Raw genomic sequence first — 115343 nt, 5'->3', positions numbered from 1 at the left:
ATCATTACAAAAAGATGTATTTCTGTACACTGATAAGAAAGGACATTTTGAAGATAATTTTTTTGATATTTTACCAGGAGAAACCAAAAAGCTTTTATTTCAAACTAAAGGCGATATAGAGCTTGAAGATATTAAAGTCAAAACATTGAATAGTGTTATGAAAACCACATCTGTGTAAGAAATGGATAGGAGGATAAGTCATATAAAAATTCTATTAATTTTCTATCTAATCAGTAGCTGTAGTAAGGCTCAAGATCCTGTAGTGTTTGAGGGTCTTATTCCTCTGCCAAAAGAACAAAAAGTAGGAAAAGGTCATTTTCTGTTTTCTCAAAATACGTCCATAAAGTATCATCCAGATCTTAAAAAAACTGTAGCGTATTTTAATAAATTGGTTGAAAAAGGAATTGGAAAATCGTTGGAAATACAAACTTCTAAAAATTCGAATTTTGTTTCTTTTGAAATAGATACTACCATCACTAATATAGAAGGATATCAACTAACCATTTCTGAGAAAGAAGTTTTGATCCATTCCAAAGATCCTAAAGGTAGTTTCTATGCAATCCAGACGTTACGACAATTATTCCCGCCTTGTTTTGAAAATAATAGTTGTAATACCCCATTACAATTACCAGTGATTTCAATTTCTGATGCGCCTAGATTTTCGTATCGAGGAATGCATTTAGATGTAGGACGACACCTTTTTTCTGTTAAGGAGATCAAACAATATATAGAGATTCTTTCCTTATTAAAGTTCAATACGTTTCATTGGCATCTTACCGAAGATCAAGGTTGGCGAATCGAAATCAAAAAATATCCGAAGCTGACACAAGTAGGAGCGTATCGAAAGGAGACTTTGGTAGGCCATTATAATGATCAACCACATCAATTTGATGGAAAAAAATATGGAGGATTTTATACACAGGAAGAAGTAAAAGAGATTGTTGCATTTGCGCAAGAACGGAATGTTACGATCATCCCTGAAATCGAAATGCCAGGGCATTCTAAAGCCGCAATTGCAGCATATCCAGAACTTGGTTGTGGAGATAAAAATATAGAAGTTGCCACAAAATGGGGAGTTTTTGAAGATGTGTATTGTCCAACCGAAAAGACATTTACTTTTTTACAAGATGTGTTGGATGAGGTTATGGAACTTTTTCCGAGTGAATATATTCATATCGGAGGAGATGAAACCCCAAAAGTACAATGGAAAACTAATAAATATTGTCAGAATCTCATTCAGAAAGAAGGACTTAAAGATGAGTTTGGGCTACAAAGTTATTTTATCAAAAGAATTGAAAAATATTTGAATAGTAAAGGAAGAAAAATTATTGGTTGGGATGAAATTCTAGAAGGTGGTTTAGCGCCAAATGCTGTAGTAATGTCCTGGAGAGGCACAGAAGGAGCTATTTCTGCGGTTAAAGAAAAGCATCAAGCTATTTTAACACCATCTTCTCATTGCTACTTTGATTATTATCAGAGTGACAGAACCGATGAACCTCTGGCGATAGGAGGTTATTTGCCATTAGAGAAAGTATATAGTTTTGAGCCAATTCCAGACGGAATATCAAAAGAAGAAGCAACATACATTATTGGAGCTCAAGGAAATGTTTGGACTGAGTATATGAAAACTTTTGATAAAGTAACTTATATGGCATTTCCTAGAGCTATAGCGTTAAGTGAAGTAGTTTGGAGTCCAGCTGAAACAAAGAACTATTCCGATTTTGTAAATCGATTAGTGCCTTTTCAAAAACGATTAGATATGCTAGGTATTCATTATGCAAATCATTTATATGAAATTAATGGAGATATAGATGTTACGAATCACAATGTAAAGTACTCTTTAGAAACATTTTTTAAGGATAAAACGATTAGATACACTTTAGATGGAACTGATCCGATTGGAACTTCATTAGTATATAACCAACCTATTTTGATCGACAAAAATTATATGCTAAAAGCGAAGGTCTTTCAAGGAAAAGAGCCTTTGGGAGCTTTATTTACTCAGAATTTTTTAATGCATAAAGCAATTGGTGCTGCCGTAACTATAGATACAGAACCACATCCATCATTCAATGCTGGTGGTAAAGAAGCTTTAATAAATGGGATAAATGGTAGTAATAATAGGTATGGCGATAAAGAGTGGTTAGGATTTTGGGGAGACGATCTGGAAATTACTTTAGATCTAACACAAGTATCGGAAATACATGCAATAAAAACTCGGTTTTATAATGCAAATGGACAGTGGATCTATGCACCCAAAAAGGTTGAAGTTTCCTTCTCTAATGATAATGTTTTCTATTCCTCTAGAATTTATAAGGAGTTAGATGTGAGATTTTTAGAAGGGTCAATTGTGCCAATTACAATTGATAATAATATAAAATGTCGTTTTATAAAAATAAAAGTCAAAAACTATGGTGTCATTCCAGAAGGGCTACAAGGAGCAGGAAATAAAGCCTGGACGTTTATTGATGAAATTATTGTGGAATAATAAATAGTATATCATTCTTGTGAAAACAATTACAATGGAAATTTGTGCTAATTCCTTTGAGTCTGCTGTGAATGCGGAAAAAGGTGGAGCAGATAGAATTGAACTATGTTCAGAATTGGCAGTAGGAGGGATTACTCCTTCTTATGGTTTGATAAAAAAGACTGTAGAAGAAATTGCTATTCCTATTCACGTATTGATTAGACCCCGAAGCGGAAACTTTACGTATTCAGATACTGAATTCGATATTATGAAAAGAGATATTGTTTTTTGCAAGTCCATAGGTTGCACTGGAATTGTTTCTGGGGTATTACACGAAGATCATACACTAGATGTAAAAAGGACTGCAGAATTGATTCAGCTTGCTTCACCACTATCTTTTACATTTCATAGAGCCTTTGATTGGATCCCTAATCCAGAAAAGACAATTCGAATTTTAGAAGAGATAGGAGTACATCGAGTTTTAACATCAGGTCAGGAGGTAAAAGCACTGGATGGTATTAATTTACTTGTAAAGCTAAGGGATAAAGTTTCAAAATTAAAGATTTTACCTGGAGGGGGAATTAATGCAGATAATGCTAAAGTTTTTAAAGACAATAATTTCGAAGAAATACATTTATCTGCAATTTCAATTGTAAAATCAGGAACACCTGTTAAATTATCTATGAATAATCTTAAGATGGTTGATGATGACTTGACTACGTTTTCGGATTTACAAAAAATTCAGAAAATTAAAGAAGCTATAAAATGATAAGGTAATTTTTTTGTAATAATTGTCGATTAAGAGTAGGGTTTTTACTAGTACAACTGTTTTTTATGTATGTCACACAGTTTAATAATTTACTCTTAATTCAAAAAAATGAAAAAATTTTTATTTTGTTTGTTATGTTGTTTTTACATAACAAGTTTGTTTTCACAACAAGGGGTTGGTCCAAGTACGATTGCAAAAGGAAACTACAAAGGAAAAACCAAACCGTTTAAAGATTATCCAACTATTAGTCAGTCTAAAGCGGAAGAATCTGTTAAGGATCTTACAATAATTTTTAATAATCTTCGAGCTAATGAAAAAGTAAATCAAAATGCTTTGCCAATAGGTCCTGATCCTAAAAGACAGGAACAGTTTGGTATATCTGCGAATAATAATTTAGGGCTTAATATAGAAGGTATAGACCGTAATGATGCAGGAGGCGCATTACCTCCTGATCCATCAGGAGCAGTTGGTCCTAATCATTATGTTCATGGAGTTAATGTTGCTATAAAGATATTTGATAAAAGTGGGAATGTGTTGGCAGGTCCTACTTCATTATCTGATTTTTTAGGTTCTGGTAACAATGATGGAGATCCAATAATCATGTATGATCACTTAGCAGATCGATTTTTTGTAAGCCAATTCAGAGTTTCTGATAATGCCTTAATCGTAGCTATTTCAGAAACACCAGATCCTACAGGAGCTTATAATATGTATGAGTTTCCATTAGATGCATTTCCTGATTATCCTCATTATGCTATCTGGCCAGATGGATATTATTTAACCGCAAATAAAAACGCAGGAAATACTACATATGTTTTAGATCGTCAGGCGATGATTGCGGGAGATCCAGATGCTCAAATTATAGGATTTGATCTTCCAGGAATTGAAAGAAATCCTAATACCGTTTTTAGTCCAGAGCCTGCAAATTTGGTTGGAAACGACTTTCCTGTAGATGTACCTGGGTATATTGTGTATTTCCAAGATGATGGATGGAGTAATTCAATTACCCAAGATGAATTAAAAATATGGGAGATTGATATCGATTTTACCAATCCAGGTAATAGTACAATCTCACAACCTTTAGATATTCCTATTACTGCTTTTGATAGCGTTTTTGCGCCGTTTGGAACGGGAGACGTGGAACAACCTGGAACTTCTCAAAAGGTCGATATGATAGGAGGAGTGATATCGTATGCGGCTAACTATAGATCGTTTACAGATCATAACTCTTGGTTGATTACTTTTAACGTAGATGTAGATGGTAATGATACTGCAGGAATTCGTTGGATAGAATTAAGAAATAGTGATACCGAAGGTTGGTCTGTATACCAAGAAGGAACGTATGCTCCAAATGACGGGCATAGTAGATTTATGGGTAGTGGATGTATTGATGCTTTAGGAAACATCGGTCTAGCATTTAATATTGCAAGTGCAACACTAGAGCCTGGTATTAGATATACTGGACGATATGTAAATGATCCATTAGGACAAATGACATTAGCAGAAGAGACTATTATAGATGGAGCAGGAGTACAGACAATATCAAATAGATTCGGTGATTATTCTCACTTAACGATGGATCCTGATCAATTTACTTTTTGGCATACGGCTGAATATTTTAAAGATGATAATATATGGGCCACTAGAATTGCTTCTTTCAGTCTTACTTCTGGTTTGCCTACTGATGTTGGGGTAAGTGCTATTGTTTCGCCAAATGACGGCTTGCTTACCAATGCAGAAACTGTAGAGGTAAATATTAGAAATTTTGGTACAGATCCTCAACAAAATATTCCTGTAGAATTAAGAGTTGATGGGGTTTTAATCGCTACTGAAACTTTTACAGGTACAGTGAATCCAAATGAATCCGTAAGTTATACGTTTACTGCTACTGTTGATCTTTCTAATCCAGGGCAAGTATATACCATAGAAGCAAATACTGTGTTAACAGGTGATGGGTTAGCACAAAATGATGACGCTTCAAAAGAAGTTAAAAGTTTATTAGCAAGAGATGTAGGTGTTGTTGATATTTCTGCTCCTTCAACTGGATCAGGATTAGGTTTAGAAGATGTAATAGTGGATATCACTAATTTTGGAGGAGAAACTGCTACCAATATAGAAGTACAATACATTTTAGATGGAGGTACACCTGTTGTAGAGACTGTTCCGGGACCAATTGCACCGCAAGAAACTGTTAGTTATACATTTACAGCTCAGGCAGATTTAAGTACGATTAATGTTACTTATACGATAGATGCTAGAACAAATTTTAATGGAGATCAATTAGCAAGTAACGATGATTTTTCTAAAAGCGTTACTCATACAGTTTGTACGCCAGAGGCTACTGCGGGATGTAATGTAGATGGAATTAAACAATTTGTTCTTAATACAATTAACGCCGATGATGGAGGTAGTGGGTGTAATACAGAAGGAGGTCTTAACGTTAACGGGTATTCGGACCGTACTAATCTATCTACCGTATTATCTAATGTTGATGGAGATAATGAATATATATTACAAGCACAACACAATTGGCAAGATGGAGCTGATATAGAAGCACTTTCGGTTTGGATCGATTTTAACGATAACTTTATATTCGAACCATCTGAGCAGCTAATTGCAGGAGAATTTTTCCGATCTTTTGGTGTTTTAGAAGACTTTAATTTGGTAATCCCAGTCGGAGCTAATCCAGGAAGTCACATTTTAAGAGCGAAAGCTATTGATACATCAGCAGGTGGAGATATTAATGATCCTTGTGGGGATTTTGATTTCGGAGAGGTACACGACTACACTGTAGAAATTGATCAGACATTAAGTGTAGATGAAAGAGAATTTAACAATGCTCAATTAACAGTGTTAACGAAACCAGATAATAAGTTTGAAATTAGTTTGGTTCCTCAGAATACATTAGATACAGAAATTTATATCGGTGTGTTTAATATGTTAGGACAACAACTAAAAGCATCTTCTCTTAGCCGAATAGGAAATGAGTATAGAATAAATGTAGATATGGCACAAGCAACAACAGGCCTATATTTCTTTAGAATAGGAGATGGGAGCAATCGATTTGTGAAAACTGTAAAGGTAGCAGTGCAATAAAACTTTTAGGTTGATTAGAATTTGTAAGCGGTTGTGACCAAATTTATAGGTTGCAACCGCTTTGTTTATAGGATACAATTTAATTTGAAGATTATAAGATGGTTTTACTCTTCATCCATCCATAATATAGGATATATCCGTAACAACAAATCACTAAAATAAATGCAAGCTTAAAGCCTATATGATCAGTTAGCAAACCAAATAAAGGAGGGATAATCGCTCCTCCTACTATAGCCGTACATAACAATCCCGAAGCTTTTGGTTTTAAATCTCCCAGTCCATCGATGGCCAAAGTAAATATAGTTGGAAACATAATGGAATTAAATAATCCAACTGCCAGAATACTCCACATAGCTATGTAACCACTAGTAGCGATAGAAATTAATATTGATATGATTGCCAAAGAAGCGAAAAGTGCTAAAACTTTTCCTGGTTTCATGATTTTGGTAAGATAAGACCCCACAAAGCGCCCAATCATAGCCCCAGACCAATAAAAAATTACAAAAATTCCAAGTAGTGCTTTTGCATCTGCTCCTTCCAAACTTTTAAAGAAAATAGTGGCAACAAAATCAGCTATACTCATCATAGTACTACTCTCTTTAATAAGAGGAACCATATTCATGTCTAGAAAATAATTGACCAAATAGCTACCAATAGCTACTTCTGCACCTACATAAAAGCAAATACCTAAGACTCCTAAAATAAGTCCTTTTTTTGCAAAAGCTTCCGCATAAGTTCCAGTAGATGTTTCATTAATTAGTTTTGGGAGTTTGGCAAAAAAGAAAATACCACTTATCGCGATTATAAATACTGCTAAACCTAAAAAAGGATTTTGAACAGCAGCAGCTTCTGATGCTAAATACGTTTCCTTAACACTTTCCGATAATTGCTCGATTTCCTCCTTACTTTTGATAGTATCGCTTAAAATAAATAACGCTCCTACTGCAGGTGCGATTGCGGTCCCAAGTGAGTTAAAAGCTTGGGAGAGATTTAGTCGACTCGATGCTCCATCTTCACTACCTAGTACAGCCACAAAAGGATTAGCGGCAACTTGCAAAATGGTCATTCCGCCAGCGAGTATAAAATAAGCCAGCATAAAAATCCCGAAAACTCGATAGGAAGCTGCTGGATAAAATAGTAAACAACCTGTTGCCATGGTTAATAACCCTAAAATAATTCCTTTTTTATATCCAATTTTTGAGAGAATGTAACTAGCAGGAATGGATAATAAAAAATAGGCTCCAAAAAAGGCAAATTGTACTAATCCTGCCTGAAAATAAGATAAGGTAAATAGCTCTCTTAGTCTAGGGATTAAAGAATCTACTAACACCGTAATAAAACCCCAAAGAAAAAAGAGTAGAGTTAACAAGATAAAAGAACTACGATAAGATGTGTTGTTTGACATGGTTATGGTTTAAGAGGTATGATAAAATTTAGTAAGTACATTCTCATTAACTCCATCTTGGTATTTCATAATAGAAAAACCTTCATGGATGCAATAATGACCAATTTCTCCAGCTTTATTAATAGCAACATAAGCTACTTGAAAATCTTTGTATTTGTCGTTTTTGGTCACAATACGACGAATCGCTTCTTCGCATGCTTTTTGAGGGCTCATACCGTTACGCATTAATTCTACGATTAGAAAACTTCCCACAGTTTTTAGAACTTCTTCGCCCATTCCTGTAGCCACAGCACCACCTATCTTATTATCTATAAATAAACCAGATCCAATGATGGGAGAATCACCAACGCGACCTTTCATTTTATACGATAAACCCGATGTGGTACAGGCACCTGCAATATCGCCATTGTTGTCAATCGCTAGCATGCCTATAGTATCGTGATTTTCGATATTAATGATAGGTTTGTACTTTGAAGTTTTTCTCCATTCTTCCCATGCTTTTTTAGATTCTTCGGTAAGTAAGTTTTCCTTGGTAAATCCTGATTGATATCCAAATTCTTCTGCTCCTTCACTGGCAAGCATAACATGTGGAGTATCTTCCATAACTTTTCTGGCTAAAGCAGCAACATTAGTGATATTCTCTACACACAAAACCGCACCGTAATCTCCTTCAGGGTTCATGACACAAGCATCTAATGTTACATTACCTTCTCGATCTGGAGCACCTCCTTTTCCAACGGTTGTATTTTTTAGATTTTCTTCTTCCACAGCAACTCCTTCGATTACAGCATCCAACGCAGGTTTTCCAGATGCTAGCGCTTCTCCAGCTTTTGCATTTGCTTTGGTAAAACGCCAGGTGCATACTGCAATTGGAGTAGAGGTTGTATTTGTCATAATTTCTTGTTCTTTTCGTGATTGTTCCTCAGATTGTTTTTTACAACTTATTAGTGTGGTTCCTAAAGTAATTCCAACACTGGTCAGTGAGGTGTTTTGAATAAATTTTCGTCTTTTCATTAGTTTACAGTGATTTCGTCTGCAAAAACCCAAGCTTTGCCATCATGGTTACTACCAATATGCCATTCTGGAATGGTCCCAACGGTTTGCGCTTTAATTTTTATAAACTGAGCCTTGTTTGCAATGGAGGAAGCTTCTACTTTTTTTATAGATACTTCCGCAGAAGGAGTTGTCGATTTTATAAAGGTATTTTTATCTAATAGATTCCACTGTTTTCCATCTTCAGAGATCCAGAATTCTACTTTTTGTGGATAAAAGATCCAACTTCTTTGATCTTCTAGAAAACCAATGGATATGGTGTTGATATTTTTTATTGATCCTAAATCCAGAGTAGCGATAAGATCTCGATTATGAAAGCCTTGCCATGAACCTGAACGATAATCCATAGCTCCTTTGATACCATTAATTAAAGCATCGGGTCCACCACCATTATAGCGATTGGCATATTCATTCTCGAGTGATATTTTTAGATTAGGATTAATTTTAAAAAATTCGGTTTCTATAATTGGACTTTTTATTCCATTTTCTACGGCAAAGGTTTTTAAAATTGAAGGTTGAGTAATACTGATTGGAGTTTCATATTTTTTGAATTCTTCATTATCTAATGCGAAAAAGATCTCTGCTTCTTTATTGATACTTTGTAACGTAATTTGAGATTTCTCTTTAAAAGCAATATCACCTTCAGCTATAAAAGGAGGAGATGTAATTAAGTGCTCTTCGATTTGTGTTTTTGGGATGTCGGTATCATTGGTTCCCCAAGTTGAAGGGGTATCTGTCATCTCAAACACCAAAGAACCTCCATTCATGATATCTTGATGCTTGATATAGGTATATGGATACTCTTTTCCGTTTAAAGAAGCACTAGCGATATATTTGTTAGCATCGTTGATGTTGTTAGCTACCATAGTAAATTGATTTCCGTTTTCTAATTGTATCGTTCCTTTTTCGATTAAAGGAGTTCCAATCACATAATGATCACTACCAGGAGTAACCGGATAAAAACCTAAACTGCTTAACACATACCAGGCACTCATCTGTCCACAATCCTCATTACCAGAAATCCCATCGGGAGTATTGGTATATAACTTGGTTAGTATTTCGTGTACTTTTTCTTGAGTTTTGTGTGGTTTGTTGATAAAGTTATAGAGGTAAGCTATGTGATGACTAGGTTCATTACCATGTGCATATTGTCCTATCAGTCCGGTAATATCAACTTGATGCGCTCCAGAAGTTTGATCTTTTGCAGTAAAAAGTGCATCCAATTGCTGCTCTAACGCTACTTTGCCACCCATTAGGTTGATAAACCCAGAAATATCCTGTGGAACGTAAAAGCTATACTGCCATGAATTTGCTTCGGTATAATTAAAGTTCACTTCATAAGGATCAAATGGTGTAAACCACGTATTTCTGTAACGACCTCTCATAAATTTAGTAGACGGATCAAAAACGTTTGTATAATATTGAGCACGTTGGGTATAAGTTTTTGCATCGTCAGATTTACCCATTGCTTGAGCCATTTGTGCAATCGTCCAATCGTCATACGCGTATTCTAGGGTTTTGGATACCGATTCTGCCTCTTCTTCCACAGGAATAAAACCTCCACTTTTATAAGATGCTAACCCTAATTTGTTTTGAGTAGCACTATGTTTCATAGCTTTCAATGCTTTTTCGGGATCATAATTCGAAATTCCTTTTAGGTAAGCATCAGCAATGACTGGTACAGCGTGATATCCAATCATGCAATGGGTATAGTTACCGGCTAGATCCCAAATTGGCATAATACCACCTTCATCATATTTGGCCAAAAATGTATTGATATAATCATTAGTCCTTTTTTGATCAATGATCGTATACAGAGGATGGGTTGCACGATAGGTATCCCAAAGAGAAAATACCGAGTAGTATTCAAAGTCTTTGGTGTTATGGATATTGAGATCCATGCCACGATAACGTCCATCCACATCTTGATATAAATTAGGAGCGATCATCGTATGATATAAAGCCGTATAAAAATTTGTTTTGTAATCTGTATTAGGACTTTCGATTACTATTTTTTGAAGCTCTTTTTCCCAACTGTCATTAGCTGCTTGTTTGATTTGATCAAAGGTTTTATTGCCAGCTTCTGTAGTGAGGTTTTGTAAAGCACCCTCTTCATCAACTGCAGAGATTCCTATACGGATGCTTAATTCTTCAGAGGTTTTGTTATCAAATTCTAAGGCTACTTTAGTTCTATTTTCGTTAAAAGTTTTGTTGGTAATTGGTTTTGAAAATTGCATATGATAAAACAGCAATTGTTTTTCTGCCCATGCTTTGGAATGACGATAGCCATTAATTTCTGTATCAGAAATGATGTTTATGTCATGATCGAGTAAAGCATCTCTATGTTCTAGATCCAAAATCACCACTTGTTTTTGATCTTTTGGGAATTTATAGCGGTGTATGCCCGCTCTTTTGGTTACTGTCAAAGCTACATCTATATTGGTAGTGTCTAAATGTACTTGATAAAATCCTGGAGCAGCTTTTTCGTTAGCATGTGAAAAATGCGCTCGATAGCCCTTTTGACCATCTGCTCCATTATTAAAAACAATCGTATCGGTTGGCATTAATAAGATGTCTCCGTAATCAGATACTCCAGTACCACTAAGATGTGTATGGGAAAACCCATAGATATAGGAATCCGTATAATGATATCCAGAACAACCATCCCAACCGTCTAGTCTGGTATCAGGGCTTAATTGCATCATCCCAAAGGGCATTGTTGCACCTGGATATGTGTGTCCATGACCACCAGTACCTATAAATGTATTAACATAACTAGTAAGGGGAACATCGCTAGAAGCTGGATGAATGATGGGTTTTTGTGTGCAAGAAAAGAAAAACGTTATTGCAAGTATTGCAAATACCTTAGAAAAAGACGTCATAAGTTGTGTGAATCTTAACGTTAACGCTTCTAAGTTACTAAAAAACTAATGAGGTATTACATGATATAGAGAGCATTCGCCCATGAGGCGAATTTTTATTGTAAATCTGTTAGATATTCTTAAGTTTTAAATACTTATAAAACTGGTGTACAGTAAGTACTTTTTTAAAATCTTCGTTTTGGAAGTACACAATATTACTTAAATCTTTGGATTTTTCGCTAGTTGAAGCATTTGATTGAATCACCTTATTAGCTTGCTTAGAGTATTTAATGATCATCTTTTTGATACGATCACTGGCATAATTGCTTAGATTTAATTCCTGCTGTAATAAAACTGCTCTTTTTTCCGCTAATTCTATAAATCTTTTTTCCTCAGCTTCTTTCTTTTTCTTTTCTTCTTTTTTCTGCTCTTTGGTTAGTTCTACTGTTTCCGTATGAACTTCCAATTGATCTTGCGCCATATTAGAGGAACAGATCATAAGTACTACTAAAAATGTAAAAATTCTCATAACTTTTTCCTTTAAATTTTCCCTTCCAAATGTTAAATCTTGGGTTTCAAAAATATTAATAATTGATTAACAACAAGTTAAAAAGTTAAAATACTCGATAAATGCTAATTTTTTTACGATAAACAACCTTGTTTTTAATGGTTTTATGTGTTTAAGCAGGTGGTAAAACCGTAAAAATCAGATAAAAACAAGGGTGCTACTTTTGCTTTTTGGAGGTTTTTAACCTTTCAAAAGAAACTTTAGAGGTTCTAAACTTAACTCCATCAATCAGTGTTGATGAAGTTTTGATGTAAGAAATAACTGTGTCTTTTTCTAAGTTACCAAACTGAATTTCTGTAGTTATTATTGTAATTGAGTCCGAAAAGTTTTTGGGTTGATCTAGAAACCTTATTTTTTCAATGTGGTTACGATTCTTGAGATCGAATAAATATGGAGTGTCAGTTACGGTTTTAAATTCTGGATGTTTTTGAATGAGTAGCTGTTTATCCAAGTAGTCTTGTAATTTTTCAGAAACTAGAATCGTGTATGAATCTTCAAGAATATCAAAGGACATTTCTTCTTCGTAAGAATCCATAACAATTTCATCATTACTCCCTTCAGTAGCTTCCATGTTTTTGTAAGAGTTGTTGGAACACCCTAGAAGTATAAATGATATAAGAATATACATAAGTTGTTTCATGATTTGATCTTAAATTTTAATTTAACAACTTGTCCTTCGGATCTTCTGGATTCGATAATCTCAATATTTTGCAAGCTTTTTGTTGGGGTAGTTAGCTTATTTATAAATTCTATTTTAGAATATACTTCTATTCCTAATCCTGATGGTAATACTTGGAATATCACGGCATCATCGGCAATCATTTTTGATAATTCCTTCTTTCTATTCTTCCAGTTATCCAATTTTCCATTGGCATAATAATGAAGCATTAAAGCATAATCATCCGTGCTAACCCTAATATTTTCTTTAGTTATAGTAGATATACTTCTATAAATGGTATCGGTTTTGTGATAAGGTGATTTAATGACAAAATGAATAAAATCATCTTTGGTTGTCCAGGTAAAACAGCCTAAACTGTCACTTTTTGTATAGTAAGGAGATTGCTCATTATTAAGTACAATAATTTCAATAGGTGTTTTGATAATCGGTTCGTTTCTGTCTCTATCTATAAAGCAAAAATTAAAGGTGTTTGATTTTGGTATCAAAAAGTACGCTGAGGTAATGAATAAGATTCCAATGAGAAAGAAAACAATCCATTTCCGTTTTGCAGTTTTCTTTTTGGTATTGTTGGATATTATCTTAGAATTTTGAGTCTTAAAATCGTTCCAATTTTCATAGCCACAATATTCGGACAACATATTAAGGATGTCAACTCTTGGGATTTTTTCTGAAGAGTTTTTAAAATAATTATAGAATGACTTTTCACTTATACTACCCTTTACTTCTTTCCTTAAGTCTTCTTGAAATAAGATAATATCTTGCCCTTTCCACTCGGTTATATCATTAGTAGAGGCAGAATTATGCTTCAAAAATTGTATTGCTACCTTTTTTTTGAGAAGGGAAAAAACGATATGTTCTTTTGTTTGTTCGATTACAATGTATTGGAGTATAGTGTTTTAGGTTTTGTAAAATAGTTTACAAAGGTTTTACAACAGGTCTACAAGCCTCTCTATCATGGTGATACTAGGTTTGTTTTTGGTTTAACAATGTAAAAACAATTAAGATGAAAACAAAGACAATTAAGAAAATCGAATATGCATTTCTGGTTTTGTGTATGATGATATTAAGTTCATGCAATCAGTATACGAATAGAAGTTATAATGTAACAGAACGTATCGTGTTAGATACAAATGATGAACTTGCTTTAGAAACAGCCGCTAATGCTGAAAATTATAAAGAAATTATAGAAAATGATTTTAAAAGAGTAGCATTTTCTCCGTTATCTACATTCTCCATAGATGTTGATAAAGCCTCCTACAGTAATATTCGAAGAATGATTAATAATGGCCAAGAGATTCCTGCAGATGCTGTGAAGATCGAAGAAATGATTAATTACTTTAAGTATAGCTATGAACAACCAAAAGATCAACATCCTTTTGCAATTCATACAGAAGATGTCAATACTCCTTGGAATGAAGGTACCCAATTAATAAAAATCGGAATTAAAGGAAAAGAAATACCCACGGATGATTTTCCTGCATCCAATCTTGTCTTCTTAATAGATGTTTCTGGATCGATGAACGCTACTAATAAACTTCCTTTATTAAAGAAAGCTTTTAGATTACTTGTAGGACAGTTAAGACCAAAAGACAAGGTGTCGATTGTAGTATATGCGGGAGCTGCTGGTGTGGTTTTAAAACCAACATCTGGTAAAAACAAAGAGAAAATATTAGAAGCACTAAATAATTTAGAAGCGGGTGGATCTACTGCCGGTGGAGAAGGGATTCAGCTTGCCTATAAAATAGCTCAGGAGCAATTTATAAAAAATGGAAACAACAGAGTGATTCTAGCTACTGATGGTGATTTTAATGTGGGAGAAAGTAGTGATGTAGCAATGAAAGAATTAATAGAGGAGCAAAGAAAAACAGGGGTGTTTCTTACTTGTTTAGGTTTTGGAATGGGAAATTATAAGGATAGTAAGTTAGAAGTACTTGCAGATACTGGAAATGGGAATCATGCATATATAGATTCCATGCAAGAAGCACAAAGGGTATTAGGAACAGAATTTGGAGGAACGCTTTACACGATTGCAAAAGATGTGAAAATTCAGGTAGAATTTAACCCTAATAAAGTACAAGCATACCGATTGATAGGATACGAAAATCGTTTGTTACATGATGAAGATTTTATAGATGATACTAAAGATGCGGGTGAATTAGGTAGTGGACATACGGTCACCGCTTTATACGAAGTAATTCCAGTAGGTATAGAAAGCAAGTATCTTAAAGATGTTTCTAAGTTAAAGTATACAAAAAAAGAAACTAATAGTTCTTATCGGGATGAATTATTCACAGTAAAGTTTCGATATAAAAAACCAAAAGAAGATCAAAGTATAGAAATCATCCATACACATAAAATGGGTTCCGAAAAATTAATGTCCAGTGATTTTGGATTTGCTGCTTCGGTAGCTTGGTATGGAATGAAATTAAGAAACTCTAAATATTTAGAAAATAGAGCAGTGGATGATATCATTTCGCTTGCACAAGAGAACAGAGGAGATGATGAGTTAGGTTATAGAGCGGAATTTATACGGTTAATGAATAGCTATGAAAACTATGAGCAGGAGAAATAGAAATTTAGAATCTTGAATTTGGTGATTTTTTGGAGAAAAAAGAAATCATAATTTAAATAAAGCGCATCGAGCAGATGCGCTTTATTTTGTATTTTGCGAAAATGAAGGAAATCTTAGCAAGATACATTCCGGAAAGAGCATTAGACCCAGCATTTGACCTTATCGTAAAATGCAATGTGCATCTTAAAATTGTTAATGAGCGAGTTACAAGGCATGGTGATTATAGAAAAACTCCTGATGGGAGGCATCAGATTACCGTAAATGCTTCTCTTAATTCATATCGTTTTTTGATCACTTTAATTCACGAAATAGCTCATTTAGTAGCTTTTGAGAAATATGGGCGTTATATAAAACCTCATGGTATTGAGTGGAAACGTACTTTTCAGCAATTAATGCTTCCTTACATTAATCCGGACATTTTTCCATCAAAATTATTACCTGTTATCGCAAATCATTTTAAAAATCCAAGAGCAAGTAGTGATACCGATACAAAATTAGCACTTGCGTTAAAACAATTTGATCCAGAGAATGATAAAAATTATATCTTTGAAATACCGTTGGGAGGAAAATTCAGATTGTATAATGGAAAAATTTTTCAAAGAGGGAATAAACGAATAAAACGTTATGAATGCGTCGAAATTAGCACAGGTAGGACGTACCTATTTAACCCCAATGCTGAAGTCGAATTATTAAATTAACTTATGAAAAAAAACTATTATGCCATCCTAATGGCAGGTGGCGTGGGGTCTAGATTTTGGCCTGTAAGCACCGCAGAGTTTCCGAAACAGTTCCATGATATGTTAGGAACAGGCGAAACATTGATTCAAAGAACATTTAAACGTTTGGAGAGAATTATTCCAACAGAGAATATTTTTATTCTTACAAATGAACGTTATAATGATCTGGTATTAAGTCAACTTCCAAAGGTGACACAAAGACAAGTAGTAACTGAGCCTGCAATGAGAAATACAGCTCCTTGTATTTTATATGCAGCTTTAAAGATTCATAAAGAAAACTCTGATGCTGTTATGGTGGTGGCGCCGAGTGATCATTGGATTGAAGATGAAACAGCATTTACCAATAATTTAGAGCAGTGTTTTGAAGCTTGTAGCGCTCAAAATATTTTAATGACATTGGGTATTCAACCTGCTTTTCCAAACACTGGATACGGATACATACAGTATCAAGAAGAGGCTAAGCCTATTAAAAAAGTAGCTCAATTTACCGAAAAACCAGATTATGAAACTGCAAAACAGTTTTTGAATCAAGGAAATTATTTGTGGAATGCAGGAATCTTTATTTGGAGTGCCAATAGTATTTTAAGTGCTTTTAAAGAATTTCAAAAAGAAATGACAGCATTGTTCGAAAAAGGAATGGATGTTTACAATACCAATGAAGAAGAAGATTTTATAGCGAATAATTACCCTCTTGCGGAAAACATATCTATAGACTATGCTATTTTAGAAAATGCTCAGAATGTATATGTACTTCCCGCTACTTTTGATTGGAATGATCTGGGAACTTGGGGCTCTTTGTATGATAAATTAGAAAAAACAGAAAGTAATGATGCGATCGTTAATGCTAGGGTACTTTCGGAAGATGCATCGGGGAATATGATCAGGACGTCGGATGACAAAATAGTTGTTGTTGATGGTCTAAATGATTATATTATTGTGGATAAAAAAGAAGTACTATTAATTTATCCTAAAAAGAAAGAGCAAGACATAAAACAAGTACTGAAAAAAGTTAAAGAGACCTACGGGGAAAAATACGGATAATACGAATGGAAGAAAATACAAATCAGCCTATTAATTCAGATCACGAAGGACACAAAGAATCTGTAAAAAGAGATGCCAAAGGACTTTTTGAAAGTATGAAGCTATTTCTTTCTGGCTTATTGGATATAAGATCTGATACTGATCGGGATCAAACCATAGAAGATGTAAAAAAGGATATACCTTTTAAGGGGCATACGGCTTGGATTTTGATATTTTCAGTATTTGTGGCTTCTATTGGTTTAAATGTTAGTTCTACAGCGGTGGTTATTGGAGCCATGTTAATATCTCCATTAATGGGGCCAATCGTTGGAGTAGGATTGTCAATTGCAATTAATGATATCGATACACTCAAGCGTTCTTTTGTGAATCTAGGAGTAATGGTTGGACTTAGTGTACTTACTGCTACGTTATATTTTGCCTTATCTCCGTTAACAGAATTAACGCCTGAGTTAGAATCGAGAACTGCTCCTACGATTTTAGACGTATTTGTAGCTATATCAGGTGGTTTAGCACTAATTGTGGCTAAATCTAAAAAAGGGACTATGCCTAATGCTATTGCAGGAGTAGCAATAGCTACAGCATTAATGCCTCCTTTGTGTACGGTAGGATATGGGATTGCTGAGCTAAATGCAGGATATGCGTTAGGTGCCTTGTATTTATTTAGTATTAATGCAATTTTTATTGCCTTATCCACTTTTATTGTAGCAAAGTTGTTACGTTTTCCAATGTTGCGTTATGCCAATGCAGCTAAAAGAAAACTTACTGCTAGAATAGCCTCTGCAGTAGCAATTATCATGGTGATACCGGCAATTTGGACGTTTTACAATATTCTGAACGAGACAAACGCAGATCGTGATTATAAAGGGTTCTTAGCTAACGAAATAGAGGCAAATGAAAGTTTGTATTTGCGGAAAGAGTTTTATGATTTTGATAATAAGTCGATCAAGCTATATTTTGATGGAGAGATTGCAGATGCAACCGTTAGTGATTTGCAAAATGAACTTGAAAAGTATGAACATATCAGTGACTTTACACTGAAAATAAGCGGTAATAAAGCACGAGGAATTGAACAAATATCAAAAGCGAATGATCGATACATTGTAGAATTGAATCGATTAGAAACAGAGAATGAAGCCTTGTTGGACAAAGTAGAAGATCTGAAAATTCGTCTAGCATTGCTTGAAACCCAATTAACAGAGGCGCAAAAAGTAGTTCCCGTGGATATACTTCCTTATAATAATATCGCAAAAGACGCTAAAATTCGTTTCCCAGATCTTTCTGAGTTAGGATATGGAGAAGTGTTACAATCTAATTTCTTAAAAGTAGATACCGTAAAAGTTATCTTCCCTCAATGGAAATTTCAGGTTTCTGATAGCTTGAATGCGGTTAGAAATAAGGATTTACGAGAATGGATTACTGCAGAACTAAAGGCAGATACTTTATTGGTGAGGTAATATTGTCGATTTTAGAAATAATAAGTTTAAGCTTTCAAAATGATTAGACCTAAAATAATAAGTGTCTTACTTACTTTATGTACGATTTCAATAGTCTATTCTCAAAGTAATTTACATATACCGAGGGAAATACAAAAAGCTTATAAAAATCAGACGAGATCTGTTGATGGTAAACCCGGAAAAAAATATTGGCAAAATTCTGTTGATTATAAAATAAACGTTAGGGTATTTCCAGAGACAAGAATAGTGGAAGGGAATGAAATTGTGAATTTTACCAATAATAGCCCTGATGAATTATCTGAAATGGTTATACGTTTATATTATGATGTATTTAAAAAAGGAAATAAAAGAGATTCACGTGTAAACCCGAAAGATATAGGAGAAGGTGTAGAACTGAAAACGATTATCGTTGATGGAGTTAATTATGATCTTGCTAATAGTGATAATATCAAAAGATATGGCACCAATTTGACTGTTAGACTAAGAGAACCTTTAAAGTCAGGTCAAGATTTAAAGCTGGAATTTGAATGGCAACAAAAAGTTACGTTAACTCTTGATAGAACAGGAGCAAAAGATGATACTTCTTTTTTTGTAGGATATTGGTATCCACAAGTATCCGTTTATGATGATATTTTTGGTTGGGATAGGCTAGATTATACTTTAGATACTGAATTTTATAACAACCTATCTGATTTTGATGTAAATATTACTGTTCCAGATAATTTTCTAGTTTGGGCTACTGGTACGTTAGAGAATGGTGAAAAGGTATTGCCTAACAATATTTACAAAAAATTTTTAAAAGCAAAAGAATCTAAAGAGGTAATAGAGGTTGTTAATGAGAAAGATCTAGAAGGATTAAAACTAAAATATAATACTTGGAATTTTACAGCAAAGGAAGTTACAGACTTTGCTTTTGCGATGAGTGATCATTATTTATGGCATGCAGCTTCGGTAAATGTTGCTGGGAAAGATATACTAATTAATTCTGCGTTTCCTAAAGATGAGGTTGAAAAACACAAGAAACTCACTTCTATTCAGCAAAAGGCAATGAAGCACTTTTCTGAAGATGTTCCTGGTATTCCTTATCCTTATCCTGTTTTTTCAACATTCATCGGTCTTAGATATTCTGGAAGTGGTATGGAATTTCCGATGATGGCTAATAATGGTGGTTCTGGGGTGCCGGTTACTGTTCATGAGTTGTTTCATATGTATTTTCCAATGTATGTTAGAATAAACGAGAGACGATTTGCATGGATGGATGAAGGTTGGGCGGACTTTATGGAGAATTTAGTGATTCATAAATTCTTCAATGAAGATAAATCTAATTCTTTTTACTCTCGTTTTAAATTAGTGACACAGGGTACCTTAGGTACTATTGGAGATTTACCAACGGTAACGTCTTCTCAATACACTGGTGATAGTTACGGATATCAAGCCTATAGTTTGCCTTCGCTTACTTACGCTTTGCTATATCAATATTTAGGAGAAGAAAAGTTTTTCAAATGTTTTAATTCTTATGTAAAGAGATGGGCAAAGAAGTCACCAACACCATATGATTTCTTTAATACATTTGAAAATGTTAGTGGAGAGGATTTAAGTTTTTTCTGGAAACCTTGGTATTTTGAAATGGGATATCCTGATGTAGGAATCAAATCATTTGATGAAGGAAAATTAATTGTAGAGAAAGTAGGATATAAACCAATACCAATAAGTATTGACGTAGTCTATAAAAATTCAAAAAAAAGCTACTCTAAAATTATAGATTTTTCTGTCTGGAAAAATGATAATAGAACCTATGCTATTCCAATTCCAAATCATGACCAAGTAGAATCAATAGTTTTGAATTCAGATTTTCCTGATTTTAATGAAACAGATAATTTTTTCCCTCCTTTAAAAGATAGTTATGAAGAAAAGGGAGTAAAGAGTTCAATCGTTGGTAATTATTATGTAGAAGATTATAATATAGAATTGAGCATTGCAAAAGAAAATGAGGCTTTAGTTATTTATTCGAATTCTTGGGTATGGCTAAATACAATTCTTATTCCTAAAGATTCAGTTAATTTTAATACTTCGGACAAAACAGGAGTTTTAAAATATCTAGAGGATGTATCAGGTAGGGACGAAATTGAACTTGAGTATCCAAAATATAATTTAAAGCTTAAAGGAATTAAGAAATGATATAATTGCTTGTTTTCTGAAAATCTAAAAATCGGATGAAATTAATATACTGGATATCTACTTCGCTAATTGCTCTGTTTTTATTGTGGAGTTCATATTCTTATATGTTTAGCAAAGCTACCATTGATGGTGTTAAAGAGTTGGGATTCCCAGATTTTTTCAGAATACAATTAGCGATACTTAAGATACTAGCAATCCTTATATTAATAATTCCACAAGTTCCGCTTCAGATAAAGGAATGGGCATATGCAGGTATTGGATTATTCTTTATAACCGCAATCGTTGCACATATTGCTCATAAAGACTCTATATTCATCTCGTTAATAAATATAGTTTTTATTGGGTTGCTGATACTTTCTCATATGTATTTGCATAAAATTCTAAAAATATAAATTTTAGTTTTTAAAATCGACACTTTAAAGAGTTGTTATTAGCAAAGTAAACGAGAGTAACTCTTATTTGAGTTGTTGTTACAATCCTTTTAATTGTGCGTCTCTAACTTTTTTGAATAGGTTAGAAGAGTATACAAACTCGGTAACGGCTTCGTTATCCGTTCGGAAAATTTGACTTTTATCACCTTCCCATTCTAAATGACCATATCGTAGGAAGACAATCTTTTCTCCAATTTCCATCACAGAATTCATATCATGTGTATTAATGATGGTAGTAATGTCATTTTCTTCAGTAATCTCCTTGATGAGGTTGTCAATAACGATTGCTGTTCTAGGATCCAGGCCAGAGTTTGGCTCATCGCAAAATAAGTATTTTGGTCTAGTTACAATCGCTCTTGCAATCGCAACACGTTTCTGCATACCACCACTAATTTCCGAAGGAAGTTTGTTATTCGCATTTTCTAGATTTACACGTGCTAATACCTCGTTTACACGTACCAGCATTTCTTCCTTTTTTTGTTTTGTAAACATCATCAAAGGAAACATTACATTTTCTTCTACCGTCATAGAATCAAATAATGCACTCCCCTGAAAAACCATTCCCATTTGCTCTCTCAGATCTCTTTGCTGTTGCTCGTTTAACTCAGAATAAGTTGCGCCATCATAACAAATGCTTCCTTGCTCTGGAGTAAACAAACCAAGCATGCATTTTAAGAAAACTGTTTTACCACTTCCACTAGTACCAATAATGAGATTGGTTTTTCCTCGTTCGAAGGTAGTAGTAATTCCTTTTAAAATTTCTTCTCCATTAAACCCTTTATGTATGTCTTTTACTTCTATCATTAGCTTAATAATAATTGAGTTAGTACATAATTAGCGATAATAATTACTACTGTTGTCCATACGAATGCGGATGTACTGGCTTTTCCCACACCTAAGGCACCACCTTTCATATAATATCCATGAAAAGAAGGAATCGTTGCTAATAAGAAAGCAAAAATGGTTGTTTTTATAAAAGCATATACCAAATGATATGGAATGAACTCTTCTCTAAGTCCTGCTAAAAATTCGGTACCAGATACAAAACCTCCATAAACACCTGCGATATACGCTCCGAATATCCCGACAAACATAGCAATGGCAATTACAAATGGGTACATAAACATCGCGATAACCTTTGGGAAAACTAAGTAGTTTAGAGAATTAATTCCCATTACCTCCAAAGCGTCAATTTGTTCGGTAACTCTCATAGTACCAATGCTAGAAGTGATATATGAACCCACTTTACCAGCCATAATCACGGATAAAAAAGTAGGAGCAAATTCCAGTATTACCGATTGTCTAGATGCAAAACCAATGAGCTGTTTCGGAATCAAAGGATTGGTAAGATTTAGTGCAGTTTGAATCGCAACTACCGCTCCGATAAAGAATGCTAAAAACACTGTAATTCCTAAAGACCCAAGAATAAGGTCATTAATTTCTTTGAAAATCAAATTTTTAAGTACAGACCCTTTAGTCATTCGACTAAAAACACCTCTTAACATTAAAAAATAGCGACCTATATCGTCGAGATAAAACATAAACTCTTCGTTAGAAGGGCTAAAATAGAAAAAAAAATATCGACAGCATTTAACCTTCTATTAAAGTTTTACTTTTGTGGATATGGTATTTTTGTCATCCAAACGAGAACAAGAAATGATAAGGAAGATTTTTTTAGGTATAATTTTGTTAGTTATCACCATTCAATGCAACACAAAAGAAACGAATGTGGTAGCTGTTAATTCTGATCAAGCAATTTCTGTACGTCCAAAATTGGTCGTTGGTATTGTTGTAGATCAAATGCGATATGATTATTTAACTCGATTTTATGATCGCTTTGGAGAAGGAGGTTTTAAAAGAATGGTGAAAGAAGGATTTAATTGTAAAAATAATCATTTTAATTATATTCCTACGTATACAGGTCCTGGACATGCTTCGGTATTTACAGGTACTACTCCGCAAAATCATGGTATTATTTCCAATAATTGGTATGATAAATTTGGAAAAGCGATGGTGTATTGCGCAAGTGATTCTTTGGTAAGAGCGGTAGGTTCGGATAGTGAGTTGGAAAGGATGTCTCCTCGTAGAATGAAAACTACCACATTTGCAGATCAAAACAGGTTACATACCCAACTAAAAGGAAAAAGTATTGGTATTGCCATAAAAGATCGAGGAGCAATTTTACCAGCGGGTCATTCAGCAAATGGTGCGTATTGGTTTAGAGGAAAGGATGAAGGAAAATGGATTACGAGCACATATTATAGAGATGACCTACCAGAATGGGTAGAAAAATTTAATAATTCAGATGTCGCAGCATCTTACTTAAAGGAATGGAATACTTTGTACGATATTTCAACTTATGAAGAAAGCGGTGATGATGAAAATGATTTTGAAAGAGGTTTTAAAGGAAAAGAAAAAGCCACGTTTCCTTATGATTTAGCACAACTTAAAGATCAAAATGCAGGGTATGATATTATCAAAGGATCTGCATTTGGAAATAGCCTAACGACAGATTTTGCAATTGCCGCGTTGGATGGAGAGTCGCTGGGAGCTGATAATATTACAGATGTACTTACGCTTAGTTTTTCTAGCACAGATTATGTTGGGCATAATTTTGGAGTAAATTCTAAGGAGATTCAAGACACGTACTTGCGATTAGACAAAGATTTAGAGCGCTTTTTTACAACATTGGATGCTAAAGTTGGAAAAGGAAACTACACGGTTTTCTTAACCGCAGATCATGGTGCTGTGCATGTACCTTCATATCTACAAAAAGTAAATATACCTTCTGGTTATTTTGATATGGTTGAAATAGCAACCAGTATTATGGAATTCACCAAGAAAACCTTTAAAGTAAAAGGGTTAATAGAGAAAGTAGCTAATGATCAGGTATTTTTTGCGTATGATGTGTTAGAGAAAAACAATATTGATGCACAGGAATTACAAAAAGCAGTAGCGCATCATATATTACAGTATGATCAGATTGATAAGGTCTTTACTAGAGAGCAATTGCAAACAGGAACATTTACCGAAGGTATTGCTGCACTGATTCAAAAGGGATATAACCAGAAGAGAAGTGGTGATGTAGTATATGTGTTGAATCCTTCTACGATTGCATATTCTAGAACAGGTTCTACCCATGGAAGTGGCCTAAACTATGATACACATGCACCATTATTATTTATGGGAAAAGGAATTAAACAAGGAAGCACTACGCAAAAAACGACTATTCCAGATATAGCACCCACCATTTCCGCTTTGTTAGGCATTACTTTTCCTAATGGAGCTACTGGAGATGTATTGTCTTTTGTACTGGATGAAAAATAAGAAATACTACTAAAACCCCTTATTATGTTTGATAATAAGGGGTTTGTTTTTTAGAATAGTGTGTATTTATCATAAATTTAATTCCTTAAAAAGCGTAACCAATCTAGGGTCTGAAGGCCTTGGAGCATCCGCATTTACAATTTTACCTTCTTTGTCAATAAGAATAAATCTTGGAATACCTTGGACATCATAGTCTCTGATAAACTTCGAACTCCAACTATTATCAGCAAATAGTTGAATTCCTGAAAGTTCTTTTTCTTTTATCATAGTCTTCCAAGCATCATGATCTCGTTTGTTGTCTACAGAAATACTAACAAACTTGATTTTCTCATCATACTCTTTTTCAAGTTTTTTTAATGAGGGTATTTCTGCTATACAGGGTTTACACCAAGTTGCCCATACATCGATATATACATAATGATCTTTTAAGTCTGCAAGTTTTGTAGAACCACCGTTGTAGTTTTCATAATCGAAAGTAGGAGAGTCATTTCCTTTTGTTAGCAACTTGATTTTATTAAAACTTTCTGTAATTCTTCTTTGAAAAGCTGTGTCAGTTGACTTTGCCATTAAAGCCTTGTATATTTTTTCAGACTCTGGATTTCCTGCTGAGATATACCATGTCATTTCATCCATAAGACTATTTCTTATATAGTCGTTTTTAACATCAGATAAACCATCAATAAAAGCATCATAATAAGGGATACTGTCTTTAAAAGATTGTTTTCTTTTTTCTCTACCATAATTGGAAGAAACTAGAAATCTGTATGCATTTGAAGTTTTAAAATCACTTTCATTGGTGAGATCAATACTATTTAATTCTTTTTCTAAAGAATTAGTAGTTATTGAATCTGATTTGCTTAGTGTTGATGGATTATAATACAGGTAAAAATTGATGTGAAATAAATAATCATAATGATTATATTTTTGTTGCTCACTAATAAAAGCGGTATCATTTATTTTACTATTAGTAAGTAAGCCAGAAAGCTCATTTTTATGAGAAAGAATTTTTTGTTTAAAATCGACGGGATTTGAATTGTTTAAAGTATCTCTTTGACCTTCAGTTTCTTCAAATTTTTCTTTTACAAGATATTTGGTAGCAAGATAACTATTAACATTAGCGGCTTTTCCTGTGTATTGTATGGATTCATCAAATTCCTTTGTATCAATAGATAAAGTAAGGTCTTCTCCTTTTTTTAGATAAATTTCAGATGATTCTGAACCAATAGAAAAGCGATAGTATCCATTTTTAGTAATATCCAAGGTATCCATAAAAGTTCCGTCCTCTTGGATGTCTATTTTTTTAGTGAAATCATTTCCTCGAACCGAAAGTTTATCTGCATTTTTATTAACTACTTTTCCTGAAAAAATGACATATTCTATAGGTGTAGTTTTTTCTTTTGAACAAGAAGCTAGTAAGAATGTGGTAATAAGAGTAAATAATATTTTAGTTTTCATCTATTATGGATATTTATGGTTTTACTGATGAGATGGAATCATTGTAGAATTATTCAATTGATATAAATTAAATTCTTTGGATTTTATTTCCTAAAGGTATGGAATTCAAATTAATTGTTTGTAAATAGATTCGGCACTATGAACTGCACCTTCCATATATCCTCCATGTATTGGAGACGTTTCTGTTCCTCCGATGAATAAACAGTTATTTAAATATCCTTGTTGATAATATGAATGTCCATTATTTTGGTGTGGAAAAATAAAATCTGATGAAGGAAAAAATGTATAAATCTCATTTCTCCATAACATATCTTCATATGATAAGTAATTCAACGCATCATCTCCGAATAATTTTTGTAATTGGTTAAATACTTTAGAAATTCTCTCCTCTTTTGAATATTTGCACATCTCATTTAGCAAGAATCCTTTTAAAGCAAAACGATCATTTTCTACATTAGAGTGGTCATATAGTTCTGTAATGGGGCCAACATTGCTAAAAACAGTACCAGAATATTTTTTTTCTTTCCAAAATGGCTTTGTGTATGAAATCCCAAATTTAATAGATTCTCCCATCCATGTGTGAGTTTTGTTTGCGATAGTGTACAGCTCTATTGGTAGTGGCGGATGTATTTCAATTGAATTTGCTAGAAGCCTTGGCGGGAGTGTAGAGACAACTTTATCGCAGAAATAGGTGTTGCGTTCTGTTTTTATAGAGAACTTATTATGCTCATATTCGATGTTTGTTACTTTCTCGTTAACAAGTAATTCTGTGTTGTCCAGAAAAGATGAGAGTTTATGAATAATAGTGCTAGTTCCATGCTGAATTCTATAACTGGGTTGTTGATTCGTAGGTAATTGAATTTTTTGTGGAGGAGCTGTAGAAAGCGGTTCAAAAAGAGCAATTCCTTCCATAAATTGCTCAAAAATTGGTATTTCCAATTCTTCTAATAATTGTAGTAGTCTTTGATGGTGGTTTCCGAACCAAGTGGCACCCATTTCTATTGGAGTGTTTTTTGCAGAGTTTATAGTTAGTATTCTTCCTCCAACTCTATGATTGGCTTCTAAAACCTTAACAGGAACACCAATGTTTTTTAACCTGTAAGCTAATAATAAACCGGTGAGTCCAGCACCTATGATAAGTACTTCTGTTTTCATTTTGTGGTGTAAAAGTAAAAGAGTAAAACTCCTAAAAATAGGAGTTTTACTACTAAAATCTAATTATGAGTTTAATTATCCATTAAATGTGTGCCGTGAACAACTGCGGCTCCTGCTCGTAATGCAGCAGAAATAAAAGTCGCTTCCGCCAATTCTTCCTGCGTGGCACCTGCCTTAATAGCATTCTTTTTATGAATTTCTAAACAATATGGGCATTGTGTAGTAAGCGCTACAGCAACTGCCATGAGTTCTTTATATTTCATTGGAATTGCTCCTTCTTGTAATGCAATGCTGTCAAAAGCCTGAAAAGCTTTCATAGCTTCTGATGCATTCTTCCCTAATGTACCTAATTTTTTTAGGTGGTTCATATCATACATAGCTATCTTTTTAGAGGTTTAGTTTCTTCCTGCGATTACACCTCCATCAGTATCCCAAATAGCCCCTGTTACCCAAGATGCTTGATCTGATAAAAGGAAAGTGATGCTATTAGCTACATCCTGTGCAGTACCATTTCTTCCAATCGGATGAAAGTTGTTAAATCCTACTAGTGCTTTTTTAGCTTCGTCAGCACCTCCAAAAACACCATTATAAACTGGAGTTTCTACCACTGCAGGAGATACTGCATTTACTCGGATACCATGATCCGCAAGTTCCATGGCCAGATGCTGTGTTAAAGAATGTAATCCTGCTTTTTGCATTGAGTAGGCAGAAGAAGGTGTAGCTTTTACGGCTTGTTTTGCCCACATAGAACCTACATTTACGATAGATCCGGTATTATTTTCTTTCATTTTTTGAGCAGCGGATTGCGTGATAAAAAAGAATCCTCTGTTTAAATCTTGATATGAATCGTAATCCTCTACCGTATGATCTAAAAATGCTTTTGGTCCAAAAATACCGGAAGCATTTACTAAATAATCCAAACGATCTAAATTACCAATAGCAGTTCGTAATTGTTCTACGTTATTCTTGTTAGTAATATCTACCTGATGCTTAATGATATTTTCCCCATCCGCAATCTTAGAAGTATTTCTTCCTACCACATGTACTGTAGCACCACCATTAATTAATGATTTTACTGTTGCTTTTCCGATTCCACTTGTTCCACCAATTACTAGTGCTACTTTGTCTTTAAATTGTGTCATTGTATTATATTTAGTTTAATTAATAATTAGACAGACAAGTCTGTCTTTGCGTATTCAAATTTTTTTATTCTAGAATTTTTTTACATAGCGATAACGAAGCTTCAATAGGCCAAGTGTTTTGATGTAGTTTGCTTTCTGAAATGGCTCCTTCATATAGTAAATAAACCTTTCTGGCTAATATCATATTTTCATTATCAGATTCTTGACTATGATTTTCTACAATCAATTCTTTAATGAAGTCTATAAAATCATTCTTTTGTTGCTGAATCTCTTCTCGTACAGTTTCATTTTCTTTTGGCATTTCCGTATAGGTATTTAGACACCAACATCCATTAAAGTCTTTTTGGTCAAAAAACAACTTTAAAAATTCAAATAGTGCGTAGATACGATCTTTACCTGGAGCTGCCTGATTTACAAATGCATTGATATCTTTTGTAAAAGTGACATTTTTGGATTGCAAGTATGCGATACATATATCCTCTTTAGAAGGGAAGTGATTATACAACGTAGCTTTGGCAATGCCAGCTTCTTTTATAATCTCATTGATTCCAGTAAGATTATATCCTTTACTATAGAATAAATTAGAAGCAGTTGTTACGATATGATCCCTAACTTTTGAGTGTCTCATGGTACAAATATATAAAAAAATCACAAAAGTAGACAGACTTGTCTACTTTTGTGATTTGATTAACAAGTTTTACACTTGGTAAAAGTTTTAGTGAATAAAAGAATTCAAAAAAAATGAAGCCTTAATCCAATGTTGTATATCCTTTATATTTTGGTGTAAAAGTTAATGGGTCGTTGGTGTTTATTCTTTGGATGTTAGGTCCTGTTCGATCTCCAAAAGATTCTATACGTCCAGAATTAATTAAGCTAATATGGTCTATTGTGCTAATAGCCCATCCTGGATCTTCATATTTTATTGCTCGCCCTCCTTTTCCTGAATTGACAAAAACCAAATTATCCATATTTAGTTTTTGAACGCCCCATAACAGTACCACACTTCCTAGATCCTTGTTGTTAACATTTACAAAAGTTGAGTTTTTTAATTCTAAAAAAGGACCAGTTGTACTCTCATCATTACCCATTCGTAATAAGGATATTGCATTACCCATTACTTTACTAAAATGACAATTATCTATTTTGATATATTCCGCATTATAGCGACCTCTATTTTCATTTTCACCATCCAAACTAATTGCATTACCAGAAATATTATGAAAAATGGAATTCTTAAAAACAATAGTATCTGCATACGTATTTTTATGAGCTCTAAATGCTGTTTTTCTACTTGCATCGAAATTCTTGAATTCGCAGTTGTTTACCTTTAGTTTATAATGAGCAATCATTGGTTTTGAAGAAGTTGTAATTGCAGATTGCGCAATACCATTTTCAGAAGCCCCATCGAAAATAACACCATCTACAGAAAGACTTCCGCCGTTATCAATAATAATCAATGGTTTTTGAAATTCATTTTTGTCGTAGGTAAATACTGTCGGTGTTTTACTGTCAGAATTGATAAGAACAATGGACTTATCCAATATCAACGGTTTAGAAAATGTATATGTTCCTGGTTTTAAACGGATCGTATCCCCAGAAGAAGCACTTTTAATGGCTTGGAACAAAACATCATTTTCATTTCCTGATATTTGTACAGCGTTGGAATTTTTATTGACTATCTGATAGTATTTTTTTTGAGGAGTATACCAAGTAGGACCTACTTCTTTTTTGGTAAAAGGAAGTTTAGGTTGGTAAGATGTGCTTTTTAATAAGCCATCGTCTGGATCTTTAGTAAACTCTAGATTCGTTGTTTGAAAACCTTTATGGTTAAATGTTTTATCCGAAGAAACTACTTGATTTTCAGAAAAGGTAAATGTACCATATTCAGAAATTGCCTCGAATACCTGTTTTCTATTGGGATGGTAAAAGATGTTATTTGTAAATCTTATATCTATTGGAGGATCCGTTCTCTCATTATCGGCTCCAACTCCAAACTGAATATGATCACACTTTAGAAATTTATTCCCTACAATATCTGTGTTTTCTGCTTTATGGTATCTATTTATTAAAGAGTTAGGAACTCCATTCATAATGGGTAAAGCTCCAAAGAAACGTTTTCCCTTTAGTTCTTGAAAATGATTATTTTTTATCGTGTGTCCTGCATTGATAACACGAACACCACCTGTTCCCGGTTTATTATTTCCGATAAAGAAATTATTTTCAATTAGATTTCTATTTCCGTGTCTAAGCGCTAATACGCCCGCAGACTCATAAAACACATTATTTCTAACAATATTATCACTAGATTTTAGAGAAACAATTTCTACTTCACCATCACACTGTTCGAAATAGTTATTTTCTATGATCGTTCTGGATGCACTCAAGGAATATGTAGAGACACCTACTCTTAGCGTTTCTCCTCCGTTTGACCCAAGATTAGGTCTATAGCCAAAATAGTTATGATCAATCTGGTGGTGATTCTCAAGACTATTTTTATTGTTTAATCGAACAACTAAGGTAACTCCTGCGTTTAGTTTTCCTCCAAAATAACTATGATCCACTCTATTATGCTGACCATGTAGATGTATCCATTCAGATTTGTCAAATCTATTTTCTGGATTAAAATGATCGATTGCAATTTCTGTTAATCTGCAATGATTAGCCAATTTACCATCATCTGTTTTGAAACTTATTAGAGCATCTTCTTTGGTAAAACCATCTGTAAAAACAAATCCTTTTAAAATTAAATGTTGTCCACTTATTTTTATAGAAGTATTACCAGAAAAAATTACCTTGCCTTTTTCTTCTGCGCTAACGATAATAGGTTTTTCTTCTGTTCCTTCGGCAGAGATAACTAATTGGGCGTCTTGCCAGATACCATTCTTTAAAACGATCTCATCTCCAGGTTTTGCACTTACAATGGTTGCATTAAATTCTTTAACATTGGTTACGGTTTGGTCGTCATTAGAAGCTTTGGTTTTGTTCATTTCAGAACAAGAATTGATAACCAGAAGCATTGCCATTAAATAACCGTAGAATCCACTTTTTTTCATTTGTTTTTTTTGAAATATTCGTACTAAACATTTCCCACTAAACACTATAATTGTTCAATGCTTCGGTAGAAGTGGATACCTAAAATTGTGTGTGTGAAGGCAATTTAGTTTTAATTTTTATAACTACCAAGTTAGATGATATTTTAACTTAAAAAAATGAAAAAACAGAACTACATCTTAAGACCTTTCATATGGTTTAAGTAATAGTAAAATAAGATCTATCGGCTAGTGGGGAGTTATGTAGATTTTGAAATTTTACTAAGCATTTTTTTCCATCTTAGTTTTCGAATAAATGTTCCTTCCGAAGCAGATACCAGAAATGGTTGCTGTGCATTTTTTGCATTTAAAAAACCTCTGATATAATCAATAATTAGTTTTGGTTTCTTTTTTAATAAAGCCAATTTTATAGAAGCAATTAATGTAATGATAAAGCCATAGCGCATTCTGTAAAAAGCTTCACCTTGTTTGTATTTGGCCTTTGGATTATAAGTGTTACCTGTAGGTTTTAAGTGCTTTACGTGTAAGGATGTGTCGGTCTTTATTTCCCAATTATGGTACTGTGCTAGGAGCTCATCTATAGTATCCCAACCCATTGCGGGTTTTAATCCTCCAATAGCATCAAAACAAGCTTTTCGATATGATTTTAATGCACCTCGGATATGATCTTTGTTGGTTAAGTTTTCCAAAACCCATGCATCGTTTTTTTGGATATAACAAAAACCTCCGAACATCCCTGTTTTGTGATTGTTTTTAAAATTAGCAATGAGAGTTTCCAAATAATTTTTGGGAAAAATAAGATCAGCATCAAATTTAGAAATGATATCGTAGTTACTGTCTAAAGTTTTAAAACCCTGATAAAAAGCATTGACGACTTTGCTTCCTGGCATATGATCTGTAGAGGAGTTGGTATTTACTAAAGAAATATAAGGGTGTTTATCTATAAATTTTTGAACTTTAGCAGAGGTGCCATCGGTAGAATTGTCGTCTACTACGACTATCTTTTTTGGAAGAACTGTTTGGTTTACTAATGATGTTAAGGTTTGACCAATCAAAAGTTCTTCGTTATGTGCTGGTATGACAATATAGATGTTCAAAAGTATCCGAATTGATAAAATCTATTTCCGTTCTGCGTATACAATATAATATCGTGGTGTAAAATACCTTAGTAAAGGTCTAAAACCAATTTTTTTAATAGGATGTGTCCATTTCTTTTTGGCTTTTATCTCCCAACCAGCTTTTTCTAGTAACCAATCGAATTGCCAATCTTCAAACTCATGATAATGTCGATCCCAAGGATCTGTTTTACTTCTATAGGCTGGAGAAAACCAGAGTTTTAATGGTATGGAAGCAACTAATTTGTTGGCTTTAATATCTCTTAAAACATTGAAAGGAGCGATGAGGTGTTCGAAAATTTCGAAAGCAGTAACCACTTCGGCTTCACTGGTCATTACTGCTTTTGTTTCTAGATCAAGATCTTCTCCAGATGTATTGCTTACTGTATAACCCTCTTTTTCCATGAATTCTACAAACGGATTGGGAACTCCCAGATCCAGTATCGTAGCAGGAGCAGTTACATGCGCTCTTAAGAATTCTAGTGTTTCTTTGTATCTCTTGTGAGGAAAAGTTCCTTCGTACATCTACTTTCTGATTATAATCTTACTATTGGATGTAAAAATAGACATTTAGCAAGATCCAGATGTTGTTTGTGGCAAATTTGTTACGAATCAATTGATTTTTAATTGAATCACTGTAGCAATTGATAGCGCTCTTGTTTTCATAAGATTGGCTTTTTCGCCTTTAAAGCTTTGATCTATAACACTTGTAAATAAATCCATCCACGTATCAAAATCAATTTTTTGCATTGTCTTTTTTGAGTTTAAGTTTTGATGAATTTGTAAGACGTTTTTTTTATAACTTCCAGTATAGAATAACTGTTGTTCCCAGAAATCAGTGATATGGGGTATGTGATCTTCTAGATTGATTTGAGCAATTTCTGTGAAGAAAACACCAATTTTGTGGTTTTTAATAGCTCGCCGATAAAACTCCCAAAGGATATATTCAATATCCTCGCGACTTGTTATATCATTAATAAAACTCTTGTCCAAAAATACCCTGATTTACTTAAAAAGAACAAAATTACAAGGTATATGGACAAGAATGATGGTTTTGGGCTACATTTTTTGTTTGGATACGATTAAATCTCTTAGTTCTTGTTGTTTTTCTTTTTCGATCATTTTTTGATGTGCAAATGCAAAAATGGCATTCTCAACAACTTCATTTTCTCGTTCGCCAGAGAGAATATAGGATATACTAGTTTTTGAATATTCTTTTTTATTAGGGTTATAGATTTTGTTTTGATTTAAATATGCTTGTATTTTTTTTACGTGCTTACTTCCAATAACCTTTAGAATTGCAGCACGCTCCTCTTGTGTGATCATAAATAAGTTGGCTAATGTTTTTGGTATAAGTATCTTTGTGAATATAATGTTATCGTTTTGGTATACAATATTATATAAAATATTGGATATACACAAATAATAGTCAATATTTTGGATAAAAAAGATAAAATTTTAGATAGAGTTATCCTATTTGCAGCACATTTAGGCATTAGTTTAAGAAGTTTTAGCCTTTCTATAGGGGCAAGCGCGGGTTATTTACACAGATTACAATCCGCGGATAGTAATATTGGTGGTGATTTTATAGAAAAAATTATACAATTGTATACAGAAATTAATCCAGTTTGGCTGATTACTGGAGAAGGAGATATGCTAAAAGAAGGGCAGATGATGCAAGAATCTGCGGCTTTATATGGTAAAAGTGATTTGTTTAAACAAGTTTTACTCCAATATCTTGATGATAAAGATATTAGAGAAAAACTTGCTGAGATTACTAACAATTTTGATCGTTAGAGTGAGAATTGTAAAGGATTTTTAGCACTCATTTTTAATAAATTTCTTTCGTTTTTATAGCCTCTTCAAGATCTATATTTACTGTATTTAAACTATTAAAAAATTTCTTTCCGTCTTTTCTTTTTACAGTAATAACGGTCTTCGATTTTTTTTCTGCTCTTTCGGTTACGGTTACCTGTAATCCTTTGATTTTCTTGTAATTTGGGTTTCCTCCTCTTTTTATGATAAAGTTAGTTTTTGGAAATAAAATGTGTTGATAAGTGTTTCCAGAAGGTGCCCCAATGGTAATAACGTCTCCCACCGTCACGGTTTCGGAATTTAGTTTGTTCGAGTCTTGAGCTTGCAGTATGCCTATAGAAAGACATGCAAGGAAAATTAATTTTTTCATGTTTATACGTATTGAGTTAATAATTGAGAAATGTATAGTATAAATTTACAGGTATTTAGGTTAACACTAAAACATAAACTATGGTTAAATAATAGTTAATATATTATAATATGATAGTAATACTATTAATTTTGTGTCAAATAGTTTTACTTATGAAATACATACTTCAAGACTTAAAAGTAAATATCAACAATAATATATATTTAAAAGATCCAGAATCTTCTGATTTAGGTAAGAAGATTGTGGAGTTCAGTATTCTTTTAATAAATGATATAGGGTTTGATAGTTTTACCTTCAAAAAACTAGGAGCAAAGATTGGCTCTAATGAAAGCTCTATCTATAGATATTTCGAGAACAAGCATAAACTCTTATTGTATCTTACTTCGTGGTATTGGGGTTGGTTAGAATATCAGTTGGTCTTTACTACGAATAGTATTTCAGACGCCAAAGAAAAACTAACCAAAGCAATTGAAATTATTACAAGAGCTACTAAAGAGGATTCTGCATTTTCGCATATCAATGAAGTACTGCTTAATAAAATTGTTATTAACGAATATTCAAAATCGTATCTAACGAAAGAAGTCGATAATGAAAATAAAGAAGGATATTTCTCTATTTATAAAAGACTAATTAATCGTATTAAAGATATGATCATAGAGGTGGATAATACCTATCGTTACCCTACAAGTTTAGCGAGTACTGTAGCTGAAGGTGCTTTACATCAGCATTTTTTAAGAGATCATTTTTCGTCATTAACAGATTGTGATGACCAAATCACCCCTACAACCTATTTTATCGACTTAGTATTTAATTCATTAAATCACACAACTAATGGCTAAAAATATTCTTACCGCTTGGCAACGTCTTATGGGGTTACTAAAGCTGGACAAAAGAGATATTCTACAGATTTTTTATTATGCAATTTTTGCTGGATTGGTAAGTTTATCGCTTCCTTTGGGTATTCAGGCGATTATCAATTTGTTGCAAGGAGCTCAGGTGAGTACATCTTGGGTGATTCTTGTGATTTTGGTAACAGCTGGTGTGCTGTTTGTGGGAATACTGCAGTTTATGCAAATACGTATTATAGAAAATGTGCAGCAAAAAATCTTTACAAGAGCCTCATTTGAGTTTACGTATAGATTTCCAAAAATAAAAATGAGTGAGTTACGAAATTACTATCCGCCCGAATTAGCGAATAGATTTTTTGATACACTAACCATACAAAAAGGATTATCTAAAATTTTGGTTGATTTCCCAACAGCATTGGTACAGATTGTATTTGGGCTTTTATTACTATCCTTTTACCATCCGTTTTTTATTATATACGGATTACTACTATTGGTGCTAATTTATATTGTATTTAAGTATACTGCTACAAAAGGATTGGAAACAAGTTTAAGTGAATCCAAAAGTAAATACAAAGTAGCACATTGGATACAAGAAGTCGCTAGGTCTATAGTAAGTTTCAAATTATCAGGAAGAACAAGTTTAGCGCTTAGTAAGAATGATAATCTGGTGGCGGATTATTTGGATTCTCGAGAGAGCCATTTCCGAATTTTAGTACTCCAATTTATTCAGATGATAGGTTTTAAAGTATTGGTAACGGCTGGTCTGCTGCTTATTGGTGGAGTACTGGTATTAAATCAGCAAATGAATATAGGACAATTCGTTGCAGCGGAAATCATTATCATTTTAGTGATAAGTTCCGTCGAAAAGTTGATCGTAGGATTAGAATCTTTTTATGATGTTTTAACTTCTCTAGAAAAGATAGGTCAAGTTGTAGACAAAGAATTAGAACCTCAAGAAGGCGAAAAACCTTTTAAAGATGATGAAGGATTTGAGATCGAGTTAGACCATGTTTCTTATGCAGTCCCAGATCGAGATAAAAAAATTATCGATGATATTTCATTAAAAATTACAGAGAGTTGCACCATTCTAATTCAAGGACCTAATGGTTCAGGCAAATCAACACTTTTGCGATTGATTGCCGGATTAATAGAACCAGATAATGGAAGTATTTATATCAATAATATTTCGCTAAAAGGAGTGAATCTCAACTACTATCGTGGATATATAGGGCAATCTTTGATTGAGGAATCTCCTTTTGAAGGAACCATTTTAGAAAATATCACTTTTGGAGATCCAAATATCTCTAGCGAGCAAGTATACTGGGCTTTGGAAAAAGTAGGTTTGCTACAATTTGTAAAAGAACAGCCTAAAGGATTATTAACTATGTTATATCCAGAGGGTAAACAAATACCGTTTACGGTAGCTAAGAAAATAGTATTAGCTCGTGGGATCGTTACGAAACCAAAATTATTAATACTGAAAGATCCTTTAGATCAGTTTAATGAAGCCGAAGCAACCAGAATTATGGACTTTCTGGTAGATCCTGAAAACCCTTGGGCACTAGTGGTTGTAAGTGAGAATACGAAATGGATCTCAAGATGTGGTAGAGTGATTACAGTGGATAATGGTAAAATAATTAGTGAAAAGTAAAAGAGTCATGTTAAATATTTCAAATAAAAAATTGAATAAAACTGTTGATATTTTAGGGTATAAAGCATCACAGAAAGTATTTGGGAAAGACCATTATAAGTACTTTAATAGATTCTTATTAGCTTTTACGATTATAGTATTTATAATTTTATTTTTTCCTTGGACGCAGAATATTTCGGGAACTGGTTATGTTACCACATTAACGCCAGATCAAAGGCCACAAACAATCCAATCACCTATTCCAGGTCGAATAGAAGAATGGTATGTAAAAGAAGGAGATTTTGTAAAAAAAGGAGATACTATTTTACGAATTTCTGAAATTAAGAATGAGTATTTTGATCCAAATCTGGTAGAGAGAACTGGAAAGCAGATCAAAGCGAAATCTATGGCCGTTACTTCTTATGAAGAAAAAGTAAAGGCACTAGGAAATCAGGTAACGGCGCTTACACAAGAACGAGCTTTAAAATTAAAGCAGGCCAATAATAAACTACTACAGTCTAGATTAAAAGTTAAGAGTGATAGTATAGATCTTGAAGCAGCTAAGACGAATATTAGTATTGCAGAGAGACAATATAACCGTACGCTACAATTAGAGAATGAAGGTTTAAAATCCCTTACTGATGTAGAAACTAAACGACTAAAACTTCAGGAGACACAGGCAAAATTAATTTCTCAAGAGAACAAATTACTAGCTAGTAAGAATGATGTGATCAATGCACAGATCGAGATGAACAGAATTCAGGCAGAGTATGCTGAGAAGATTTCAAAATCTCAGAGTGATCGTTTTACAGCACAATCCAGTCAGTTTGATGCTGAAGCGCAGGTGACAAAACTGGAGAACGAGTATACCAATTATGAGATTAGAAATGGCCTTTATTACATTAAAGCACCTCAAAATGGGTATATTAATAAAGCCATTCAATCAGGAATCGGAGAAACATTTAAAGAAGGAGATCGATTGGTAGGGATTATGCCTTCGGATTATGATTTGGCTGTAGAAACTTTCGTAAGGCCAATTGATTTACCCTTAGTTCATCTTGGAGAGGAAGTTAGGATACAATTCGACGGTTGGCCGGCTATTATATTTAGTGGATGGCCCAATGTTTCTTACGGTACCTACGGAGGAAAAATTGTAGCCGTAGAAACCTTTATAAGTCCTAACGGAAAGTATAGAGTTTTAATATCACCAGATACCAATGATCATGCTTGGCCTGATGGAATACGGGTAGGTTCTGGAGCCAATACCATTGCCTTATTAGAAGATGTACCTATTTGGTTCGAGCTTTGGAGACAATTAAATGGTTTTCCTCCTAATTATTATCAGCCAGAAGATAAAGTAGCCACTACAGCAAAAAAATAATCTATGAACAAATTTTTGTTACTCAGTTTTCTTTTTGTCTCAGCAACATTGTTTTCGCAAGAGCAAGATCCTTTAATTCTTAATTTCCAGGAGTACTTAGGATTTGTAAAGAAACATCATCCTATTGCGAAGCAAGCGGAACTAACAATTAGTGTAGGTGAAGCAAACTTGTTAAAGTCAAGAGGAGGTTTTGATCCCAAGATCGAAGTTGATTACGATCGTAAAGATTTTAAAGGTTCGGAATATTATGATTTGCTAAATGCTACTTTTAAAGTGCCAACGTGGTATGGGATTGAGTTAAAAGCAAATTTTGAACAGAATGAAGGAATCTTTCTAAATCCTGAAAGAACAGTACCAGATGAAGGACTGTATAGTGCGGGAATTTCAGTACCTATCGCTCAGGGATTGCTCATTAATGAGCGTATGGCCGCCCTTAAAAAAGCGAGGTTGTTTAGAGATCAGACTAAAGCAGATAGAGATATTTTGGTGAATGAGATTTTGTATAATGCGTCCTTGGCCTATTTTAACTGGTTGGAGGCTTATAACGAAAAAGAAATCTATCAAAATTTCCTAATCAATGCGCAAACTCGTTTTGAAGGAATAAAGAAAAGTGCATTGGCAGGTGATAAAGCCATTATAGATACGGTAGAAGCTAAAATTACGGTGCAGAACCGCCAATTGAGCTTGGAACAATCTAAAGTGAAGCTGATGAAATCATCCTTAGAGCTTTCTAATTTTTTATGGATCGGAAATAATATTCCTATAGAGTTACAGCCTAATGTTATACCTGATAATGATGTAGACGCGGTAATCGATCAGACACTGCAAATACAACAAGCTATGATTTCTGAAGTGGATTTAGAAAATCATCCTAAGCTAAGATCTTTAAATTACAAGATTGAAGGATTAGAAGTGGATCGAAAACTAAAAGCAAATAAATTGTTACCAAAAATCAATTTAGAATACAATTTTTTAACACCGTCACCAGAAGTTGCTAATTCGTTTAATAATGCGGACTATAAAGGAGGAGTGACTTTCGAGTTTCCTTTGTTTTTGCGCAAAGAACGAGGAGCTGTAAAGTTAGCGAAGTACAAAATTCAGGATAGTCAATATGAGTTGGCTAGCGTACAATTACAAATCGAAAATAAAGTTAATGCAATTACCAATGAATTGGATTCCTTTACCACGCAAAATCAACTTATTGCTGATATCGTAAATGATTATACCACGCTTTTAAGAGCGGAAGAGCGCAAGTTTAGTTTTGGCGAAAGCTCAGTTTTTTTAATAAATTCCAGAGAAAGTAAATTAATAGACGCTGAGTTAAAACGAAACAAATTGCAAAATAAATACTTCAGTACTAAAGCTAAATTGTTTAAAAATCTAGCGGTAAACCCAGAGAATTTATAATTTTTGTCTTTTTCTGTTCCGTATATCGTAGAGCATCAATGGGTTATCTTTTGTTGGTGATTTTTTCTAGAATTATTGAGCTATTTATAATTAAAATATGGGAATATTCCCTATCATTGCAAAAAATAGAAAAACGGGTATATTCCCCTATTTTTAAAAAAAACAAGGATCTGTATTTTTAGTGATGGAAAACACCCCATTAAAGTAATTATAAAGAATACTCAATATGTCGACCGCATTTTCTATGATGGTTACACAAATTGTAAGTGAAAGTAGTGCAGATTCCATTCCCAATCCTGCTCGATCTGGATACTTTTGTAAGCCAAGTAAATTTTTATCAGAATTAATTCGATTTGTATCCATGATGCAAGTAATGAAAGTAGGGGTAAGTAGTGAAATTGCTTCGATAAAAAATGATTTGGAAATCGCCAACCAATCTCCAGTAATTACCAGATCAGATAACCGATTATATACGCTGATGGTAAAAGCAATTGATCGAATTCGTAAGGTGTGCGTAGCAGAAGGAACTGCTGCAGAAAATAGTAAGGAAAGAGAACTGGCAGAAACCTACGCTTGGTCGGTAGCAGGTTGTAATATGTTCTTGCAATATTCTGAATCTATTGGAGATTAATTATCATATGCCAATCATATTGTTATCTTCATATCTATAAGTCGGTGTAGATTGATTTTTCAAATCATAGTAATTCGTATTTTTGATCAACATGCTCTAAAAACATTTAGGAATGGATCAAGATGTTGTGCTAAGACCTTTAGAAATATCCGATAAATCTGTATTAGCTAAGCTTGCTAATAACAAGAAGATATGGGATAATTTACGAGATTATATACCTTTTCCGTATGATGAAAACGATGCCGAATATTTTATCAATCAAACACTAGAAGAAAATCCTAAACAGAATTTTGGGATTGTCTATCAAGGAGAACTTTGTGGCGTCATAGGAGTGATTCTACAACAAGATGTATATCGTAAATCAGCAGAGATTGGATATTGGATAGGAGAACCCTTTTGGGGAAATAAAATTGCCACTAGAGCAGTACGATTAATAACCGAATATGGATTTAATGATTTAGATGTACAAAGGATCTATGCAGCTATTTTTGATTACAATAAAGCTTCTATGAAAGTACTGAAAAAGAATGGATTTCAGAAAGAAGGTATATTTAAAAATGCTATTTTTAAAAATGGAAAATTATACGATGAACATAGGTTTTTTAAGCTTAAATAAATGTGTTTATTAGTTTCGAGGTAGTTTTTAAATAAATGTTTTTTAATTATATCTAAACATGATCTATTTAACCATGTTAATTTATGTAAAAGAAGGGAAAGAAAGTATTTTTCATGAGTTTGAAGATATGGCAATTCCTTTATTGATTGAATATAATGGGAAACTTATTTATAGAATCCGACCTACAAAAGAAACTTTTATATCGTATCAAGAAGAATTACCATACGAGATTCATTTTTTATCATTCCCTTCTGACGAGGATTTTATCAGTTTTGCCAATGACAAACGTAGAAAAGAGTTTCTGCATCTCAAAGAAGCTTCTATCCAATCTAGTTTTTTGGTAAAAGGTGAGCGTTTATGAATATCTTAATACATATGTTTTTATTGCTTACAAAAACGTTGTTTACAGTCACGTCTGGAAACTTTATAAATATTATAAAATACAATGAAGACTGAATTTAAAATTCAACCTTCATTGTATATAGCGATGAAATTATGATCTTATACTTTTAATAAGAATTCTTTATTACTTTACTGGTGTTCAATATTTTGTTGTTCGAGTTAAATAGTCTTATAAAGTAAATTCCGTTAGGAAGGCTTTTGGGTACGTTAAGACTATTAGAAGATCTTATGTTATCTGTTTTATATACTTCTCTACCATATACATCCACAAGTTGTATACTGAAGGTTTCAGTACCATTATTAGGTAGTTCGATGGTTAGGTTTGTTGAAAAAGGATTAGGGTATATAGAAACATTGATGATCTCATTAACCCCCGTTCTGTTAGATAGACTTTGACTAGCGCCAGCACAAATTATTTCGAATTCTCTGATCGACGACCAATTTCCGGTATAGCCAGAGGCACCAGTAATGGTAAGCTTTACATATCGTACAGATTGTGTAGAAAAACTTCTATGAATTACAGCGCCACCAGATGTGTTATTAGAAGCATCAGTTAACACAGAAAAATCTGAAGTCGCAGAACTGCTAGAGCCTTCTACAATAAACTGATAGGCTCTATTATTATAAGGATACACATTAATTTCGCCAACTGGGTATTCATCTCCCAGATCTATTACTACATTTTGAGGAAAACCTTCTGCAGACCATCTGTTTTCTGTATTATCATCTATAATGTTGTTTGCAGGATTAGTAGTCTGTTGATTGCTATAAGAAGAGACGCTTCCACCTAAACTCAAGTTGCTTCCAGAAGTACAATTTGGAATATCTATAGCGTTGCCAAATGCTCTAAATTCTAATATACTAATCCATGGTCCAGAATATTCGTATGCTCCAACAACAGTAACTCTAATATAGCGAGCCTCAATAGAAGAGATAATATCAGTTACAGGAGCGGAGATTGTTCCTGGTGTGGTATTATTTCTTCTGTCAATTATTTCAGTAAAAGAACCATTAGATTCAGTGGCGATTTCTAAAGAGTATTGATATACTCTATCTTGATAAAATACCAATTCTGTTTTCTGAATGCTAAAAATATCACCAAGATCTACTGTAAAAGATTGCGGAAAACCGTTAACGGACCAACGTGAATTGGTAGATCCATCAACAAGATTAGAGGCAATATTACCTCCATCTGGTGTTCCAGTAGCAGTCACAGGTTTGTTTAACGCTAAATTGGTTCCAGAGGTCAAAGGAACTACAGTTATTACAGTGGTATCTGTAAACTGACCATCTTCTGTTGTTACTGTAATAGTGGCTTCTCCTGTACTGAAGGTATTGATAAGTCCATCTGCATTGATAGTGGCAATAGCTGTATTACTACTAGAATAAGTTATATTTTGATTAGTGGCGTTAGCAGGAGATATGATCGATGTTATAAATGTTGTACTTCCAACTTCTATAGGACTATCAATAGGAACAATACTCACCGAATCTACTGGAATATTAGATGTTGTGCCCGATTGGATAATGGTAATTGTTCTGGTTATAGAACCGCCAGTCACGGTTACAATACCTGTTCTTGAAGATGTTTCCGAATTTGCTGTTACGCTAATGTTGGTAATTCCATTATTAATACCAGAAGTAGGGCTTACCGAAATCCAAGAACTGTCGTCAGAAACCGTCCAATTTACATTAGAAGTAATTGTAAGTTCTTTACTGCTAGCACTAGCATTAAAATTATCTACAGAAGATACAATTAATACATCTGTTGTAGAGTTGTCACAGGAATTTAAAGGATTGCCATTAGCATTTACAAAACAAGCACCAACATTTACAGCAATATCATTATCACTATATGGCGATTGTGAGATAGAAGATCCAGCGTTAGTCCCCGAAATAGTAAATATTTCTCCATTAGTAGATACAGATAAGTTTGTTGCCGAAAATCCGCTTATTGATGCTCCTAAAGTTGTATTGCTATATACATTTCCAGAATAAGATAAAGAGGAGCCAATAGCCGAAAAATCACCATTATCATCCTCAGTAATAACATCAGTCGTATTTGGTGATCCATCGGAAAAGAAAATAACATTATTAGAAACAATCCCAGTATTGTCGTTGGTACCTTTGTCACCGTTAAAGAATAATGGAGCATTGGTGTTTACTATGGTATTATTAGAAACGGTAATATCTTCAGATTTTTGGTAACCATTAGATACACTTGAGGAGTTGCAATTATCTTGAGAATTTGTAGAGCCTCCCATGAATGTAATTCCGTTATTCCATTTTGCTTGATCAATTACTGTAATGCAATCCTGAATGTAGTTATTGCTTATTTCGTGGTCGCTATCTACGATTCTAATTCCGCCTGTTCCATCAACATTTTCTCCTAGAAAATAATTGTCTTTTACTGTCGCTCCAGAACCGTGACGTAGAGTTAAAGATCCTCTACATCGTCTAAAAGTATTGTTCTGATAGGTGTTATTATCACTTTTATTGGTAATTATTTCATTTTCACCATCTGCTTCAACAAAATAGTTATTGCTAACGATGGTTCTACAATCTACATTCTGAAATTCGCTAGTTCCTACTCGGATGGTTTCACTATCTCCAGAATTAGATAGTGAAGGATCTATTTTTTCGTATTTATAAAAATAATTATGACTTATGGTATGTCCTACAATATCACAGCGATTATTTGCTGCATTGTATTCTAGTTCTACTAAAACTAGGGCTCCAGCGGTAGACTTGTTTAGAAAAGAGCAATACAGCACATTGTTATTGTTACCGTATAAAACTACCCATCGATGTTTTACGACAGCTCCATCTTGTTCGGCTTCTGCAGCATCGCCAGGTTCCACGCCTAAACCATCGATGACACAGTTTTGAATAGTGGAATTCTGGGCATAAGTTGTTCCATTTCTAAACTGTATGAAATTACTAGCTCCGTAACCTCCTTTCCAATGAAACCCTTCGACAATCAGAAAGTTTCCAGCAATATCCATCTGCAATCCATTATTAAAAATTACTCCACCTGGAGTTTCAGCTCTTAAAATAATCGGATCGGAGGAAGTTCCGTTAGCTTTAAAAACTAATCTTTCATCAGAATTATATGTTCCGTTTTTCCAGGTTACTATATCACCAGGAAGTAAACTTAGATTTTTAAATTCATCGATAGAGTTAATGAAGTATTCCGTCGCAAATAGATGCGAGGAAAATAGAAAAAGAATGATTAATATTTTTTTGAACCTTCTTTTGTCAACAGGTAAAATGGCTACAAGGTGTTTTTTTTGTTTGCTAGATAGATAATAAGAGTTGTGATTTTTCATGTGATATTTGTTAAATAGATAGTTGTTTTATTGTGAAGTGCTTGTTGGTGTTAGTTCATATGGGAGTTTTTTAAAAAAAAGGGGGTTCTTTGAAAAAAATACTGTTGTTTAAATAAATCAAATTGGTTAACCAATTTAAAAATAAATAGATGATATATCAATTTTTTGTGGTTAAAAATCATGAAATATCAAAAAAAAGGTTAATTAATTGAGTAGTTTATTTTCGTTGTAGGTTTTGATTATACAATGTTTCATTTTTATAGGTTCGAATATCAGTGCTAGATTTTTACAGATTCTCGTAAACTTTATTTTTTAAAAGACTACCGACAATACTTAAAAAATTATATACTAATTTTGGAAAGATGAAAGCCGTAGGAATTGAAATTGATAAAAAAAGAGCTATTTGTGTTATCGTGTCTAAAGATGCTAACGGTATATTACAGAATGTGACAGGTAAGACTAAATACATCGAAATAAAGGATGATCATAACAATCAAGAGATACAAGATTTTCTGCAAAAGGTAGAAACTTTTTTTGATGAGGTAGCACCTAACAGTATTGGTATTATTAGTCGACAAACAAAAGGCAAGTTTGCCGCAGCTTCAGTTTCTTTTAAACTAGAAGCACTTATTCAGTGTTATAAAAAAACAGAAATAACTTTTGTTTCTAAACAGACATTAACGGCATATTATAAGAAAAATGAGCTTCCTGTTTCTTATGATAATGCATATCAGGAAAATGCTACTCGCTTGGCAACCTACCTTTTGAAATAGTGATTTTATTGACAAATAGGAAAAATTCCATTTTAAAAGGAAAAATTCCAAATTTTAGATATTTCTTGTTAGATTTGTAACCCAAAACAAAGGTAATGTCAGAAAAATTATATGCTGTTATTGATGTAGAGACTACGGGTAAAGGCATTCATGGAAATCGCATTACAGAAATTTGTATTGTTGTATTAAAGGGAGATACTGTTATAGATAAGTTTACTTCTTTGGTAAATCCTGAATGTCCAATTCCTCCATTTATTACTGGGTTAACAGGTATCGATAATGATATGGTACGAGATGCTCCAAGATTCCATGAGATTGCTCAGCGTATCATTGAATTGACTACAGGAGCAATTTTTGTAGCACATAATGTAAATTTTGATTATAACGTAATCAAAGAAGAGTTCAAGAATCTAGGGTACTCTTTTGTGCGAAAAAAATTATGTACCGTTCGATTATCCAGAAAACTCATTCCTGGAATGTTTTCATACAGTCTTGGTAAATTGTGTTCTGCTCTCAATATTCCTCTCGAAGACCGGCATAGGGCTGAAGGCGATACGGATGCTACTGTTGTTTTATTTCAAAGAATTTTAAGCTTAGATCCAGAGTTTAAGGTTATCAATAAGTTTTTAAATGTTCGTTCTAAAGAGGCAACATTACCACCACACCTAAAAGCAGAAAACATTGATCAGTTGCCAGAAGAGACTGGGATATATTTGTTTAAGGATCAAAAAGGGAAAGTAATTTATGCTGGCAAAGCAAAGAATATAAAACAGAGGGTAGTTAGTCATTTTTATGATAAGAAGAATAAAGAATATGCCTTAGGTCAGGAAACCTATACAATCGATTATGAAGTAACTGGTGATGAATTGGTGGCATTGCTCCTCGAAGCGGAAAAAATCAGAAAACATTATCCTAAATTTAATAAAGCACAGAAAAAGCCGGTAGCTCCTTATTGTATTATGTATTATACAAATAGGAAAGGAGTAATTCAATTAGCAATTGATAGATCACATACTTTTGATCACTCTATAGAAATATTTTACACGAGGGCAGAAGCGATCGAAAAATTGGAGCAATTATGCGAGAAGTTTCAATTATGTCCAAGGTATTGCAGTTTACAAACTACCACAGAACGATGTTCACATTATAAGATTAAAAATTGCAAAGGTATCTGTATTGGAGATGAGTCAGTGGCGTTGTATAATATGAGAGCTCAGCAAGCATTGTCTTCATTAAAAAAGGATCAGAAGAGTTATTTTATTAAGGGGAAGGGTAGAACTTTTAATGAGCAAAGTTTTGTAATGATTCAGGATGGTGTTTATAAGGGTTTTGGATATCTTCAGAATGATGAGCAAATCCTAAATTCAGAAGATTTTGATACTTATTTGCAACTGCAAAAACACACCTATCATACTACTAAAATCATAAAAAGTTATTTGAGAAAACATGGGGATAGAAACATTGTCCCTATCTAAATTGAATCATTGTCTTTTGTTTTTTAGAAATTATAACAAAATAATAGCATTTCACTAACAGCTAATTTAGTATTTTGAAAGACTTATTAACTCATAATTGTCTTGTATAATAAGCTGTTCTGACTAATTTGATTCCAGTGGAGATAATTATTTTGAGCATGCTTTTTCGACAATTAAATACAAAAAATATACTGATGAAAAATATCTTTTTAGTACTTATTTCCTTTTTAGCGATATCCATATACGGTCAGAAAACAATTGATTTTCAATCAAAGGATGGACTGATGATAACTGCAGATTTATATGAAGCAACGGATAGTGATTCTTTTATCGTTCTTTTTCATCAAGCAGGTTGGAGTAGAGGAGAGTATATGGAAATAGCTCCTAAGCTTACCAAGATGGGGTATAATTGTCTTGCGGTAGATCAGAGATCTGGCATGATCGTAAACGAACGATTAAATCATACAGCAAGAGAAGCAAAAAAAGAAGGTAGAAAAACTGAATTTATTGATGCGTATCAAGATGTAGAAGCAGCGATTGCCTTTGTAAAAAAAACATATCAACCTAAAAAGCTGATTATTTGGGGAAGCTCCTATTCTTCGTCTCTAGTCTTAAAATATGCTGGTGATCACCCTAATGATATCAATGGAGTACTGTCATTTTCTCCAGGAGAATATTTTGGTAAGAAAAACTATATCTCTAGTAGTGCAGCTAGGATTAAATCTCCTGTATTTGTTACTTCGGCAAAAAAAGAGAAAAAGAACTGGTCAGGAATTTATGAAGCTATAGTATCAGATAAAAAGCAGTTCTTTCTTCCGGAAACAGATGGTAATCATGGGTCTAGAGCGCTATGGGAACGATTTTCTGATAATGAAAGTTATTGGAAGGCTGTAAAAGGTTTTCTAGAAACGATCTAGTATAAATAAAAATGCCTGGTAAAAATACCAGGCATTTTTATTTGAAATAAAGAAGTTTGGATTAAACCTCTTCCATATATTCTTCTATAGGCGCACAAGTACAGATAAGATTTCTGTCTCCGTATGCATCATCCACACGTCTTACTGTTGGCCAGAATTTATTATCAGCAACATATGCTAATGGATAAGCAGCTTGTTCTCTTGTGTATGGGAAATCCCAAGAATCTGCTGTTAGCATAGCTAAGGTATGTGGCGCATTTTTCATAACGTTATTAGCATCTTCAGAACTAGCTTCTGCAATCTCCTGACGTATACTAATCATAGCGTCACAAAAACGATCTAATTCTGCCTTACTTTCACTTTCTGTAGGTTCTATCATGATAGTTCCTGCTACCGGAAATGAAACCGTAGGTGCATGGAATCCATAATCCATAAGGCGCTTTGCAATATCAGTTACTTCAATACCATGTGCTTTAAAAGGACGACAGTCTACAATCATTTCGTGTGCAGCACGTCCTCTCTCACCAGAATACAATGTGCTGTAATGACCATCTAATCGCTCTTTGATATAGTTTGCATTTAGGATAGCGTATTCAGTAGATTCTCTAAGTCCTTTTGCACCAAGCATGGTAATATATCCATAGGATATTAAACAAGCTAATGCAGATCCCCAAGGCGCTGCAGAGATCGCTGTGATTGCTTGATCTCCACCAGTGGTAATTATAGGGTTGCCTGGTAAAAATGGAACTAATTGTTTTGCTACACAAATAGGTCCTACGCCAGGTCCACCACCACCATGAGGAATGGCAAATGTTTTATGTAAGTTTAAGTGACAAACATCTGCTCCAATTGCTCCAGGATTTGTTAATCCTACTTGGGCATTCATATTAGCACCATCCATATATACTTGTCCACCATTATCATGGATAATCTGAGTGATTTCTCTAATAGCTGATTCATATACTCCGTGAGTAGAAGGATAAGTTACCATTAATGCAGAGAGATTGTCTTTGTATTTTTCTGCTTTTTCTCTTAGGTCTTCAACATCGATATTTCCTTCTTCGGTAGCTTTTGTAACTACTACCTTCATTCCTGCCATCACTGCTGATGCCGGATTGGTTCCATGAGCAGAAGAAGGAATTAGACAAATGTTTCTATGGTGATCACCTCTTGCTTCATGATAAGCACGAATAACCATTAATCCTGCAAACTCTCCCTGTGCACCAGAATTAGGTTGTAAAGAGGTAGCTGCAAAACCAGTGATTTCTGTTAATTGGTCTTCTAACTTTTTTAATACTTCCTGATATCCTTTCGCTTGCTCTACAGGAACCAAAGGATGTATATTACCCCATTGTGGATTGCTTAAAGGAAGCATCTCTGAAGCAGCATTTAATTTCATGGTACAAGAACCAAGAGGAATCATAGAATGATTTAACGATAAATCCTTACGCTCAAGCTTCTTGATATAACGCATTAATTCAGTTTCAGAATGATAGGTATTGAAAACATCATTTGTTAAAAATGGTGTATTTCTTTTTACTGAATCTGGAATGTTAGTTGCGCTATTGTCAGAAGTAACATCAATAGCATCTTTTCCTGAAGCTTCTGCAAAAATCGAAACTATGTTATTCAGGTCAGCTAGTGTTGTTGCTTCATTTAACGAGATAGATACTACATTGGTATCTGGATAGTAAAAATTGATACTTTGAGCTTCTGCTATTTCTCTGATTTTATTCGCATCTGCTTCAATTCTAATAGTATCAAAGAAACTAGTATTTAGTTGTTTATAACCAAGTTTGGTAATAGTATCCGCGAGGGTTGTAGCGGCACTATGTACTTTGGTAGCGATATATTGTAATCCTTCTTTTCCGTGGTATACAGCGTACATACCTGCCATTACTGCTAATAAAACCTGCGCAGTACAAATATTAGAAGTGGCTTTGTCGCGCTTGATATGCTGCTCACGTGTTTGTAAGGCCATACGTAGCGCTCTATTGCCATTCATATCTTGGGTAACCCCAATGATTCTCCCAGGAATATTTCTTTTGTACGCTTCTCGAGTAGCAAAATAAGCGGCATGTGGTCCTCCATATCCTAATGGAATTCCAAATCGTTGGGTTGTTCCTACTACTACATCAACATCAAAACTACCAGGCGACTTTAAAGAAACAAGACTTAAGATGTCTGCAGCTACGGCTACTTTTATTTCTGATTGGTGTGCTTGTTCTACAAATGAAGCATAATCATATACCTGTCCCGATACTCCAGGATATTGCAAGATTGCGCCGTAGAAATCAGTAGAGAAATCAAATTTAGTATGATCACCAATAACCAGTTCAATTCCTAATGGAATTGCTCTTGTTTTTAACAATGAAATAGTTTGTGGTAAGATTTCCTCAGAAACGAAAAATTTATGAACATTTTCTTTTTTCTGAGTTCTGGATCTAACAGCAAATAACATGGTCATTGCTTCTGCCGCAGCGGTACTTTCATCTAGTAACGAGGCATTTGCCAATTCCATACCGGTAAGGTCACAAACCATGGTTTGGTAGTTTAGCAAAGCTTCTAGTCTTCCTTGCGCAATTTCAGCCTGATAAGGAGTATAAGCAGTATACCATCCAGGGTTTTCTAAAATGTTACGCTGTATCACTGCCGGCAAGCATGCTTGATGATATCCTAAACCAATATAAGTTTTAAAAACTTTATTCTTCGCAGCTAATTGCTGTATATGAGCAGAATACTCTTGTTCGCTCATAGCTTCATCAAGTTGCAGTGGAGCTTTTAGTAAAATATCATCAGGAACAGTTTCATAGATCAGTTGATCCATAGATTCTGCCTTGATCATAGATAACATATCATTAAGATCCTTTTCTGAAGGACCTATATGACGTAGTTTAAACGAGTCGGTTTTCATAGCAAAAAACAGTTGAGATTGAAAGCGCAAAAGTACATATTTAATCCATAAAAATTTCACAATTAATTAACCTTACGCTATCAAGTTTTTAACCAACTTAGACGGTTATTAACAGATTCCCCTAAATTTGGAACGTGAAAACCATTAAAAGTATATTTGATTTTTACCTAAACAGCAGTATCCATGTGGCATTAGCTGTAGCGGCATTGGTTAAAATAACTTTTTTGAAGTTCGAAATTTTAGGAGGAGATACTTATGTGTATTTTGCATTTTTTGGATCAATCGTAGCATACAATTTTGTAAAATATGCTTCAATTTCAAGATTGTATCATCGTAGATTAACCAAATCTATGACCAAAATTAGGGCGTTAACCGTAATAAGCAGTATTGTTTTTGTTTATTTTGGGTTTCAATTATCCATAGATACAATAATATTCATGTTGCCATTTATATTATTGACGATTTTATATACGGTACCTGTTTTTCCAAATAAAAAGAATTTAAGAAGTGTTGCTGGAATTAAAATCTTTATTATCGCCGTTACGTGGACAGGAATTACTGTAATAGTGCCCATATTATATGCAGAAGGGAACTTAGGTTTCGATATGACTATTGAAGCGATACAACGTTTTCTTTTTATTGTAGTAATTATGTTGCCTTTCGAAATAAGGGATCTACAATATGATGCCAAAGAGTTGGAAACGATTCCTCAAAAAATAGGAATTACCAGGACTAAAGTTTTTGGAAGTATTGTCTTAGTAACTTTTTTGTTGCTTACCGCATTTAGAGATGAACTAACTTCTACCGAGATTTTAAGCACAGTTTTTATAACTATTATCAGCTTATTGTTTTTATGGGGTACTGATAAAAAACAATCGGAATACTTTTGTTCCTTTTGGGTCGAAAGTATTCCGATGATATGGTTGTTTATATTGGTTCTGATGCAAAGCCTATTCGGCTAACTTTTTTCTTAATTGTTCTTTCATTTTCTCCTTCATAGAAGTTTCCATTACTTGAACATTAGAATTTTTTATCGTTTTTGTGAGCTTTGTATTCCTTTTAGAATATGCTCTGGTTACCTTGCAATACACTAACCTGATATTTAACTTGATGATCTCTAAAAAAGAGGCTTCACCATATTGATTTTTATCACAGATAAATTTTGCTTGTTCGCAAGATACAAATAAACTATTACTCGTTTTCATTACAATTTTAATCTTATTTTTTGGGGCATTATTAACTTTTTTTATTCCATTTCAGACATTTTTTTCTTTAACTGCTCTTTCATAGAATCCTTAGCCGATTGATTGATACTAATGACTTTAGGATCTTTAAATAATTTTGTTAGTTTCGTATTCTTAGACGAATATTTTCTGCAAGCCTTACAATAAATTAAATGGATATTTAATTTTATTTTTTCCCAAAGTGAGGCTTCCTTATATTGATTTTTATCGCAAATGTGATTTGCATCTTCACAACTTACAAATATTTTGTTTCCAGTACTCATATTATATTAAAACCAGTTTTTTTCTAAGCATTCTGCCATTGCTGTACGTGCTCGGTGAATGATTACCCAGAGGTTAGACGCGGTGATATCGAATTCATTACAGATAGCTTCTGTATCAAAACCTTGAATTGTTTTCATAGAAAAAATACGAGCTTGTTTCTCTGGTAATTTGCCAATACAATTATGTATAGCTACTCCTAATTCCGTATTCTCTATTTTTCCTTCAGCATTTTGATCAAAAGGATCCGCTACTCTCTCTTCGAGCCAATCACCTTCAGTCTCACCATCATTTGTGTAATTAATACGTACTTCAGCTTTTCCTTTATTACTATTAATTTTTCGGTAATGATCAATAATCTTTCTTTTAAGAATCGAAATAAGCCATGTGCGTTCGCTGGCTTCACCCTTAAAATTTTTCATTGATTTTAGACCTGCAAAAAAGGTCTCCTGCACTAAATCTTGTGCAATCTCTCTATCATCGACCCTTACTATAGTATAATTAAACAAATAATCACTGTATTTATCAATCCACGTATTAGGGTCTATCGTGTTTGTAGGCATATGTTATCGGCTCTTTTTTCAAAAATATGATAAAAAGTTGAATCTCAAAGAAGTTTGTACTTCCGAATTACCGCAAAAAGAGCTTATCTATAGATATATACCTGTAATTGGGTATTTTTTGAAGGGGAAGATGAGGTTAAGTTTGCTTAAACATTTTTAATCAATCCGTCATTTGATAAATCCTGATTTATTAACGCTGTTCGATAAAATTAACAGGAGTATCATCATCTACCGGTTAAACAAAAAAAGTAGAAATAATGAAAAAAATTACTTGGTTACTAATACTTCAACTAGGATTTTTGGTTAGTGTGCAAGCGCAAGAAGTAGAAAAAAACTTTGTTCCTTATTATATAAAGAATGGGAATGTACAATCATTTGAACGTAAAGGTGCTAAAATAGAGGCCAAAGCAATAGGTTTTGGATACGGAGGAGTGAATCAATATTTGACCATATTTAATAGTAAATATTCAGATGTTAGATTTCGTCCAAATGAACTTCCGAAATTTATTATAGCACTAGACGAAGGAATAGATCCGCTAGATATTGTTATTATATCCAAGGCAGATGTCGTAAAAAAACGAAAGAAATACAGACGATTTATACAAAAAGGAAACTCTATGGGTGGAGGAAGTAAAGATATTAGTGAGCATTTGGTGATTCCAGAATTAAAAAAAATAGAAGGTAATTTATACGAAATAGTAATGCCAGCTTTAGCTCCTGGAGAATATGCTTTTCAGCCAATTTATAAAGGAATTGAAGCGAATAATATCATGGGTACTTCTGGAGATGTGCGTATTTATTGTTTTGCGATCGAAGAGTAATATAAAGTTGATATCCTAATACAATAGTTAAATTGGGAGTGCTTAACCTGAAAAGTCATTAATGAAATCTTATTACCGAATTGAGTGATGAATCCTTGTAATGTTTGGTTATATACTCAGCCTGAAATGCCCACGATGGCAGATTCGTAATAATTTTTCAGAACTTTTCAGGTTTACTCTTGAATATGCACTGTTTTTTCAGTTTCGATTTTAATATGATCATTTCTAATTTTTAAAAAAGTGATGAGATGTTTTTTTAGAAGCAATCGATCAAATAGGCGACCTATAAAACCATAAGGAGTTTTGTATTCCAAAACATCGATCATTTCGGTCCCAGAAGACGTTTCTTTAAAAATATGCTGATGCTTAAAACTTTTAAAATGACCTTTGATCATTTCATCAATAAAATAAGTAGGATACCTAAGTGATGTTATTTTACTTTGATGTTGTAGGGAGCAACCAAAGTGTTTTCCTCTCCAAGTTACAGTTTCGTATAGATTGATCAAACCTGATGTTTTTCCTGCAATAGCTTTTTCTCTAGTTTTGTGAGCGGATTTCATATGAAGATCTATATTTCTAGCTGCATCAAAGACAGTTGCTATAGGAGCCTTAATCATTGTATGTAATGTAATAACAGTCATAATTATGAAGTAAGTTCTTTAGTTGCTTCAGTAAGATCTGGATATGTAAATTGAAAACCTGCTTCTAGCATTTTTTTCGGAATTACATTTCTACTTTTTAAAATGAGTTCAGTTTCAGTTTTGATCATACGAGCTCCGATCTCCAAAAGAAATTTTGGTAATGGGATTCCAATGTTTATGTTCGTCACTTTTCTTAATGTTTGCATCAGAGTCTTGTTATCCGATGGATTAGGTGCTACGATATTAATTGGACCTTCCATCTCAGGATTGTTAATAATAAACTCCAAGCTTCTTGCAAAATCAATTTCATGGATCCAACTAAATTTTTGATTTCCTTTTCCTTGTTTGCCTCCAAATCCAATTTTCACAAGATTAAGAATTGGTTGTAAAGCACCACCCTTTTTTCCTAATACGATAGAGGTTCTTAGTGCTACTTTTCTGGTTTTTGGAGTATCATGAGAAAAGAATACATGTTCCCAATTGGTGGCCACGTTTACAGAAAATCCAGTTCCTATTTCACCGTTGATTTCATCCATTTCCATATCCAGAGAATGTCGGTAGATTGTAGCTGTAGAAGAATTTAACCAGACTTTTGGAGGATTGACACAGTTAGAAATTACTTTTCCTAAAACATTAGTTGATTCCACTCTAGAGGAAAGTATCAGGTCTTTGTTTTTTTGATGATATCTACAATCCACTGATTTTCCAGTCATATTGATTAAGACATCTGCACCTTCTAATTCACTTTGCCAATTACCAATGGATTTTGCATCCCATTGTACATATCGGATATTATTCAACGTTCTGTTTTCTCCACGAGTTAGTATGATGATGGTATCAACTTTATTTTTGAAATATTCTACCAAAATATCTCCTAAAAACCCTGTGCCTGCTGCTATAACTAGTTTTTTCATTCGTATTCTTTTTAAAATAATAAAATAGGTAACCAAGCGAGTCTGTATAGAACCCAAGTTGCTGTAAGATAGGAGGGTAGTTTTAGTTTTTTTACTCTCCTGGCATGTTCAATGATCATTAGACTTACCACTATTAGAAATAGAAGAACTTTGATTTCTAAACTTATCAACGCTATTTGATATAAAAATAATAATGGAATTAGTACTAAAGAGCCTAATAAAGAAACTGTAATCATATGACATAAGTATGTATGAATTTTTCTTTTAATGCATAACATTATAATACCACCTTGCCAGATTAATTGGCCTGCACACATTACTATTTCTATGGATAGTTTATCATTAGTAATCAATTCTGGCAATTCTTTGGCATAATAAAATAATGTAATTGTTGAAATCAGGGTAGCGATCCCAATATAACTCCATTGATATATGATTTTAATTGTCATCTTTAATATACCTTATTTTTCAGCTGTTACGATGTAATATCCAAAACTTTGCATATGCAAACCAGATAGTAGGGCAAACAAAGAGCCTTTTAGGTTTTTCCAGCTTTGTACTTTTAGATTTTCTTTTCTGATCAATTTTTTGAAAATAAATCCAGTAATTGCAAATGGTACATGAAGTACAGAAGGAGCAACTCTAAAAGATACATCTTCGATAGTTACTTTTTTGAATCCAATACGTTCTAATGACTTTTTTACATTTTGAATGCTTCCTAATCCTTCTAAACTCCATCCCTTGCACAGTTGCTTATAACAATAATGGCTTCCTATACATAATTGATCTTCTTCTTTCTTAAGAAAGGCATCTGCAATCACTAGTTTGCCTCCAGGTTTAATAATTCTATACGCCTCAGAGAGGGCAGTATCACTATGGCCAGAATGGCAAAAGCTCTCTATAGCGTAAGCACTATCAAAACTGTTATCGGCAAAAGAAGTATGATTGTAATTTTCCTGTAAAATAAGTCCATTCATTTTATGAAGTCTCTTGTTTCCTTCAGTTACCTGAAAAGAAGATAGTGTTACACCTAGCATATGTAGCCTTGGGTATTTTCTGAGTCCATATTTCATAGTGCCTCCAATACCACAACCAAGATCCGCTACAATACCTTTTTGCTTATTAAATTGTAATCTTTTAAAAACTTGATTATTCATCTCGTTGAGCATAGTGTCTCTTTTAAAAAGGGTAGTTTTAAAAGGAATGTAATACCCAAAATGCATATTGAAATCTTTGCTCCAGAATTCATAATCTTCGGTTGCTTCATTATAAAGCTCTATAAGTTTTTCTTTGTTTGATTTTTGAAATCTAATTTTATGTAAAAGAGGGATGGTGGTGCTCATAATTTTAAGTATTAATGATAAAAGGAAGGCTTAAGTTCAATTTGTTCTACGTACTTCTTTATTTTAAAAGTTACATAGACAAAATAAGAAGCGATACTCATCGGGATTACAGAAAAGAAAAACAATCCAAATAGGCTTTCAAAGTTTTGGTTTAGGATAAGAAATGATACCCAATACAAGACAAATAAAGACCAATAGCCAACTATCAATTTTTTAGATTGGATATTCAGTTTTTTCCAATATGCCAGTATAGAACACGCTAGAACAAACTGAATAAAACCTAGTGGAATTTGAGCTAATAGTCCTAGATAAACCGTTATGTAAAGTATAAGCGTGATAATAAAACTCCATTTGTTAATGTTATGTATCGTTTTCATAATTCTAATAGTTTTAAAGTTTCAATAATTTTTGAAACATATTTTGAAAAAGAAAAGGAATTGCTTCCTCTCTTTTGTTTAAAGTATGCTTTCGTTATTTATTTAATCAGTTTCATTAATGTCTTAGTAATCCAATTAGATTCTTGATTTACAATTTTGTTCATCATCGTATCCGCACTATCTGCCAGTTCATAGAGCGATTTAGTTTGCTTAATCAGCTCTTCTGTTTTTTTAGAGCCGTCATTTTCAATTCCAGAGACTTCTCTTAGTACTTTGATCACAGGCTTTATTTCACGTCTGCTTCGCTCTTTAGCTACTTGTCTTGCAAGTTCTTGCACATCTTTTTCAGAAATGAAATATTCTTTACGCTCTCCTGGTTTACTTTCTTTAAATACAATACCCCAATCCATTAATTGACGTAAGTTCATGCTCGTATTACCTCTAGAGATATGTAACTCTTCCATAATGTCCTCCATAGAGAGTGGTTCTGGAGATATCCATAACAAAGCATGAATTTGTGCCATGGCTTTGTTGATACCCCAAAGAGTTCCTAAAGCTCCCCAAGTGGAAATAAATTTATCTTTTGCTTCATTGTAATTCATAGGACAAATATATAAAATATTTTAAACTTTCAGTAATTTTTGAAAGTTTAATTTTTATAGACATATAAAAACTTGGATTCATACTACTTTAAAAGGTATGATTTTTTTAAGCAGAGATATAAAAAAACGGGGTTCAATATCATACTGAACCCCGTTTTTCTAGTTATAGATATATTAATTGATCAATCCCGCACGCTTTAGTAAAGCTTCGGGCTTTGGTTCTTGTCCTCTGAAACGTTTATATAAGGTCATTGGATTTTCTGTACCTCCTTTAGAAAGTACATGATCCTTAAACTTAGTTGCTACTTCTTTATCAAAGATCCCTCGCTCTTTGAAATAGTCAAAAGCATCTGCGTCTAATACTTCTGCCCATTTATAAGAGTAATACCCCGCAGAATATCCTCCTTGGAAGATATGAGAAAAGGCAGTACTCATACAATTTTCTGCTACATCAGGATATAAAGACGTGCCTTCAAAAGCCTTTTTCTCGTGTTCTTTTACATCTTTAATTTCACTTGGATCGTTGGCATGCCAGGACATATCTAATAGCCCAAAGCTTAATTGGCGCAGCGTAGCTAACCCTTCCATAAAAGTGGATGATTCCTTTATTTTTTGAACTAATTCCATGGGAATTACTTCTCCTGTTTCATAATGTTTAGCGAATAGTTCTAAGGCTTCTTTTTCGTAACACCAGTTCTCTAAAACCTGACTTGGCAACTCTACAAAATCCCAATAAACACTGGTGCCAGATAATCCTGGATATATGGTGTCTGCCAGCATTCCGTGTAATGCGTGTCCGAATTCATGAAATAAGGTAGTAACTTCATTAAAGGTTAATAGCGATGGCTTACTAGGTGTTGGTTTTGTAAAATTGCAAACTATTGAGATATGGGGTCTTATATTTTCTCCATCTTTTCTCATTTGAGGTTTGTAAGATGTCATCCACGCACCATTTCGTTTTCCGGCTCTTGGGTGAAAATCTGCATAGAACACCGCAATAAAATTACCGTCAGTATCTTTTACATGATAAGTTTTTACTTCTTCATGGTATTTGTCTACTTCATTAGTCTCTTCAAATTGTAATCCAAATAAGTTAGAAGAAACTTGGAAAACACCATCAATTACATTTTCTAATTTAAAATATGGTTTTAATTTTTCATCATCTAGATCAAAAAGCTTTTGTTTTAGCTTTTCTGAATAATAAGCTCCATCCCATTTTTGTAATTGATCGATACCATCTAATTCTTTAGCAAAATTTTCTAATTGTTTGAATTCTCTTTCTGCTGCTGGTTTCGCTTTTTCTAATATCTCATTTAAAAAGGAGAATACTTTTTCCGGAGTTTCGGCCATACGTTCTTCTAAAACGTACGCCGCGTGAGACGAATATCCAAGAACTTCTGCACGTTGATGTCTTAATTTTGCAATCTTTAAAACAATCTGTTGATTGTCTAACTCGTCATTATGGAAACCTTTAGAAGCAAACGCCAGAGACATTTTTTTTCTTAATTCTCTATTATCTGCATAGGTCATAAAAGGAATATAGCTAGGATAGTCTAAGGTGATTAACCATCCTTCTTTTTCCTTGGATTCGGCAAGCGCTTTTGCAGCTTCTTTAGCACCTTCAGGTAAACCAGAAAGATCAGCTTCATCGGTTAATAGCATCTCAAATTTATTCGTTTCTGCTAATACATTTTCACCAAATTTTAGACTCAATTGAGAAAGTTCTTTGTCAATTTCTCTTAGTTGTTCTTTTTTATCATCTGGAAGATTAGCTCCATTTCTAGAAAACGATTTATATCTTTTTTCTAATAATGTGCTTTGTTCTGCAGAAAGATCAAGGTTACTTTTATTTAAATAAACCGTTTCAATTCTTTTAAAAAGATCTGTATTTAAAGCAATATCATTTCTAAATTCTGATAATAGAGGAGAAGCCTCTTGTGCTATTTTTTGAATCTCCTCATTAGTTTCGGCACTGTTTAAGTTAAAAAATATGCTCGTAACACGGTCTAAAAGCTCGCCACTATAGTCTAATTTTTCTATAGTGTTAGAAAAAGATGGTTTTTCGTTATTTGTTACGATAGCGTTTACTTCTTCTTTTGCAATAGATATAGCATTTTTAATCGCTGGTAAAAAATGCTCGGATTGTATCTGAGAAAAAGGAGCTAGGTCAAAAGATTCTAATAAAGGATTTTTCATGTACTTATACTATTTTTTTGAAGGTCACATGGAACTCATCATTAATCATTTGCTGTTCTATATATTAAATGTAATGAGTTTTCTCATGATTTATTATTCTGTTCTTTAAATCTGTTTTCTAAAACAAAGTGTGCTTTTGTCGAAAAAATGTGTTTTTTATCGATAATCAAGGATCTAATTCAATCACTTTTTGTTACAAAGATATAGGATAGAATTAGATTTGTGTAGGTTTATTAGTAATGGTCTAAGCAAAGTAATAAACACATTATTGTAATCAGGGGTATGGATGTCAATAATATTCTTTGTAAAGATCAAAAATTAAAAGAGTTGCATGAAATGTAGCTCTTTTTTTTGTTAATAAACTGTCAAAATCTACTATTCTGATAGAGAATTCTTTAAAATGTCTGGTTTTTCTATGAGAAAAATTCAAAAAAAAGTAAAATTTAAGCTTTTTATCGGTAAAATATGTAATTTATCGAAATTGTTAATAAGTTTTGAGAGATAATTATTGCGTAATTAAAGTAAGGGTTTACCTTTGTACTAGGTTTTAAGAGTATGGTCTTACGATGAATTTTTTGTGTAATATATTTAAGTTGGTTAATAAATATTGTTATATTCTATTGTAAGACCTGATATTGGAAGAGCCGCTGAGGAGCGGCTCTTTTTTTTATACTCTTTTTTATGTATTACTTATTAATCTGCTTAGCGCCTTCGATTACTTTTTGCTTTAATCCTTCTTTGTAAACTAGTATTTTGTCTAATACACATTTGTCTGATGCGCCGATAATTTGTGCGGCAAGAATTCCCGCATTCATAGCACCATCAAGGGCTACAGTTGCTACAGGAACTCCTCCAGGCATTTGAAGAATCGATAATACAGAATCCCATCCATCGATAGAGTTTCTTGATTTTACAGGAACTCCTATTACAGGAAGAGGAGATAGAGATGCTACCATACCTGGCAGATGTGCAGCTCCTCCAGCACCTGCAATGATAACAGATATTCCGCGAGTATGAGCATTTTTACCGTAATCAAATAATTTTTCAGGAGTACGATGAGCAGAAACAATGTCTACTTCAACTTCTATATCAAAACCTTTGAGAATTTCAATTGCTTTTTCCATTACGGGCATATCGCTTGTACTTCCCATAATGATTCCTACTTTGCTCATATAATTGTTTTTGATTTTAATTAATATTTGATGTTTTTAATCAAAGCATACATATGCTTTCGAATTACAAAAAACCAATTTTTTAGCGTATTTATTCGCTTATAACTCTTATAGTATTTTTTACTTTTTCGGCTATTTTTCTGGCTTCTGAAATATCTTCATTTACAATAGTGACGTGTCCCATTTTTCTGAAGGGTCTTGTTTTCTTTTTACCATAAATATGAGGAGTAACTCCATCCATATTCATAATTGTCTCAATATTTTCATAGACTACATTCCCCGAAAATCCTTCAGCACCAACAAGATTTACCATAATTCCTGCTACTTTACTTTCTGTAGCTCCTAAAGGTAAATCTAAAATAGCTCTTATATGTTGCTCAAATTGATTTGTGTAACTTGCTTCAATACTATAGTGTCCGCTATTGTGCGGTCTTGGAGCTACTTCATTAACTAAGATTTCATCATCTTTAGTTTGAAACATTTCTACAGCCAGTAGCCCTACGTGTTCAAAAGCTTCCGAAACTTGTTCTGCTATTGTTCTAGCTTTTTCCGCAATTTCATTGTCTATTCTAGCAGGACAAATAACATATTCTACTTGGTTTGCTTCTGGATGAAATTCCATTTCTACTACAGGATACGTTTTAATTTCTCCTTTGGGGTTACGAACAACAATTACCGCTAGTTCATTTTTGAAATCAATCAACTTTTCTGCGATACATTCATTATCAGGTAGTTTGGCAATATCTGCTCCAGTTCTAATAATAGAAACACCTTTACCATCATAGCCACCTTGCGTACTTTTCCAGACAAAAGGAAGTTTTACCTTCCCATTTGTTATGCCTTCTGCTAAGTGTGCTTTATTAGAAAATTGTACAAAAGGAGCAGTTGGTATTTCTTGTTTTTTATAAAATAGCTTTTGCCTGCCTTTGTTTTGTATTTTTTCTAAAGTGGCAGCATTAGGATATACTTTTATGCCTTCTTTTTCTAATTGTGCTAATGCTTTGGTATTTACTGTTTCAATTTCAAAAGTGAGTACATCTACTTTTTTTCCAAAATTGTAAACAGTATTATAATCCATTAAGTCTCCTTGCTGAAAATGATCACAAGCAATTCTACAAGGGGCATCGGGGTTGGGGTCAAGAACATAAGTGCAAATATCATATTTCCGGGTTTCATACAGCATCATCTTACCTAATTGGCCACCACCCAGAATACCTAGCTTAAATTCTGACGAAAAATAGTTTGTCATTGTTTTGGAGTATCTAAAAATTGCCTTGGGCAACAAAAATAAATTTTTAATAAGTAAAAACCTTAATATTATACAGTAAATGCAGTAGATAACTAATATAAGTGTTGTTTGTAATCACTATCTTTGCGCCTTTAAAAACAAAAAGGCCACCGTGATAATCTAATACTATGACGATTACACTGCACGATTTAAAATTTACACCCTTTATTGCCGAAGATGAAATCTCAGCAGCAATAGATACATTATCTCTTAATCTTTCTAATGATTTATCGGATAAGAAACCACTTTTTTTAGGGGTGTTAAATGGTGCGTTTATGTTTGTTTCAGAAGTATTGAAACGATTTAATCATGAATGCGAGATAAGTTTTGTAAAATTAGCCTCTTATGATGGTATTCAGACAACTTCTGAAGTATCTCGACTTATTGGTTTACAGGAAGATGTTTCTGATAGAACTGTTGTTATTCTAGAAGATATAATTGATACAGGTCATACCATAGAGGAATTGATCGACATACTAAAAAGTAAAGGTTGTACCGATATAAAAATTGCTACCTTATTTTTTAAACCAGAGGCATATACCAAAGAAATTCATATAGACTATATTGGGATAGAGATCCCAAATCGATTTATTGTGGGATACGGATTAGATTATAATGGTTTAGGACGAAATCTTACAGAAGTTTACCAATTAAAACAAGACAACATGACAAATTTAGTGTTATTCGGACCTCCAGGAGCAGGAAAAGGAACACAAGCAGAAGTTTTAAAAGAAAAATACAATCTAGTACATATTTCTACAGGAGATGTATTTAGATACAATATAAAAAATGCTACAGAATTAGGTACATTGGCAAAATCATATATTGATAAAGGTCAGTTGGTTCCTGATGAGGTTACTATTAATATGCTGAATGCTGAAGTAGATAAAAACCCTGAAGCAAAAGGATTTATTTTTGATGGTTTTCCTAGAACAGAAGCGCAGGCTGATTCCTTAGCAGAATTATTAACTTCTAAAGGATCAGAAGTTAGTGCTATGGTCGCGTTAGAAGTGGATGATGAAGTATTGGTACAACGCTTATTAGAGCGCGGAAAAACATCCGGACGTCCTGATGATGCCGATGAAGGAGTGATTAGAAATCGTATTAAAGTATATTATAACGAAACTGCGATTCTTAAAAACTACTACCAAAAACAAGATAAATATTATGGAGTAGATGGAGTAGGAGGAATTGAAGAAATCACTGAGCGTCTTAGTTCGGTAATCGATACTCTATAATTAAGAAAGTTTATGATATGGTCAAAAAACTAGTAAGGTTTTTTGACCTGTTCAGAAAGTACCAGAAAATAAACCATTGGATACGCTTCCAATTGATCTAAAAAGATATCACGTAGGATGACAGAAGGGAATTTTGTAGATTATGTAAAGTTGCATGTAACTTCAGGAAATGGAGGTAAAGGATCCGTGCATTTACATAGAGAAAAGTATATCACCAAAGGAGGACCAGATGGAGGAGATGGAGGTCGAGGTGGTCATATCATTATTAGAGCAAATGCTAATATGTGGACTCTGTATCATCTAAAGTTTAAAAGACATTTTAGAGCGGAGCATGGAGGACACGGAAGTAAAAATAGAAGTACAGGAGCCGATGGAGGAGATGTTTTTATAGATGTTCCTTTAGGTACTGTAATAAGAGATACAGAAACACAGAATATTCTTCATGAAATTACGGAAGCAGGACAAGAAATTATCATTGCCGAAGGAGGAATGGGAGGAAGAGGAAACTGGCATTTTAAGAGTTCTGTAAATCAAACACCTCGATATGCACAACCTGGAGTGGAAGGGCAGCAGCATGATATTACGCTAGAATTAAAAATTTTAGCGGATGTAGGATTGGTAGGTTTTCCGAATGCAGGAAAATCAACATTGTTGTCTGTGATTACATCTGCAAAACCTAAAATTGCAGATTATGAGTTTACCACATTAAAGCCAAATCTTGGTATCGTAGAATACAGAGACTTCCAGACCTTTGTGATGGCTGATATCCCTGGTATTATAGAAGGGGCTGCAGAAGGAAAAGGAATCGGGCATCGTTTCTTAAGGCATATAGAACGTAATTCTACTTTATTGTTTTTAATACCTGCTGATGCAAAGGATATTAAGGAGCAATACGAAATACTATTAGATGAATTACGAAGATACAATCCAGATCTATTAGATAAAGAGCGATTAATTGCTATATCAAAATGTGATATGCTCGATGATGAATTAAAAGCAGAGTTGCGAGCTGAGCTAGATGAACAGTTAGAAATTCCTTATCTGTTTATTTCTTCGGTTGCTCAGCAAGGTTTACAAGAGCTTAAAGATAAGTTATGGCAAATGCTTAACTAATCTTTAAGCATACTACTTTTTTATACAACATTATTGTTGTTTCTTATTGTAAAATTAGTTTTGTAGCAATATCAAATTTTTCCATTTTAAGAAAATATATTCCTTTGGAATATCCATTTAGGTCAACAGTTTTACCGTTACCATTTTTTACTTCTTTTCCAGTGATATCATATACAATCCAATTTGTGCTTTTAGGTAAGTTGTAATCGCCAGTACTTGGATTTGGGAAAATTTTGTTGGATATATCATTAGACTCTTCGACGGATAAAGTATTGGTGTAAAAATCCCATTCGTTGATTCTTTGTTCGGATACTCTAAATTCATCAAACCATACGTAAAAATCTTTGTCCTTAGGAGCGTAATCGTCATAATCAGAACCTCCTAAGAAGGTGGAAATGAGAATATGATTAATAGTTATGTTTTCTCTGTTTTCTGAAGGGTTTCTATAGTAATTGAAATAGTCAGAACCAACGAAATCATAATTCACACCATCTACCCAACCTTCAAAAAGGCCATCATTACCATTTGGACTACTTTCCAATACGTAATGTAGTTCGATATTGTGCCATCCTTGTGCTTTCAGATAGTTTTCATATTCAAACGAACAGATGTTATCACCATCTACCACTCGATCTCCCCAAAAGCGTAATTCATTTTCATCTTCATTAGCAGCATCATCAGCAGGTTCTTGTTCTCCAGGAAGCTCCATATAAAACTGAATTCCACCTCCTTTTCGAAACATAATTCTACCTTTCCATCGATTTCTATCTCTTTCTCCATCAGGAGTGTTTGGATCTGATCCTCCAAGGCTAGGTAGTTTTCCGCCACATAAACTAAAGTCAAAATCATCGCTAAATTTAATCCAGTACGAAAGATATAAATCCGAAGATTCATAATAATTATCTTTAAAGGTATTCATTAATGGAATTCTAGTGTCTATTCCAGAATTCCCTGTTTTTAATAAGCCTTTTGGGTATTTTACTTTTAAAGAAACACCTCCTGGATCGATACTGTTTTCATAATCTACGGATGCTCTGTCTTGTGTATCATCTTTTTGACCATTTTCTAGCTGACCGTCGTAAAAGCCAATTCCGTTAGAAGTGGGGAAGTCATCCTTTAGTTCATTTTCTGTATACGTATCTCCAACTCGCAAATGATCAAAGCTAATATGGTATTCATCATTTGCTAATAATGGATCGGGAGCAAGTACTATATTCCTTTCTGAGGTAACCTTTATGGTTTCGTACTTAAGTGCGCCAATTCTTAATTGAGTATTACTATTACCTGAGGGCAAATTAAAATTACCGCTTTCATCAGTTTTAGTGTAATTAGACACATTATTAGCATCACAGACTAAAGCATTTTCTACTGGATTTCCTGATTGATCTTTTACAGTTCCTGATAATTGAGCACGTACGCAAGTAACGGATGTAATAAGTACTAGGAGATATGTCAATCTCTTTTTCATGAGGTTAAGAGTTTGCTAAATAATAGTATAGTTCTACAATATTTACTTTACTATTATTTATGGTTTACGTTGGTTATACTGCAAACCTAACGTAAAAAGCAAATCTTTGTTCTGTTTACTAAATTTTTTTTACGAAAATTTACTTAAAAAATAATTTATTGGTTTTTCTATAAGTTCTTCCTAGTTGTTATTTACTATTTTTTGGAATCGCTTGGGATCGGAGGAGGGCCTTCTGGTACAATAGCTTCATAAACTTCATCTCCTTTACGTTCTTTATATTCAGCTTTTACCTTTTCTAAAGCTTTTGGATCTTCGTAAAGATCGGTCATAGTCATTGCCATTGCTTTTGATGCATACAACATTCCTTTATGTCCAATACTCATTCCACCACAAGCAACAACAGCCCAAGAATGCCATGGTGTGTCTTTAGGAGCTGTGGTAACTCCAAGATTGATATTCGGAACATTCCAGCTAACATCTCCAACATCTGTAGAACCACCACCAGGATGTTCTTTTGTCTCTTCCAGCGGATTAATAGCACTATCCATACCTACTTGTTCTTTCTTGGTAACCTCTTGAATTTTTTTACCAAAAGCAATTTCTTCAGCTGTATAAGTGATTGGTCCTAAGAGTTCTAAGTTCTGTTGCATCAATTTTCCACCTTCACGATTAACTAAGACTTCATAAATTCCTGAAATTAGAGAGATTTTATAATCTACATTCGCCATAATCGCAGCTCCTTCAGCCATTTTTTTAACACGCTCATATACTGGCATCATTCCAGAACGTTTAGTGTCTCTTACTCGCATCCATAATCTGGAATAATCGGGTACTACATTTACTACTTGCCCTCCATCCTGAATATGATAATGCATTCTCACGGTTGGTTTTACATGTTCGCGGTAATAGTTGATACCTGTCGTATAAAGTTCTAATGCGTCTGAAGCACTTCTACCGTTCCATGGATCGGCAGAAGCATGTGCTGCCTGCCCAAAAAATTCGACTTTAAAATCTACCAATGCCAGAGAACTTTGAACATCAGCTTTGGTAGAAGCTGATGGATGCCAACTAATATTGGCATCAACACCATCCCATAAGCCTTCTCTAACCATCCAGATTTTTCCGAAGTACTTTTCTTCACTCGGAGTTCCAAAAAACTTAACAGTTCCTTTAATTTTTCCAGATTCTATTAATTCTTTTACTGCAATTGCAGCTCCTAAACTTCCTGCACCAAACAGGTTGTGTCCACATCCGTGACCAGCACCTCCTTCCGTTAATGCAGCCTTTGTAGGTTGTGCTTTTTGAGATATTCCTGGTAATGCATCAAACTCTCCAAGTACACTAATTACTGGTTTTCCTGAACCATAAGAAGCTACAAAGGCAGTTGGCATTCCTGCTACACCTCGTTCTACTTTGAAACCTTGTTTTTCTGCATAATCGGCCAGTAACTTAGATGATTGATTTTCCTCGAAAGCAGTTTCTGCCAATGCCCAAATTTGATCGCTGATAGCAATTAATTCTTTTTGATGCTTTTCTACAGAAGCCATAATAGCTTGTTTAGTAGATGATAACTTTTTTTGACTATATATTGGAGTTAACGCCAATACAAAACAAAAGAATAGATTTATGAAGTTGAATGATTTCATATGATAATCTGAATTGAATGAGTTTGCTTGTGATATGAGTCATAAAAATAAGACTTTTTTATGGTTTCAATCCTATATAAAGAATTACCTGTAATAAGCTGGCTTTAAAGATTTAAATGTATTTATATAAAACGCTTACGGTACAACCACAGGTGCATAAAAACGATTACTAACTTGCTACTTACGAATACTCATTTGTTAACATTTCTTAACGTTAATTACAATAGATTTAACCCAAGAAAAAGTAATAGATTGGACATTAAGTTGTTATCCATACTTAAGAATTAATAATAAATCAATTTTTAAAATGAAGATTAAAACCCCATTTAATTTTTTAGCTCTTATTCTTATCATAACTTTTGTTTCTTGTGATAATTTGGTTGTAAAGAAAAATCCAAATGCAGGAAAAAATGACAAGTTAATTGCACAAGCTGATATACCTGTTGAAGAAAATAAAAATCTTACCATCAATGAGATTTTATCATTTGATATTGCTTTTACTCAATTAAATGAAATCGTAAAATCTTCAGAATTTTCTGAGAAATTCAAAGGAGAAAAATCATTTACTGTTTTTGCACCTTTAAATGGAGCGTTCTCTAAACTTCCAAAAGGAACGTTAGAGGATCTTAAAAAAGAAGAAAACAAAGAAAGCTTAGCAGCTATTTTAAATTGTCATATTATACCAGGTACGATAAACGAACAAGATATTATCAAAGCGATTAATGAAGGAGGCGGAAGTGTTAAATTAAGAACTCTTGGAGGAAACAAATTAATAGCTAGTCGAAAAAGAGGAAAGATATACTTGATCGATAAAAATGGAAATGCTGGAAGATTGATGAAAACAGATATTGAAGCTACAAACGGAATGATTCATACCCTTGAAACAGTTATGCTTCCGAAAAAATAAAAGACCATAATTTAATGTGTTTGTTTAAAACCGGGAAACCTCACAATAGATAGAGTTGTGAGGTTTTTTTTGTTTTTAGGATTATTTTACTTTTTTATAAATATCGCTTCCGCAATCGAAGCAAGTTCCTTTTCCTTTGGTCAGTTTAAGTAAATCTCCCTCTAGTAGAAATATATTGTATGTTCCTTTTTTACTAAATGTTATGTATTGATTTAAATAATCTCTTGTTATCGGATGGTATTTTTCTTTAGAGGTTAATACACCATTTTTGAAAAACTTAACCGTTTTATCCTTTTCGAAAACAATTTGTTCTTTTCTTTTGGTTTCTATAGGGAATAGAGTGTTAGTTCTTGTTTCCCATTTCCATGACCCTACTAATTCGTTTATTTTAATCGTTTTTCTTTTTTCTTTAATTGTTTTGATGCGGTCAATCGCATACATGGAAAAGTAAGAATTAGGAAATTTCTTAGCAAAATTTAAATAAGATGTAATTATTGCTGAGTCTTTAGTTTTTAATAAGTTGTTTTTTAATGGTGAAATGTATTTTGCGATTGATTTATTTCTTAATGAATCTAAGGAAATATCTTTCGCTATTATTTTTTCAAAGTGAATACTAGGGAGATTTTCTAAAGAGTCTATTTGTTGTTGTAATTGTTTAACTTGATTTGTAAGTTCTAAATTTTGATTTTCTAAGATCTTTGTTTTACCCGTGCAAGAGATTAATAAAGTTAAAGCAAAAGGAATGATAAGAAATTTCATAACTTAATTTTTTGTACGTATCATACTTTTCTACAAATAACATTCCTAAATTCAAGTTTGTTTAATTTTTTTTTGAAGTTTTACTAACCAAAGGCGATAAGGGTCTTATAAGTTTTGATTTTAAGAGTTTATAAAGTTCTTCGATCTGATCCCACTAATAATTCTAGGGCTACTAAAATCAGAATGATGAAAGTCTCTAGGCCAAAATAAAAGAATCCCCATAGCGTCATCTGATCATAATAAAAGATAACCGTCCCTACTGTGATAAAACAATAGATTAGATTAGCAACTGCGATTATTTTTACGAAAAATTCATATTTTAAAGGGTTTAAGAAAAAGCAAACAGTAGAATATAGGAGCAGTACGATTGCTATTATGGCCAAAAAATATAGTGCTTTTAGTGGAATTCCTATAAACTGTCGTATAGCAGGAAGTACAATGGATAAAAACATTAAAGTTAATAATGCGCCTATTCCATCAACTAAAAATAATAGTTTAGGATTTTTCCTAAAAAATGGAACTAATGATGACAAGATATAGCTCATTAATTGATATGTTTTCTAACTATAATATATATCAAAAGCAATTAGTTTAGATAGAGCAGAAAACCTCTTAATAGCATGGTTTATTTCTGCTTTAACTTTTACCAACACTAAATGAATAGGTAGCTACAATATCACCATTTATTCTAAGATGCGTGTCATAACGTCCTTTATTTTTAAAAGTACAAGTGAAAGATGTGATGTTATTGTTGTTTTGAGTATTGTAGATATGAATATTTTTTTCTTCAGATCCTGAGTAATAAACCAATTCAATATGATCTTTTTTGATTTTCCGTGAAGATTTAAAACTAAAAATGACTTCGGTATTTTTAGGTATAGCTGTATTTAATTTATTGGGTGAAACGGGCTCTATATCGTTTGCAAAAGCTTCTCCATAGATCAACGGAGCGCTTACAAATGAAGAGACTTTTATCGTATCATCTAATAGCCATTTTTGATGTATTGGAAAGTGATTTTTGGCAAAAAACACTGGATCAGTTAAGAAATAGCCGTCATTATAGGAAGTGATAAAAACACCATATTCATCGAGGTAGCCACTAGACCAAGTAGCATCACATAAGTACCATTTGTTATTTAGCTTAACAGCATTCCAAGAATGATTAGGCATTTCTAATTTATTGATATTAGAGGTAACAGACCTTCCATAGCCATCAATAATTTTACAAGAAATGTCAACCAAATTACAAAGCTCTTTTACCAAATAAGCATATCCTGTACACATGGTTATCTTTTTGTTTACTAATCTCTTGAATACTTTTTTCTTGTATTGATGATTCCATTTCATAAATGAAACGGAATCATTTCGAAATTTCCTTCTTTTTCTGCTTACTTGGGAGAACTGTACTTGATCTCCTTTTATATTTTGACAAACCCATGTATATATCGCTCGGAATTTCTCTACCTCAGTAGGTAATTCATTAGTTAGCTGATACGCTAACAACGGAAGATTTTCTAATGAAGCTCCTTTGTAAGAAAAAGCAATCTTATCCGCTTTGGTAAAGTCTACGGATTTAAAATCCGAAACTTGGGAAAATACATTGCAAGCAATTAGAAGAAAGAGTGTAGTGCTAAGAAAAAATTTCATGTGTATGCTTAAATTAATCTTTTGTAGAACTATATAATTTTTTCACAGCTACTTTTCCCATCAGAACACAACCATCTGGTTTTAGATTTACATTAAGTGCAATATTGTTTCCAGAAGTGTTATCTTGAATTTTTACTTTTTTTGACGTAAAACCAATATAGCTAAATACCAGAACATCTCCTTTTTTTAGCATTACTGGAAATTCAAAATTACCATCAAAATCTGTTGATGTACCGATGGCAGTTCCTTCTAACAGGATATTAGCACCTGGTAATGGATTTCCGCTTTCGGAAACAATACCCTTAACTATTATCGAATTGTCATTAATAGCACTTTGAAGTTTTGAAGGATTATTAATTGAGTTTCTTGTTTGATTATCTATGTTTTGAGCATGAGTTTTGGTAAAAGAAAATAATGCCATACAAGCTATAGTGATTGCTCCCAAAACATTAAACTGACTTTTTCTAGATTCCTTGTAAGAATAAGTAGTTAATTGATTATCCTTAAATCGACCACAAATGTTATTTGAGGTGTGACTTTTAAAGTAGTTTGTAATTTCTAGAGAAGTCATATTAGAGAAATCTATTACTTCTTTAGTACAATGATTACAAAATCCTCCTTTATCTGTTGGAGAAAAGTTTTCGAAATTTTGATGGCATGGCTCTTTGATGTTTACAGTAAATTGATTCATAATCTTATTCTTTTTAGTTTATACATCAAACTTAGACGCTTTGTTTTGTATATAAAATGTAGAATTAGGGAACACAGCTTTTAGATAGGTAAACACTGCTTTTTGCAGAGTGAAGAAGAGTTATCTTGGCAGTTAAATGAGTTAATCTCTATTTGTATTGTAAATCTTTGGTTGTATACGTCTTATCATAAAGTAACCAACAATTAAACCAATAAATGAAAAAAAGATGTCATTAATATCATAGACATTATTTCCTCCAAGGTTATGAATTTTTAGTTCTTGAGTTATCACATATACTCCAGCTAGTATAGTTGCTAGTACATAAAGTTTGTAGATGGAGATTTTTGTTTTTTCGGGGAGTATACGGAAATTAATATAAAGACCTATTCCTGTTAGTAGGAATGTCCCTATGATTGCTTCAAAGAAATTGGGTAATGAAAGTAACACGATTTTAACCCAGTTATAGGTGCTGCTATTTAAAACAGTTGGTCGAATGAATTTGAGTATAATAAACAGGAAGACTAGTATCGTTTGAATTCTCGCTAGTTTCAATAAATCGGTCATGAAAATAATTTTGTTGATGCTTACTGGTCTATTAAATACATGAAATGTTACTCATCCATACTCTATTGCATAAAATGATTATTAATTCTTTAGAGGGGTATTCATCCAGTAGTTGGATAGTATTTCGGGAGAGATAACAGACTTACTTTTAAAGATTGGTTTGGTTTTTATCATAAATAAGCTGTCACGTATTGGTTTTGTATCCATGGATAATTCTTGTACAAAAAACTCTCTGTACTGATGGAAAGAAACTGATTCTCTTTTGTTGATGAGGTTTCCTTCTAAATCTCTAATGTTTTTAATTTCTATAGCGATTGCTCTATGGCTTTGCTTTTTTTGCTTGCTAATAAGCTTGGTGCCGAAAACTAATTTTCTCTTTTTAGGATATATATAGATGTTTTTTTGTAGTACTCGAATACTGTCTATTTGTAGTTTAGTTCCATAATACCATAGGCTATAATTTCTTTTTCTAAGAGCCTCTCTTGAAAAAGGTCTTTTATTAAGAACAATTTCGAAACGTTTTTGCATTTGATTTACAGATACCTTTTCAGGGAAAAATCTTGGAGGATATGATGTTTCAAATGTATTATCAAATGAAATATAACTTGGATACATTTTTTCAAAACGTTCTTGGTATTCTATAATGATTTCATAGAGTAATTTTCCAGATGTTTTTTCCGTTGTATTTTTTTCTTCATCTTCAGGTTTAGATGAGTCAAAAACTGCATATATCATCTTATAGATTTTGAAATCTCCTTTGCTGATATAGATTTTTCCAGAAACCTTTATGTTTTGCTGGGTTTTGGAAATACCAATGGTATATAATGGTATATTATCAATAGAAGTAGAGGGAAGTATTTTAAATCTATGGTTCTTTATGAAGTTTCTGTTAAATCTATTCACAAAATCATAAGTATTTATACGATAGTTTCGGAGTGCATCATGTAATCTTAAGAGTGTATATTCATTTCCGCCTTGTCCATTCAATGTTGCGTTGTTGGATATAATTTTATCTCTATTTACATAATTATAGGGTTTGGCGGCAATAGTATCAATGGGAAAGTCTAAATTATTTTTGTACTCGAATATTTTTATTTTGGTTTCTTGTAAATCATCAGATTCAAAACCTTTATCAAAAACTTCTAAAATGGCTTCATTTAAATTTATATACGATTGATCTTTTATTTGGTAATCTCTATAATAGCCTACATATGAAAAAGGAGAAAATGGATAATTTTCTGGTATCTTTTCTATGGCTAGTCGTACAATTCTATTTGCTCCATATCGTTTTATCTTTTTGGTATTCGTTACAACGACTTCTTCCAATTCTTCAATTTTCTGAACTAAAGATATGACATTAACTTGTTCAGATTTGAGTTGAGATAATAGTATGTTTTTAGAAATATATCCTATTGAAGATACAACTAGCGTATCGCTTATGTTTTGAATGTTCGTAGGAATCTTAAATCCACCATCTGCATTTGAAATTAGACCTCGAGATTTATTTTTGATTCTAATGGTTGCAAAAGAAATCGGTTCTTTGGTTTTAGAATCGACTAATTTTCCTTGTATAAATTCACTTTGTTGTCCAAATAATATAATCGATTGAAAAATAAATAAAAATATATAGGGTTTTGGTGTCAGTTTTGAAAACAAAGACATACCGTTTTTGATTGAATTTGATTAGATGAATTGTAAAACGTATTAAAAATAAAGCTTAATTCTTTGTTTTACAATGGTATATGTTAAAATAACAATTCTGTAACATAATTGAAGTAATAGTAGTACTATTTAAAATTTTACGTTTTTACTAATTCAAAAACGGTAATCTCTGGTCGTACATTAAATCGTACCTGATATAGATGCCCGATGGCTCTGTTGATGTATAGTTTTCTTCCATTGGTAAGATCGATCTCTCCAGCATCGTATTTTTTATTCTTAACCGGAAGTAGAGGAGGTTTTAGAAAAGGTGGTTTGCATTGTCCTCCATGGGTATGCCCAGATAATATCCATCCTTCATAATCATCCCAAACATCTAGATCACAAACATCCGGATTATGGCAAAGTGTGATATTGGCTTCGTTTTGGTTTTGTTGTGATAATATTTGTTCTGGGTTAAAGTTTAATCCCCAATAATCATCAATTCCAATAATGTTTAGCCCGTTTATTTTTTCCGAGTTATTACTTAAAATTTGAATTCCAGCTTGTTCGAGTTGGTTGGTAATTTGATCAGCAACATCTTGTTCAGACCATTCCTCTCCATAATCATGATTGCCAAGAACTCCATATGTGCCAATTTTTCCTCGAACTGTGTACTTCAGAACGTCGTCTAACTGCGCAAATTGTTGTTCATTTTCGTAGCTAACATAATCACCTGTATATACTACAAAATCTGGATTAAGTTTTTGAGCTTTGATAAAAGAATCAATGATGTATTGATAATCAAATTCATTTCCAATATGTACATCACTAATTTGCATCAGTGTTTTTCCAATAAATTGATCTGGGAGATTTTTCACAGGCATTTTTCTATGAACAAATTCTAACCAAAAAGGTTCTATTTGCCAAGTGTAAAAACCTGTGGCAATAGCAATTCCAGCAGTTCCTAATATTCCTTTTTTTATAAACTTTCTTCTATTCATACATTTTTTTGAGAATAATGCTAGGATACTAACTCGATAAACAACAGTGGCTTTATGTGTTTTTAGGTTTATTGTCTAAAAAATTATTCAAAAATACAATTCTTTTATCTGTTGAGTAAATTTTTAGGTTGAATGACATCTACTCGTACTATTTTATCATTTTCAAAAGTGAAAATTTCAACAATGTTTTGACCAACCTTATCAGATTCATCAAGCCAAACTTTGTCATGTAGAATTACTTTATCATCTATTTCCACTAGGTGTTGTATTTCAGATATAACATTTGGATGACTTTTAAAATGGTTCTCTCTATTAGCTTTCAAATTTTCTCTTCCATGTATCTTTATTTCAGATTCAACAAAGACCTTTACATTTTGATCAAACCCAAGCACGTATTTTTCAGCATTTTTTTCGTTAACGGCATCAATTATAGAAACAATCGTTTTACTATTCTTTCCTGAAATTTCATAAGTGGGTTTGGAGTTATTAGTGCAACTGATGAAGCAAAGACCGATTAGTACGGATAGTATTTTAACGGTGTTCATAATTCCCTTTATTTTTTGTTCTTTTTATTCCACTCTCCCCAGTTTTTAGATTCTTTTCGCCAAAGAGGTTTTGCTTCTATATCTAAAGAGTGTTCGGGATACAAAACGTACCAAGTTGTTGCAGTATATCGATCAGTACCACCACCAACAATAGAATCTTTGAGATAATTGGTCATGAAGTTGGTAGCATAGCCGTTAGTTCCTGAAATTTTTGTCCAATGGTTTTGTGTTCTGAATCGAAGTTTAAGAGAATCATTATCAATTGCTGGAGCTTGACCAACAATGGTATTGATTTGTGCAAAAACTTCTTTTCCTTCAAAAATGGTTAAAAAGGTTGCATCCGCAATATGTTCGACCCGATTACCACCCCAACCAATTCTAACTGGATATCCTAATCGTACCGCATCGATTAATTTTGATTTATCTCCGTAAATGACATCACCACTTTCATCATTTTGAAAAACCTTTTGCCAACCGGCATTAGATTTTTCAGTAGAATTACAAGAACAGCATAGGATACATATTAAACAAAGAATTTTTACTAAGTGACTTGTTGTTTTCATTTTGAACAATTTTTATTAGCATTTCTTTTAATAAGATGATATATCCTATGGAGGTGTTCATCCGATATAATGGGTAACCAGCCCTTAATGTACGACTAATTTTTACGGTATATTGAATTCTTATTTAGCAATTACTTGTAAATGTATAATTAGGTGTGCGTATTTAGTGAACTTTTACCCGTACTCCTTTGGAATGGCTACTAAATTCTGGAGCGTACATACTTTGTATGGTAGTGATCCCATTAGAGAAATCCCCTTTATTATTGATACGCAAATCATATTCAAACACATGTACTCCCTTTGGTAAATAATCAAAGAAGAAATTGGTAGATGCATCTTTGGTACTTTCATAATAACCCAATCCATCCTGCCATTTGTATTTAGAGATAACATTGGTAGGTTCTAATCCAGATGCTCGCATATCTTTCATATGTACAAACTCGAAGTTATTTTTTACATTGAGCTCTACACGCACAGTGATTAGGTTGCCTATCTTAAGTTGTTCGCTACACGTAATTCTTTTTAAAATCGTTCCTTCGGTAGTATTTTGTTTAAGAAAAAGTTCTTTTTTGATCATAATCTTATCTTCTTCTGGACCGGTAATTTTATCGAGATCTTCAAAATATTGCCAATAATATCCTCCGTACTGCGGCACAGCACTTTTGTTTTGTACCGTTATATGGTCCATTGTATTATTGACCTCTTCTGCATTCCATTGTATTTTACTATATCCGGTACCTGCTTCAATTGTGTTCATTGGGAGCAATTCAGTTTTATTTAATGTTGTTCCAAATGAAATTTCCGCGTTTTCTTCCACAGATAACCAATCACTACCTTGTAATAGGAGGGCATAAATGGCTTCTGTAGTCGCTTTAGTGGTACTCCAACTTTCTAGTTGTTTCTTTTTTAGTAACCACGTTTTTAATTCATTAATAGTATTAGTGTTACCGGTAATTTCAGAAAAAGCTTCTATAATCAATGCTTGCAATTCTATAGGAGATTGATACCAATACCAACCAGATTTGTTTTCTTTCCAGTACATTCCGTTTGCCTTAGATATTACTGCGTTTTCTTCTAATGTTTTAATAATGTTTTTGGCTATTTTGGAGTCACCATTTCTATGTAGGATTAATGCTAGCATAGTTTTTTGAAATAGACTTTCTTGCATCCATTTGTTTTGCTCTTTGGGAATATGTTTCCTGTAAATACTATCGATTTTTTTGCTTATTGGATATTTTTCATTCCAAAAGCTTCGTGCATAGAAATAGTGAAGATCACTTCTGGAAAAAGCGTATGTGCTGTCGATACGTAGTTGCTGCTTATAATTTTCCAAGTATTTACTGTCCAGATAAGCGATTGCTTTTTTTGCAATAACATTAGAGGTGTAGGCATGTTCTGTATCTATTTGTAGTTTTTTAAGATGTCCCAATCCAGATACAATATGTCTGGTAATATATTGATTTGTATTACCGCCACTAAACCATGGAAATCCTCCTGAAGTATCTTGCATGCCTTTTAGTTTATCCAAAATAGTTTCTTGTTTTGTGGTGATTTTGACAAGATCAAATAATTCTGCTAATCTTGTTTGTTGTTCTTTTTCATTTTTAGAATTTCTGAGCCATGGTGTTTCCTGAATCAATATGCTTTTTAACTCTTGATTCTTTTCTAGATCAGATACTAATTTTCCATTTGCTTTCCAGCGGTCAAATACTTTTTTAATTTTCGGATTGCTGTTCAAGATATGACTAGCGATCTCATTACTATAATATTTGGCAAAGGTTTGCTCTGCACATTCGTATGGATATTCCATTAGATAGGGCAATGATTTTATGGCAAACCAGGTAGGGTTGGTCGTATATTCTAAGGTGATCTGGTGGTTTTGTCTGGTAACAGAAGGTTGATCTATCATTTTAGGAAACCCAAACGTTTTTTGTTCTCCGGGACGTACCCACATAGGAATACTTTCTGTCACTAACATTCTATTGGTTAAAACTGGAATCACACTTTCTTCTCCATCACTAAATTTACCAGCTTTTGCTACAATCTTGTAGCGGATAGCTTGTACGGATTTTGGGATGTATAATTTCCAACTTACAGAAGTATTTCCTCTAGCATCTATAGCAAAGTTTTGTACAGTATTGTTATCTAGAAAAAGTGTTTTTAAATCGTTTTGAGAAACTTCATCAATTAGGTTTAGAGATGCCAGTCCTTTCATTTTCTTAATGTCCATATTAGCAATTTTAGCTGATATAGTTACAGTATCGCCTTCTCTTAGAAAACGAGGAATATTAGGAACAATGCTTAGTTGTTTTTGGGTAATTACTTCGCTTTGAATTAATTTCGTATTTAGTTGTTTGTCATAAGCAAATGCCTGAAATTTCCATCGAGTCAACGCTTCTGGAGAAGTAAAGCTAAAGCTTACGTTTCCTTTTTTATCGGTTTGTAACTGTGGAAAGAAGAAGGCCGTTTCTTTCAAGTTTTTTCTTGGTATCACTTTTTGTAATGCTTCTACACCTTTTTTAGTAGTAATGATAATAACACCGTTAGCGGCTTTACTTCCATAGATGGCTTTGGCAGCACTACCTTTTAATACTTGCATATCTATAATGTCCTCGGTGTTTAGCGATTGTCGACCTTTTAGAAAGGGTACTCCATCAACAACGATTAGTACTTTTTCTTTATCTTTTACAGAAGCATATCCTCGTATTTTTATAGAGGAAGAAGATCCAGCCGCCGCTGTTGCTGATGCAATTTCTACCCCTGCAACTTTACCATTCAATACGCGATCAAATTCGCCACTAATCTCTTCCATTGTAATAGTAGAAACTGAATAACTCAGATTCTTTTTTTGTCGTTGTATTCCATAACCTACTACCACAACTTCTTCTAACTCCGATGCATCTTCTCTCATCCTTATGGAAGCTCTATTGTTATTTCCTTTGATTTCCGAAGAAATAAACCCTAGATAAGAAAAAATAAGAAGATCGTTTTTGTTAGCTTCAATTGTAAATAACCCATCAAAATCTGTTTGTGTTCCGCGAGTTGTTCCTTTAATCACAATATTTACTCCTGGTAATGGATGCCCGTCGGCATCTGTTACAATACCGGTGATTGTTCCTCCTGTTGCTTTTAATCGTTTACCTTTTTTAGGTTTTGTCGGTTTAGAGTGATATGAAATGGTTCTTAGATAGTTTCTATGACCTCGTTCTGGATTAGAAAAATGAAATCCAAAGGTATTGATTGAATTGTAGGTGAAATTCCGAGGGCGATAGTATTTTACCTGTAGGTTTTTTATCCAAATAGAAAGATTTCTAAACGAAGTCTGTGTTTGTATACTGGGAAGATTATTATAGTAATAGGGTTCTGTAATGGGGATTTTTATATCACCTTGCCACTCGTGACTAAGGAAGGTGTCCAAAGACATATCATACATGGAAGCCAGTATTTCTGCAGAAGCAGCTTTGTTGTTATTGTTTAAAATTTTAAGCTTCCAAGTCTCATTGTTGCCTGGTTCTAGTTTATTTCTGAAGGTCTCCAACTCAATGTTTAGATCCGTACTTTCATCATGCTGTGGAAAATAATGCGCAATCCTATCGGTCCAGATGCAATTATACTTTATAAAAGAAGCTTGTATATCTATTTGATCTTTTTTTTGCTTTAAATGTATAGGGATGTTGTATTTACCATTAATAATTTCTACGACATCTTTAAAAATCACTTTATTTTTTTGATAAGCTTCTACATGAACAAATAATGATTTTGCAGCAGTTCTTAATTCTATGTTTAGGATGTTTTTAGTCTCTACTTGACTGTCATTTATTTTAAAATCAAAAATTTGATTATCTGCAAGGTATTTTTCTTTTGGATTGGTTAGTGTAAATTGCTGTTCTGCAGTAATGTCATACCCAAACTCATCTTTAGTATGAAATTTAGCAATGTATTTTCCTCCTTTCCAATTTTTTATGTTGCCTAATGTTATTTTATCGTCTTTCTCGGTATTTATGGTATAGGTTTTTATAATATCCTTATCGTTATGCGTATCGAGGTCTTCTGTTTTATATGCATCGTTCGGAAAGAATTTAACAAATGTATCTTTTGGGATTTGTTGAACATCTGGTGAGTTCCAAGGTCTTTTACGTAAAACTCTATTTGGATGTTTTAATTTATAAATGGATACCGTTCCTTTATAACCTATTGGATGATTGTTCAGATTTTTGATGCTTACATAAAGTGTATTATCTGTTTTGTCTGATGATAAGTTCTGATTCATAAGGATATTAGCTTCTAAGCTATGGTAGCCTATTCTAATGCTTTGCGTTTCATTTCTCGTTTCACCATTGATATCAGTAATCTCAGCATTTATGTTATAATTATATATGAGGTTAGATACTGATTTAGTTGTTGAGTTGATTGAAGGAATAAAAGTGATAACAAAACTACCTTGCGAATTTGTAGTTGTACTTCCTGTGATCACAACTTCTTCTCGATCGTCGAGTAATTGATAATTTCTTTCTCTGGTAATTGTATAATTTACTTTGGTATTGGATATTGCTGCTCCTAAAAAAGCTTTAGCTACTCCTTTAATTTTTACAGAATCATTTAGGGTATAGGTTTCGGTTATTTTATCGAATGTAATTTCAAACCTAGGACGCTTATATTCCTCAACCCTAATTGTATGTTCTTCTACTTCAAAATTATACATATCCTCCCAGAACTTAGAGTCCTCTTCATAATCTTCGTCCATTTCTATAGTGAATTCTCCGTTTAGTCTATTGGTAGGTAACGTAAATTCACCATGTACGGAACCGAACTCGTTCGTTTTAAGACGTAGTTCTTTAACTTCGTTATTATTGGCATCATATAATGTGACGATTACAAATTCTCCAGCAACCGGACTAGATTTTTTCTTATTTCGTTGTGTTAAAACTCCTTTGAAATATACTTTTTGCCCAGGTCGATAAATACTTCGATCTGTGAATATTTTGGCTTTAGCTTCTAAATCCTTTGAATAACTTCTATGATATCTTTTAGATACATATTTGGGATTAATAAATGTTTCCAGAAAAAGAGAATCATTATCTTTTGATACGAATGTATTTAGTTGATGTGATTTCTCTTCTAGGTTGATTGTTGCTTTTCCGTTTTCGTTGGTGATGAGTTTTCTTAAAAAAGGCATTTCTTTTCTAATATCTTGTAATGATATAGAAGCATTTTCTATGGGTGATCCACTATATCTATTCACGACCTGATAACTGGTCTTTTGGTTTCCAGAGAAGGAAATTAATGCTAAAGAGCTAACTTGGATATAATTAATACCATAGATATCATTTTTGAAATCTGTATCAGGATTTTTTCTAACGATAATAAGATATTTTCCTGATGTTAATTCAGGTAAAATTACCTCGGTTGATCTTTCTGTGTGATACTGATCCTTTGGTAAATTATATACCTTTTTTTTGACAGGAATGTGGTTTTTGGTAAAATCTGTGATTAAAGAATCAATATCATAGTAGCTATCCTTTATGGATTGATAAGAAAAAGGTACTTTATAAAATGAAATATGGATACTATCGATATCTTTATATTTAATGAGAGCTCTACTTTTTTTGTTAGGTATAAGAAAATTTTCTGTGGTAATTTTTAAACTTGGATTGGTAATTAATTCTTTAAGTTTTTTTGCTTCAATTTCTGGAGGGGTATTTGGTGCTTCTTTTAGAATCTGATCACATATTTCTATAGCTTTCGTATTGTAATCTGGACGAAAATAGATATGCATATTATTTTTATAATACTTTGCTAAATCTAAGAGTATCGGTATTCTAGATATTCCTGTGTATTGTGATTGTAAATTTTTTAATGCATCGAAATACAAGTCCTTTTGAGAGTTATTTTTTTGTTTAACAAATTTTAAACGATCTAAAGCTGTATGAATAAGCGATAAAGAATCTTTTCTTAGTAAGTGTATTTTTTCAATACTTTGATATAATTTCAAAGTGTTTTTTATGAATGAAAATTCATTCTCAGTACCAATTTCTTTAGTGCTAAAAACAGTGGGGATACTATAATAATCAGGTAGGATAGGAGCAAGATCCTTTTTTGTATGGGAATAGTTGTTTGAATGATAAAAACCAATAGCTCTATTGGCTAAAAGATCATACAGTGTATTTCGGTATTTTTGGTCATTATCTCCAAGTTTTAAAATTTCTGAAAATACGGTGTCATTAATTATTAAAAGTTGTTCTGGTTGCTTTAGAGAGTTTTGATAGTGTTTGTGTATTTGTTTGTTTAATGTGTTGATATCCCAAGTTCTATAATCTAAGGATATAATTGTGTCAGTACTAGTTCGGTTTCTTATTTTATATGAATTGCTGTCTAGATAGTTTTCTAAACTTTTAGCAAGAATAGACTCTAGAATATTTTTAGTAGGGAATTTTGTTTTCTTCAGCTCAGAAAGTAACATTTCATATACATTACTTTCCGCATTTTCCTCCAATAGAAGTTTATACTTAGCTTGGTATAAAAATGATTTGATGATTTGCGATTGGTTGTCTTCTCGCTGTGCTAGTTTACGTATTAGATCAATTTCTTTGTACGCAGATCTCGTTTTGCCTTCAAGTTCTAGGTTTTCAATTTTTGCCCATAGTTTATCGTACTTATATTGAGCACTACTGCTGATCGTAAGAAAGAAAAGTAGGAAGAAGATGTAGTATGGATTTCTCATAGTAGTTAGTTTATTACTACGAAGTACATAAATCAATACAACTTATACCATCAAGAATGAGCGAATGAGGTATTTGGATTAGGGAAGTGATATATGTTAAACATTCTCTTCTTAATACATATGGAAGAAGAGAATGTTTAATATAGAATACAATATTCTTTATTCCTCATAGATATCGAATTCTGCAGAAACAGCTTTCATTAATTCTCCATCTTCGAAATCACTATCAGACATTGTAGAGAGTTTTTCTAAGTAGAGGTCGAATTGTCCATTTTTAAAAATGGTTAGCATTTTACCACCTTCTTTACAGCTAGCCGCATGCCATACGTTTGGAGGAACGGTTATGGTATCTCCAGGTTTTGCGATAACGGTCTCATCATCAAAAATTAATTCTACTTCTCCTTCTAGGATATAAAATACCTCGGTCATAATTTTATGATGATGTCTTGCCAGGTAGAAACCAGGTTTTAAGGTGTCTTCTACAAAGCATAATTCACCATTTGTTGTATCTGAAGAAAGTTTGATAAAACAGTGATCCTGAGAATAGTTATAGTTTTCTCCTTGTCCGTTTCTAATAATTTCTTTGTCTTTCATTTATGAATATTTTTAGTGAAACCAAATTCGTTTTAATGTGTTTTCTTTTTTCTGGATTAAATGGAGTATAAAACCAGCAATATGTAATAGTAATAAAAGGAACATCATTTTAGCAATGATATGATGCGATAGCATAATCGGATGAAATCCATCTGCATTGATTTCGGGTAAATCTTTCCAATTTCCTGATTGTAAAGAAGGTACTATTCCTTCCAAAACAAGTGATAGGAATCCAGATGTACACATCCAAAGAATAACCAGATAGAATCCATAATAAACACCTTTTCTTAGTTTTTCTCTGAATGATGTAGTTGGATACAAGTTCTTAGGTTCAGTATCGCTGAATAGTGCAATGATTCTGATAATTGTTAATAAAAATACCAAACTTCCCATTGAGAAATGCAATTGATATAGGAAGTATTTTTCTGCACTTACGGATAGGTGCTCCATTTTAATCCCTGTAAAGATGAGTCCAAAAATCAATACTGTAGAAACCCAATGAATCCAAATTGTTCGTTTGCTATAAGTAGAAAGTGATGTATCCATCGTCTTTTAATTTTGGGTTATAGACTGCTTATCAAATAAACTTTACCATTATACATGGGTTGTAAGTGATATGTTGGATTTTGACTTATCACATCCAAAAAGTGCTGTGTTTCTTTCATGTCTGCATTATCTACATAAACCAAAGTATCTTTATGGAAATTAGGTGCTAACATTCGGAATAGTGGTAGATAGAGATCTTTCCAACCATCTAAAACCAAAAGATCTATGGGTGTTTCATGATCTTTTAATGTTTTCATAGCATCTCCAATTTTTACGTTAATAAGGTGATCTACTTCAGCTTTTTTAAAAGTTGTGATAGCTTTTTGAGCTTTGGATTCAATGAGTTCGGTAGTTATTATAGAACCATCAGTTTCCATAGCACCTAATGCTAAGTATAAGGTTGATATTCCGAAAGAGGTACCAAATTCTACAATGTTTTTATAATTGTTTTTTATGATAAGTTGTGTTAGATCTTCGCCTTGCTCTTTGGAAATTGAAAGATATAGATCTTTAAAATCCTCGGGTTGTAAAGGTCTGATCACACCTTTTGAAACAGCCTTTATCATTTTGAAAAAATCACCTCTAGAATCGAGAAATAATTCATTTATTACTGAGTTGGCTTTTTCTTTGTTCATATTCATTTCCATGGTATCTTGTTTTAAAGGATAAAGACTGTTTTTAGGGATGTTTGTATACGTTAAGCTAGTTTAGTTCTGTTTTAGTTTAGGGTAATTGTAAAGGAAGCTCCTGGTTGAAATTCGAATCCTTCTCCAATTTCAACTACTAAAATATTATTAGCGTCAATTCTTAGGTTCACCGAACTGTTACTAGAAGAAAATCCTTTTACGTTTTGTGCTTCGTCAAAAGTTAAATAGTATCTGTCGAATGTATCAGGTTCTAATGTTCTAAATAAAGGCCCGTAGTTTGGATCGTTAGCCCCAGCTACTAGTTCAAAAGAAATACTGTTTTGATCGATGTCAATATCATACAACCCTAGTAAGTATGCCGGGAATTCAGTAGCATCACTGACATTTGCAGTTGCTTCTAAAGAACCTGCCGGTTGCATGAAAAGATCTTCAATAGCGGTTTCGACTCCTGACGTAATGGTAGCAGATTGAAATGTGTTTGCCACTGTTACACTTACTCCTGTATTGATGGGAGGTATGGTGTTATTATCATCATCACTATCGCAAGAAATAAATAGTGAAGTTGATACTATTGTTAAAAATAGAAATAGGGTGTTTTGCTTTAATTTTTTCATAATTAAGGTTTTAAAAAGTTTACGTTTGTTTTGAAATATTTGAATAGTAAAAGGGAATCTTGGTTTAGAATTTCCCGTTTTCGTTTTTCCAATCTGATTTTGCAGGTATGGTAGTTATTACATCCCAATGCTCTACGATAAGACCATTTTCTAGTCTAAATAGATCGTAGAATGCGGTAGGATCTCCTTTACCGAATTTCCCTTCGCTAACAGCTAATACGAAATCACCTTCTGCTAAAGTCATATGTACTTTATCGTATTCCATAACTAAACCGTTTTTAGCAAAGTATTCCATAGCTTCTCCAAATCCCTTTAATCCATCTGCCACTGCAGAATTGTGTTGTAAGTATTTTTCAGGATTGATATAGGAGGTTATCTTTTCATTTTGATGATTGAGTAATACGTCATTGATAAAGTTTTTTACGATAGTTTTATTAGCGGCAGTTTTATCACGATCACTAATTTCTGATGTTCCGTCTAATTGTGTTCTTCCACTTGGGTTAGGTGGAGTAATAGGAGCTAGGTTGTCCCAATGTTCTACGATTTTACCGTTTTCGAATCTGAAGATGTCAAAACCTACTTTTGGACCAAAAAAGTCATATTCGGTATGTGTGAATACATAGTCGCCATCTTCAAAAGCTCTAACCACTTTTGCTTTAAATCCACCTTCTGGAGCATGTTTCATTACTTCTCCAAAACCTGCTAATCCATCTGCTACATCTAGATTATGTTGGATGTATTTCTGCGGATTGATATAAGAAATTGGTGTTTGATCTCCAGTATTGAAACTGTTTAAAAGTTCGATTACCTTTTCTTTGTTACTCTTATGAAATGGTAATAATTCATAACGTCCCATGAACATACTAGATTGATCCATTTTGGACATGAATTCTTTGGCTGTCGGATCTGCCATAAAATCATTGATCGAAGCATCTGATGCTTCTTTAGTGGTCCAATATACTGCTACAGCTTGTTTTCCTTGTTCATTAACTCCAGTGAGTCTTTGTAAAAAACCATCCCTTTTTCCTGTGAAATCAGTTTCTACTTTTTGATTTAAGGTATCGAAACTATCTATATCCGTATCTGGTTTTAGATTAAAAGTCATTACTTCTACAAACTCACTTTTATCCGCGTTGAAAGTCTTATCCATTCCATAGCGTTCCATTTTCATTGTAGAACCATTGATCATTTTTGCGTAATCTGCGACAGATGGATCACTCATAAATTTATTCATAGATGCTTCTGCATCTTTTTGACTTTCCCAAAAGACGATGACTACATACTCTCCTTTTTCATTAATTCCACTTTGTCTTTTGATAAAACCAGGTTGTTTGCTGGTAAAGTTCGTTTCAATTTGTGCATCTCTGGTTTTAAAATCTAATGGGTCTACTGTTCCGTTAATTCCGAAAGTAGTTACTTCCATAATTGTTTTTGCTTCCTTTGACGTACCTTTTTTTTCTGAACATTGACTAAATAAAACAGCCAATAGAATTATTGAGGTAAGGTTGATTGCGTGTTTCATGTTACTGTATTTGATAATAATTAAAAGTTATCATCAAAATTAATTTACAGATACAAGAGTTAGATGGTGAATTTGATCCTAAATAGTGTCAAAATCGGAAAAATGTTAACGATGTGATTTTCTGAAGATTTCTGGTGAGGTTCCGACGTGTTTTTTGAAGTATTTAAAAAAATTAGCTGGATCATCGAAACCAGATGTATATGCAATTTCCTTTATGGATTCATTAGAACCAATGAGTAGTCTTTTGATCTGGGTAATCGCGATCTCATCAATGAAAGTTTTAGCGGGTTTGTTCAGTATAGCATTGACGATATTATTGATGGTTTTTGTAGAACATCCCATCTTATCAGCATAATACATTACTTTTTTATGTTGAAAGCAATGCTCTTCTACCAATTGTTGAAAGGATAAAAACTCTGCTAAGTATTTTTTCTTTCCTAATAACTGTTCATTTTTGAATTTAGTTCTAGACAGTTTTGTAATTACCATATGCAAGGCACTACGAGTTATACTAATAGAGTACTCATCTTTGATTTTATATTCTAATTGCATTTGATTAATCAGAGTGGAAAAATCGGAAAATGTAATATCATAAGGATCTAGTTGGATTTTGGGAAAGCTAAGCAATTCATTAAATAATTGAAACGATTTAATTGCTTCTAATTTGCTAAGATGACTGATAACAAATTCTTCTGTAAAGATTAATAAAAAGCCTTTCACGTTAGGACTTTTAAAAAACTTTTGAATTTGATCTTTTCTTATTAAAAGTATCGTGCCTTTTTGATACGGATAGTCTACAAAATCAACAGTATGAAATCCTTCACCTTCTATAATAAAAAGGATGATATAGAATTTAACGAGATGATTTTTGCAAATGTCATGATCTAGTTTTCTTGTTAATAGTTCTTCGATCTGAACAATTTCAAAATAGGATTTTGGATTCGTTTTGTTGTCAAATTTTATATGTTTTATGTCATTCTTCATTTTGAAATTTCAAATAAACATTATAACCATTCAGCATCAACTCCCATTTTTTTAAGGTCTGGAATTATATGTTCCTTTGCATAGCAAAGAGTTACTTTTTTCAGATTTGGAAATTTTGTAACGTCTTCAATATTTTCAATGTCCCAATAATCTTCCCATCCTTCGGCAAATCGTATCAGATTTAGGTAAATATCATTACCACCATCTTGGTAGATTTCAGTTACTTCTGAAGCTAATCGTTTAGGGATCGGTAAATCCCTGAAATACTGAGTTACTTCTTCAATAGGATCATACCCTTCTTCTTCGAGATCAATTTCTCTTTTGGAATACCATAGTACAAATTCAAATAGGTCAAATTTAGGTTGTATAAATTCTTTGGAATACATCAACTCTTGAACGATCGCTAGTTTGAATCCAAAATCTGTAAAGATAATTTCTTCTTCATCTAGTTTTCTAATAATGTATTTGTCTTTAGGTATTTGTTTTATACTTGTGCCTTGATAGCTTTTAATTTCAATGGCTTCAATAGAAGCTTGATCGGTACTAAACCAAACACTAATGTCATTTAAAACTAAAGCACCAGAAGTGTCTCCTTCAAATAGCTGTATTCTTTTATTCTTATGCTCTTTGTAGTAGGAAATAGCATCTTGATTTTTAAAAAGAAAACTTCCCGTGAAAAGTTGTTTAGGGGTAAAATCAAAATCTTCTTTTTGTAGTTCCAGATAGATGCTATCTATGTGTTGTTGATCTTTTGAGTATCCTAGAATGCCAAGATCATCCCAAGTATAAATAGTATTGTATTTTTTTTTATAAACTCGATATGGAACTTTTAATATTTCGTGTAAACTTTTAAAAGATATAGGGAAACTAACAGAGATATTGTTAATCAAAAAGCTATTCTCAATCAGTTTAATATTAATCATGGTATTGATTTATAAAGAAATTTAAAAACTTATAGTGGATTGTAATATTTGATCTCCCAGTTTTTATCTTGTAGATCTAAATATTGATAATGTATTTCATCCGTCTTATCAAATTCACCATCTTTATTTTTGTCTTGTACTGTTTTAATATACAGCCTGTTTTTAGAAGTAAGTATTTTCCAATTTATTAATTCCTCATAATCTGGAGTCAATTTTATAAAATCTGATCCATCAATCTTGCTAATGTACAAAGAGGTAATATCCTGATGATTTAATTTTTGATCCTTATTGGTATCTTGATCAATTACTTTATAGAGTAGATATTTTGATTTTGTTCTGTCGAAAACTTCTTTTAAAAATCTTACGGATGTTATGATGAGTGTTTTCTCGGTAAGTGGAATCATTTTTTCCGAATCTATATGTTGGAATTTTAAATTCGTAAGTTTTCCCGTTATTTCATAGTTTGAATGTCTTGATAAAACAAAATTTGTATTTTCATAATTTGACCTGAAGGAGATTTTAGATCTCGATCCATATACTTTTAGATACCCTATTGGGTGTATCAAATAATTAGTACTATCTATCTGAACTGGGAGATCGGCAGCTTCAATTAGTGTAGAGTCTTTTTTTAATTCTGTCGCTTCTTTATTTGGATCAGTATCATAGACTACTCTGGGTTTTTTATCATTTCCGCAGCTTGCAAATACTATTATCGAAAATAAAAGTAATATTGTTTTGTTCATTTTTTTAATCTTGAATATTAATCTATTTGAACTCGAACACCTTCTGAATGACTACTAAATTCTGGTGCATACATACTCTGAATAGTGGTAATTCCATTGGAGAAATTACCTTTATTGTTCACACGAAGATCATATTCAAATACATAGACTCCTTTTGGTAAATAGTCAAAGAAGAAATTAGTAGATGCATCTTTCGTGCTTTCATAATATCCTAGTCCATCTTGATATTTGTATTGTGATAGTACATTTATTGGCTCTAATCCAGAAGCACGCATATCTTTCATATGTACAAATTCCATAGCGCGATCAGATCGTAATTCAATACGTACTCTTACTAAGTCACCAAGTTGTAGTTTAGTTTTTTCGGTAATCTCTGTAATCTCTTCTCCGCGATCCGTATTTTTCTTTAAGAACAGTTTTTTCTTAAGTTTTAACGGAGTTTCTGCTGAGGTTATTTTGTCAAGGTTTTCGAAGTATTGCCAGTACAAAGCTCCCCAAGCGATTCCTTTTCCTTTTTTGGTAATTTTGGCAGTAGCCATATCCTTTTGGATTTCATTACCATTCCAGGAGGTTTTAAAATATCCTGTTCCAGCTTCTACTTTTACATCTTCGATCTTACTAGGATCAATCTTTTGATTCCCAAGTACGATTTCTACCATATCAGTTACAGATAACCAGTCACTACCTTGTAGCAGTAGGGCATATACAGCTTCGGTAGTGGCTTTTGTAGTTTTCCATTGATTAGTCTGTTTATTTTTTAATAACCAAATCTTTAGGTTGTCTACAATTTCTGTTTTTTTAGGTTCTTGCTCAATTTCAGAAAAGACTTCGATCATCAATGCTTGTGTTTCGATGGGTGCTTGGTACCAGTACCAACTACCTACATTAGATTTCCAGTACATTCCTAATTCTTCATTAGTAATACTTTTTTCATCTAGAGATCTGATGATTTTTGTAGCGGTGGTGGAGTCATTATTTCTATGCAAGATCAGCGCTAATAGTCCTTGAGCATATAAACCTCTTTTTAACCAATATTTTTTTGACTGCCCTAGGTAATACTCCCAAGCTTCATTGGTGTTTCTATTTCTTTTGATATCAGAAAAGAAACTACGCATATAGAGATAATGCATTTGGGTGTAACTCAAATGATCTTTATTGATATCAACATTATGTTTTTTACAATATCTTTTTAGTTCTTCATATTCATCTACAAACTCTTGGTCTAGATAGCGAACTGCTTTTTGCATCATTCCTTTGGTTTTACTGTCGTATTGCGTAACGCCAAGTTTTTTAAGATGCCCAAACCCTGAAGCAATATGTTGTGTGATGAATCTGTTTTCTCTTCCTTCTTTAAACCATGGAAAAGCACCAGATCCATATTGCATTTGTTGTAGTTTATTAATAGCGCGTTGCAGCTCATTATTCATTTTATTAAGATCAAAAAGTAAAGCTATGCGTTTCTTTTGTTCACTTTCGCTCTGCGCATCGCGTAGCCAAGGCGTCTCTTGGATGATTAATGATTTTAACTCTTGGTTCTTTTCTAAGTTACTTTCTAAAGCATCTGTGTTTTTCCATTGATTAAAGACTTCCTGAATTCTAGGATTAGAATTGGCAATATGACTAGCCAAAGAGTTTGCATAATATCTAGAAAATGTTTGTTCTGCACATTCATAAGGGTATTCCATTAAATAAGGTAATGCTTGCACTGCATACCAAGCTGGATTAGAAGTCATTTCTAACGTAAGCTTATGATTCTTTAAGGTGTTAGAAGTGTTATCCTTTAACTTATCTAACGTAAATGTCTTGGTCTGATCAGATCGAATCCACATTGGCAATGTTTCTGTAACCATCATTTTATTGGATAGAACGGGTAATACGTTTTGTTCTCCATCAGAAAATTCACCTGCTTTTGCTATGATTTTGTATTGTACTGTTTGTACATTATCCGGAATTTTTAATTCCCAAGAAATATTAGTGTTTCCTGTAGCTTTTACAGCAAATTCCTGTCGGATATTGTTGTTTTGTAAGTCTGTATCTATTGATTTTCCAGTGAGTGCATCGGTAAGTTGCAGTTCTATGATACCACTCAGATCTTTGGTGGAAATATTAGATACTTTAGAACTCAGAATGATTTGATCTCCTTCTCGCAAAAACCTTGGTGGATTAGGTAAGATCATTAATTCTTTTTGCGTAACCGTTTCTAGTAATTGCGTTCCCGCGTTTAATGTTTTGGTATGCGCTAATAATTGTACTTTCCATTTTGTTAATGCTTCTGGAGTCGTAAAATTAAAACTTATGTTTCCTTCATTATCAGTAGTTAATTGAGGAAAGAAAAATGCTGTTTCTTGTAGATTTTTACGGATTTTCACTCCTTCTAAAGAAGGGTCTTTTTTGTTATCTTTTATTTTTTTACCCTCTGTGAAATCTTCATATCCTGATTCTACGGAATCATTTAATGTTTGAACGATCTCTTCATTTTCTTCTACGTTAGATATTTCAGCTAATTTTGACATTTCCATTGGAGCAGCAGCACTTTGTTCCAATATTTCACTTCTTTTTCTTGCTTTAGCTCCAGTAGTAGCGAACCTATAATTATAAGAGTTTCCAAAATATAACCCAAACCAATTAAGCTGGTCATAGTATTGACTGGTAAAGCTAGTTTTCCAGAGTTTGTGAGGGTAGATATTGAATTTCCCTTTGGTAAAACTCTTATTAGCATTACGCTGAGAATACGAATAGAATACTGGTCTATTGATTGGGTTGAAATACCATTGGTGTGGTTTAAATTGATCCAAAGATGCATCGTACATACTTGCTAATAGTTCTGCAGATACTTTATCTCCTTTAGGTCCTTTGATAGTAAAACTCCAGGTTTCTTGTTGTCCAGGTTGTAGTTTATCCCTGAAAGTTTTAGTTTCTATAGATAACTGCGTTGGTTCATAAGGTACAGTAATAGGTATAGTACCACTCTGATACGCGTTATAGTTGGCAAAACTGTATGAAATAGCAAATCCTCCAAGATCAGTTTTGTTTACTGGAATTTTAATCGTTTTACTATTGTTAGAAAGTCTGATAATTCTAGTATCAACTTCTTGTTTGTTTTTTTCGATATCTAAGGTTATGACGATATCTTCAGAAGCAGAACTGATTTTTAATAAAACATCATCTCCAATGGCGTATGCATTCTTATCTGTAGTAATTTCGAAGAGTTTATTGTCTGCAATAGATTTTTCAGATTGATCGAATACATTGATATAGGTAATATCTTTTACTTCTTGTCCAAACTTATCTTTGGTTTTAAGTTCTATGATATATTTACCCGTTTCCCATTTTTTTAAGTTTTTAAGTCCTATTTCTGCGGTTCCTTTGGTATTGTCTTTCGTTTCTTTAGTATCGTATGATGCTTCTAAAATCGAATTACTTTTTTTCCAATTTCTAAAATCATCTTCATTCTGGAAAGCATCGTGAGGGAATAGTTTTTTAAACTCTTCTTTGGTGCTACTTTTGTAATCAGGTGCTTTCCATGGGCGCACTCTTAGCGGACATTCTGGAGCTTGTAATTTGAATATTGCAATGTTTCCACTATTTTCAACAAGCTCTCCATTTAGATTTCTAGTGGATACAGATAAAACTTGATCTTTTTTGGTTTTATCAATTTCCGAACTAATATTTAGAGAGGCTATCAATGCATGGTATCCTACATTTACATAGGTTGTAGTACTTCTGGTTTCTCCATTGATATCAGTGACATCCGCAGTTACTTTATAAGTAAAAGTAGGTTGATTTTCTTTAGAAACACTTTTGTCAGGTAATGCTGCAAAAGTTATTTTATATTCACCATTATCATTTGTTTTTGTTTCTCCGTGGGTAATTTCTTGTTCTTCGGATCCGTATGAAGGGAACCAATAACACCAACGAGGATATTGCACTTGTCTATATACACGATATACCACTTTGGCGTCGGTAATATTACTGCCTGCATATGCAGTTGCGGTTCCTGTTAAATGTATACTGTCATTTACTTTGTAGGTTTCGGTAACAGGATTAAATTTTGTTTCAAACTTTGGTCGTTTATATTCCTCAACCGATATATACGTACTGTTATAGCTATCCGTTTGAATCGTGTAATTACCTGTTAATCCGGATGAAGGTAAAATAAACTCTCCTGCAAATGATCCGTACTCATTAGTAGTGAAATTAAGAAGTTTTACTTCTTGTCCATTCATATCTATAAGTTTTGCAAAAGTGGCTCTGTTTGCTACAACTTTATGTTTTTCGTTTCCGGCAGAAGACATCATTATTCCTTTAAAATAAACTGTCTGTCCTGGCCTGTAAATACTTCTATCTGTGAACAGGAATGTAGTATATCGCGTAGTATTGTCAGGCTCAGAATCACCACCATAATGGTTTAGGTATAAACCATTGAAATAAGCAGTATCTTCTCCTTTGGTAACTGTAGCTAATACATTATAATAATATCCTTCTTGGGTAAAAAAAGCTTCACCTTTATCATTGGTACTAAGCTTTTTGTTTAATTGGTTTCTTCTTCTATCAGAAGTAAGTTGAATAGAAGCATTAGAAATGGGAGTCCCATTTGTTCTATCGATTACCTGAAATTTTGTAGCCTTGTTCGTTTTGCTTTCTACAAGAGTTAAGTCAGTTACCTGAAGATTACCAAAAGAGAAAGACGTATTAACACTAAGATCTTTAGAGGTAGATCCAACAATCATATAAGATCCTTGAGGCAATACAGGAACGTTAATCTCTATAGTATGATTCTGATAATCCTTTTCGTCGATCAGCTTAGAATCCCATGAAGTTATAGTAGATAACTTGTTTAAAAAAGATATTTTTTCTTTGCTTTGGTAAAGCTTGTTAAAGAATTTTAATTCACTTCTATTAATTTTTAAAACCTTAAAATACACCTGATCTAGATTTTTGTAATTGATTAGAAGTTTGGAAGGCTTATTTATAGGTATATAGCTTTCTAATGTTATACTATTAATGTTTGGATCCAGAATTTGTTCTTTTAGGTAAGCACAATTATTAGCTCCTCTGGATTTTGGATGTTTAGAAATAGCATTATCACATATTTCTATTGCTTTTTGTAATGTCCAGCGATGTGTTTCATTTTCTTTTGGGATGTATGTAGCTGCCTGTGTTTTATATAAATCGGCAATCTCATAATTGTATAAGGTAACTGCAGGAAATTGTTGGTGTTTTTCTTTTTCTGATAATAATGTGGTTAGCAGTAGTTCTTGTTTGTTGCTATAAATAGCATGTTCATACACGAATTTTAGACGTTCGATATTTACCTCGATCAAAGCAGCTGGTTTCTTATCTCTTTTATGAAAATTGATAAGGTTTTGATATATTTTTAAAGCATGAAATTGTAATGATAAAGAATCTTTTGTTTCTAGTTTTATTAAAGAAAATTGTTGGTGGTCTTTTAAATAGTCTGGAGAATCAATTTCAAAAGCATACGCTGGTTTAGTAATACTTGTTTCAGAGGTCTTGTAAAATGCCAACGCATTATGAGATAAAAAATCAAAAAGAGTAGGGCGGTATATTTTAGAATCTCCCGATTTTTCTAAGATATCATCAAACTTTGTCAAATCTGTTTGTTGGGCTAGCAAGCCATTATCTAAGGATTTCTGATAATAGAAATGAATTTCTGCAAACAACGTTTCTAAATCCCAAGTTCTAAAATCTTCTTTATCTACTTTTTCGGCAGTTTTAGTTCTGTTATAAAACAGCCATCTATGTTGCTGAAAATATTGCCAATATAAATTAGCAAGAATACTTTCTAATATATTTTTGCTAGGAAATTTGCTATTTGCAATTTCTTTTTTAAACTCCTTAATAATATTTAATTGTGCGTTTTCTTCTAAAACCAAAAGGTATTTGGCTTTATAAATCAGTGCTTTTGTAATCTGATTTGTATTATTAGCCTTTTTAGCTTTAGAGTGAATAGCTTCTACAATTTCTAATGCGGATTTAGGTAGTCCATCTTTATCAAAACTTTCTACTTTTTTCCAATCATCTTGGTAGTTATTATTGTTTTGAGCCATTGAATAATTTAGGTTTATTATAACGAGTATGAAAACAAGAATGATTCGTTCTTTCATCTGTTTGATTTTTTGTGTTTATTAAAACTCAGAGCAAGTCTTATACCATTTCATGATAATGTAAAAACTTACTGCTAGTAAATAACTTTATAAAGCTACATAATTGCAACGATAAATTAGGGAAAAGCTTATGTGGTTTAGTGTACTATTTAATTTATTGAGTTTTTAGGATTTTGTAAACTACTGGTTTTTAGAGTTCGATGACAAATTAAATAATGAATTCATGAGTAAGGATGTTAAAGGTGTACTACTTGTTTATGTTGGTTAATTATCGATTCATTTTTACTAATGATATCTTTTGGTAATTGCAAAACATAAGTGTTGATTTCGGTAATTTCTTATTTTATGATTATCTTTAAGAAGATTACAGGTTTAATTTTTCCCCACTTCGTAAAAAACTTTGATCAGGTAGAAAAGACACTAATTTATTTCAATTACTATAAACCAAATTTTCAACTATGAAGGGCATTATTATTTTTTTGTTAGTCGTTATCACTCTGGTAATGGGGTATAATCAATATCATAAATACCAAAGATTTCACCCTAAGAATGTAGCCTATGTATCCAAAGATACTGTAGATAATTCTTATCACGATCCGCAAGTTGTTATGAATTATTATGAAGCTATCGAAATGCTGAATGGATATATAATCTCACAATGGTCTACAAACCGTATAGACGTTAGAAATCCGAAAAAAGACAATTCAGCTACTCGATATGCTATTAACGAATATCAAAAGAAATTAGGAAAGGTGAAATATTATGAAGCTATCCTTATGCAATCTACAGTGTATAAATCTAAAGGATTATCTAATGATGAAATAAAATTGCTAGAGCAGAATCAATTATCACAAGAAGATATAGCAGAGAACAATAGCAAGGAAGCATTTTACGATTTATTTCAAAAAACAGTTTTGCAAAAAACATTAAAAACGGGAGATCGAGGTCCATGGGTGTATGAAATGCAAAAGCGCTTGGTCGCCAGTGGGTATACGATTGCCGTTGATGGGAATTTTAAAATAGAAACAGAAACGGCGCTAAAAGATTTTGAATACAAACATGAATTATTTCCGGATGGAATATTGGATGTTTTAACACTTCGCGAACTTTTGAAATTACCAGAAGAAGCTACAAGACCCTTATTGGCTACGCAATAATTTTACAGGAAAATCTGAAATTGATACAATCTACTCGTTATTTTAAAGTTAGTTTCTTTAATAATTAAAAGTAGGTTGTATCTTTACTTTTTAGAATTAAGAACACTATTATGCGCGTACATTTTATTGCGATAGGAGGGAGTGCTATGCACAACCTTGCTATGGCATTGCATCAAAAAGGATATAAAGTTACAGGAAGTGATGATGTGATTTTTGAACCTTCAAAATCACGATTAGCTAATCATGGTTTACTGCCTGAAACTTTTGGTTGGTTTCCTGAAAAAATAACTAAAGAAATTGATGCTATTATTTTAGGAATGCACGCCAAAGAAGATAATCCAGAGTTACTGGAAGCCCAAGAACTAGGATTGAAGATATATTCTTATCCAGAGTTTTTGTACGAGCAGTCTAAGAATAAAACTCGTGTTGTGATTGGTGGTTCTCATGGTAAGACTACTATTACTTCTATGATTTTACATGTTCTACACTACCATGATAAAGAAGTAGACTATATGGTGGGAGCTCAATTAGAAGGTTTTGATACGATGGTTCATCTAACGGAAGAGAATGATTTTATGGTGTTAGAGGGTGATGAATATCTGTCCTCTCCGATAGATAGAAGACCAAAATTTCATTTATACAAACCAAATATTGCATTACTAAGTGGGATCGCATGGGATCATATTAATGTGTTCCCAACTTTTGATAATTACGTAGAACAGTTTCGGATTTTTGTAAATAGTATCGTACGCGGCGGAAGTATTAACTATAATGAAGAAGATCCTGAGGTGGTTAAGGTAGTTGAGCATTCTGAAAATCAAATTAGGAAAATACCTTATACTACACCCGATTACCGAGTAGAAAATGGGGAAACCTTATTAAACACACCTGAAGGTGAAATGCCTATAGAGGTGTTTGGGGCTCATAACTTAAGTAATTTGGCAGGAGCAAAGTGGATTTGTCAGCATATGGGTATTGATGAGGATGAATTCTATGAAGCAATTGCATCATTTACTGGTGCTTCTAAAAGACTAGAAAAAATAGCAGAGAGCAATACTGCAGTGGCCTATAAAGATTTTGCACATAGTCCTTCTAAAGTAAATGCTACTACAAAAGCAGTAAAAGAACAATATCAAGACAGACAACTAATAGCATGTCTAGAGCTACATACATATAGCAGTCTAAATGCAGAGTTTTTGAAGGAATACGAGGGAGCGTTGGATGCAGCAGATCAGGCGGTTGTTTTTTATTCACCTCATGCAGTAAAAATTAAACAGTTAGAAGAAGTATCCGAAGAACAAATTGCTACAGCATTTAACAGGAAAGATTTATTAATCTATACAAATCCTGAAGAGTTTAAGGAGTATCTTCATCAAAAAGATTTCGCAAATTCTGCACTATTGCTTATGAGTAGCGGTAATTATGGTGGATTGAATTTTGATGAGGTAAAGGGGTTGATATAATCTTCTTTTCAATATAATTTATAAAGCATCGCATGTATTTGTGATGCTTTTTTTGTCTTTTAAACAAAAGTTTACTGATTTTCTGATGATTGTTTTATAGTAATAGTCAGTATGTCACTAAGTCCCTTATTTTCTGTGATTGTACCATCATTACTAAAGGTGTCTCCTACAGCTATAATCGAACCATTACTTAATTCTGCCACATCATAAATATAATCGAACTGAGATCCTCCTGTACTAATTTGCCAAACGATATCTTGATTAGTATCTAGTTTGATAATCCAACCGTCAATTTGCCCTTGATTTTCAGACACATCTCCATCTTCGCTTCGTGATGATCCTGCAATTAAATAACCTCCATCAGTAGTATTGATAATTTTTTCTGCTGTATCAAAATTACTACCTCCAATAGTTTTTTCAGAAATTAAATCTCCAGATGGTGAAATTTTTACTAACCATATATCCGTAACACCTTTGTTAGCTGAAACATCAATATCTGAGCTTTTAGTAGCTCCAACGATTAAATAATTCCCATCATTCGCTTTAGTTATGCTAAATCCATTATCAATATTACTTCCGCCAAAAGACTTTTGCCATTCTAAAATTCCTGTATTTGAGATTTTAATAACCCAGAAATCATAAAAACCTTTGTTATTAGTAATGTCTAAATCATCACTGTCGGATTCGCCAACAATAATATAACCTCCATCATCCGTTTGAACTATATCTTTTGGAGTTTCTGAAAAACCACCACCAAATTGTTTACTCCATTCTAACTTCCCATCTTCAGTAATCTTAATTGCCCAATAATTGCCTCCTGCATGTCTGTTGTTAGTAGTTTTCGTTGTGTCACCTTCACCATTCGATCCCACAACATCTAATTCTCCAACTAGTACATATCCACCTTCACTTGATTTAATTAGAGATGTTCCAAAATCCTCACCAGAATAGCCAAAGGATTTTTGCCAAATAATGACTCCCGTAGAAGATAACTTAAGGACCCAGTAGTCTTTATCGCCTTCATTACTAGTAGCATCTCCATCATTACTTGTGCTATAGCCTAATATTACTAAACTTCCGTCTTGATTTTCTATTATATCATAACCTCTGTCGTCACCAGTTCCTCCATAGGTTTTGCTCCATTGCAATTCGTTTAATCCATCGTATTTTAATAGATAGAAGTCAGCATCTTCTCCTTCCTTATCAGTGATGTCTTGGTCATTACTTAATGTATATCCCAAAACAATATAACCTCCATCCTGAGTAGCTTTAATTGCCTGTGCACTATCATTATTACTTCCTCCGTTAGTTTTGACTTTATCTAACATACCTACATTCATATTGTTATCGGAAACGGAATCTTTATCATCATTCGAACAATTTATAACGATGAATGATATAAGTAGGATCAACGAAACATTTAAAGTTCTTGTCATGGCTACAGTTCTTTTCTTTATGAGATCTTTTGATATAAGTAGATTTGGAACTCTTATTGATGTTTTAAAAAGTCTTAAGGATTAATTAAGATCAATTTAGTGTTTAGAACTTTAATAAATGAGGTTTAGTATATGTTAGAAGTAATATTTTAATCTAATACTATTTTTAAGTTCATAGAATTCATATTGAAACGCAATAGAATGGGAATTAAAACCTTAAAGACTAACGCATCTGAAGAAATGTTTAAAAATGTTCTTGGAATAAATCATTAACAAAATCCGCAATACTGATTTGGTTATTTTTGATCAATTCTTGTTTTGCATTTTCTATGTCGGCTGGTATTTTATCTTGGCTTAATTTAAATTTACCTTCCCAATGCTGTACTTCAATCTCAAAACAATGAATATACGGAACCAAACGGTCCATCCTAGGGTCTTCTTTTAATAGTTTAAAACCATCATTGGGATTTTCTAAAAAGTCAGTCATTACTACCATTGATTCTTTAATTAATTCTGGATCTTTGATCGTCTTTACGATACCTGCTGCGTGTGAAATAATGTAATTCCAGGTGGGTAATTGCTTGGTAGTATAAATCGTTGGAGAAATATAGGTTTGAGGTCCTTGGAAAATAGCTGTGACTGGATAGTCATTTTGCAATAATTCTACATGTGGATTATTAGCGTCTATGTGGCCGACAAGAGTGTCTCCATTTAGAATTAATGGTGCGTGAGTAATGTATGGTGTTTTGTCTTTGGCAGATACTAAGGTAGCAAAAGGATATGCTTTAGCTACACTTTTAATGTTCTCTACGTTATAGTCTTGATGATGTTTTGGTGGATACACAGACTATACGTTAAATTGTTGTAAATGATGATCTAAATGCTTGTATTGCATTTTTCCCCATTGATCTTTGGTAAACTGTCCAAACATAGGATGCGGATCCCATTCGGAAATAGTTCTCTTTTCTGAGAATTCACTAATTAAATTTAATAATACCTTTTTTTCTTCTTCAAAAACTTTACTATCAACAACTTTTAATTTTGGATGTGTAGGTAAATTTTTTTTCCAAGGTTTGTCGTTATACAAGGATTTTTTAAAGAATATCTTAGCCAATAAATTTGGTTTTACCGTTGGATGCTCTTTTTTAAGTGCAATTTTTAAAGGAAACTGACAATGAAATAACATTTGAGAAATATCCATTTTGCCCCAATTTGGAGAGCTTTCTGTAGATAATTTCTGAATTCTACCTTCTATTTCATTTTTTACGGGTTCATCAAAAAGAGATTTCATCTTTTGGCATATTTAAGATATACACACCAAAAATAACAGAATTATTTTAAATATGATCCATAAAAAACCTAAGCTATTGCTAAAATAACTTTAAAGATTAATCGTAAAAATAAATGATTTAATTATCCGACCTTTTCGAAGACCAGTTTAAGAATTCCTTCCAAATCTCCGTTTGCTGATATATCCGAAGGTGTTCCAAGATTTATCATCAGAGGCTGATCCTTAATTTTTCCCATTAAAAAATATTGGAAAGTAGTGCCAGATTTAAATTTAAAACCTTTCAATTCAGATCCAAAGGAAGTAAATGTTACAGCCGTTTTAGAAGAGTTATCTGCTCCAAAAGCATCGATAGTAGCGTCAAATACTGCAGTTAGCATATCGTCACTGTAATAATCCCATTTAATAGAGGTTCCATTACATGCTTGCAACTCAAATTCTGATTGCGCTTGACATCCTCTTGGTACTTGTATGTGGTTTCCTACTAAATTTAAGAAGCTTATGCGTTTCCTGTCTTGTCCATAAAAACTAATGGTAGCTAATAGTAATGCGAAGGTAATAATGTTCTTCATAAATAGGTTAATTTGAAGTTGTTAAATTCTCTTTTTTTAGATTATGGGTGTTCAAATATAGTAAAACTTTCATTTTCAAACAAATATATGTATAAAGAATCTTAGAATATCGACAGGGTAGACAATTTTTATTTTTGTAAATTATAGAATAATATATTGTATTTGAGCGGACTAGTTTATATATAAGTATCGAAAAATTTAGGGAATAATACTTCTAAAAAAAAATATATGATTGAAAATAATGCTTCATTTTCGATTAGAAAATGGAATGAAAATGATCGTCCAAGAGAAAAATTATTGGTTAAAGGGAAGAATTCTTTAAGTGATTCGGAGTTAATAGCGATTTTAATAGGTTCTGGGAATAAAGAAGAAAGTGCCGTAGCATTAAGCAAAAGAATTTTAGCAAGTGTGGATCATCAAATTAATGCTCTTAGTAAACTTTCAGTAAAACAGCTCATGGATTTTAAAGGAATTGGAGAAGCAAAAGCAATATCAATAGTAGCAGGTTTAGAGTTAGGAAAAAGAAGAAAAGAAGAAAGTGTTCCGATGATACCTAAAATAGGGTCGAGTATGGATGTATTTCATATAATGAATCCAATTATAGGGGATTTGGAACATGAAGAGTTTTGGGTTTTGTTTCTTAATAATTCTAATAAGGTTTTACAAAAGAAGCAAATAAGTGTAGGAGGGAAGACTAGCACTTTGGTAGATCCAAGAATTGTGTTTAGATCTGCGCTAGAATTTAATGCCACAGCAATTATATTGACACATAATCACCCTAGCGGAACTTTAGTGCCAAGTGAATCCGATAAAGCCTTGACACAAAAATTGAAACAAGCAGGTATGAGTTTAGATATTAAACTATTGGATCACTTAATAATTACAGAAAAGGATTATTTTAGCTTCGCAGATCAAGCTATACTATAATAACTATGCTATTAATCCATGTTTACAAGATAACACCTAGAGTATTATACACTTTTAAGCATATCTGTAAAAGAGTTTTGGGTTTGGAAGTTGATTTTACTTCCAAAATTGAATCTTTTATTGCCCATGATGGTCCAAAATTATCTTATGGTAAACAACCTTTAGGAAAAGAGCTTTATTTTCAAAGCGTGGATTTGCTTTTTGAGCACGGTTTCAACGAAGTAGAAATACAAGTAATGCCTTGGGAAGATACTCAGTGTTTTTTTTCGGTTAAAAACCAAAGTACGGCTTTGCCATTTGATATATTCGCGGCAACATTTTATTTGTTGACAAGATATGAAGAGTATTTACCTCACGTAAAAGACGAACTCGGAAGATTTGCCGCAACAGAAAGTATTGCTTATCAGAATGGTTTTTTGCATGAGCCTGTTGTTGATATTTGGGCGCTAAAGTTTAAAAAAATACTAAAGGAAAAGTATCCAGATATTAGATTTAAAGAAAAAGAGTTTAAGATTCAACCTATCATTTATGTGAGTCAGACTTTTGCGTATTGGCAAAAAGGAATTTTAAGATCTGTAGGAGGAGGTATTAGAGATCTATGGCAGTTAAAAGTTAATGAAGTTACTGATAGAGTCAAAGTAATATTGGGGATTAAAAAAGATCCGTACAATACTTTTGATTTTGTGATTGATTTGCAAAAAAATATACATAGAAAATGTCTCATGTTTTTTGGCTTAGGGGATTACACGAATTTTGAAAAAAATATCAACCATAGTAATCCAGAACATAAGAAAGTTATTAAACATGTATCAGATTATTTAGATGTTGGTTTGAAGGTTTCATATGATGCTATTGCCGACTTAGAAATATTAAAGCAAGAAAAAACGAGAATAGAGAATATTGTGAATAGACAATTAAAGTCTTCATTATGTTCTTTTTATAAAATAAAACTTCCTGAAGCATATCGAAACTTTATTGAATTAGAAATTCAAGAAGACTATTCAATGGGGTATCCCGGACATGCTGGTTTTAGGGCAGGGACTTGTACACCTTTTTTGTTTTATGACTTGGATTACGAAGTACAAACGCCTTTGGTGATTTATTCTTTTTGTATCACTCCTAAAAGTTTTGAGAATGCTGATAACGAGTATGTTGTTAGGCAAGAAATTATAGATTACTTGGAAAAAGTGGAAAAAGTAAATGGATTATTTATTCCTGTTTTTAGTAATGGCTTATTAGGGGATCTTAATGAGCAACCGTTTTGGAAATCAATTTTTAAATTTATTTGGACTAGGGATGAGACTAACAAAAATTGATCACATATTTTTTGATCTTGATCACACTCTTTGGGATTTTGATAGAAATTCGACTTTAGCATTTCAAAAGATGTTTGATAAATTCAATATCGAAATAGATGTTTATCAGTTTTTGAGTGTTTATCAGCCTATCAACTTACAATATTGGAAGTTGTATAGAGAAGAAAAAGTGACGAAACAAGAGTTGCGCAGAGGGCGTTTAATAAAAGCTTTTAATGCTTTTAGTATATCTTTTTCAATTGAAGTGATAGATCAGTTGTCTGAAGATTATATAAATTTTCTTCCTTTAAATAATTATTTGATAGAAGGTGCTGTGGAGTTGTTAACCTATTTAAAACCAAACTATCATTTGCATATTATAACAAATGGCTTTAGAGAGGTGCAAAACACCAAGCTATCTAATTCTAACATAGCACAATATTTCAAGACTGTAACGAATAGTGAGGATGTAGGTGTTAAAAAACCAAACCCAATTATATTTGAGCATGCGATAGCTATTTCTGGCGCGAATATTGATAATAGTTTGATGATTGGAGATAACTATGAAGCAGATATTTTAGGGGCAGAATCTTTGGGGATCAGGTCAATATGTTTCAACTATCATCGGGAACAAATACCTCAGGATATATTGCAAGTTTCTTCATTAAATGAAATAAAAAATTACATTTAGTAATAAATATTTGTATATTTTCGTTAGATACTAAACAACTCCCCCAGATGAAAACAAAAAAAACTTATGCATTGCTGCTGTTTTTCAGCGCAATAATGTCAACCGTTTCGTGCGTTGAAGAATTAGATTTCGAGCAACTAGAAGATGTTGTTTTAACTCCTGTCTTTGAGGCGGATTTTATTTATTCAGAATTTGATATCGAGGAATATATTCCAGATGGACTTCCTCCTGATACAGAATTTACCATACCTCCTGAGGTTGTAAGGGATACTGCAAATTATGATTTAGTAGGAACTGATTTTGCAGTGGATAATTTAGATAGAGTCGAACTTACAATCGAAGTTCGTAATACTATTGAGCGAGCATTTCTTATTCAATTTCAATTTTTAACCGAAAATGATCAACCAATCGGACAATTATACAATGTTCCTGTGCAAGCAGGAATGGGACCAGGTACACAACCGGTTGTATCTTTCTCAGATCCTGATCCAATTGTTTTAGATAATGCTACTTTAAACCAATTGTCTTCTGCCCAAAAAATTGCAACAGAAATCATTGTACCCACATTAAACACGGACTTAAGAGGTGTTTTACATATTAGATCAAAAGCCAGTTACTATGTAAATTATGAATTATGAGAATCTTATTGTGCCTTTTTTTAGGTTTATTGGGATGCTCATTATATTCTCAAAATAAAGAAACCTTATACGATTTTACTGATCTACCGCAGTCGCTTATGCTTAATCCAGGCGCAGAGGTGAATTTTAAATATCACGCTGGAGTTCCTTTTTTATCTCAGATACATCTAAACGTTGGCTTTAGAGGAGCCTCAATCTATGATGTGTTTGCAGATGATGGTAGGGATATTAATGATAAAATAGAGAATACAATCAATACACTTACTAGTAACGACTACTTCACTTTAACAGAACAATTAGAGTTACTTAGTTTTGGTTGGCGTAGCAAAAACAATAAAGATTTGTATTATTCAGGCGGATTGTACCAGGAGCTTGATCTGATTGTATATTTTCCTAAAGACTTCGCAGTTCTAGCTTATCAAGGAAATCAGGATTTTATAAATGTCCCATTTCGGTTTTCTAATATAAGAGCTACCGGAGAATTGCTAACAGTGTATCATTTTGGTTACAATAAAAAAGTAAATAAGAAATTAACTTTTGGAGCTAGAGCAAAGTTGTATTCTAGTATTTTTAATTTTAGAAGTACAAAAAATCGTGGGACATTTACTACTATCGAGACTCCACAAGGTAATAACATCTATCAGCATGTAATTAGCAATGCTGATGTAAGTATACAAACAGCAGGTTATGCGTCTCTGCGAGATATCGAATCTGAGGATAATGCAGATGGTGCTAGTCAAGTGGTGAATAAGTTTATTGGAAGAGCATTTCTTGGAGGAAACTTAGGAGTAGGTGTAGATCTAGGATTTAGTTATAAAATAGAAGATCAGTGGACGCTTACGGGAAGTATGACAGATTTAGGAATGATTTTTTACACCAAAGATGTGGAGACTTATAGGGCAAGAGGTAATTTTGTTTTTGAGGGATTAGAAACTCCCATTACAGATGATAATGGGCAAGATATATTGAATGAATTAGAAGAAGCAATACCGATTGATACGCTAAGTACAAGTTATGCCGCATTAAGACCATTAAAACTGAACAGTTCTATAAGGTATTCGTTTAACAGATATGATGACGGTACTTGTAACTGCGCGATAGAGGGAGAAGGACCTTTATATCAAGATGCGTTTGGACTGCAAGTATTTACACAATTTAGACCTAAAAGACCTCAATATGCAGCATCATTGTTTTATTACAAACGATTATCCAGTTTTCTGAGAACAAAATTAACTTATACGGTAGACGATTATTCCTTTAAAAACATCGGTTTTTTAATGTCTACTCATTTTAATAAAATTAATTTTTATATTTCGGCAAATAATCTTTTAGAATATTCTAATCTGGCTGATGCGAGAGGAGCATCCGTCCAATTAGGATTTAATGTAATAATGTAATGAATATAACACGTGTTTTCTTTTTTGGGCTTGCTTTTTTCTTTATCAATAATTTCTGGGCTCAAAATTCGGTGAATGATTATAAATATGTAATTGTGCCAGAAGGTTACGTCTTTTTGCGAGAAAATGATGACTATCAATTAAATTCGTTAACCAAGTTTTTGTTTGAAAAATATGGGTTTACTGCTTTTATTCGAGGTGAGGATTTACCAGAAGATTTAAAAACTAATGGTTGCAAGGGTTTAACAGCAGATGTAAGGAAAAATTCTGGATTATTGAAGACCAAACTTATTGTAGATTTAAAAGATTGCAACGGAATAGTTGTATTTAGTACTAAAGAAGGGACTAGTAGAGAAAAAGAGTATAAAAAATCTTATCATGAAGCTTTAAGAAATGCTTTTAAAGATATCCAAGCCTTGAATTATAAGTATAACGGTAAAAAAGAGAATATGGTTGCAGTGAGCAGTCCACAGTCCAATGTGCCAAAAGAAGTAAATAATTCAGTTGAGAACGCAGCGCCTACTATGTCTAAATCAGAGAGTGCAAACTCAATGATAAATGAAAAGAATACTAAAGAGCAGGTTTGGGAAAAAACAATTGTATCTTCTCAGAAAACTATTTCCTTTACTTATAACGATGAAACATATCTTTTCAATAAGAAAGAGTTTGGTTTTGAGTTATCACAAAAAAAGGGGAGTTCTGTTCTTTCTTTAGGCAAGATTTTAAAGTCTAGTAGAAAAAACGACTATATCGTTAAAGCTGGAGATTTAAGTGGTAGTGGTTATTTTGATGCTTATGGTAATTTTATTTTAGATAGAATTAATCCTGTTACTGATAAATTAATCACGGATACTTTTGCGCGTCAATAAACTAGTAATTGTACTTATCTTTCCATCGCAATTTTAGAAATGATCTAAAAGCATTCTCTCGTTGATTATTGCCAGGTTCATAGAGTTTTGTGTTTTCTAGTGATTTTGGTAAAAACTCCTGATCTACAAAGTTATTTGTATGGTCATGAGCATATTTATAATCTTCTCCATATCCTAGTTCTTTCATTAATTTAGTAGGAGCATTTCTTATATGCAAAGGAACAGGTAAATCACCAGTTTGCCTAACTAGTTGTTGCGCTTTATTAATTGCCATGTAGGATGCATTACTTTTTGGAGAAGTTGCTAGATAAACTGCACACTGGCTTAAGATGATTCTGGCTTCTGGGTACCCAACTGTGGTTACAGCCTGAAAAGTGTTATTTGCCATAATAAGTGCTGTAGGATTCGCATTTCCAATATCTTCCGAAGCTAAAATAATCATTCTTCTGGCCAAAAATTTAAGATCTTCTCCACCTTCAATCATTCTTGCTAACCAATACACGGCTGCGTTTGGGTCACTGCCTCTTACTGATTTGATAAATGCGGAAATAATATCATAGTGCTGTTCTCCGGTTTTGTCATACCTAACAGTGTTTTGTTGCACCAGTTTAAGAACCAGATCATTCGTAATTATTATTTCATTGTTTTCTTGACTACTGACAATCAGTTCAAAAATGTTTAATAATTTTCTAGCATCACCACCACTTAAACGTAATAAAGCTTCCGTTTCTTTGAGTTCAATATTCTTTGATGATATATATTCATCTTGAACCATTGCTCTAGCCAAAAGTGCTTCTAATTCCTTTTTTTCGAAAGGTTTTAAAACATAAACCTGACATCTGGAGAGTAAGGCAGGAATTACTTCAAAACTTGGGTTTTCCGTAGTAGCTCCAATTAACGTTACCCATCCTTTTTCCACTGCTCCGAGTAAGGAATCTTGTTGTGATTTACTAAAACGATGAATTTCATCAATAAAAAGAATTGGATTTTTAGAAGTGAACAATCCACCGCTTTGTTTTGCTTTATCAATTACCTCTCGTACTTCCTTTACACCACTATTAATAGCACTGAGTGTATAAAATGGGCGATCAGATTCACTGGCAATAATATTAGCTAGTGTTGTTTTACCTACGCCTGGAGGGCCCCAAAAAATTAGAGATGGGATGATTCCATTTTTGATCTGTTTGGTTAAGGAACCATCATCACCAATCAAATGTTCTTGACTTAAATACTCTTCTAAGGATCTGGGACGTATTCTTTCCGCTAGAGGTTTGTTCATACCAATTTAGTATGCTGTTAAACTATCATCTCTTTACTACCTTTTTTATTAAGCTGTCGTTTTCAGTGTTAATTCTAAGTAAGTAAATTCCGGACGTCAAAGTAGATAGGTCAAGACTATTTTTATCCAGTTTAAGAGTTATCTTTTGTCCATTAAAAGAAAATAATTCCACTTCGTAGTCTAAACTTTTTCTATTAGTAATATTGATGATATCATTACTGGGATTAGGGTATATGGCAAAACTAGTATCTAAATCAAACTCTTCTACTGAAAGTGTATTAAATAATGTGCAATTAGCAGGGACAGGATTCTGTTCTATATATCCCGTTGGAGTTAAATCTTTTCCAATGAATGCAGAATAATCGTATGAATATCGTTTGCCTCTAAAAATCCATGAAGCAGCAGCACCAGTATTAGTATCTCCTTGGGAAAGAATAACATCATTCCTGTAAGGGGAAATATATTCCCAAACAATTTCTTTTTGAGCATTTATTTCGAATATTTTAGATTTTGTTCCTTCGGTAATCAGAATGTTTCCATTTTCTAATCTATATGCAGAAGATATTAGAGGAGAGAAAAAATCTATAGGATTGCTTTCGTTGGAATAGGACCAATCAGGTTCAGAAGGTAAAAAAGGAGTGGCATTAGTAATAGTGTAATTACCATTTTGATCTACTGGAGGGTTGATAATATCAACAGAAGAAAAATCTCTTCCCGAACCATTATTAAAAAGCATAAACTTTCCTTCATCCTGAAGTCCAGTTGGAATCCAATGCACCGTATGTTGGCCATATAATTTTTGATCGTCGTTTCCTCCTCGATCATATATTTGTGGATTTCCCCATCTATATAGAATATCTCCTCCTTTTCCACTATTTCCTCCAGAGCTTGTGGCAGCTTCAGCAGTTGTTGTAGAATGATCGATCACATAAAACTCACTCAATCTTGGTGAACTAAAAAGTATTTGGTCTAGCTGGTTGTTATAATCTATAGAGCTTATATGCAGCCAGTCAGCATCAGAGTTGGAATTACCAGTAAAGTTAACATCCAGGAGCTCAGGATGATCTGAAATTGTTCCAAAATTGCTTTTCGATGAATCAAAATCCTGAATCAAGTGATCCCATAATCTCCATTCCCATACAATTTCAATATCATCATTACCAATTGGTTTAATTTCAATAATTCTTTCATCATAAAGTTCACCCTCATCTAAAGTAGAAGGATCTCTCCCTATAGCTATAGCTTCTTGTTCTGTTTTTCTATAAGCTACTACAAGTATTATATTTCCATTTGGTAAAGGAAGATAATCATGATGGAAACTAAAATCAGTATCAGAAAAGGTGTATCCCCATATTAAGTTATTGTTCCAGTCTTTTTTTTCTATTCTTCCTGTATTTCCACGAATATTTAATGTTGATTTGTTATCAACATGAGCACTGTAAAGATCTCCATTGTTTGTTATATAATCAACTCCCCAAGCTTTGTAATTACTGCTCCATTCATTAACTATTTCTCCACAATTATTAATTAAAAAAGTCTTACTCGGGAGAAGTGGTGAATTAGGTGATAATAAGGTATATCCAATAAACGAATTATCCGTATTTAATGTTGCACCTAAAGTGTTCTGGGAGTGTGCTGTCGAAGTGATTAATAAAAAACAAATAATAAAAAGAATCTTATAGTCGTATAATTTTATTTCCATGAGATTATGAGATGATTTTTTAATTGTAAAGATAACTTATCAAAGCCAATTAAACTTAATTTAGCAGAAAAATAAGATCTAAATAACTTCTAATTGTAAAACTTTATTATTTATGTTAAAGGGAATCAGGAAGTTTATTATTCTATCACTAATTAATGATTAATTTGTTTAATTGTTTTTTTTATAGGATTACTATTTTTTTAACGGTATCGTTAACCTTTAATAGGTATATCCCAGAAGTTATAATATTCGGGAGTACTAATTTTGTAGTGTTTGAAAATGCGGCATATTGTATAGATTCCAAAGGCACTTTTTTTCCTGTAATTTCGAATAATTCAAAAGAGTAATTTTCTGTCGTTTCTTTAATGAATATGTTCCTATCTATTACAGGTATTGGGTATATGATACTATTATTAATGGGTTCTGAATTAGAGTTTTTACCTGTAAAATAAGGTATAGCATATGCATATGCGTCTTTACCTACTTTTTCTCCAATAAATCTTCCAGGTAAATCGTCTGCAGGTGGATGAATTCCACCCCATATTCGGGATAAAGAACATTGATCTGAAGCATCTCGATAAGTCGCCCATTGTAGCTTAATGTCTACAGAAGGTCCCTCTTCAAAAACAAGAAATTGATTTTTCTTTGCTATGAATTCACCATATCCTCCTGGGAAAAATTCATTTCCAGTTATTAGAGTTAGTGCTTCTGCAGCAGCTCTAGAATACGTGGAATGTCCAGAGACATAACCCGCAAAGGGAGGGGTAACAAATGAAGGTCTTTGATAAGGCCAAAAGTTTTCAGCTAGTATCCAACCCACTCCAGCCTGATCTGTTTCAGGATTAGTTATATAATCAGGTCCTTTCCAAGTGTATAGTTTTATTTTACCTACATTTTGATTGTCAATACCGGATAAAGGGTCATTTTCTGTGACTACCTCAATAAATCCAGAAACCAAGGGTATACCTTCATCTTGATTATAATTAGGTAATTGCGGGTCTGAACTTTGACCTTTGTCTGCCATATAACGTATTGCAGATATAGGGCGTATATAATCATACCATCCTTTGACACTCCAAGCGGAAATTGCGGAATCATGCATGGCTCCTCCTAAAATAAAATAAGTTTTTACATCCCATTCTAATGAACTTAGTGTGGTACCTTGTCCTCCCATTTTTTTGATTAGAGCGGGGTGGTCATTTATATAGTTAAGTATTGTATACCAATGGCCTGGAGGAGTTTCTGAATCTGGACCATCAGCCCAAAATTCAGCTAGTACACGGGCGTAGTCTCCTCTAGGTACTATTTGAGGTTCGTAAGGGGCATTTGTGTATGGGTTTATATCGTATCCATTACTTTGATCTCCTCCCTCTATATAGTTGTAGAAGTTTGGATATTCATTAAAAGAAGTAGGAAAAGAATTTATGTTTTGATTTCCTAGTGATCTCGGAGAAATATCTATCATTACATTGTCTCGTTGATCTAAATGAGATCCCCATATTGCAACCATAGAAAACCCCCATTTATAGTAATCTTCTGATTCAGTATTTAGGTATGGTGGAGGTAGAGGGTCGTGATACACACTGTATTGGTCGTCAAGACGGTTGTATTGAGTTTTATTACTGCTTTTAAGGGCAAATGGTAAAACTTCTCCCCATTCTGGACTTAAAAAGCTTGGGGTTGTTCCTTCAATTAAATTACCACTTTGGTCAATAAATGTATCTAGGCTTAACGGTTGCCAGCGGTTAGGATCTTCTAAAATGGGGTTTCCAGAAACGGCAGGCGCTAGAGGGGAATTTATTGGAGTGTAAAATTCATTCTTATAATCATTTATCTCATTGGAATTGTCTTTTAATCCATACTTAATAATCGTTTCACCAATATAATTACCTAAAGCTGCTGCATTTCCATTTTGATAATCATTCGAAGTATAATCGATGTCATATCCTAACTTGGTCATTAAAAAGTCTAATTTTTCTTTGGTAACCGCCGAACTTGGAGAATTCTTAAATCGTGATGTCAACACTCTATAAACTGCGTAACTAATCGCTTTATTTCTAGATTCTTCAATGCTTTCGTTTGGAAAAAAAACATCCAATGTACTAGAGAAATTATGAACTTGATTTCCAGTCAGGTATGGTCTCGCATTTTCATCATAAATTGCCCAAGCATCATACATTGCAATACTAGTATGAAAAAGATTACGTGCATGTACAGTTGGTCTTGCAAAATCTCCTCTTATCGAAGACAAAAGTACTTCATTCCATAATCTTGCGATGGATATTTCGTCTGGGATTTCATTAGGATTTAAATTGATTACTAGCACGTTTTCTTCACTAGAACAATCATTTGATACTTCCGTAGCTTTGATCTTAGCTAATGTTTCAATTCCCCATCGAACGGTAATAGAGCTTTCTCCTTGTTCAGAAATAATTTCTCCACCTTCTATCTCCCAATTTACTGTAGAATTATTGGAGCCTTCTAAGGTATAAGTTTCTGTACTTAAAAAACTCGGATCAGTATTTCCAATTATTGAATTTGCAGAAAGATATTGACAAGAACCATCAGAAGTGGTTGCTAGAGGGTTATAATTACAAGCTACTGGATCTGTACATCCTCTTATTTTAATACTTGGGTCTATTTCTAATATTTCGTAACCACTTCCTTCTATAGCTTTTATATTCGTATTAATTTCTATGTTTTGATAAACTTCTTCTATACCAGAAGGCCACTTTATAATTAGTTCTAAAATTTCTGAGGATGTATTAAGTCCAAAATGAATGGGTTTAATGCTTTGACCTAAAAAACCTATACCATTATAATAACGTCGATATATTCCTTGATCTGTTTTTAAAGTAATTTTAGTGCCAAAAGCATTTTTGTTTGATGTGACGCCTTCAAGAATAATTTTAAACCAATTTAGATTACTATCTTGGTCATAATCTAGTGTTCTATTTTCGTAAAAAAAAGGATTTCCATCTGTATTGGTTACTATAAGATCAAGATCACCATCGTTATCGTAATCAAAGTCTAAGCCTTCAGTAGAATATCCTATATCCTGAAGTCCTACGATTCTAGTTCTATCTCGAAAGGTTAGAGAATTTTCATTTAATAAATTTTCATAGTAAACATTAAATTCCTTTTGGTTTCCAGGGTAGTCGTATCCATTTACAATAAATAAATCTTCATCACCATCTAAATCAAAATCCGCAAACTTGTTTCCCCAAGCCCATCCAGTGCCACTAATTCCATAAGTTTCAGTGCTGTTTTGAAATGTATTATTACCATTATTTGTTAAAAGAATGTTCCTAGAAATTGCAGTTATGAAAAGGTCAAAGAGTCCATCATTATTAACATCGCTCATGCAAATTCCCATATCATCAGCCGAACTTGAAAGTCCATATTCTTGAGCAGAATCCATAAAAGAAGATCCTTCTTGATTTATCAACAGGCTGTTTGGTTTAATAAGGTCATTCGCAATGTAAATATCCATCCACCCATCTTCATTAAAATCAAATGGAAACGCTGTGTAACTTGGAGAAGAACGGAGATTGAATTCTGGAGCAATCAATTCTTCGGTAAGGTTTGAAAATGTTCCATCACCGTTATTTTTGTAGAGTTTATTTCCAGAACAAGTTCTCCAATCACTTAAAAATAAATCAAGAAATCCATCATTGTTATAGTCAAACCAAGCAGCATTAGTATTTCCACAGGTATCATTTAGATCAAAGCCAGCATCTTCCGTCACTTCTGTGAAGGTTCCATCGGAGTTGTTGTGAAATAGTTGGACTTTATTTAATTGAGTGAAAAAAATATCAGGAAAACCATCGTTATCGTAATCTCCCCAGAAAGCACCAAATTTGTCACCTGTAAGTCCATCAAAATCAGGTGTTTGTTGGTCAATAGAAATAAAGCCTACTAATCCAGATTCTTCTGTTACATCTTGAAAGGTACCATCATTTTCATTTCGATATAGTCTACTTTTACTATATTCTTTATTAGGGTCATCTTTTTCTAAAGAAACTACAAATAAGTCCAAGTCACCATCTCCATCATAATCGGCAACTGCAACGCCATTATTTCTTTTAAGATCGCCTAATCCTACAATCGTTTCTATTCTTTCAAATACTTGTGCGAACCCAAACATTGGGATTATTGAAAATATGATAATATAGTATGATAAATTGTATTTTGAGTGTAAATAGTGTTTCATTCTTTAGTTTTTTACAAAAACTTTTATTATACAAATTTAACGTAATTAATGAAATGTTTTTCCAGAACGATTCATAAAATTAAGGATACATATTGTTTTTATGAGTTTTTTTGTCAGTTTTGAGATAATATACATGAATAATGTAATTCTAGAATTATTTGTATAATGGGTTGATTACAAAACTTTCGGTTTTTGTCTCGAGAATTTCTGTGTTTTGGATGTTGTAATTGTAGAAATGTAAAAAGAATTTACCTTGTTTCTTAAGTTGATTGATTTTTAAATAACTCTAAGTTTCTGACAATTTAGCATATCAACTTATTTTGGATTCTTTTTTGCCTTTTGGTTACTATGGAAAAAGGATATGACTTTAAATTTACAACGGGAGTTATTGGATATCCCATATTATTTGTATTGCTAATTTGGGTAGTGTTTTGGTTTGAGGTGAGATTTGGCTTTGATTTTAATAATTTTGGGATATATCCAAGAACTTTAATAGGGTTGAGGGGGATTCTGTTTTCTCCTTTTATTCATGGAGATTTGTCTCACTTGTGGCATAACACCTTGCCCTTGCTTATTTTATCAGCATCACTTTTCTTTTTCTATCCGAGAAACTCATGGAGAGTGATCCTTATAGGAGGTATTTTAACTGGTGTTTTAACTTGGTTTTTGGGGCGTTCTGCTAATCATATTGGTGCTAGTGGAATAATATACATGTTGTTTGGATTT

The 115343-nt window shown here is 33.0% G+C and carries 97 protein-coding genes (2 of these 97 cut by a window edge); 36 read left to right on the top strand and 61 right to left on the bottom strand.

Features of this window, described 5'->3' with window-relative positions:
- The 4 genes from Q1B37_RS18590 to Q1B37_RS18575 all read left to right on the top strand — a co-directional run.
- On the top strand, positions 1-178 hold the final stretch of the coding sequence (locus Q1B37_RS18590) for a glycoside hydrolase family 2 protein (protein ID WP_299901120.1). The gene continues 2315 nt to the left of window position 1, outside the view; the window shows 178 of its 2493 coding nt (coding positions 2316-2493); its start codon lies off the left edge, out of view; the stop codon is at positions 176-178.
- A 3-nt stretch (positions 179-181) separates the two neighbouring features.
- Positions 182-2488: a beta-N-acetylhexosaminidase gene (locus tag Q1B37_RS18585; protein WP_299901117.1), complete on the top strand. Its 2307-nt coding sequence runs from the start codon at positions 182-184 to the stop codon at positions 2486-2488.
- Between the two features lie 19 nt (positions 2489-2507).
- Complete coding sequence (locus Q1B37_RS18580) at positions 2508-3236, top strand: copper homeostasis protein CutC (protein WP_366944334.1); 729 nt, start codon at positions 2508-2510, stop codon at positions 3234-3236.
- 108 nt (positions 3237-3344) lie between these two features.
- A complete protein-coding gene (locus Q1B37_RS18575; protein WP_299901115.1) occupies positions 3345-6332 on the top strand; it encodes a GEVED domain-containing protein in 2988 nt (995 codons plus the stop codon).
- 91 nt (positions 6333-6423) lie between these two features.
- On the opposite strand, the gene Q1B37_RS18570 is transcribed toward Q1B37_RS18575, so the two are convergent.
- The 6 genes from Q1B37_RS18570 to Q1B37_RS18545 all read right to left on the bottom strand — a co-directional run bounded on the left by Q1B37_RS18570 (position 6424) and on the right by Q1B37_RS18545 (position 13707).
- Positions 6424-7737: a sugar MFS transporter gene (locus Q1B37_RS18570; RefSeq protein WP_299901112.1), complete on the bottom strand. Its 1314-nt coding sequence runs from the start codon at positions 7735-7737 to the stop codon at positions 6424-6426.
- Between the two features lie 9 nt (positions 7738-7746).
- The gene (locus Q1B37_RS18565; RefSeq protein ID WP_299901109.1) at positions 7747-8751 is read right to left on the bottom strand and encodes an isoaspartyl peptidase/L-asparaginase family protein; all 1005 of its coding nucleotides are present in this window, start codon (positions 8749-8751) and stop codon (positions 7747-7749) included.
- Positions 8751-11672: a GH92 family glycosyl hydrolase gene (locus tag Q1B37_RS18560; RefSeq protein WP_299901106.1), complete on the bottom strand. Its 2922-nt coding sequence runs from the start codon at positions 11670-11672 to the stop codon at positions 8751-8753. The genes Q1B37_RS18565 and Q1B37_RS18560 overlap by 1 nt, the downstream gene beginning before the upstream one ends.
- Positions 11673-11781: 109 nt before the next feature.
- Positions 11782-12180, bottom strand: a complete 399-nt coding sequence (locus Q1B37_RS18555) for a hypothetical protein (protein WP_299901103.1) — start codon at positions 12178-12180, stop codon at positions 11782-11784.
- Between the two features lie 196 nt (positions 12181-12376).
- The gene (locus tag Q1B37_RS18550; RefSeq protein WP_299901100.1) at positions 12377-12859 is read right to left on the bottom strand and encodes a hypothetical protein; all 483 of its coding nucleotides are present in this window, start codon (positions 12857-12859) and stop codon (positions 12377-12379) included.
- Complete coding sequence (locus tag Q1B37_RS18545; protein ID WP_299901097.1) at positions 12856-13707, bottom strand: hypothetical protein; 852 nt, start codon at positions 13705-13707, stop codon at positions 12856-12858. The genes Q1B37_RS18550 and Q1B37_RS18545 overlap by 4 nt, the downstream gene beginning before the upstream one ends.
- Before the next feature lie 194 nt (positions 13708-13901).
- Here Q1B37_RS18545 and Q1B37_RS18540 point away from each other — a divergent pair, with 194 nt between their 5' ends.
- The 6 genes from Q1B37_RS18540 to Q1B37_RS18515 all read left to right on the top strand — a co-directional run bounded on the left by Q1B37_RS18540 (position 13902) and on the right by Q1B37_RS18515 (position 21272).
- Positions 13902-15470, top strand: a complete 1569-nt coding sequence (locus Q1B37_RS18540) for a VWA domain-containing protein (protein WP_299901094.1) — start codon at positions 13902-13904, stop codon at positions 15468-15470.
- Between the two features lie 101 nt (positions 15471-15571).
- Complete coding sequence (locus Q1B37_RS18535) at positions 15572-16168, top strand: SprT-like domain-containing protein (RefSeq protein WP_299608629.1); 597 nt, start codon at positions 15572-15574, stop codon at positions 16166-16168.
- Positions 16169-16171: 3 nt separating this feature from the next.
- Positions 16172-17248, top strand: coding sequence for a mannose-1-phosphate guanylyltransferase (locus Q1B37_RS18530; protein WP_299901091.1), 1077 nt, complete (start codon positions 16172-16174; stop codon positions 17246-17248).
- Positions 17249-17253: 5 nt separating this feature from the next.
- On the top strand, positions 17254-18702 hold the full coding sequence (locus tag Q1B37_RS18525; RefSeq protein ID WP_299901088.1) for a DUF389 domain-containing protein: 1449 nt from the start codon (positions 17254-17256) through the stop codon (positions 18700-18702).
- A 39-nt stretch (positions 18703-18741) separates the two neighbouring features.
- Positions 18742-20880: a M1 family metallopeptidase gene (locus Q1B37_RS18520; RefSeq protein ID WP_299901087.1), complete on the top strand. Its 2139-nt coding sequence runs from the start codon at positions 18742-18744 to the stop codon at positions 20878-20880.
- Positions 20881-20915: 35 nt separating this feature from the next.
- Positions 20916-21272 carry a DoxX family protein gene (locus tag Q1B37_RS18515; RefSeq protein WP_299901085.1) on the top strand — a complete coding sequence of 119 codons (357 nt, stop codon included), beginning with the start codon at positions 20916-20918 and terminating at the stop codon, positions 21270-21272.
- Positions 21273-21350: 78 nt separating this feature from the next.
- Here the strand turns inward: Q1B37_RS18515 and Q1B37_RS18510 are convergent, their stop codons facing one another.
- Both Q1B37_RS18510 and Q1B37_RS18505 read right to left on the bottom strand, forming a co-directional pair.
- Positions 21351-22115, bottom strand: coding sequence for an ATP-binding cassette domain-containing protein (locus Q1B37_RS18510; protein WP_299608614.1), 765 nt, complete (start codon positions 22113-22115; stop codon positions 21351-21353).
- Positions 22115-22852, bottom strand: a complete 738-nt coding sequence (locus Q1B37_RS18505) for an ABC transporter permease (RefSeq protein WP_299608611.1) — start codon at positions 22850-22852, stop codon at positions 22115-22117. Before Q1B37_RS18505 ends, Q1B37_RS18510 begins: the two co-directional genes overlap by 1 nt.
- Positions 22853-22967: 115 nt before the next feature.
- Here Q1B37_RS18505 and pafA point away from each other — a divergent pair, with 115 nt between their 5' ends.
- Positions 22968-24638, top strand: coding sequence for an alkaline phosphatase PafA (pafA, locus tag Q1B37_RS18500; protein ID WP_299901084.1), 1671 nt, complete (start codon positions 22968-22970; stop codon positions 24636-24638).
- A 69-nt stretch (positions 24639-24707) separates the two neighbouring features.
- Here pafA and Q1B37_RS18495 read toward each other — a convergent pair whose 3' ends face one another.
- From Q1B37_RS18495 to Q1B37_RS18450, 10 genes are all read right to left on the bottom strand, one after another.
- Positions 24708-26093, bottom strand: a complete 1386-nt coding sequence (locus Q1B37_RS18495) for a TlpA disulfide reductase family protein (protein WP_299901081.1) — start codon at positions 26091-26093, stop codon at positions 24708-24710.
- Positions 26094-26198: 105 nt separating this feature from the next.
- Positions 26199-27248, bottom strand: a complete 1050-nt coding sequence (locus Q1B37_RS18490; protein WP_299901078.1) for an NAD(P)/FAD-dependent oxidoreductase — start codon at positions 27246-27248, stop codon at positions 26199-26201.
- Between the two features lie 71 nt (positions 27249-27319).
- Positions 27320-27616: a carboxymuconolactone decarboxylase family protein gene (locus Q1B37_RS18485; protein WP_299901075.1), complete on the bottom strand. Its 297-nt coding sequence runs from the start codon at positions 27614-27616 to the stop codon at positions 27320-27322.
- Positions 27617-27643: 27 nt separating this feature from the next.
- Positions 27644-28390 (bottom strand): SDR family oxidoreductase, encoded by a 747-nt coding sequence (locus Q1B37_RS18480; RefSeq protein ID WP_299901072.1) that lies wholly within the window; start codon positions 28388-28390, stop codon positions 27644-27646.
- A gap of 64 nt (positions 28391-28454) precedes the next feature.
- Positions 28455-29018 carry a TetR/AcrR family transcriptional regulator gene (locus Q1B37_RS18475; protein ID WP_299901068.1) on the bottom strand — a complete coding sequence of 188 codons (564 nt, stop codon included), beginning with the start codon at positions 29016-29018 and terminating at the stop codon, positions 28455-28457.
- 121 nt (positions 29019-29139) lie between these two features.
- Positions 29140-31443 carry a chondroitinase-B domain-containing protein gene (locus tag Q1B37_RS18470; protein WP_299901065.1) on the bottom strand — a complete coding sequence of 768 codons (2304 nt, stop codon included), beginning with the start codon at positions 31441-31443 and terminating at the stop codon, positions 29140-29142.
- A gap of 236 nt (positions 31444-31679) precedes the next feature.
- Entirely contained in the window at positions 31680-32537 is an 858-nt protein-coding gene (locus tag Q1B37_RS18465; protein ID WP_299901062.1) for a glycosyltransferase family 2 protein, read from the bottom strand.
- A gap of 21 nt (positions 32538-32558) precedes the next feature.
- Positions 32559-33080, bottom strand: a complete 522-nt coding sequence (locus Q1B37_RS18460; RefSeq protein ID WP_299901059.1) for a methyltransferase — start codon at positions 33078-33080, stop codon at positions 32559-32561.
- An 87-nt stretch (positions 33081-33167) separates the two neighbouring features.
- Positions 33168-33548 carry a group III truncated hemoglobin gene (locus Q1B37_RS18455; RefSeq protein ID WP_299901057.1) on the bottom strand — a complete coding sequence of 127 codons (381 nt, stop codon included), beginning with the start codon at positions 33546-33548 and terminating at the stop codon, positions 33168-33170.
- A 66-nt stretch (positions 33549-33614) separates the two neighbouring features.
- Positions 33615-33881 carry a recombinase family protein gene (locus tag Q1B37_RS18450; RefSeq protein WP_299901054.1) on the bottom strand — a complete coding sequence of 89 codons (267 nt, stop codon included), beginning with the start codon at positions 33879-33881 and terminating at the stop codon, positions 33615-33617.
- Between the two features lie 111 nt (positions 33882-33992).
- Here Q1B37_RS18450 and Q1B37_RS18445 point away from each other — a divergent pair, with 111 nt between their 5' ends.
- A complete protein-coding gene (locus Q1B37_RS18445; protein WP_299901051.1) occupies positions 33993-34352 on the top strand; it encodes a hypothetical protein in 360 nt (119 codons plus the stop codon).
- Between the two features lie 34 nt (positions 34353-34386).
- Here the strand turns inward: Q1B37_RS18445 and Q1B37_RS18440 are convergent, their stop codons facing one another.
- Positions 34387-34740, bottom strand: coding sequence for a hypothetical protein (locus Q1B37_RS18440; RefSeq protein ID WP_299608579.1), 354 nt, complete (start codon positions 34738-34740; stop codon positions 34387-34389).
- 152 nt (positions 34741-34892) lie between these two features.
- On the opposite strand from Q1B37_RS18440, the gene Q1B37_RS18435 reads away from it, so the two are divergent.
- From Q1B37_RS18435 to Q1B37_RS18405, 7 genes are all read left to right on the top strand, one after another.
- Entirely contained in the window at positions 34893-35579 is a 687-nt protein-coding gene (locus Q1B37_RS18435; RefSeq protein ID WP_299608576.1) for a TetR/AcrR family transcriptional regulator, read from the top strand.
- The gene (locus tag Q1B37_RS18430) at positions 35572-37239 is read left to right on the top strand and encodes an ATP-binding cassette domain-containing protein (protein ID WP_299608573.1); all 1668 of its coding nucleotides are present in this window, start codon (positions 35572-35574) and stop codon (positions 37237-37239) included. The genes Q1B37_RS18435 and Q1B37_RS18430 overlap by 8 nt, the downstream gene beginning before the upstream one ends.
- 7 nt (positions 37240-37246) lie before the next feature.
- Positions 37247-38599, top strand: coding sequence for a biotin/lipoyl-binding protein (locus Q1B37_RS18425; RefSeq protein WP_299608570.1), 1353 nt, complete (start codon positions 37247-37249; stop codon positions 38597-38599).
- Positions 38600-38602: 3 nt separating this feature from the next.
- Complete coding sequence (locus Q1B37_RS18420) at positions 38603-40006, top strand: TolC family protein (protein ID WP_299901048.1); 1404 nt, start codon at positions 38603-38605, stop codon at positions 40004-40006.
- A 226-nt stretch (positions 40007-40232) separates the two neighbouring features.
- Positions 40233-40637, top strand: a complete 405-nt coding sequence (locus tag Q1B37_RS18415; RefSeq protein WP_299608567.1) for a hypothetical protein — start codon at positions 40233-40235, stop codon at positions 40635-40637.
- 112 nt (positions 40638-40749) lie between these two features.
- Positions 40750-41253, top strand: a complete 504-nt coding sequence (locus Q1B37_RS18410; protein ID WP_299901046.1) for a GNAT family protein — start codon at positions 40750-40752, stop codon at positions 41251-41253.
- Positions 41254-41311: 58 nt separating this feature from the next.
- Positions 41312-41614: a hypothetical protein gene (locus Q1B37_RS18405; protein WP_299901043.1), complete on the top strand. Its 303-nt coding sequence runs from the start codon at positions 41312-41314 to the stop codon at positions 41612-41614.
- 148 nt (positions 41615-41762) lie between these two features.
- On the opposite strand, the gene Q1B37_RS18400 is transcribed toward Q1B37_RS18405, so the two are convergent.
- The gene (locus Q1B37_RS18400; protein ID WP_299901040.1) at positions 41763-44984 is read right to left on the bottom strand and encodes a chondroitinase-B domain-containing protein; all 3222 of its coding nucleotides are present in this window, start codon (positions 44982-44984) and stop codon (positions 41763-41765) included.
- 362 nt (positions 44985-45346) lie between these two features.
- Here Q1B37_RS18400 and Q1B37_RS18395 point away from each other — a divergent pair, with 362 nt between their 5' ends.
- The 3 genes from Q1B37_RS18395 (at position 45347) to Q1B37_RS18385 (ending at position 48149) form a co-directional block, all read left to right on the top strand.
- Positions 45347-45757 (top strand): DUF3010 family protein, encoded by a 411-nt coding sequence (locus tag Q1B37_RS18395; protein ID WP_299901037.1) that lies wholly within the window; start codon positions 45347-45349, stop codon positions 45755-45757.
- A gap of 95 nt (positions 45758-45852) precedes the next feature.
- Complete coding sequence (locus Q1B37_RS18390) at positions 45853-47232, top strand: exonuclease domain-containing protein (RefSeq protein WP_299901032.1); 1380 nt, start codon at positions 45853-45855, stop codon at positions 47230-47232.
- A 194-nt stretch (positions 47233-47426) separates the two neighbouring features.
- Positions 47427-48149 (top strand): alpha/beta fold hydrolase, encoded by a 723-nt coding sequence (locus Q1B37_RS18385; protein ID WP_299901029.1) that lies wholly within the window; start codon positions 47427-47429, stop codon positions 48147-48149.
- Positions 48150-48210: 61 nt separating this feature from the next.
- Here Q1B37_RS18385 and gcvP read toward each other — a convergent pair whose 3' ends face one another.
- Positions 48211-51063: an aminomethyl-transferring glycine dehydrogenase gene (gcvP, locus tag Q1B37_RS18380; RefSeq protein ID WP_299901026.1), complete on the bottom strand. Its 2853-nt coding sequence runs from the start codon at positions 51061-51063 to the stop codon at positions 48211-48213.
- Between the two features lie 134 nt (positions 51064-51197).
- Between gcvP and Q1B37_RS18375 the strand changes: the two genes are divergently transcribed.
- Positions 51198-52025, top strand: coding sequence for a hypothetical protein (locus tag Q1B37_RS18375; RefSeq protein ID WP_299901024.1), 828 nt, complete (start codon positions 51198-51200; stop codon positions 52023-52025).
- Here Q1B37_RS18375 and Q1B37_RS18370 read toward each other — a convergent pair.
- Genes Q1B37_RS18370 through Q1B37_RS18360 form a run of 3 tightly spaced genes read right to left on the bottom strand, consistent with a single transcriptional unit; the run spans position 52014 to position 53131 of the window.
- Complete coding sequence (locus Q1B37_RS18370) at positions 52014-52268, bottom strand: hypothetical protein (RefSeq protein ID WP_299901021.1); 255 nt, start codon at positions 52266-52268, stop codon at positions 52014-52016. The genes Q1B37_RS18375 and Q1B37_RS18370 overlap by 12 nt on opposite strands.
- Positions 52269-52309: 41 nt before the next feature.
- Positions 52310-52570 (bottom strand): hypothetical protein, encoded by a 261-nt coding sequence (locus Q1B37_RS18365; RefSeq protein ID WP_299608543.1) that lies wholly within the window; start codon positions 52568-52570, stop codon positions 52310-52312.
- A gap of 6 nt (positions 52571-52576) precedes the next feature.
- On the bottom strand, positions 52577-53131 hold the full coding sequence (locus Q1B37_RS18360; RefSeq protein ID WP_027392615.1) for a sigma-70 family RNA polymerase sigma factor: 555 nt from the start codon (positions 53129-53131) through the stop codon (positions 52577-52579).
- Between the two features lie 257 nt (positions 53132-53388).
- Between Q1B37_RS18360 and Q1B37_RS18355 the strand changes: the two genes are divergently transcribed.
- Positions 53389-53952: a hypothetical protein gene (locus tag Q1B37_RS18355; RefSeq protein ID WP_299901018.1), complete on the top strand. Its 564-nt coding sequence runs from the start codon at positions 53389-53391 to the stop codon at positions 53950-53952.
- Positions 53953-54125: 173 nt separating this feature from the next.
- Here the strand turns inward: Q1B37_RS18355 and Q1B37_RS18350 are convergent, their stop codons facing one another.
- The 9 genes from Q1B37_RS18350 to Q1B37_RS18310 all read right to left on the bottom strand — a co-directional run bounded on the left by Q1B37_RS18350 (position 54126) and on the right by Q1B37_RS18310 (position 62446).
- Positions 54126-54593, bottom strand: coding sequence for an SRPBCC family protein (locus Q1B37_RS18350; protein WP_299901015.1), 468 nt, complete (start codon positions 54591-54593; stop codon positions 54126-54128).
- 2 nt (positions 54594-54595) lie between these two features.
- Positions 54596-55507 (bottom strand): TIGR01777 family oxidoreductase, encoded by a 912-nt coding sequence (locus tag Q1B37_RS18345; RefSeq protein WP_299901012.1) that lies wholly within the window; start codon positions 55505-55507, stop codon positions 54596-54598.
- Positions 55508-55518: 11 nt separating this feature from the next.
- Positions 55519-55956, bottom strand: coding sequence for a hypothetical protein (locus Q1B37_RS18340; protein ID WP_299901009.1), 438 nt, complete (start codon positions 55954-55956; stop codon positions 55519-55521).
- 12 nt (positions 55957-55968) lie between these two features.
- On the bottom strand, positions 55969-56850 hold the full coding sequence (locus Q1B37_RS18335) for a methyltransferase domain-containing protein (RefSeq protein ID WP_299901006.1): 882 nt from the start codon (positions 56848-56850) through the stop codon (positions 55969-55971).
- 11 nt (positions 56851-56861) lie between these two features.
- Positions 56862-57227, bottom strand: coding sequence for a hypothetical protein (locus Q1B37_RS18330; protein WP_299901003.1), 366 nt, complete (start codon positions 57225-57227; stop codon positions 56862-56864).
- 98 nt (positions 57228-57325) lie between these two features.
- Positions 57326-57829, bottom strand: a complete 504-nt coding sequence (locus Q1B37_RS18325; RefSeq protein WP_299901000.1) for a MarR family transcriptional regulator — start codon at positions 57827-57829, stop codon at positions 57326-57328.
- A 174-nt stretch (positions 57830-58003) separates the two neighbouring features.
- A complete protein-coding gene (locus tag Q1B37_RS18320) occupies positions 58004-60025 on the bottom strand; it encodes a M3 family metallopeptidase (protein ID WP_299900997.1) in 2022 nt (673 codons plus the stop codon).
- Positions 60026-60711: 686 nt separating this feature from the next.
- Complete coding sequence (gene purE / locus Q1B37_RS18315) at positions 60712-61197, bottom strand: 5-(carboxyamino)imidazole ribonucleotide mutase (protein ID WP_299608518.1); 486 nt, start codon at positions 61195-61197, stop codon at positions 60712-60714.
- A 91-nt stretch (positions 61198-61288) separates the two neighbouring features.
- Positions 61289-62446, bottom strand: coding sequence for a 5-(carboxyamino)imidazole ribonucleotide synthase (locus tag Q1B37_RS18310; RefSeq protein ID WP_299608516.1), 1158 nt, complete (start codon positions 62444-62446; stop codon positions 61289-61291).
- 167 nt (positions 62447-62613) lie between these two features.
- On the opposite strand from Q1B37_RS18310, the gene Q1B37_RS18305 reads away from it, so the two are divergent.
- Positions 62614-63723, top strand: a complete 1110-nt coding sequence (locus Q1B37_RS18305; protein WP_299608514.1) for an adenylate kinase — start codon at positions 62614-62616, stop codon at positions 63721-63723.
- A gap of 117 nt (positions 63724-63840) precedes the next feature.
- The gene (gene obgE / locus Q1B37_RS18300) at positions 63841-64836 is read left to right on the top strand and encodes a GTPase ObgE (protein ID WP_299608512.1); all 996 of its coding nucleotides are present in this window, start codon (positions 63841-63843) and stop codon (positions 64834-64836) included.
- A gap of 43 nt (positions 64837-64879) precedes the next feature.
- On the opposite strand, the gene Q1B37_RS18295 is transcribed toward obgE, so the two are convergent.
- Together Q1B37_RS18295 and Q1B37_RS18290 are read right to left on the bottom strand one after the other, a co-directional pair.
- Positions 64880-66304, bottom strand: a complete 1425-nt coding sequence (locus Q1B37_RS18295; RefSeq protein WP_299900994.1) for a polysaccharide lyase — start codon at positions 66302-66304, stop codon at positions 64880-64882.
- 194 nt (positions 66305-66498) lie between these two features.
- Positions 66499-67950 (bottom strand): amidohydrolase, encoded by a 1452-nt coding sequence (locus Q1B37_RS18290; RefSeq protein ID WP_299900991.1) that lies wholly within the window; start codon positions 67948-67950, stop codon positions 66499-66501.
- A 307-nt stretch (positions 67951-68257) separates the two neighbouring features.
- Here Q1B37_RS18290 and Q1B37_RS18285 point away from each other — a divergent pair, with 307 nt between their 5' ends.
- On the top strand, positions 68258-68857 hold the full coding sequence (locus tag Q1B37_RS18285; RefSeq protein WP_299608504.1) for a fasciclin domain-containing protein: 600 nt from the start codon (positions 68258-68260) through the stop codon (positions 68855-68857).
- Between the two features lie 81 nt (positions 68858-68938).
- Here the strand turns inward: Q1B37_RS18285 and Q1B37_RS18280 are convergent, their stop codons facing one another.
- The 19 genes from Q1B37_RS18280 to Q1B37_RS18190 form a co-directional block, all read right to left on the bottom strand.
- A complete protein-coding gene (locus Q1B37_RS18280) occupies positions 68939-69616 on the bottom strand; it encodes a hypothetical protein (RefSeq protein ID WP_299900988.1) in 678 nt (225 codons plus the stop codon).
- 128 nt (positions 69617-69744) lie between these two features.
- Entirely contained in the window at positions 69745-70161 is a 417-nt protein-coding gene (locus tag Q1B37_RS18275; protein ID WP_299900985.1) for a hypothetical protein, read from the bottom strand.
- A gap of 91 nt (positions 70162-70252) precedes the next feature.
- On the bottom strand, positions 70253-71263 hold the full coding sequence (locus Q1B37_RS18270) for a transglutaminase domain-containing protein (RefSeq protein WP_299900983.1): 1011 nt from the start codon (positions 71261-71263) through the stop codon (positions 70253-70255).
- Positions 71264-71276: 13 nt separating this feature from the next.
- Positions 71277-71954: a carboxypeptidase-like regulatory domain-containing protein gene (locus Q1B37_RS18265; RefSeq protein ID WP_299900980.1), complete on the bottom strand. Its 678-nt coding sequence runs from the start codon at positions 71952-71954 to the stop codon at positions 71277-71279.
- Between the two features lie 141 nt (positions 71955-72095).
- The gene (locus tag Q1B37_RS18260; protein ID WP_299900977.1) at positions 72096-72518 is read right to left on the bottom strand and encodes a hypothetical protein; all 423 of its coding nucleotides are present in this window, start codon (positions 72516-72518) and stop codon (positions 72096-72098) included.
- An 81-nt stretch (positions 72519-72599) separates the two neighbouring features.
- On the bottom strand, positions 72600-74180 hold the full coding sequence (locus tag Q1B37_RS18255; RefSeq protein WP_299900972.1) for a carboxypeptidase-like regulatory domain-containing protein: 1581 nt from the start codon (positions 74178-74180) through the stop codon (positions 72600-72602).
- 137 nt (positions 74181-74317) lie between these two features.
- The gene (locus Q1B37_RS18250) at positions 74318-75160 is read right to left on the bottom strand and encodes a metallophosphoesterase (protein ID WP_299900970.1); all 843 of its coding nucleotides are present in this window, start codon (positions 75158-75160) and stop codon (positions 74318-74320) included.
- A 104-nt stretch (positions 75161-75264) separates the two neighbouring features.
- A complete protein-coding gene (locus tag Q1B37_RS18245) occupies positions 75265-75705 on the bottom strand; it encodes a nuclear transport factor 2 family protein (RefSeq protein WP_299900967.1) in 441 nt (146 codons plus the stop codon).
- Positions 75706-75713: 8 nt separating this feature from the next.
- On the bottom strand, positions 75714-76268 hold the full coding sequence (locus Q1B37_RS18240; RefSeq protein WP_299900964.1) for a hypothetical protein: 555 nt from the start codon (positions 76266-76268) through the stop codon (positions 75714-75716).
- A 163-nt stretch (positions 76269-76431) separates the two neighbouring features.
- Entirely contained in the window at positions 76432-82989 is a 6558-nt protein-coding gene (locus Q1B37_RS18235) for an MG2 domain-containing protein (RefSeq protein ID WP_299900961.1), read from the bottom strand.
- Positions 82990-83148: 159 nt separating this feature from the next.
- Positions 83149-83583 carry a cupin domain-containing protein gene (locus tag Q1B37_RS18230; RefSeq protein ID WP_299608477.1) on the bottom strand — a complete coding sequence of 145 codons (435 nt, stop codon included), beginning with the start codon at positions 83581-83583 and terminating at the stop codon, positions 83149-83151.
- A 12-nt stretch (positions 83584-83595) separates the two neighbouring features.
- Complete coding sequence (locus Q1B37_RS18225) at positions 83596-84129, bottom strand: cytochrome b/b6 domain-containing protein (RefSeq protein WP_299900958.1); 534 nt, start codon at positions 84127-84129, stop codon at positions 83596-83598.
- A 17-nt stretch (positions 84130-84146) separates the two neighbouring features.
- Positions 84147-84776: a class I SAM-dependent methyltransferase gene (locus Q1B37_RS18220; protein WP_299900955.1), complete on the bottom strand. Its 630-nt coding sequence runs from the start codon at positions 84774-84776 to the stop codon at positions 84147-84149.
- A 71-nt stretch (positions 84777-84847) separates the two neighbouring features.
- Complete coding sequence (locus Q1B37_RS18215; protein ID WP_299900952.1) at positions 84848-85390, bottom strand: hypothetical protein; 543 nt, start codon at positions 85388-85390, stop codon at positions 84848-84850.
- Positions 85391-85454: 64 nt separating this feature from the next.
- Positions 85455-86912: a hypothetical protein gene (locus Q1B37_RS18210; protein WP_299900949.1), complete on the bottom strand. Its 1458-nt coding sequence runs from the start codon at positions 86910-86912 to the stop codon at positions 85455-85457.
- 105 nt (positions 86913-87017) lie between these two features.
- Positions 87018-87896, bottom strand: coding sequence for an AraC family transcriptional regulator (locus tag Q1B37_RS18205; protein WP_299900946.1), 879 nt, complete (start codon positions 87894-87896; stop codon positions 87018-87020).
- 20 nt (positions 87897-87916) lie between these two features.
- Complete coding sequence (locus Q1B37_RS18200) at positions 87917-88819, bottom strand: hypothetical protein (protein WP_299900944.1); 903 nt, start codon at positions 88817-88819, stop codon at positions 87917-87919.
- A 29-nt stretch (positions 88820-88848) separates the two neighbouring features.
- A complete protein-coding gene (locus Q1B37_RS18195) occupies positions 88849-89562 on the bottom strand; it encodes a hypothetical protein (RefSeq protein WP_299900942.1) in 714 nt (237 codons plus the stop codon).
- A 17-nt stretch (positions 89563-89579) separates the two neighbouring features.
- Positions 89580-95690 carry an MG2 domain-containing protein gene (locus tag Q1B37_RS18190; RefSeq protein WP_299900940.1) on the bottom strand — a complete coding sequence of 2037 codons (6111 nt, stop codon included), beginning with the start codon at positions 95688-95690 and terminating at the stop codon, positions 89580-89582.
- A 458-nt stretch (positions 95691-96148) separates the two neighbouring features.
- On the opposite strand from Q1B37_RS18190, the gene Q1B37_RS18185 reads away from it, so the two are divergent.
- Positions 96149-96847 (top strand): peptidoglycan-binding domain-containing protein, encoded by a 699-nt coding sequence (locus Q1B37_RS18185; protein WP_299900938.1) that lies wholly within the window; start codon positions 96149-96151, stop codon positions 96845-96847.
- 110 nt (positions 96848-96957) lie between these two features.
- Positions 96958-98310 carry a Mur ligase family protein gene (locus tag Q1B37_RS18180; protein WP_299900935.1) on the top strand — a complete coding sequence of 451 codons (1353 nt, stop codon included), beginning with the start codon at positions 96958-96960 and terminating at the stop codon, positions 98308-98310.
- Between the two features lie 71 nt (positions 98311-98381).
- Here Q1B37_RS18180 and Q1B37_RS18175 read toward each other — a convergent pair whose 3' ends face one another.
- The 4 genes from Q1B37_RS18175 to Q1B37_RS18160 all read right to left on the bottom strand — a co-directional run bounded on the left by Q1B37_RS18175 (position 98382) and on the right by Q1B37_RS18160 (position 101606).
- Positions 98382-99746: a hypothetical protein gene (locus Q1B37_RS18175; protein ID WP_299900932.1), complete on the bottom strand. Its 1365-nt coding sequence runs from the start codon at positions 99744-99746 to the stop codon at positions 98382-98384.
- Between the two features lie 244 nt (positions 99747-99990).
- Entirely contained in the window at positions 99991-100590 is a 600-nt protein-coding gene (locus Q1B37_RS18170) for an FMN-binding negative transcriptional regulator (protein ID WP_299900929.1), read from the bottom strand.
- A 3-nt stretch (positions 100591-100593) separates the two neighbouring features.
- On the bottom strand, positions 100594-101037 hold the full coding sequence (locus tag Q1B37_RS18165) for a DUF1569 domain-containing protein (protein WP_299900926.1): 444 nt from the start codon (positions 101035-101037) through the stop codon (positions 100594-100596).
- Positions 101038-101159: 122 nt separating this feature from the next.
- Entirely contained in the window at positions 101160-101606 is a 447-nt protein-coding gene (locus tag Q1B37_RS18160; RefSeq protein ID WP_299608435.1) for a hypothetical protein, read from the bottom strand.
- A 228-nt stretch (positions 101607-101834) separates the two neighbouring features.
- On the opposite strand from Q1B37_RS18160, the gene radC reads away from it, so the two are divergent.
- From radC to Q1B37_RS18130, 6 genes are read left to right on the top strand one after another with little or no spacing between them, the layout of a single operon-like run.
- The gene (gene radC / locus Q1B37_RS18155; protein ID WP_299608433.1) at positions 101835-102533 is read left to right on the top strand and encodes a DNA repair protein RadC; all 699 of its coding nucleotides are present in this window, start codon (positions 101835-101837) and stop codon (positions 102531-102533) included.
- Between the two features lie 5 nt (positions 102534-102538).
- Entirely contained in the window at positions 102539-103849 is a 1311-nt protein-coding gene (locus Q1B37_RS18150; RefSeq protein ID WP_299900923.1) for a polysaccharide deacetylase family protein, read from the top strand.
- Positions 103830-104519, top strand: coding sequence for a YjjG family noncanonical pyrimidine nucleotidase (locus tag Q1B37_RS18145; protein ID WP_299900921.1), 690 nt, complete (start codon positions 103830-103832; stop codon positions 104517-104519). The genes Q1B37_RS18150 and Q1B37_RS18145 overlap by 20 nt, the downstream gene beginning before the upstream one ends.
- A 47-nt stretch (positions 104520-104566) precedes the next feature.
- The gene (locus Q1B37_RS18140) at positions 104567-105157 is read left to right on the top strand and encodes a hypothetical protein (RefSeq protein WP_299900918.1); all 591 of its coding nucleotides are present in this window, start codon (positions 104567-104569) and stop codon (positions 105155-105157) included.
- Positions 105154-106554 (top strand): DUF5723 family protein, encoded by a 1401-nt coding sequence (locus tag Q1B37_RS18135; RefSeq protein WP_299900915.1) that lies wholly within the window; start codon positions 105154-105156, stop codon positions 106552-106554. Before Q1B37_RS18140 ends, Q1B37_RS18135 begins: the two co-directional genes overlap by 4 nt.
- The gene (locus Q1B37_RS18130; protein WP_299900913.1) at positions 106554-107423 is read left to right on the top strand and encodes a hypothetical protein; all 870 of its coding nucleotides are present in this window, start codon (positions 106554-106556) and stop codon (positions 107421-107423) included. Before Q1B37_RS18135 ends, Q1B37_RS18130 begins: the two co-directional genes overlap by 1 nt.
- A 1-nt stretch (position 107424) precedes the next feature.
- Here the strand turns inward: Q1B37_RS18130 and Q1B37_RS18125 are convergent, their stop codons facing one another.
- The 3 genes from Q1B37_RS18125 to Q1B37_RS18115 all read right to left on the bottom strand — a co-directional run bounded on the left by Q1B37_RS18125 (position 107425) and on the right by Q1B37_RS18115 (position 114617).
- Positions 107425-108702, bottom strand: a complete 1278-nt coding sequence (locus Q1B37_RS18125) for a replication-associated recombination protein A (RefSeq protein ID WP_299900911.1) — start codon at positions 108700-108702, stop codon at positions 107425-107427.
- Between the two features lie 25 nt (positions 108703-108727).
- Positions 108728-110404 (bottom strand): aryl-sulfate sulfotransferase, encoded by a 1677-nt coding sequence (locus Q1B37_RS18120; protein ID WP_299900908.1) that lies wholly within the window; start codon positions 110402-110404, stop codon positions 108728-108730.
- A gap of 181 nt (positions 110405-110585) precedes the next feature.
- The gene (locus Q1B37_RS18115) at positions 110586-114617 is read right to left on the bottom strand and encodes an FG-GAP-like repeat-containing protein (RefSeq protein WP_299900904.1); all 4032 of its coding nucleotides are present in this window, start codon (positions 114615-114617) and stop codon (positions 110586-110588) included.
- Positions 114618-114965: 348 nt separating this feature from the next.
- On the opposite strand from Q1B37_RS18115, the gene Q1B37_RS18110 reads away from it, so the two are divergent.
- On the top strand, positions 114966-115343 hold the 5' portion of the coding sequence (locus tag Q1B37_RS18110) for a rhomboid family intramembrane serine protease (protein WP_299900901.1). 366 nt of this gene lie beyond the right edge of the window; the window shows 378 of its 744 coding nt (coding positions 1-378); the start codon lies at positions 114966-114968; the stop codon falls past the right edge of the window.

Source organism: uncultured Aquimarina sp. (genome assembly GCF_947492965.1).
Taxonomy (GTDB): Bacteria; Bacteroidota; Bacteroidia; order Flavobacteriales; family Flavobacteriaceae; genus Aquimarina.
This window is presented reverse-complemented; position numbering and strand designations above follow the sequence as displayed.

What these genes read in the sequence shown, in the direction of transcription:
- Q1B37_RS18585 (WP_299901117.1), top strand. Translation starts at nt 182, where the DNA reads ATGGATAGGAGGATAAGTCATATAAAAATTCTATTAATTTTCTATCTA.
- Q1B37_RS18575 (WP_299901115.1), top strand. Translation starts at nt 3,345, where the DNA reads ATGAAAAAATTTTTATTTTGTTTGTTATGTTGTTTTTACATAACAAGT.
- Q1B37_RS18570 (WP_299901112.1), bottom strand. Translation starts at nt 7,737, where the DNA reads ATGTCAAACAACACATCTTATCGTAGTTCTTTTATCTTGTTAACTCTA.
- Q1B37_RS18565 (WP_299901109.1), bottom strand. Translation starts at nt 8,751, where the DNA reads ATGAAAAGACGAAAATTTATTCAAAACACCTCACTGACCAGTGTTGGA.
- Q1B37_RS18560 (WP_299901106.1), bottom strand. Translation starts at nt 11,672, where the DNA reads ATGACGTCTTTTTCTAAGGTATTTGCAATACTTGCAATAACGTTTTTC.
- Q1B37_RS18555 (WP_299901103.1), bottom strand. Translation starts at nt 12,180, where the DNA reads ATGAGAATTTTTACATTTTTAGTAGTACTTATGATCTGTTCCTCTAAT.
- Q1B37_RS18550 (WP_299901100.1), bottom strand. Translation starts at nt 12,859, where the DNA reads ATGAAACAACTTATGTATATTCTTATATCATTTATACTTCTAGGGTGT.
- Q1B37_RS18540 (WP_299901094.1), top strand. Translation starts at nt 13,902, where the DNA reads ATGAAAACAAAGACAATTAAGAAAATCGAATATGCATTTCTGGTTTTG.
- Q1B37_RS18535 (WP_299608629.1), top strand. Translation starts at nt 15,572, where the DNA reads ATGAAGGAAATCTTAGCAAGATACATTCCGGAAAGAGCATTAGACCCA.
- Q1B37_RS18530 (WP_299901091.1), top strand. Translation starts at nt 16,172, where the DNA reads ATGAAAAAAAACTATTATGCCATCCTAATGGCAGGTGGCGTGGGGTCT.
- Q1B37_RS18525 (WP_299901088.1), top strand. Translation starts at nt 17,254, where the DNA reads ATGGAAGAAAATACAAATCAGCCTATTAATTCAGATCACGAAGGACAC.
- Q1B37_RS18520 (WP_299901087.1), top strand. Translation starts at nt 18,742, where the DNA reads ATGATTAGACCTAAAATAATAAGTGTCTTACTTACTTTATGTACGATT.
- Q1B37_RS18515 (WP_299901085.1), top strand. Translation starts at nt 20,916, where the DNA reads ATGAAATTAATATACTGGATATCTACTTCGCTAATTGCTCTGTTTTTA.
- Q1B37_RS18510 (WP_299608614.1), bottom strand. Translation starts at nt 22,115, where the DNA reads ATGATAGAAGTAAAAGACATACATAAAGGGTTTAATGGAGAAGAAATT.
- Q1B37_RS18505 (WP_299608611.1), bottom strand. Translation starts at nt 22,852, where the DNA reads ATGTTTTATCTCGACGATATAGGTCGCTATTTTTTAATGTTAAGAGGT.
- pafA (WP_299901084.1), top strand. Translation starts at nt 22,968, where the DNA reads ATGATAAGGAAGATTTTTTTAGGTATAATTTTGTTAGTTATCACCATT.
- Q1B37_RS18495 (WP_299901081.1), bottom strand. Translation starts at nt 26,093, where the DNA reads ATGAAAACTAAAATATTATTTACTCTTATTACCACATTCTTACTAGCT.
- Q1B37_RS18490 (WP_299901078.1), bottom strand. Translation starts at nt 27,248, where the DNA reads ATGAAAACAGAAGTACTTATCATAGGTGCTGGACTCACCGGTTTATTA.
- Q1B37_RS18485 (WP_299901075.1), bottom strand. Translation starts at nt 27,616, where the DNA reads ATGAACCACCTAAAAAAATTAGGTACATTAGGGAAGAATGCATCAGAA.
- Q1B37_RS18480 (WP_299901072.1), bottom strand. Translation starts at nt 28,390, where the DNA reads ATGACACAATTTAAAGACAAAGTAGCACTAGTAATTGGTGGAACAAGT.
- Q1B37_RS18475 (WP_299901068.1), bottom strand. Translation starts at nt 29,018, where the DNA reads ATGAGACACTCAAAAGTTAGGGATCATATCGTAACAACTGCTTCTAAT.
- Q1B37_RS18470 (WP_299901065.1), bottom strand. Translation starts at nt 31,443, where the DNA reads ATGAAAAAAAGTGGATTCTACGGTTATTTAATGGCAATGCTTCTGGTT.
- Q1B37_RS18460 (WP_299901059.1), bottom strand. Translation starts at nt 33,080, where the DNA reads ATGTACGAAGGAACTTTTCCTCACAAGAGATACAAAGAAACACTAGAA.
- Q1B37_RS18450 (WP_299901054.1), bottom strand. Translation starts at nt 33,881, where the DNA reads ATGATCACACAAGAGGAGCGTGCTGCAATTCTAAAGGTTATTGGAAGT.
- Q1B37_RS18440 (WP_299608579.1), bottom strand. Translation starts at nt 34,740, where the DNA reads ATGAAAAAATTAATTTTCCTTGCATGTCTTTCTATAGGCATACTGCAA.
- Q1B37_RS18435 (WP_299608576.1), top strand. Translation starts at nt 34,893, where the DNA reads ATGAAATACATACTTCAAGACTTAAAAGTAAATATCAACAATAATATA.
- Q1B37_RS18430 (WP_299608573.1), top strand. Translation starts at nt 35,572, where the DNA reads ATGGCTAAAAATATTCTTACCGCTTGGCAACGTCTTATGGGGTTACTA.
- Q1B37_RS18425 (WP_299608570.1), top strand. Translation starts at nt 37,247, where the DNA reads ATGTTAAATATTTCAAATAAAAAATTGAATAAAACTGTTGATATTTTA.
- Q1B37_RS18420 (WP_299901048.1), top strand. Translation starts at nt 38,603, where the DNA reads ATGAACAAATTTTTGTTACTCAGTTTTCTTTTTGTCTCAGCAACATTG.
- Q1B37_RS18415 (WP_299608567.1), top strand. Translation starts at nt 40,233, where the DNA reads ATGTCGACCGCATTTTCTATGATGGTTACACAAATTGTAAGTGAAAGT.
- Q1B37_RS18410 (WP_299901046.1), top strand. Translation starts at nt 40,750, where the DNA reads ATGGATCAAGATGTTGTGCTAAGACCTTTAGAAATATCCGATAAATCT.
- Q1B37_RS18405 (WP_299901043.1), top strand. Translation starts at nt 41,312, where the DNA reads ATGATCTATTTAACCATGTTAATTTATGTAAAAGAAGGGAAAGAAAGT.
- Q1B37_RS18400 (WP_299901040.1), bottom strand. Translation starts at nt 44,984, where the DNA reads ATGAAAAATCACAACTCTTATTATCTATCTAGCAAACAAAAAAAACAC.
- Q1B37_RS18395 (WP_299901037.1), top strand. Translation starts at nt 45,347, where the DNA reads ATGAAAGCCGTAGGAATTGAAATTGATAAAAAAAGAGCTATTTGTGTT.
- Q1B37_RS18390 (WP_299901032.1), top strand. Translation starts at nt 45,853, where the DNA reads ATGTCAGAAAAATTATATGCTGTTATTGATGTAGAGACTACGGGTAAA.
- Q1B37_RS18385 (WP_299901029.1), top strand. Translation starts at nt 47,427, where the DNA reads ATGAAAAATATCTTTTTAGTACTTATTTCCTTTTTAGCGATATCCATA.
- gcvP (WP_299901026.1), bottom strand. Translation starts at nt 51,063, where the DNA reads ATGAAAACCGACTCGTTTAAACTACGTCATATAGGTCCTTCAGAAAAG.
- Q1B37_RS18370 (WP_299901021.1), bottom strand. Translation starts at nt 52,268, where the DNA reads ATGAAAACGAGTAATAGTTTATTTGTATCTTGCGAACAAGCAAAATTT.
- Q1B37_RS18365 (WP_299608543.1), bottom strand. Translation starts at nt 52,570, where the DNA reads ATGAGTACTGGAAACAAAATATTTGTAAGTTGTGAAGATGCAAATCAC.
- Q1B37_RS18360 (WP_027392615.1), bottom strand. Translation starts at nt 53,131, where the DNA reads ATGCCTACAAACACGATAGACCCTAATACGTGGATTGATAAATACAGT.
- Q1B37_RS18355 (WP_299901018.1), top strand. Translation starts at nt 53,389, where the DNA reads ATGAAAAAAATTACTTGGTTACTAATACTTCAACTAGGATTTTTGGTT.
- Q1B37_RS18350 (WP_299901015.1), bottom strand. Translation starts at nt 54,593, where the DNA reads ATGACTGTTATTACATTACATACAATGATTAAGGCTCCTATAGCAACT.
- Q1B37_RS18345 (WP_299901012.1), bottom strand. Translation starts at nt 55,507, where the DNA reads ATGAAAAAACTAGTTATAGCAGCAGGCACAGGGTTTTTAGGAGATATT.
- Q1B37_RS18340 (WP_299901009.1), bottom strand. Translation starts at nt 55,956, where the DNA reads ATGACAATTAAAATCATATATCAATGGAGTTATATTGGGATCGCTACC.
- Q1B37_RS18335 (WP_299901006.1), bottom strand. Translation starts at nt 56,850, where the DNA reads ATGAGCACCACCATCCCTCTTTTACATAAAATTAGATTTCAAAAATCA.
- Q1B37_RS18330 (WP_299901003.1), bottom strand. Translation starts at nt 57,227, where the DNA reads ATGAAAACGATACATAACATTAACAAATGGAGTTTTATTATCACGCTT.
- Q1B37_RS18325 (WP_299901000.1), bottom strand. Translation starts at nt 57,829, where the DNA reads ATGAATTACAATGAAGCAAAAGATAAATTTATTTCCACTTGGGGAGCT.
- Q1B37_RS18320 (WP_299900997.1), bottom strand. Translation starts at nt 60,025, where the DNA reads ATGAAAAATCCTTTATTAGAATCTTTTGACCTAGCTCCTTTTTCTCAG.
- purE (WP_299608518.1), bottom strand. Translation starts at nt 61,197, where the DNA reads ATGAGCAAAGTAGGAATCATTATGGGAAGTACAAGCGATATGCCCGTA.
- Q1B37_RS18310 (WP_299608516.1), bottom strand. Translation starts at nt 62,446, where the DNA reads ATGACAAACTATTTTTCGTCAGAATTTAAGCTAGGTATTCTGGGTGGT.
- Q1B37_RS18305 (WP_299608514.1), top strand. Translation starts at nt 62,614, where the DNA reads ATGACGATTACACTGCACGATTTAAAATTTACACCCTTTATTGCCGAA.
- obgE (WP_299608512.1), top strand. Translation starts at nt 63,841, where the DNA reads ATGACAGAAGGGAATTTTGTAGATTATGTAAAGTTGCATGTAACTTCA.
- Q1B37_RS18295 (WP_299900994.1), bottom strand. Translation starts at nt 66,304, where the DNA reads ATGAAAAAGAGATTGACATATCTCCTAGTACTTATTACATCCGTTACT.
- Q1B37_RS18290 (WP_299900991.1), bottom strand. Translation starts at nt 67,950, where the DNA reads ATGAAATCATTCAACTTCATAAATCTATTCTTTTGTTTTGTATTGGCG.
- Q1B37_RS18285 (WP_299608504.1), top strand. Translation starts at nt 68,258, where the DNA reads ATGAAGATTAAAACCCCATTTAATTTTTTAGCTCTTATTCTTATCATA.
- Q1B37_RS18280 (WP_299900988.1), bottom strand. Translation starts at nt 69,616, where the DNA reads ATGAAATTTCTTATCATTCCTTTTGCTTTAACTTTATTAATCTCTTGC.
- Q1B37_RS18275 (WP_299900985.1), bottom strand. Translation starts at nt 70,161, where the DNA reads ATGAGCTATATCTTGTCATCATTAGTTCCATTTTTTAGGAAAAATCCT.
- Q1B37_RS18270 (WP_299900983.1), bottom strand. Translation starts at nt 71,263, where the DNA reads ATGAAATTTTTTCTTAGCACTACACTCTTTCTTCTAATTGCTTGCAAT.
- Q1B37_RS18265 (WP_299900980.1), bottom strand. Translation starts at nt 71,954, where the DNA reads ATGAATCAATTTACTGTAAACATCAAAGAGCCATGCCATCAAAATTTC.
- Q1B37_RS18260 (WP_299900977.1), bottom strand. Translation starts at nt 72,518, where the DNA reads ATGACCGATTTATTGAAACTAGCGAGAATTCAAACGATACTAGTCTTC.
- Q1B37_RS18255 (WP_299900972.1), bottom strand. Translation starts at nt 74,180, where the DNA reads ATGTCTTTGTTTTCAAAACTGACACCAAAACCCTATATATTTTTATTT.
- Q1B37_RS18250 (WP_299900970.1), bottom strand. Translation starts at nt 75,160, where the DNA reads ATGAATAGAAGAAAGTTTATAAAAAAAGGAATATTAGGAACTGCTGGA.
- Q1B37_RS18245 (WP_299900967.1), bottom strand. Translation starts at nt 75,705, where the DNA reads ATGAACACCGTTAAAATACTATCCGTACTAATCGGTCTTTGCTTCATC.
- Q1B37_RS18240 (WP_299900964.1), bottom strand. Translation starts at nt 76,268, where the DNA reads ATGAAAACAACAAGTCACTTAGTAAAAATTCTTTGTTTAATATGTATC.
- Q1B37_RS18235 (WP_299900961.1), bottom strand. Translation starts at nt 82,989, where the DNA reads ATGAGAAATCCATACTACATCTTCTTCCTACTTTTCTTTCTTACGATC.
- Q1B37_RS18230 (WP_299608477.1), bottom strand. Translation starts at nt 83,583, where the DNA reads ATGAAAGACAAAGAAATTATTAGAAACGGACAAGGAGAAAACTATAAC.
- Q1B37_RS18225 (WP_299900958.1), bottom strand. Translation starts at nt 84,129, where the DNA reads ATGGATACATCACTTTCTACTTATAGCAAACGAACAATTTGGATTCAT.
- Q1B37_RS18220 (WP_299900955.1), bottom strand. Translation starts at nt 84,776, where the DNA reads ATGGAAATGAATATGAACAAAGAAAAAGCCAACTCAGTAATAAATGAA.
- Q1B37_RS18215 (WP_299900952.1), bottom strand. Translation starts at nt 85,390, where the DNA reads ATGAAAAAATTAAAGCAAAACACCCTATTTCTATTTTTAACAATAGTA.
- Q1B37_RS18210 (WP_299900949.1), bottom strand. Translation starts at nt 86,912, where the DNA reads ATGAAACACGCAATCAACCTTACCTCAATAATTCTATTGGCTGTTTTA.
- Q1B37_RS18205 (WP_299900946.1), bottom strand. Translation starts at nt 87,896, where the DNA reads ATGAAGAATGACATAAAACATATAAAATTTGACAACAAAACGAATCCA.
- Q1B37_RS18200 (WP_299900944.1), bottom strand. Translation starts at nt 88,819, where the DNA reads ATGATTAATATTAAACTGATTGAGAATAGCTTTTTGATTAACAATATC.
- Q1B37_RS18195 (WP_299900942.1), bottom strand. Translation starts at nt 89,562, where the DNA reads ATGAACAAAACAATATTACTTTTATTTTCGATAATAGTATTTGCAAGC.
- Q1B37_RS18190 (WP_299900940.1), bottom strand. Translation starts at nt 95,690, where the DNA reads ATGAAAGAACGAATCATTCTTGTTTTCATACTCGTTATAATAAACCTA.
- Q1B37_RS18185 (WP_299900938.1), top strand. Translation starts at nt 96,149, where the DNA reads ATGAAGGGCATTATTATTTTTTTGTTAGTCGTTATCACTCTGGTAATG.
- Q1B37_RS18180 (WP_299900935.1), top strand. Translation starts at nt 96,958, where the DNA reads ATGCGCGTACATTTTATTGCGATAGGAGGGAGTGCTATGCACAACCTT.
- Q1B37_RS18175 (WP_299900932.1), bottom strand. Translation starts at nt 99,746, where the DNA reads ATGACAAGAACTTTAAATGTTTCGTTGATCCTACTTATATCATTCATC.
- Q1B37_RS18165 (WP_299900926.1), bottom strand. Translation starts at nt 101,037, where the DNA reads ATGAAATCTCTTTTTGATGAACCCGTAAAAAATGAAATAGAAGGTAGA.
- Q1B37_RS18160 (WP_299608435.1), bottom strand. Translation starts at nt 101,606, where the DNA reads ATGAAGAACATTATTACCTTCGCATTACTATTAGCTACCATTAGTTTT.
- radC (WP_299608433.1), top strand. Translation starts at nt 101,835, where the DNA reads ATGATTGAAAATAATGCTTCATTTTCGATTAGAAAATGGAATGAAAAT.
- Q1B37_RS18150 (WP_299900923.1), top strand. Translation starts at nt 102,539, where the DNA reads ATGCTATTAATCCATGTTTACAAGATAACACCTAGAGTATTATACACT.
- Q1B37_RS18145 (WP_299900921.1), top strand. Translation starts at nt 103,830, where the DNA reads ATGAGACTAACAAAAATTGATCACATATTTTTTGATCTTGATCACACT.
- Q1B37_RS18140 (WP_299900918.1), top strand. Translation starts at nt 104,567, where the DNA reads ATGAAAACAAAAAAAACTTATGCATTGCTGCTGTTTTTCAGCGCAATA.
- Q1B37_RS18135 (WP_299900915.1), top strand. Translation starts at nt 105,154, where the DNA reads ATGAGAATCTTATTGTGCCTTTTTTTAGGTTTATTGGGATGCTCATTA.
- Q1B37_RS18130 (WP_299900913.1), top strand. Translation starts at nt 106,554, where the DNA reads ATGAATATAACACGTGTTTTCTTTTTTGGGCTTGCTTTTTTCTTTATC.
- Q1B37_RS18125 (WP_299900911.1), bottom strand. Translation starts at nt 108,702, where the DNA reads ATGAACAAACCTCTAGCGGAAAGAATACGTCCCAGATCCTTAGAAGAG.
- Q1B37_RS18120 (WP_299900908.1), bottom strand. Translation starts at nt 110,404, where the DNA reads ATGGAAATAAAATTATACGACTATAAGATTCTTTTTATTATTTGTTTT.
- Q1B37_RS18115 (WP_299900904.1), bottom strand. Translation starts at nt 114,617, where the DNA reads ATGAAACACTATTTACACTCAAAATACAATTTATCATACTATATTATC.